Source organism: Pseudomonas sp. GW821-FHT07G10 (genome assembly GCF_059418545.1).
This window is the reverse complement of record NZ_JBWKQB010000008.1, coordinates 57,672-150,325: the sequence shown is the minus strand read 5'-3', so window position 1 is coordinate 150,325 and position 92,654 is coordinate 57,672. Positions and strand designations below refer to the sequence as shown.

The window sequence follows — 92,654 nt, the reverse complement described above, 5'->3', positions numbered from 1 at the left end:
TTCAACGGACGCTCTGCGTCCGCTTTTGGGACGCGGAGCGTCCCGGGCTGCATTCCCACGCAGAGCGTGGGAACGATCCACGCGCGTCAAAGACTTCAACCAGGGCGGGATGCTCTGGACCTTCAAATTGCCGAAAGATTTGGTGGTCGCCAAGCATTGATCTGACGCAAGCCCATGATCGTTCCCACGCGGAGCGTGGGAACGATCCAAACGCGTCAAAGACTTCAACCAGGGCGGCATGCTCTGGACCTTCAAATTGCCGAAAGACTTGGTGGTGGCCAAGCGTTGATCTGACGCAAGCCCATGATCGTTCCCACGCTCCCGCGTGGGAATGCCTCAACGGACGCTCTGCGTCCGCTTTTGGGACGCGGAGCGTCCCGGGCTGCATTCCCACGCAGAGCGTGGGAACGATCTACACACACACACACACAAAAACTACGACCAAATAACGAGAATCCCCCTGCCAACGGCGCATTCGTCCGGCACGCGGGGCTCTCTACCATCGATTCATCGCCTGTCCGCCCGACAGGCATCGACCCAAATAGAGGCCCACCATGATTTATGCTCAACCCGGAACACCAGGCGCCGTTGTGTCTTTCAAACCACGCTACGGCAACTTCATCGGCGGTGAGTTCGTCGCACCGGTCAATGGCGAATACTTCACCAACACCTCGCCGGTAACCGGTGAAGTGATTGCCGAGTTCCCTCGCTCCAGCGCCGCCGATATCGACAAGGCACTGGACGCTGCCCATGCCGCAGCCGATGCCTGGGGCAAGACTTCGGTTCAGGACCGCTCCCTGGTGCTGCTGAAAATCGCCGAGCGCATCGAACAGAATCTGGAGATCCTTGCGGTCACCGAAACCTGGGACAACGGCAAGGCCGTACGCGAAACCCTGAACGCCGACGTGCCGCTGGCCGCCGACCATTTCCGTTATTTCGCCGGTTGCATCCGTGCTCAGGAAGGCGGCGCCGCCGAAATCAACGAACTGACCGCCGCCTACCATTTCCACGAACCGCTGGGCGTGGTCGGGCAGATCATTCCGTGGAACTTCCCGCTGCTGATGGCTGCCTGGAAACTCGCTCCGGCGCTGGCGGCCGGCAACTGCGTGGTGCTCAAACCGGCCGAGCAGACGCCACTGTCGATCATGGTGTTTGCTGAACTGATCGCTGATTTGCTGCCGGCGGGCGTCTTGAACATCGTTCAGGGCTTCGGTCGTGAAGCCGGTGAAGCCCTGGCCACCAGCAAGCGCATCGCCAAGATCGCCTTCACCGGTTCCACCCCGGTGGGCGCGCACATCATGCATTGCGCCGCCGAGAACATCATTCCGAGCACCGTGGAACTGGGCGGCAAGTCGCCGAACATTTTCTTCGAAGACATTATGAACGCCGAGCCGCAGTTCATCGAAAAAGCCGCCGAAGGCCTGGTGTTGGCATTCTTCAATCAGGGCGAGGTTTGCACCTGTCCGTCGCGGGCGCTGGTGCAGGAGTCGATCTACGAACCGTTCATGGCCGAGGTGATGAAAAAAATCGTCAAGATCAAGCGCGGCAATCCACTGGACACCGACACCATGGTCGGCGCCCAGGCGTCCGAGCAGCAATACGACAAGATCCTGTCCTATCTGAAAATCGCTCAGGAGGAGGGGGCTGAACTGCTCACCGGTGGCGCTGCCGAGCGGCTTGAGGGTGACCTGTCCAGCGGCTATTACATCCAGCCAACATTGCTCAAGGGTCACAACAAAATGCGTGTGTTCCAGGAAGAAATCTTCGGCCCGGTGGTCGGCGTGACCACCTTCAAGGACGAAGCCGAAGCCTTGGCGATTGCCAACGACAGCGAGTTCGGCCTTGGCGCCGGTCTCTGGACCCGTGACATCAACCGTGCCTACCGCATGGGCCGGGCGATCAAGGCCGGGCGTGTCTGGACCAACTGCTACCACCTGTACCCGGCGCACGCCGCGTTCGGCGGCTATAAAAAGTCCGGTGTCGGTCGTGAAACCCACAAGATGATGCTCGACCATTACCAGCAGACCAAAAACCTGCTGGTCAGCTACGACATCAACCCGTTGGGGTTCTTCTGATCTAGCAGACACCCTTGTAGGAGCGAGCTCGCTCGCGATGGACGTTAACGATAACGCGTGCTGTCTGAATGAACGCGTCGTCCTCAGGTTCATCGCGAGCAAGCTCGCTCCTACAGGAGGCAAGCCCGCGAATGGGGCTTGCCTGACACCCCCGCCAACACCCCCTACCAATGCACCCCGCAACCTCCTTCGAAAGTAGCATTCGGTCGCGCCACAGCCCGTGTATTAATGCCTCTACCGGAATTGCCCGGGATAAGAAGAGGATTGACCCATGTGGACTAAACCCGCGTTTACCGATCTGCGTATTGGCTTTGAAGTGACCATGTATTTCGCCAGCCGTTGATCGTTTTCCCGGCCAATCCCTGCATTGGCCGGGGCCTGCACATTGGAGCGCTGCCCTATGCACATCCGGATTCTTGGCTCCGCCGCTGGCGGTGGTTTCCCGCAATGGAACTGCAACTGCCGCAATTGCGCAGGCGTACGTAACGCCAGCCTGCGGGCGCAACGGCGTACGCAGTCTTCGATTGCCCTGAGCGATAACGGTGTGGACTGGATTGTGTGCAACGCTTCGCCGGACATTCGCGTTCAGCTGGAATCATTCCCACCGCTGCAACCGGCCCGCCAGTTGCGTGATACGGCGATTGCCGGGGTGATCCTGCTGGACAGCCAGATCGACCATTGCACCGGCTTGCTGAGCCTGCGCGAAGGCTGCCCGCATCAGGTCTGGTGTACCGAGATGGTCCATCAGGACCTGAGCAGCGGTTTTCCGTTGTTCACCATGCTGAGTCACTGGAATGGCGGGCTGCAGTGGCAGCCCATCGGCTTGAGCGGCGAACCGTTCAGCATTCCCGCCTGTAGCCACCTGCGACTGCGGGCCATTGCCTTGCGCAGCAGCGCGCCACCGTATTCGCCCCATCGCGGCAATCCACAACCTGGCGACAACATCGGGTTGTTTATCGAAGACATGCGCAGCGGTCGCAGCCTGTTCTACGCCCCGGGGCTTGGACAAGTCGACGACCACTTGCTCGACTGGATGCACCGCGCCGACTGTCTGCTGGTGGACGGCACCCTCTGGCGCGACGATGAAATGCGCGTCAGTGAAGTCGGTGACAAACTCGGCAGCGAGATGGGGCATCTGCCGCAAAGCGGGCCCGGCGGAATGCTCGAGGTGCTCGAGGGTTTTCCCGAACAGCGCAAGATTCTCATCCATATCAACAACACCAACCCGATCCTCGACGAAGACTCGGCCGAGCGCGCACTGCTGGAGCGGCGCGGGATTGAAGTGGCGTTCGATGGGATGGATATCGACCTGTAATCCCTGTAGGAGCGAGCTTGCTCGCGATATGGATGTTAACGGTAACGCGGATTTTCTGGATAAACGCGTCGCACTCAGGTCCATCGCGAGCAAGCTCGCTCCTACACCGGCATTGGGGTTTGCCCGCGAAAGCGGCATGACAGGCTACCCATTGGTCTCATTGCATTCGTAACAAGATGCTTTAGGCTGGCGTTTATTTTCAAAACAATAAAAAAGGCTTTCCATGAGCCAGAACCTCAGCCAGCTGCGTAAATTCGTTTCCCCTGAAATCATCTTTGGTGCCGGTTGCCGGCATAACGTCGGCAACTACGCAAAAACCTTCGGTGCACGCAAGGTCCTGGTGGTCAGTGATCCCGGGGTGATCGCCGCCGGTTGGGTCGCCGATATCGAAGCCAGCCTGCAGGCTCAAGGTATCGACTACTGCCTGTACAGCGCGGTCTCGCCCAACCCCAGGGCGGAAGAGGTCATGCTGGGGGCCGAGATATACCGGGAGAACCACTGCGATGTGATCGTCGCCGTCGGTGGCGGTAGCCCGATGGACTGCGGCAAAGGCATCGGTATCGTTGTCGCTCACGGGCGCAGCATTCTTGAGTTCGAAGGCGTGGACACCATTCGGGTGCCGAGCCCGCCGCTGATTTTGATCCCGACCACGGCCGGTACTTCGGCCGACGTCTCGCAATTCGTGATCATTTCCAATCAGCAGGAGCGGATGAAGTTCTCCATCGTCAGCAAAGCGGTGGTGCCGGACGTGTCATTGATCGACCCGGAAACCACCCTGAGCATGGACCCGTTTCTGTCTGCCTGTACCGGCATCGATGCCCTGGTGCACGCCATCGAAGCCTTCGTTTCCACGGGGCACGGGCCGTTGACCGATCCTCATGCGCTGGAGGCGATGCGCCTGATCAACGGCAATTTGCTGCAAATGATCGCCAATCCCACAGACATCGCGCTGCGGGAAAAAATCATGCTTGGCAGCATGCAGGCCGGGCTGGCGTTCTCCAATGCGATTCTCGGTGCGGTGCATGCCATGTCACACAGCCTGGGCGGCTTTCTTGATCTGCCCCATGGGCTGTGCAACGCGGTGCTGGTCGAGCATGTGGTGGCGTTCAACTACAGCTCGGCACCGGAGCGCTTCAAGGTGATTGCCGAGACCTTCGGTATCGACTGTCGTGGCCTCAATCACCGGCAGATCTGTGGGCGGCTGGTGGAACACCTGATCGCCCTCAAACACTCGATCGGTTTCCATGAAACCCTCGGTTTGCACGGCGTCAGCATGGCGGACATTCCGTTCCTCTCGCAGCACGCCATGGACGACCCGTGCATCCTTACCAATCCGCGCGAGTCGAGCCAGCGTGATGTCGAGGTCGTCTATGGCGAAGCCCTCTGACGAACAACAGCGTGCTCTGGCCGGGCTGTTGGGGCTGGGCAGCCATTCGGCGCGCAAGAGCCATTACCCGGAGCTGGCGGCGCGTCTGGATGATCTGGAGACCGAGCGCAATCGCTATAAATGGCTGTTCGAGCATGCGGTACACGGTATTTTCCAGGCCAGCCTGCAAGAAGGGATGCGCGCTGCCAACCCGGCACTGGCACGAATGCTCGGCTACGAAGATCCACAGGAAGTGTTGTTTTCCCTGAAGGATCTGGCCGGCAATCTGTTTATTGGCGGTGTCGCCCAATTGCAGTCCATCGGCGAGACCTTGCAACGCCAGCGCAGCCTGCTTGGTTACGAAACACAGCTGCGGCGCAAGGATGGCAGTTGTCTCGATGTGCTGATGAACCTGCTGCTCAAACCTGATCAGGATGGGCTGGTAGAAGGCTTTGTCACCGATATCACCGAACGCAAACTGGCCCAGCAACGTCTGCAACAACTCAATGATGAACTGGAGCAACGTGTCGCGGCGCGCACCGACGAGTTGCTGGAAGCCAACCGCAATCTGCAACAGCAGATCGCCCGGCGCGAACAGATCGAACACGCCTTGCGCGAGGCCCGGGATGCCGCCCAAGCCGCCAATCGCAGCAAGGACAAATACCTGGCCGCCGCCAGCCATGACTTGCTGCAACCGCTGAACGCCGCACGCTTGTTGATTTCGACCTTGCGCGAGCGGGATTTGCCAGACGTCGAACAGGTGTTGGTCGAGCGCACTCATCAGGCTCTGGAAGGGGCCGAAGACTTGCTCACGGACCTGTTGGATATCTCCAAACTCGATCAGGCCGCGGTCAAACCGGACATCGCGCTTTACCGCCTCGATGAATTGCTCACGCCGCTGGTCTCGGAATTCCAGTCAGTCGCCGAGGCGTCCGGTTTGAACCTGCGGGTACGCATCGGCGATTTTGCCGTACGCACTGACTTGCGGCTGATGACACGGATCATGCGCAACTTCCTCAGCAACGCCTGCCGCTATACCGATCGGGGCAGCATCCTGCTCGGCGCCAGACGGCGGGGCGATTGCCTGCGCCTGGAAGTCTGGGACACCGGTCGCGGTATCGCCGCCGACCGGCTGGATTCAATCTTCCTTGAGTTCAACCAACTGGATGTCGGCCGCGCCGCCGACCGCAAGGGGGTGGGACTGGGTCTGGCCATCGTCGAGCGTATCGCGAAAATCCTCGGTTATCGGGTCCAGGTTCACTCACGGCCGGGACACGGCTCGATGTTCAGCATTGACGTGCCGATCTCCCGCGAAGTGCCGCTGCCCATCAGTCAGGCAGCACCGCAGCCAGGTACGGGCAACCCCTTGCCGGGCCGACGTTTGCTGGTGCTGGACAACGAATTGAGCATCCTTGAAAGCATGAGCGCACTGCTCGGGCAGTGGGGCTGTGAGGTGGTGACGGCGACCGACGAGGTCAGCGCACTGCAGGCGTTGCAAGGGCGGGCACCGGAACTGATTCTGGCGGACTTTCACCTGGATCACGGCGTCGTCGGCTGTGAGGTGGTCAAGCATCTGCGCGAACATTTTGCCCGGCCTATCCCGGCCGTCATCATCACGGCTGACCGCAGTGATCTGTGTCGACGCTCATTGCAAAAACTCGGCGCACCGCTGTTGAACAAACCGGTCAAACCCGGAAAGTTGCGCGCAGCGTTGAGTCAGTTGCTGGGTTAGTGCACGCAGGCAAGCCATCGCAACGTGCTGCATGACCGCCGAAGAGGGGGCAGGCCCGCCAGGTTGAGTGCCGATATGGCCGGCTCGGCGTCAGGCTACTCGGGTGTCCCGGTTCTGGGTCAACCAGTCGATGAACAGTGAAAACAACTCCGCCTGCGAGCTGATTTCCAGCTTGGTGTAGAGATTCTTGCGGTGCATGCGCACGGTTTCCGGAGAGATACTCAGTACCCGAGCGGTGGATTTTACCGAATGGCCACGCAGGATCAGGTGAGCGATCTCGCGTTCACGTACGGTCAGCAGGGCGCTACCGAAGTTCATGAAAGCGGCTTCGATTTGCTGGTTGAGGCTGTTCTGCGGGCCAGGTGGGGTGTCCCGCTCGGCCTCTGCAAACAGGCTCCGCAGGCCCCCGGTGGTGCCGAAACGGCGCAGCAGTTCGCGGACCATTGGCTCTACGGCACGCATCAGTCCCAGTTGTTGCGCATTGAAGGGTGTGGTGCTCAGGCCCTGGAACATGGACAGCGAAATCTTGCTCTGCCGGTCGAGGTCGACAATGTAGTAGCAGTCTTCCACGGCGCCGCTCTTGAGGTAGTAAGTCTTGTAATACTCACTGCTGAAGAAATCATCCGGAGCGATTTCCGAGAGGTGGTAGAAGCCTTCGGCGAGGCCGTTTTCCACGGCCAGACAGAACGGATCAAGCAGGTAACCACGGGAGAAGTAGCGGTTGATGATGTCGTCGCGGTGATCGCGCGGGATGCCTCGCTGGTGCAGCAGTTGCGGTGGCAGGCCTTTGCGTTCAAGGCTGATCATCATCGACTCGATGGGCGTCAAACCGTTGAGCGCCGCCGCCAGATGTTCGAGGAAGGTGGCGTCATCTATGGCCATGAAGGCCGTCGCCAGCCCGCCGTGCCAGGTCTGAAAAGCCTGGAGAGGGAGCGCGGTAGACATTTCGCTTGGGGTATCGGTCATGCCCGGCAGTCTACTCGCCGGGCACGTTGCAGGCAAAACGCCAGGAAGCCTTTTTTCCGCCATGTATTGCCGGTAGCTCATTGGCCCTGGTACTGACCGCTGCGCTTGAGTTCATCGGCGGTATCCAGGATGCATTCGCGCAGGATCCGGAGCACCTCATCAACCTGTGCGTGAGTGATGATCAGCGGCGGCGACATCACGTTCAGGTGCCCGATAGGACGCACCATCAAGCCTTTGGCTTGTGCCCGCAGGTGGATTTTCTCGCCGATGTTCAGTGCGTCCGGGAAGAGCACCTTGCTCTGTTTGTCGGCGACGAATTCGATACACGCCATCAGTCGTTTGCAGCGCACGTTACCCACCAGTGGCAGGTTGGCGAGGGTCTGCAGGCGCTCCTCCAGGTAGCTACCGACATTTTCGACGTGGGCCAGCAGGTTTTCACGTTCGATAATTTCAATGTTCTTCAGCGCCGCGATACAGCTGACCGGATGCCCGCTGTAGGTGAAACCATGGGTGAAACAGCGGCCCTTGCCGGGTTCGCCGATCACCTGCCAGATGCGCCTGGAGAAGATGCAGGCACCCAGCGGCAGGTAGCCCGAGGTCAGTCCCTTGGCAGTGGTGATGATGTCCGGTTGCATACCGAACACTTCTTCTGAGGCGAAGAACTTGCCCAGCCGACCGAACGAGGTCACCACTTCGTCGGCGACATAGAGCATGTCGTAGCGCTGGCAGACTTCCCACATACGCCGGTGATAACCCTCAGGCGGGATGATCACGCCGCCCGAGCCCATGACGGGCTCGGCGAAGAATGCCGCAACGTTGTCGGGGCCAATGGTGAGAATCTTGTCTTCGAACTCGTTGACCAGGAAGTCGAGGAAGTCCGCTTCGCTCATGCCTTTCGGTGCCCGGTAATAGTTGGGGCAAGAGACGTGGTGGAACAGGTCGCTCATGAAGTCGAATTCAGGCGCGCGGTCGGCGGCCTTGTTGCCGATCGACATGGTCAGGAAGGTCGAGCCGTGGTAGGCGTTGATCCGCGAGATGATGTGCTTCTTTTCGTGCTTGCCACGGCTGTTCTGGTAGAACTGGACTAACCGGTAGGCGGTGTCCACGGCAGTCGAGCCGCCGGTGGTCAGGAACACATGATCGAGGTCGCCGGGGGCCAGGCTGGCGAGCTTCTCGCAGAGCGCGATGGCGGTGACGTTGGCCATGTCGCAGAACGGGTTGGAGTAGGCCAGCTGGCGCACCTGATTGGCGATGGCCTCGGCCATTTCCTCGCGCCCCAGGCCGATGTTGGTGCACCACATGCCGCCGACGGCGTCGAGGTAGCGATTGCCGGCGGTGTCGTAGATATAGGCGCCATCGCCTGCGGCAATGTTCAATGAGCCTTGTTCGCGATGCTCGTCGAACATGTGGAAGCCGTGCATGTAGTGCGCCTTGTCGGCGGCGACCAGTTTTTCCTGGTCAAATTGCGCAAAGAACGCTGGGGATTGAGTTGGCATAGCCTTCACCTTCGGAATAACTGTGGGGTGGACATCTATCGGGTCCCTGACCCCCAATGCCAGTGTAGGAGCAGCCGGTCGACGCTCGATTGCTCGCGATGGATCTGAGGGCGACGCGTTTATCCAGCAAACACGTGTCATCGTTAACGCCCATCGCGAGCAAGCTCGGCTCCTACACGAGGCATTGGGGTCAGGGACTGGTGTTATTTCCCGGTCTTCACCATGTTCCAGGTGCGGGTGATCAGACGGACGCTTGCCTGCGACTGGGTCTTCTGGGTGAACAGGCGCTTGAGGGTTTCCGGGTCCGGGTAGATCGCCGGGTTGTCGCGAATGTCCGCGGTCACCAGCGCCGTCGCGGCTTTGTTGCTGTTGGCATAGCGGATGTAGTCGCTGACCTCGGCGATCACCTGCGGCTGCAGCAGGTATTCGATGAATTTGTGGGCATTGGCTACGTTAGGTGCATCGGCCGGGATGTAGAAGTCATCGAACCAGATCAGCGAACCTTCCTTGGGAATGAAGTAGTCGAGCTTGATCTTCGCTCCGGCTTCCTGGGCGCGTGCCTGGGCGGTGGCGTAGTCGCCGGACCAGGTGGTGGACAGGCACAGCTCACCATTGGCCAGGCCGTTGAGGTAACCGGTCGAATCGAATTTGCGTATGTAGGGACGCACCGCCATCAGCACCTCCTGCGCAGCCTTGAGGTCCTTCGGCTCGACGCTATTGGGGTCGCGGCCCAGATAGGTCAGCGCCAACGGGATGATGTCGGTTGGCGAATCGATCAAGGTCACGCCACAGTCAGCAAAATGTGACACGACTTTGGGGTCGAAGATCATCGCCAGCGAACCGATGGGGGCGTCCGGCATGCGTTCCCTGATCTTGCTGACGTTGTAGGTCACGCCGTTGCTGCCCCAGGTGTAGGGCGCCGAATAGGTCACGCCGGGATCGTAGTTTTCCAGGCTCTTGAGTACATGCGGGTCGAGATTCCGCCAGCTGGGCAGCAGTGTCTTGTCCAGTGGCTGGAACACCTTGGCCTTGATCAGCAGGGGCACCAGGGCGGCATTGAGCACCACCAGATCGTAGCCGGAGCGGCCCGGCAACAGCTTGCCCTGGACGGTTTCGTAAGAATCAAAGGTGTCGTAGGTCACCTTGATGCCGGTGGCTTTTTCGAAGTTGGCGATGGTGTTTTCGCCAATGTAATCCGCCCAGTTGTACAGCCGCAGCGTGTTGCCGGGCGCATCCGCGCCGTGGCTGAGCGCGGGTATTGCGGCCAGTGCCGCGCTGAGTACTGCTGCGAAGATTTTGCGCATATCAGTCCCACCTTATTGTTGTTCTTGCGCTCGGGGCGAGCTGCCAGGCTCACTTTCAAGCAGCGCCTGCAATCGCGCCATAACCCGATCGGGTAGGTGAGAGGTGCGTTCGGGTAAATGCCGGCGTTGATGCCTGGCTGCAACCCGGCGCAAGGGCGCTTAGCCGCGCCGGTGAGTCCTGGCTTGGCATTTCACCCCTCTGCACAAAACGGATAGCGATCTGCACAAAGCGGATATTGCCTCTCGCTTCGCCTTCATAACCTCACATGGCCTGAACAAGAACAATCGAGGAGCTGCCACGCGGCACTGCCGCACATGCTCAAGCAAGGTGCCGGGGATGACGCCTGCTGTATCACCCGCGTGAGCCTGTCGGTGGTGGGGGGCGACGAGGGTTTCGGGGTTTACCCATGCAGTTCTAAAAATAACAACAAGAGACAGACGCCATGCGAAATATCGACGTACATGAAGTTATCGACAACGCGCGCTTCAACCGTTTCCACTGGATGGTGTTGTTCTGGTGTGCCCTGATCATCATCTTCGATGGCTACGACCTGGTGATCTATGGCGTTGTCTTGCCCATGCTGATGAAAGAGTGGGGGTTGAGCCCGCTGGAGGCTGGGGCGCTGGGCAGTTATGCGCTGTTCGGCATGATGTTCGGTGCGCTGTTTTTCGGGCCGCTCTCGGACAAGATCGGGCGAAAGAAAACCATCACCCTGTGCGTCATCCTGTTTAGCGGCTTTACCGTGCTCAATGGTTTTGCCAGCAGCCCCACGCAGTTTGGTATCTGCCGTTTCATTGCCGGTCTGGGCATTGGCGGCGTGATGCCCAACGTGGTGGCGCTGATGAACGAATACGCGCCGAAGAAAATCCGCAGCACGCTGGTGGCGATCATGTTCAGCGGCTATTCGGTGGGCGGCATGCTCTCCGCTGGCCTGGGCATCGTGTTGGTCCCCAGCTTCGGTTGGCAGGCGGTGTTTTATGTGGCGGTTCTGCCGTTGCTGCTGTTGCCGCTGATTATGTATTTCTTGCCCGAGTCGGTGGGTTTCATGCTGCGTCAGGGGCGCAATGACGAGGCGCGCAAAATCCTCGAGCGCGTGGATCCTGGCTATGCCTGGCAAGACAGCGACCGTCTGCACATGACGGAAGTTAAAGGCACCGGCACTCCCGTCCTGCAATTGTTTCGCGAAGGCCGTGCACTGCGCACGCTGATGCTCTGGGTGGCTTTTTTCTGCTGCCTGCTGATGGTCTACGCACTGAGTTCCTGGCTACCCAAACTGATGGCCAACGCCGGTTACAGCCTGGGCTCGAGCCTGTCTTTCCTGCTGGCGCTGAACTTCGGTGCAATCTTCGGCGCGGTGGGCGGCGGGATGTTGGGCGACAAACTCAATCTGCCACGGGTATTGGCGGTGTTCTTCACCATCGCTGCAGTGTCGATCACCTTGCTCGGCTTCAAGAGCCCGACGCCGGTACTTTACCTGCTGATCGCCATCGCCGGCGCCACCACCATCGGTTCGCAAATCCTGCTGTATGCCTGTGCCGCGCAGTTCTACTCCATGGCTATACGCTCCACCGGGCTGGGTTGGGCGTCGGGTATCGGTCGCAACGGTGCCATCGTCGGTCCGCTGTTGGGCGGCGCGCTGCTGGGTATCAGCCTGCCGTTGCAGCTTAACTTCATGGCCTTTGCCTTGCCGGGGGCGATCGCCGCCATCGCCATGACCTTGTTCGCCATCAGTAGCCAGCGCCGTGCCAACAGCATTGCGTCCGCGCTGATTACGGCCAAGGCCTGAGGCTGATGAAGGGGAGGATGGCGTTCGCCGTGTTCCCCGGTTGCTCCTGAATCAATCGATTTCCCCCTGACAAGAGCATCCGGGCCGCGTGCCACGGATCGCCTGATGAGCCTTGCGGCGAGGTCCCATGAAAGCGTTGCTCCACGACTTTTCCCTGTCCGCCGCGGTCGCCGGGTTTATCGCCACGGTGATTTCCTATGCCGGGCCTTTGGTGATCATTTTTCAGGCGGCCGAGACTGCCCATCTGCCACGTGACGTGTTGTCGTCCTGGGTGTGGGCCATTTCCATTGGCAGTGCATTGCTTGGCATCGGCCTGAGCCTGCGTTATCGCGTACCGCTGATCATCGCCTGGTCGGCACCCGGGTCGGCGCTGCTGGTGGCACTGCTGCCGGGCATTTCCATGCACGAGGCGGTGGGCGCCTACCTGATCAGCAGTCTGATCATCTTTGTGGTGGGGGTATCAGGTGCCTTCGACCGGATTATCAGCAAGCTGCCAGCGGCGATCGCGGCGGCGATGCTGGCCGGCATTCTGTTCAGCTTCGGCACCGGGTTGTTCGTTTCCTTGCAAGGCAAGCCGCTACTGGTGCTGGCGATGTTCGCCACCTACCTGGTGTGCAAGCGCGTGATACCGCGTTACGCGGTGTTGGTGGTACTGCTGGTCGGTTGCTCCATCGCCTTGCTGGCGGGCGACTTGCATCGCGAGGCGCTGGTGATCGGCCTGGCCACACCGGTGTGGATCACACCGCATTTCAGCCTGAGCGCGACCCTGAATATCGCCTTGCCACTGGTGATGGTGGCGCTGACCGGTCAATTCGTGCCGGGCATGGCGGTTCTGCGTGCCAGCGGTTATGCCACGCCGGCCAGCCCGATCATCGCCAGCAGCGCGCTGGGTACTGCGCTTCTTGCCCCCTTTGGCTGCCATGGTCTGAATCTGGCGGCGATTACCGCCGCTATATGCACAGGGCGTGAGGCCCACGAAGACCCAGGCAAACGTTATGTCGCCGGGGTGGTGGGTGGCCTTTGCTACCTGCTGCTGGGCATCTTCGGCGCCACTCTGGTCTCGCTGTTTTCCGCCTTCCCCAAAGAGCTGATCGCAGCCTTGGCCGGGCTGGCGTTGTTCGCCGCAATCGCAGGTGCGCTGGCGGGGGCCATGGCGGTACCGAATGACCGCGAGGCGGCGCTGGTGACCTTGCTCACCACGGCATCGGGTATGTCCCTGTTCGGTTTGTCCGCTGCCTTCTGGGGGCTGATTTTCGGCATGTCCACGCACCTGTTGCTGAGTGCCCGGCGACCCGACTCCGTTACTCGGATAACCCGCGGCCAGGAGGAGGTGGCGCGCTGAGATCCAAGACATCCGCATCGAAACCGATGCGGGTGGAGCACTGCAACCTGTCGATCAATAACAATAAGAGCAAAACGATGAAACAGACTTTTCCAGCAACTCGTTCAGTGTTGTCCCTGGCTGTCGCCTTGAGTTTTTCCAGCGGCCTGATGGCCGCCGAGGGTGGCTTTGTCGAGGATGCCAGCGCCACCCTGCAGGCACGCAATTACTACTTCAGCCGCGACTTTTCCGACATCGTCGGGGCCAACAAGCAGTCGAAGGCCGAGGAGTGGGCGCAAGGCTTTATCCTCAACCTCAAATCGGGTTACACCCAAGGGCCGATCGGGGTAGGCGTGGATGCCATGGGGCTGTTGGGCCTCAAGCTCGACAGCAGCCCGGACCGGGCCAACACCGGGTTGTTGCCGGTGCAGGGCGATGGTCGCGCGCCGAATGATTACAGCCGTCTGGAGGCTGCTCTGAAGCTGCGTTACTCGAAGACCGAACTGCGGGTCGGCGAGTTGCAACCCAATCTCCCGGTGTTGGCCTTCAGCGATATCCGTCTGCTGCCTCCCAGCTACAAGGGCACGAGCATCACCTCCGGCGAGATCGATGGCCTGACCCTGCAGGGCGGTCATTTGAGCTCAACCAGCCTGCGCAACGAAGCTGGCGAGCAAAAACTGCAGGCCATGCTCGGTCATCTGCCGCAACGCCAGGTCAGCAGTGATGGCTTCAATTATGCGGGCGCCGATTACGCGTTCAATAACAAGCGTACCTCGGTCAGTGCCTGGTATGGGCAACTGGAGGACATCTACAGCCAGCGCTTCCTGGGCCTCAAACACAGCGAGCCTTTCGGTGATTGGACCCTGGGCGCCAATCTGGGTTACTACGATGCCCGCGAAGACGGTAAAAAGCTGCTGGGCACGATCGATAATCGGGCGTTTTTCTCCTTGCTGTCGGCCAGACACGGCGGCCATACCTTCTACCTCGGGTATCAGGGGATGTATGGCGATAGCGCCTTCCCACGGGTATTCGCCAACGTCTCGCCGCTGGGCAACGAAGCACCGACCTACGAGTTCGCCTTCACCGATGAGCGTTCCTGGCAGGTGCGTTACGACTACGATTTTGCGGCCTTGGGGTTGCCCGGTCTGACTAGCACAGTGCGTTACATCACAGGCAATAACGTCGACACCGGCAAGGGCTTCGAAGGCAAGGATCGCGAGCGCGACCTCGATCTCGGCTACGTGGTGCAGAGCGGAACCTTGAAGGGGCTCGGGATGCGGGTGCGCAACGCCGTGGCGCGCTCCAACTACCGCAGCGATATCGACGAAAACCGCCTGATCCTCAGTTACACCTGGACGCTGCGTTGATCGGCATGGAGGTTCATATGGCACGAAAAGTCTGGGCCGGGTTGCTGTTGTTTGCCGCAGGCATAGGTGCAGTGGTGTTGGCCTGGGGCGATAGCGGGCGCCTGTTGCTGGCCGCAGGGATAAATCTGGCGTTGCTGCTCGGGGCCGTGCTCTATCACCGCCAGCCAGTGGTGGTGCTCGAGGATGACGTGGAGCGCGAACCGCAACCGCCTGTGCTCAGTGCACCAGTGGCCGTGGTGCAGACGCTGACGCAGGTGCCCGAACCTGTGTGGCCGGGCGCACAAGTGCAGGCCACCCTGGAGCAGTTGACCCAGGCGGTGCTACAGACTGAGGAGGACATGCGCTTCGCCGATCAGTTGGCGCGGGCGGCGGGCGAGCGAGTGAAGTCCAGCGCGCAGAGTATGCAATCTTCGGCGAGCGTGCTGAGTGATCTGAACCTCTATTTGCAGCGTCTGGATCAGGTGTTCGACGAGCTGGGCAGTCAGTCGGTACGAATCGGTTCCATTGTCGGCAGCATTCAGGACATCGCCCGACAGACCAATCTGCTGGCGTTGAATGCCGCCATCGAGGCAGCACGAGCCGGCAGCCATGGCCGAGGTTTTGCGGTGGTGGCAGACGAGGTGCGCAATCTATCCCGCCAGGCCGCCGACTCCAGTGCTCAGATCAGGCAGATCGCTACGGGCCTGGAAAAGTCCGCCGAGGACGCGCGGCAAGGCATCGAGCACCTGACGGTTTCAACCCGGTTGGGGCTGGAGAAGGCCGAGGTCGCGTTGCACTCAATGGGCGAGCTGCGCACGGGTGCGGTGGCCAGGGTGGAGGTGGTCGAACGCATCATGCAACGGCTGGCCAGCCTGCATGAACTGGCATTGCATGCGGCGCGGCTTGTCGCATGAGTAGCGCTGCCCGGGCTTGATCAAGAGTTGCCCGAGCAGCCGCCCATGACCTGGTAAACCAGGCGATGGGTTTCACCCTGGTGATCGACATAGACCATGGTCGCGGGCACCACTTCGCAGGCGTTTGCAGTGGGCGACACCGAGATGACCTTGGCGATATCGAGTGGCTGCGCGGGGTTGTACTGAGTCGCAGGGACTTGTTCGTCGCCGGCCGCCATGACCGAGGTGGCGATGACTGCCAGAAACAGACTGATCAACGTTTTCATTTCTTTTTTCTCCGTGGTGATCCTGATGCCTGAAGTCTATTCCTTGCCTGTTGTAGATAAAGAGGGGTTTGCTTGATGCAGCCTTACATGAACCGCAACAGTCAGTGCGCCCGGAGGGCATATGGACCTGCTCAATAGCCTGCGGGTATTCGTCCGCGTGGTCGATAGCGGCAGTTTTACCGCAGCAGCGCAGGCACTCGATTTCTCTACCGCGCAAGTTTCACGGTTGGTGGCGGATCTGGAGCAGCATGTGCAGGCGCGGCTGCTGCAACGCACCACCCGGCGCCTGCGGTTGACCGAAGCCGGCGAGCGCTTTCTGCGGCGTGGCCGGCAGATACTCGAGGAAATGGACGAAGCCACCGCCGAAGCCCGCGACGCCCATCTCAACCCCAGTGGTCGGCTTCGGGTGCACAGCCTGAGCGGTTTGGGTGTGCTGATCACACCGCTGATCGCCCGTTATAGCGAGCTCCATCCTGAGGTGGTGTTCGAGCTGACCCTGTCTCAGCGCAATCCGGACCCGCTGGAAGAAGGTCATGATGTGGTCATCTCGATTGCCCAGGAATTGGCCGACTCGCAATTTGTCGCACAGGTCATCGGGCAGATTTACAGCCTGCCTTGCGCCTGCGCGCAATACTTGCAACGCCATGGTGTACCGGGCGCGCCTGTGGACCTGAATGAGCATCGCTGCTTACGCATGCTCGACCCGTTGTACCACGATGAATGGGTATTCCATGACGAGCGGGGCGGGTACAGCCTCGTACCCGGCAAGACCTTCCAGAGCAATGTCGCCGAGTCTATGGTCAAGGCCTCTGAAGCGGGCATGGGCATCAGCCTGCTGCCTTTCTATACCGCGACCCGACCGGTCAGCGAAGGCAAGTTACTGCGTGTGCTGCCGGCCTATCGCCTACGTGAACGACATGTCTACGCAGTCTATCCATCGCGGCGTTTCCTCGATGCCAAGGTCAGAACCTGGGTGGACTTTCTCAAGGTGGAGCTGCCCAAGCTGTTTGCCGAGCATGAGGCGGTCATGAACGACCCACGCCACTGGGCCTGATGCCAGCACCTTTGCAGAGGGGAAGGCGCAGATGCTCCTCAACCGGTGCCCCACCAACCAGGCCCCGATGGCTGAATCGGCGCCCCCCGTTGCTATTTGACGAACGCCTGCATGTCGCTGGTTTAAAGTCTGTTTGCGCTGTTTTTTACACGCTGATAGGGTGCGCTGATAATAATTATTACTGGCTTCGTCCGGCGCCTCCGGGCGGGGATACAAGGAAGGAAAACAGCATGCAGATTCAATCCCACGACACTGCGGATGTGGATCAGCAACTTGTCATCGCCGGTTGGCAGGAGCATTACCAGCAAATGTCACCCGGTTGTTTCCAGGGCAAGGTTGTGCACATGGAGCTGGGTGGCGTTGAGGTGTATGAAGAGCGCATGAATACGCGGATAGAACAGCATTTCCATGCGCCCGCTGATTCATTGGTATTCAGTTTCGATACTCGCAATGGCTCGCTGTATTTACTCAACGAGGAAAGTCAAAACACCTGGATCACGCCGGAAAACTATAAAGAAGTAGCCGTCGTGATTGGTCCTCAGTACCTCAAACAGCTCAATAGCCTGAACTTGAGCAGTCTTGATGGATTGTTCCTGACGCCGCTGGTATCCCAGCAAAGCCAGGTCTTCGGTCGCTGGTTGAGCAGCACGCTGCAGCAGCTGGTCGCAGCACCGTCCCAGGTGGTCGAAGAGGGCCTGGCGCAACAGCTGGTCGACGATTGCCTGTATATCCTCGACTGCCCGAGGCAGACCCTGGATCGGGCAAGCCAAAAACATCTGGCCCATGACCGCCGGCTCATTCAGCGGGTATTCGATCTGGTCATGGCTTGCCCGCAAGAGCATTTCAATGCCCTGCAACTGGCCAGTGGCGCCGGGGTGTCTGTGCGTCAGTTGCAGCAAAGCTTCACCTCATTTACCGGTGTGTCTCCCAGCCAATGGCAACGACTGCGCCGATTGAACTTCGCACGCCGCGATTTGCTGCGCACCTCGGCAGGTGAAACCACCGTGGCGGAAATCGCCATGCGCTGGTCATTCTGGCACTTGGGGCGTTTCTCAGAGGCCTATCGCGGCCTGTTCGGCGAGCTTCCCAGCTGCACACTCTTGCGCTCGCGCTAAGTAGCCAACGACCACGCATTCACGCCCCAAAATGGGGCATGAACAAACGCGCAAATCGGATAGAAGCCAGCCGCCTCACGATTGCACTATCTCCTTGAAGCACGGAACTGGGCCGCCATGGGGCGCTCGGGCATTTCCCTGTACGAGGCGTTATGAAAGGCAATCTGGATCGACTGAGCCAATGGCTCAAAGAAAACAAAATCACTGAAGTCGAGTGCCTGATCTCTGATCTGAGCGGCATTGCTCGGGGCAAAATATCTCCAACCAACAAGTTCCTCAACGAGCAGGGCATGCGCCTGCCGGAGAGTGTGTTGTTGCAGACGGTCACCGGCGATTACGTCGAAGACGATATCTACTACGACCTGCTGGATGCGGCGGATATCGACATGCACTGCCGCCCGGACGAAGGCGCGGTGTTTATCGTGCCATGGGCCCTGGAGCCCACCGCACAGGTGATTCACGACACTTATGACAAGCAAGGGAATCCGATTGAACTGTCGCCGCGCAACATCCTGAAAAAGGTGTTGAGGCTCTACACGGAGCGCGGCTGGAAGCCAATCATTGCGCCCGAAATGGAGTTCTACCTGACTCAACGCAGCCCTGACCCGGATTACCCGCTAAAACCACCGATTGGCCGTTCCGGTCGCCAGGAAACAGGGCGTCAGTCCTATTCGATCGAGGCGACCAACGAATTCGATCCGCTGTTCGAAGACATGTATGACTGGAGCGAGGCCCAAGGCCTGGACCTGGATACCTTGATTCACGAAGAGGGCACTGCGCAGATGGAGATCAACTTCCGTCACGGAGATCCGTTGTCCCTGGCCGATCAGATCATCGTTTTCAAGCGAACGCTGCGCGAGGCGGCTCTCAAACACGATGTCAGCGCCACGTTCATGGCCAAGCCAATGACCGGCGAGCCGGGTAGCGCGATGCATTTGCACCAGAGCGTGGTGGACCTGAAAACCGGCGCATCGGTGTTTTCCAATCCCGATGGCAGCATGAGTGAGTTGTTCATGCACCACATCGGCGGGTTACAGAAATACATTCCCGAAACCCTGCCGCTGTTCGCGCCCAATGTGAATTCGTTCCGTCGTTTTCTACCCGATACCTCGGCGCCGGTTAACGTCGAATGGGGCGAGGAAAACCGTACGGTCGGCCTGCGTGTGCCGGATTCGGATCCGCAGAATCGTCGGGTCGAAAATCGCCTGGCCGGTGCTGATGCCAACCCTTATCTGGCCCTGGCGGCCAGCCTGCTGTGCGGTTACGTGGGCATGGTCGAGGGGATCGAGCCAAGCCCGGCGGTGGTCGGCCGCGGTTATGAGCGACGCAACCTGCGCCTGCCGCTGACCCTGGAGGCGGCGCTCGAACGCATGGAGCACTCGGAGATCACCAAAGAGTATCTGGGCGAGCGTTTCACCAAAGGCTTTGTCGCGGTCAAACGGGTCGAGCACGAGAACTACAAGCAGGTCATCAGTTCCTGGGAACGGGAGTTCCTGTTGCTCAGCGTGTAGTGCCCCACATTCTCAAATGTACCCACAGCAAGGACATGTGAATGAAACGATTCGCGCTAAAACTCATGCTCACAACGCTCTGCGGTCTGGCTGGCCAGGCTTCGGCGCAAAGTATGGTGAATATCTATAACTGGACCGATTACATCGCTGAAACCACGCTCGCGGACTTCCAGCGGGAAACCGACATCAAGCCGGTCTATGACGTTTTCGACTCCAATGAAACCCTGGAAGGCAAGTTGCTGGCCGGGCATACCGGCTATGACGTGGTGGTGCCGAGCAATCACTTTCTCGGTCGGCAGATCAAGGCCGGGGCTTTTCAAAAGCTCGACAGGACGCAACTGCCCAACTGGAAGAACCTCGACCCGGTGTTGCTGCAACGCCTGCAAGCCAACGATCCGGGAAATCAGTACGCCGTACCGTATTTGTGGGGTACCAATGGCATTGGTTACAACGTTCAGAAGATAAAACAGGTGTTGGGCGTCGACACCATCGACTCCTGGAGCACGTTGTTCGAGGTCGAGAACCTCAAGAAGCTGCAGGCCTGCGGCGTCGCCTTCATGGACTCCGCAGACGAGGCTATGCCGGCAATGCTCAATTACCTGGGACTGAACCCCAACAGCACCCGACTGGAAGATTACAAGGTCGCGGAGCGCAAACTGCTGACCTTGCGTCCTTACATCACCTATTTCCATTCCTCCAAATACGTGTCGGATCTGGCCAACGGAAACATCTGCATCGCCTTCGGCTATTCAGGCGATGTGTACCAGGCAATCCATCGTGCCCAGGAGGCCGGGAACGGAGTAAAGATCGCCTACACGGTCCCGAAGGAGGGCGGCAACCTCTGGTTCGATATGTTGGCCGTTCCGGCCGATGCCAAAAACCCCGAACAAGCTCATGCCTTCATCAACTATCTGCTCAAACCCGAGGTGATTACCAAGGTCAGCGAGTATGTGGGCTACGCCAACGCCAATACCCCGGCTACCGCACTGATGAGTGAGGACATCACCGGCAATCCATCGATCTATCCCCCCGAATCGGTACAGGCAAAGCTCTACGTCTCGACGCAACTGCCACCCGACATCATGCGCTGGATGAATCGTTCCTGGAGCAACCTCAAGTCCGGGCGTTAACCCCTGCGCCGGGTTGCAACTTGCGCCCGGCAACTGATAGGCAGTAGCTCTTATGACGTCCCAGTTTTCTTCACCGCAGTCGTATTACAGCGCCACTCGAAATCGTCAGCTCGACTGCCCGCCACTTGAAGGCCAGGCACAGGCTGATGTGTGCATCGTCGGTGCTGGTTTCACCGGATTGAATACCGCAATCGAACTGGCTGAACGGGGCCACTCGGTGATCGTCCTGGAGGCACACCAGATAGCCTGGGGCGCCACCGGACGCAATGGCGGTCAGTTGATTCGTGGCATTGGACACGACCTTGGTGCGCACGAAAAAGCCATCGGTAGCGAAGGCGTAAAGGTGCTTGAGCAATTGGGCCTGGACGCGGTTGATTTGGTCCGTCAGCGGGTACAGCAGCACGGCATCGAGTGTGATTTGCGCTGGGGCCACTGTGAACTGGCGAACACCCCCCGACATTTTCAGAACCTGTTGGCGGAGCAGGAGGCACTCAAAAACCAGAGTTACCCTCACAAGGTCGAGCTGGTCGAACAACGCGACATGCACAAAGTGGTGGGTTCCGACCGCTATGTCGGCGGCCTGATAGACGAGGGATCGGGGCATCTGCATCCGCTCAACCTGGCATTGGGCGAGGCCGCTCTGGCCCAACGCCTGGGCGTACGCTTGTGCGAAAACAGTGCGGCCGTTCGTATCGAATATGGCAGCAGCATTCGTGTGCACACCGCCAACGGTGTGGTTCACGCCAAGACGCTGGTACTCGCCGGCAATGCCCATCTGGGTGATCTGGAACCGGCACTCAGCGGCAAGGTGCTTGCTGCCGGCAGCTACGTCGTGGCGACTGAACCGTTGAGCGAGGCCCTTGCCCGGACACTGATACCCGTCAACCGGGCGCTGTGCGATCAGCGTGTGGGGCTGGATTACTATCGTTTATCGGCGGATCGGCGGTTGCTGTTTGGTGGCGCGTGCCACTACTCAGGACGGACCCTCAAGGATATCGCCGGCTACATGCGCCCGAAAATGCTCGAGGTGTTTCCACAGCTAGCGGCTAAACGCATCGACTTTCAGTGGAGCGGGATGATTGGCATCGGCGCCAACCGACTGCCGCAGATTGGTCGCTTGCAGGCTCAGCCTAATGTGTTCTACGCCCAGGCTTACGCCGGGCATGGGCTCAATACCACGCACATGGCGGCTCGGCTGGTGGCTGAAGCCATCAGCCTTGAACACAGCAAAGGTTTCGACCTGTTCGCCAGCGTGCCGCACATGACTTTTCCCGGCGGCAAACTGCTGCGCTCTCCGTTGTTGGCAATGGGCATGTTTTGGTACCGGCTCAAGGAAATCGCAGGCCACTGATTCGCTCAGTCGCCAAGAGCAAAACCAAGATAAAAACAAAAATACAAACATAAAAGGACGTTCAGATGAAGCGATTTACCCCGTGCTTACTGGCGGCAATGCTAACGCTCCCCTCACTGCAGGCCATGGCGGCGGCGGACCTGGTACTCACCAATGGCAAGGTATTTACCGGCATTCCCGGGCAAGCCTTGGCTAAAGCAGTTGCGGTAGAAAACGGCAAGATCCTGAAAGTTGGTAGCGATGCAGACATCAACGCACTGGCCGACGCCCATACGCAACGGATCGATCTCGCCGGCAAGGTCTTGATGCCGGGCATGATCGACAGCCACAGTCACCCGGTGATGGCCGGCCTGGCTAGCCTGCGCGCAAATCTAAATGACGAAGTAAAACCGCTGGCCGACCTTGAGCGATGGATCCTGACCGAGGATCAGGCAGGTCACGCGCGCGTGGCGGACGTGGTTAGCATTGCCGGGGTCAGCTCGGCCTATTGGGAACAAAGCCACGAACTCGGCAAACGCTTCAATCAGGGCCGCTGGGCCGAGCAACCGGTGGTACTGAACGGTATTGACGGTCATACCGGCTGGGCCAATAACGCCATGCTCAAGCGCCTGAAGATCGATGCTGCACTGGTCAAAAGCCTGCCGGAAAAAGAGCGCAACTATATCGGCCACGAAGCGGACTTCACACCCAATGGTTATTTTGCAGAAAATGGCTGGGACCGGGTCCGCAGTCAACTTCCCGCCCCCCCCGCAGAGCTCATGCTGAACGCCACCCGCGAGGCGGTGAAAATCAACAACCAGTACGGCGTCACCGCCTGGATGGACGCAGCGGCTAATGCCGGCAGCGGTGACTCACTATTCGAATTCACCCCGACTGAGCAGAGTTATGGCGTACTGCCGCTCTACCGCGAACTGGCAGAGAAGGGCGAACTCAGCGCACACGTCGCCGCTTTGCTGATCACCAATCCGAAAAGCAAGCCGGCCGACCTGGAAGTTCTGGCCAAGGTGATGAAAAAATTCGAAGGCGTACCCAACCTGACCTTCCCGGGTATCAAGGTCTTTGCAGACGGCATCATGGAGTTTCCAGGGCAATCCGCCGCGGTTATCGACCCGTTCAAGAACAGTCTTAAAAGTGGCCAATTGCTAATCGACCCGGCGCACTTTGGTGAGCTGGTGGTGGCGGCAGAAAAGCGCGACTGGATCGTGCACATGCATGCCGTTGGCGACCGCGCGGTCCGTGAGTCACTCAATGGCTTTGAATATGCACGCAAGCTCAACCCGACGCCGATGGCCCATAGCATCAGCCACCTGCAACTGGTCAACCCCAAAGAGTTTCCGCGCTTCAAGCAGCTTGGGGTGATCGCCTCCATGCAGCTACTCTGGGCCACTGGTGAGGACTACACGGTGAAGTTGGTCAAACCCTATATCAGTGCCTTTGCCTACCGTTACCAGTATCCCGCGCAGTCCCTGCATAAAGCTGGCGCCATGATTGCCGGGGCCAGCGATTGGCCGGTTTCCAGCCCCAATCCGTGGAACGCCATTGCTCAGGCCAACACTCGGAAAGGTCCGCTGGGTGTGCTCAATGCCAAGGAAAGCATTGATCGTCAGACCATGTTCTACGCCTACACCATCAACGCCGCCAAAGCCCTGCGTCTGGATCAGCAGATTGGCTCTCTGGAGCCCGGCAAACAGGCCGACCTGATCATCCTCGACCGCGATGTATTCAAGGTCAGCGACGACGAGTTGTTCGACACCAAGGTCCTGAAAACCTTTTTCGCCGGCAAGCAGGTTTACGCCCCCGACGCCTGACAACCCACGCGCCCACGCCACGTAACACACCTGACGCCACGCGTTGCGGGGCGTTGGGCGCTGCCTTGCCCAAAATCACCCGCACACTCATAAAAATAAGAGAATCCATATGAACGCATTGTCTGTCTTCGTGCTTGCCGGCCTTGCGCTGTCGCCACTGATCGGCGCTCAGGCGCTGGAACTCAACGACAACTTCGTCCTCGCCATTACTCCCACCCTGGTCAGTGATTATCGCGCTAGCGGCATCTCGCAAACCCTCGGCGACCCTGCGGCGCAACTGGCGATCACCCTCAACCACTCCAGCGGCTTGTATGCCGGTATCTGGACCTCGAATGTCGACTTTGGCGATGACTGTAGTACGCGTCAGGAGCTCGAATACTATGGCGGCTATTTCTGGCAAATTGCCGACAACATCAGCCTCGACACCTTCTACACAAAGTACGAGTACCCCCGTGCAAGCCAGTACAACCAGAGCGACATCCAGTCCACCCTTGATGTTTATGGCGTCTTGCTCGGTGGCAAATACGTCAACAATATGAAAGGCCCTGACTACGTGGATGAAGATGGCAATTTCCAGAAGGGCAAAAAAGACGAAGACGTTTCTTCGGTGTTTATCGGCTACCACACCGTGCTGCCCGCGGAAATCGGCCTGCAAGCGCGCTTTGAGTACGTTGACTACAAGGACGACGTATTCTTCAGCGCCAATGGCAACAGCCGGCCCGACTACCACGATTGGGAAATCAAACTGAGTCGTGACTTTGTCGGCATTACCTGGGGCCTGAGTTACATCGATACTGATCTTTCGAAAAGCGAATGCCTGAGCTTTACCGGTTACGACGACTTGTGCGGCGCAACCCTGGTGGCCAGCGTCGGCAAGACGTTCTGAAGTCCTGTGGAGTGGGGGCGGCTGAACGCCTCATGACCAAGCCTGAAATGGGAGTGCCCCTTGGAGGAAGTCGCTGTGACGCCTGCCGATAGATTCAGGTCTTCATGGGTGATTCGCAATGGCGGTAACCAGATCTTTGACCCCCATGGATCACGTGCCAAAGAAAGAAACCGGCGGGAGCACCACCATCTGGAAGCATTAGTTTCCAGGTCTGGGAGTCTTTAGTTCGGAGAACTCAAGAGATCAACTGCATGGAATGCAGGGACACAATGATCTTCTGCCTATGGGGCATGTCGATCATTCATATCATTTAAAAGCCTCGCATAAACACCATAACCGGTGTCCTGGATTACTTGACCAGATCATGCTTGTTCCCTTGCGCAGTTCACAAGATGTGTTCATGAACGCTGAGCACACCACCGACGATCAGGTTTCAATACATTCCTTGCAATCTTGACTAAAGTTTCAAGTGTCGGCGGCCGTAAAACCGTCGCCGTGATCGTCCAAGAGATCCCGGCCATGTACCGGGTAACTCCACCTGATCAGGAGTGCACGATGGACCTCAACCGTCGTCAGTTCTTCAAGGTCGCCGCCATCGGCCTAGGAGGCTCGAGCCTGGCCGCGCTGGGCATGGCCCCGGCACCCGCCTTCGCCGAGCAAGTGCGCCACTTCAAACTGGCCCATACCCATGAAACCCGCAACACCTGCCCCTACTGCTCAGTGGGTTGCGGCTTGATCATGTACAGCCAGGGCGATACGGCCAAGAACGTCGCCCAGAGCATCATCCACATCGAAGGCGACGCCGACCACCCGGTTAACCGCGGCACCCTGTGCCCCAAAGGCGCGGGCCTGCTGGACTTCATCCATAGCCCCAGCCGCCTGCAATACCCGCAGGTGCGCAAGCCGGGCAGCAACGAGTGGACACGGGTGTCCTGGGATGACGCACTGGATCGCATCGCCGATCTGATGAAGGCCGACCGTGACGCCAACTTCATCGAGAAGAACGCCAAGGGCCAGACGGTCAATCGTTGGCTGACGGTGGGTTTTCTCGCTGCCTCCGCGTCCTCCAACGAGGCCGGTTACATGACCCACAAGGTCGTTCGCAGTCTGGGCATGCTGGGGTTCGATAACCAGGCACGTGTCTGACATGGCCCGACGGTGGCAAGTCTTGCCCCAACGTATGGCCGTGGCGCGATGACCAATCACTGGACTGATATCGCCAACGCGAATCTGGTCCTGGTCATGGGCGGTAATGCCGCCGAAGCCCACCCTTGTGGCTTTAAATGGGTGACTGAAGCCAAAGCGCACAACCAGGCGCGACTGATCGTGATCGACCCACGCTTCACCCGTACCGCCTCGGTGGCCGACTATTACGCACCGATTCGCACCGGCACCGACATCGCCTTCATGGGCGGTCTGATCAACTATTTGCTCACTGAAAACAAAATCCAGCACGAGTACGTGCACGCCTATACGGACGTGTCGTTCATCGTCAAGGAAGGCTTTGGTTTCGAGGACGGGCTGTTTACCGGCTACGATGCGACCAAGCGCACTTACAGCGACAAGTCGAGCTGGGGCTATGAAATCGGCGAGGACGGTTTTGCCAAAGTCGATCCGTCCCTGCTGCACCCGCGCTGCGTCTACCAGCTGATGAAGCAGCACTACAGCCGCTACACCCTGGAACTGACCAGTCAGATCTGCGGCATGCCGCAAGATGCGATGAAAAAAATCTGGGAAGAGATCGCCACCTGCTCGCAACCGGGCAAGACCATGACGATCCTCTACGCCCTGGGCTGGACCCAGCATTCGATCGGCTCGCAGATGATCCGCAGCGCAGCCATGGTGCAGCTGCTGCTGGGCAACGTCGGCATGCCGGGCGGGGGCGTCAATGCCCTGCGCGGGCACTCCAACATCCAGGGCCTGACCGACCTCGGGTTGCTGTCGAACCTGCTGCCCGGTTACCTGACACTGCCGGGCGATGCCGAACAGGACTACGACACCTACATTGCCAAGCGTGCGCTCAAGCCGTTGCGGCCCGGGCAGTTGTCCTACTGGCAGAACTACGGCAAGTTCCACGTCAGCCTGATGAAAGCCTGGTACGGGGCCAACGCCACCGCCGACAACCACTGGGGCTACGACTGGCTGCCCAAGCTCGACATTCCCGGCTACGACATATTGAAAGTGTTCGACATGATGGGCAAAGGGCAGGTCAACGGCTACGTCTGCCAGGGCTTCAATCCCATCGCCGCCTTGCCCGACAAGAACCGTGTGATGGTCGCGCTGGCCAAACTCAAGTGGCTGGTGGTGATGGACCCGCTGACCACCGAAACCTCGGAATTCTGGCGCAATGTCGGGCCTTACAACGATGTCGAAACAGCCAGCATTCAGACCGAAGTCATCCGCCTGCCAACCACCTGTTTTGCCGAAGAGGACGGCTCGCTGGTCAACAGCGGTCGCTGGCTGCAATGGCACTGGAAGGGAGCCGAGGGCCCGGGACAGTCACGCACCGACGTAAAAATCATGAGCGACCTGTTCATACGATTGCGTCAACGCTACCAGGCCAACGGCGGTGCCTTCGCCGAGCCGATACTCAAGCTCAGCTGGCCCTACAAGGTGCCCGACTCGCCGACGCCGGAAGAGATTGCCAAGGAGTTCAACGGCTACGCCATTGCCGACGTCACCGACGCCACGGGGACGACGGTCAAGGCCGGGCAGCAGCTGTCCGGTTTCGCCCAGCTCAAGGACGACGGCAGTACGGCGTCCGGCTGCTGGATCTTCTGCGGCAGCTGGACCGAGCAGGGCAACCAGATGGCCCGCCGCGATAACAGCGATCCCTACGGTATGAAGCAGAACCTGGGTTGGGCCTGGGCCTGGCCGATGAACCGGCGCATTCTCTACAACCGTGCCTCGGCTGACCTGCAGGGCAAGCCCTGGGATCCGAAGAAGCGCCTGGTGTGGTGGAACGGCAAGGTCTGGAGCGGCACCGACGTGCCCGACTACAAGGCCGACGTGGCGCCGGAAGCGGGGATGAACCCCTTCATCATGAACCCCGAAGGGGTGGCGCGGTTCTTTGCCGTCGACAAGATGAACGAAGGGCCGTTCCCGGAGCATTACGAACCGTTCGAGACGCCCATTGGCATCAACCCGCTGCACCCCAACAACAAAAAGGCGACCAGCAACCCGGCCGGGCGCATCTTCGATTCCGTCTGGGAGTCGCTCGGGACGGCGAAGGACTTCCCCTATGCCGCCACGAGCTACCGGCTGACCGAGCACTTCCACTTCTGGACCAAGCATTGCCCGATCAATGCCGTGACCCAGCCCGAGCAATTCGTCGAGATCGGCGAAGTGCTGGCCAAGGAGAAGGGCATTGCCGCCGGCGACCGGGTGCGGGTCAGTTCCAAACGCGGGCATATCGAGGCAGTGGCGGTGGTGACCAAGCGGATCCGTCCGCTGCAGGTCAACAACCAGACCGTGCACCAGATCGGCATTCCATTGCACTGGGGTTTCACCGGAGCGACCCGGCATGGCTATCTGACCAACACCCTGGTGCCGTTCCTCGGTGACGGCAATACCCAGACCCCGGAATCCAAGTCATTCCTGGTCAACCTGGAGAAAATATAAATGGCCAGTCAAGACATCATTGCCCGTTCGGCTACCACCACCACGCCGCCCTCGGTTCGACAGCAGGAGGAAGTGGCCAAGCTGATCGATACCACCAAGTGCATCGGTTGCAAGGCGTGCCAGGTCGCCTGTTCGGAATGGAATGAATTGCGCCACGAGGTCGGCCACACCCACGGGACTTACGACAATCCCCAGGACCTGGCCGCCGAGACCTGGACACTGATGCGCTTCACTGAGTACGAAAACCCTCAGGGCAATCTGGAATGGTTGATCCGCAAGGACGGCTGCATGCACTGCGCCGAACCTGGCTGCCTGGCGGCTTGCCCCAGCCCGGGGGCGATCATCAAGCACGCCAACGGCATTGTCGACTTCGACCAGGACCATTGCATTGGTTGCGGCTATTGCATCACCGGCTGTCCGTTCGACATTCCGCGTATTTCGCAGAAGGACCACAAGGCCTACAAGTGCACGCTGTGCTCGGACCGGGTGGCAGTCGGTCTGGAGCCAGCCTGCGTCAAGACCTGCCCGACCGGCGCCATCGTGTTCGGCAGCAAGGAGGACATGAAAGAGCATGCCGCCGAGCGCATCGTTGACCTCAAGTCACGAGGCTTCGACAACGCGGGTCTGTACGATCCGGCGGGAGTGGGTGGCACCCACGTGATGTACGTGCTGCACCACGCCGACCAGCCATCGCTGTACGCCGGCCTGCCGAATCAGCCGGTCATCAGCCCGTTGGTAGGACTGTGGAAGGGCGTGAGCAAGCCATTGGCGTTACTGGCCATGGGGGCCGCGGTGCTGGCCGGATTCTTCCATTACGTACGCATCGGCCCGCAGCGGGTCGAGGAAGACGAGCACCCGGCCGGCAAGGACGACAGCGTGCACGAGGTCGACCCGGCCGTGCATGTCTATGACCCGAACAAACCTGGACCGCAGGACGGCAGACGACCATGAAAGACAAAACGATCCTGCGCTATAACGCCAACGAACGCACCAACCACTGGCTGGTGGCGATACTGTTCGTCATGGCGGCCCTGTCGGGGTTGGCACTGTTCCATCCAGCGCTGTTCTGGCTCAGCCAACTGTTCGGTGGGGGCCCCTGGACGCGCATCCTGCACCCGTTCATGGGCGTGCTGATGTTCGTGTTTTTCCTGGGGCTGGTGATTCGCTTCTGGCGGGCTAATATTTTTATCGCCAACGACCGCCTGTGGCTCAAACGGATTGACCGGGTGATGCGTAACGAAGAGCAGGGCGTACCGCCGATTGGCAAATACAATCCCGGTCAGAAGCTACTGTTCTGGGTCCTGCTGGCTTGCATGCTGGTGCTACTGTTTAGCGGGCTGGTGATCTGGCGGGCCTATTTCAGCCAGTACTTCGGTATCACCTCCATTCGCCTGGCAGCCCTGCTGCATGCCCTGGCGGCGTTCGTGCTGGTGCTGAGCATCATCGCGCATATTTACGCCGCCATCTGGATCAAAGGCTCGGTCAGCGCGATGGTGCATGGCTGGGTCAGCCGCGCCTGGGCGAAGAAACACCATGAGCTCTGGTACCGTGAGGTGACCCGCGACGAGACGCCGGACAGCCAGATAACCAAAAAGGGATGACGCCTTGAGCCTGATACTGGAGCCCGGACAGATCGAAGCGTCGGCGAGCACGCCGCCGTTCCTGCGCCTGCCACCGCACAACCTGTTCACTTTGCGTGCTGTGCGCCTGGAACAATTGGCCAACGGGCATCCACTGGCCGACTACCTGCGGCTGGTCGCCGGTCTGTGCCACCTTCAGCAGGGCCTGTTGGACGAGCCGCCGGTGTCGACGGCACTGGACCCTGAGCGCCTGATGGTGTGCCAGCAACATGGCATGCCGCCGCTGGCCGCCGACAGTCTGGTGCGCGAGGACGGCTGGCTGGCGTACCTGGATACCTTGCTGCGGCGTTACCAGGCACCGCCGCAGCCCACGGTGCAACAGGCCGTGGCGACCTTGCGCAGCGCCCGTGTCTCGCAACGCAAAGTCTGGGCGATTGCCTTGCTCAGCGGCCAATATGCAGGGCTGCCGGCGGCGCTGGTGCCGTTTCTCGGCGCTGCCTTGCAGGCGGCCTGGAGCCACTGGCTGCTAAGCATGCAGGCTGGCGAGCTGAAGCCTTGCGCCAGCCTGGGCCAATGCCCGGCCTGCGGCTCGCCGGCCATGGCCGGGGTGATCCACCAGCGGGGCAAGTACAACGGGCTGCGCTACCTGGTGTGTTCGCTGTGCGCCTGCGAATGGCATGTGGTGCGGGTCAAGTGCGTTTACTGCGAACAGAGCAAGGGGCTCAAATACGTCAGCCTCGATGATGACCGCCACACGGCCAGCCAGGCGCCACTGCGGGCTGAAATCTGTCCCGGCTGCAACAGCTACCTGAAACTGCTCTACCTGGAAAATGACGCCGACGCCGAAGCCCTCTCGGCGGACCTGAGCAGTCTGGCGCTGGACATGCGCCTGGACCTGGAAGGTTACCAACGCCTGGCGCCGAACCTGATGCTGGCGCCTGGCGGCGATTGATCACAGCCACCATTTGACTCAACGTTAGCGCTTGCCTTACGAGGAGCAAGACGGCATCTACACTCAAGGCCTGTACAGACTGTGGGAATTGCTATGTTGTCTGCCAAGCCCCCATTGCATCTGCCCTCCATCGACAGCCTGCTGCGCAGCCCTGCCTGCCAGCCACTGGCCGAACGTTATGGCCGCGACGCCTTGCTCGCCACTCTGCGGCAATTGCTCGATGACGTGCGTGAACCGGTCCGGCTTGGCCAACTCGACGCCGTTGAATTCACCGACCAGGTATTAGCGGGCAGGGCAGGCGAGCGCCTGGCAACCCAACACAGCAGCCGGGTGCGGCGGGTGTTCAACCTCACCGGCACGGTGCTGCACACCAACCTGGGGCGGGCGCTATTGCCGCAGGAAGCCATCGAGGCCGTGCAACTGGCTGCCCGCTATCCGCTCAATCTGGAGTTGGACCTGCAAAGCGGCAAGCGCGGCGACCGCGACGACTTGATCGAAAGTCTGCTCCGAGAGCTGACCGGCGCCGAGGCGGTGACGGTGGTTAACAACAACGCCGCTGCCGTGTTGCTGGCGCTCAACAGCCTGAGCGCGCGCAAAGAGGGCATCATCTCCCGCGGCGAACTGATCGAAATCGGCGGCGCATTTCGCATTCCCGACATCATGGCCCGGGCCGGGGTCAGGCTGCATGAAGTCGGCACCACCAACCGCACCCATGCCCACGACTATGAGGCTGCCATCGGCCCGCGCAGCGGTCTGTTGATGCGCGTGCACACCAGCAATTACAGCATCCAGGGCTTCACCGCCCAGGTGCCGACCGCCGAACTGGCACAACTGGCTCACCGGCATGGCCTGCCACTGCTCGAAGACCTGGGCAGCGGTAGCCTGTTGGACCTGACCCGCTGGGGCTTGCCCGCCGAACCCACGGTGCGCCAAGCCTTGGTCGATGGGGCCGATATCGTCACCTTCAGCGGTGACAAGTTGCTGGGTGGTCCCCAGGCCGGGTTGATCGTAGGCCGCAAGGACCTGATCGCGCGGATCAAGAAAAACCCGCTCAAGCGTGCCTTGCGGGTCGACAAACTGACCCTGGCGGCCCTCGAAGCGGTGTTGGGTCTGTACCGCGACCCCGACCGACTGGCCGAACGCTTGCCCAGCCTGCGCCTGCTGACCCGCCCGCAAGCCGATATCCTCGCCCAGGCCGAACGCCTGCGCCCGCTGTTGGCACGCGTGCTGGGCGACGGCTGGGGGGTGGCCGCTCTGCCGGCGCTGGGCATGATCGGTAGCGGCAGCCAACCGGTGGCACGGTTGCCAAGCGCCGCCCTGTGCCTGCGCCCGAATGTGCCCAAACGGCTGCGCGGACATCAGCTGCATGGCCTGGAGGTGGCCTTGCGGGCCTTGCCCATTCCGGTGCTCGGCCGCATCGACGACGATGCCCTGTGGCTGGACCTGCGCCAACTGGACGACGAGGCGGCCTGGCTCGCCCAACTGGACCAGCTACAAGGGGAGGGCGAGGCAAAGTGATCGTCGGCACCGCAGGACACATCGACCACGGCAAGACCGCCTTGCTCAAGGCCCTGACCGGCCAGGCCGGCGACCGCCGCCGGGAAGAGCGCGAGCGCGGCATCACCATCGATCTGGGCTATCTCTATGCCGCGCTGGAACCGGGGGCGAGCCTGACCGGCTTTATCGACGTACCCGGCCATGAGCGCTTCATCCACAACATGCTCGCTGGCGCCCAGGGCATCGACCTGGTGCTGCTGGTGGTGGCTGCCGATGACGGGGTGATGCCCCAGACCTGCGAGCATCTGGCGATTGTCGAGCTGTTGGGCATCCCCAAGGCGCTGGTGGCGATCAGCAAATGCGACCGGGTCGAGCCGGCCCGGGTGCAGGCGGTACAAGCCCAGGTTGCGGCATTGCTGGCGCCCGGGCCTTATTGCGGCGCTCCGCAGTTCGTGGTGTCGAGCCTGACCGGGGAGGGCATCGAGGCCCTGCGTCAGGCGTTGCTGGCCGCCCAGCGCGAGGTCCGGCAGCGTAGTGCCTGCGGCGGTTTCCGCCTGGCCATCGACCGCGCCTTCAGCGTAGCCGGGGCCGGTATTGTGGTGACCGGCACCGCCCTCGCCGGGCAAGTGCGGGTGGGCGACACGCTGCTGCTGGGCCAGGCCGGCAAGCCTGTGCGGGTGCGTGGCTTGCATGCGCAAAACCAGGCCACCGTCCAGGCCTGGGCCGGGCAGCGGGTGGCGTTGAACCTGAGCGCCGAACGCCTGGCCCTGGAGCAGATCCACCGTGGCGACTGGTTGCTGGCCGAGTGGCTGCATGCACCCACTCAACGCCTGGACATCGAGATGCAGTTGCTGGGCAGCGAACCACGCGCCTTCGAACATTTCAGCCCGGTACACGTGCATCTGGGCACTCAGGACGTCACCGCCCGGGTCGCCCTGCTCGAGGGCACCCGCTTGGCACCGGGTGCGCGGATGTTCGCGCAACTGTTGGTGAACGCGCCGCTGCAGGCAGTGCATGGCGACCGCCTGGTCCTGCGCGACCAGAGTGCCCGGCGTACCCTCGGCGGCGGCCGCGTGCTTGACCCGTTCGCACCGGCCCGCCAACGCCGCGGTCCGGCACGGTTGGCGCAGCTACAGGCCCTGGCCGCAACCGAGAGTCTGGAGCAGGTATTGCCTGCGCTGCTGGCCAACAGTGACACAGGGCTTGACCCGCAGCGCCTGGAGCGGCAGTTCAATCGCCTGCGCAGCACCTGGCAGTTGCCCGCGGATGTCTGCGTCATTGCCACGCGCCAAGGCCCGTTGTTGTTCAGTACTGTCCGTTGGCAGGCCCTGAAAGCTCCGCTGCTGGAGCAACTGGCGCGCTTTCATCAACTTGAACCGGACCAACTGGGACCGGACCGGGATCGCTTGCGCCGGTTCGTGGCCACGCCGCTGGACCGACCGACATTCATCAGCCTGCTCGACGAACTGCTGGCCAGCGGCGCCATTGCAGCCAGCGGGCCATGGCTGCACTTACCCGAACACCAGGTGCGCCTGAGCGAAGAAGACGAGGCCATGTGGCAAAAGTTGCAGCCGCTGGTGGAACAGGCTGGCTTCGATCCACCCTGGGTACGCGACCTGGCCAGCGCCATCGGCCGTGACGAAGCGGCCGTACGTTTGCTGTTGCGCAAGATGGCGAGATCAGGGCAGGTGCACCAGGTCGTGCGTGACCTGTTTTACGCTGATGCTACGGTGCGCCGATTGGCGGCTATGCTCTTGAAACTGGCCGCCGATAACCCGGCGATTCAGGCTGCGGCGTTTCGCGATACCGCAGGTATCGGCCGCAAGCGCAGTATCCAGATTCTCGAGTTCTTCGACCGTATAGGCTTGACCCGACGGCTCGGCGACCAGCGCCACATTCGCCCGGACAATGCATTGGCGCAAAGAACCGAGGGCTGATTTCCAGGAAGGCAATCGCGCCCGGTGGCGCGGCCGGGCTTCAAACCCGGTTGGGGACGGCAGCCGTTCCCGGGCAGGTTCGACTCCCGCTGCCTTCCGCCATACTGATTCAATGAGGCAATCCCCGTCGCACCTCCAACGCGAGGAGATAAAGATGGAACGCAAGAGAGAGCACAACACCTACCAACGTCTCAAACAGCAGTACCCGGATTACTTTGGCGCTGTGCAGGCCTTGGGTGCCGCTGTGCGGCATGCCGGCCCGCTGGACGAGACGGTCGTCCAGTTGATCCAGCTCAGTGCCGCGGCGGCCATCCGCTCTGAGGGCGCAGTGCACAGTCATGTCAGGCGGGCACTGGAAGCCGGCGCTACGACTGAGCAGATCCATCACACACTGATCTCACTGACGAGCACGATCGGTTTCCCGACCGTCGTGGCGGCCATGAGCTGGGCGGACGATGTGATCGGGAGCGCAGGCAAGGCTGTCCCCGAGTAATACGAGTCGAGGGCCCATTAGATAACAGCCAGGTCGGCCGCTTGAGTGGAGGGACAATAGCCGCACTCACTTGCGCTTGTGCTTCTGACCCAGGCTGCAGATTAGCGATTGCCCTCACCTTGTGAGGGCAGCTGTGTACGCTGCGCCTTCTGCGGGCCAGACTCAAACGTGCTGCGTTCAGGCACTCACTGCGTACCGAACATTGCCGTCCAGTAGATCCCCGCATCACTCTTCGGATCAACCGCATAGGCGGCACCCAGCTCGCGAAACTCCGGGTTCATCAGGTTGGCGCAGTGACCGGGGCTGGCCAGCCAGCCATCTACCACCCTGCGCACGGTGTCCTGCCCGGCGGCGATGTTCTCGCCGATCTGCCGACCGAGGTAGCCCGCCAGTTCAGCCCGGTCACCTGGCGTGTGGCCATCGCGGTCTTTGTGGTCGAAGAAGTTGTTATTGGCCATGGCCCGGGTATGGGTCTGGGCCGCTGTCGCCAGCATGGCGTTCCAGGCCAGCGGCGTCGTGGCGGCAAAGGATTGGGCGCCGCAATGGCGCGGCTGCGTGCGGGCGGTGTTGATCATTGCGAGTAGCTTCTGTCCCTCCGCTTGCCAGTCGCCCAAGCGTGCGGCCAACAGCGGACGCGCCAGCACGATGCGCCACTGACCTCCCTCGCGGCTCACGCCGATATCGATGAATTGCGGGTTCAGCACAACCTGGCAGAAGCTTTCCTGCACCGCCTTCATGGCCGACTGCGCATCACGCGGCCCGGACAAGCTGATCGCCTGCACGCTGACCATCGGATAAGCCGCATTCGCCAGCGCCTGCTGCAGGTTCCCGATACTACTGGCGGACAGGACCAGACGCGGATCGGCCGCTAGCGGTGGCAGCTCCGAAGACGCCTGGCCCCCACAGCGCTGCACCTGGCTGCGATAGGCGTTGATCGACTCGACCAGCTGAGTCTCTTCGCTCGCCACCGCCGTGGCGGCGAACACCAGTCCCAGAGACAACGCGGCAAGATGCATAACGGATGACAGGACGTGCATGTAAGTCTCCCTTGAGCTGACTGCGCCCATGATGCGCGATTTCATTTCACACAGCGCCATGTTTAGCGAACAGCGTAAGTGCAATGTGCTGTCAGTCTGATGGAATGATTTGATGACTATAGTGTGTAAAACCAACAGGCTCAGTCAGCAGGTTCGACCATGCGCCTCCCATGCATGGCAACCTGCTTTGTAATCGTCTTTCTCCAGGGCCAAGGAATACATCAAGGCCACCGAGACCGGAAAGTTTCTTTTCTATAAGCCTCATGGCGGTACAGCACGATAGGAGCGTGTGCTCTTGACAAAGACCGGTTGGGGGAAAATATACGTGTCGCCTTTTGTTTTCTGCGTCATGAGACGTCTTCAGGGAGCGATGGGCGTGCCACCAGCGCGCGACTTCCAGCCGCGATGGCGAGCGCAGCGGCGATCAGCGCAAGCGCGACTGCGAAGGTGATCTGCATACCGGAGGCAACGGCCTCGGGGGATGCCGTCGTGAAGTCGGTCGTCGCCGATGCGAACACGAACACCGCACCTATAACGGATGCACCGGTGATCAGTCCAAGATTGCGCGACAGGCTGAGCATGCCGGAAATGACGCCACGCTGGTCCGGGTGGACATCCATCATCACGGCAGTGTTGTTAGCGGCCTGGAATAGCTGATAACCGGGGGTCAAGACGACGATGGCAGCAATGTAGCCGGCAATGCCGAACATCGCCGCAAGCACGGATAGAGCCAATGAGCCGGCCGCCATTGCGATGAGTCCAGCGATGACTGTGTTTGGCGCGCCCAAACGGTCGACAATACGACCAGCCGGGACACCGCTCAGTGCGGAGATGATTGGGCCAATCGACATAACGACGCCAACCAGAGCCAGGTTGAGCCCGAGTGCACGAGAGAGGTAGAACGGCCCGACCACCAGCGTCGCCATCATCACCGTCGAGACGAGCGCGCTCATCGCCAGGCTCGCGCTCAGCACGGGATCGCGGATCATCGCCAATCGGATCAAGGGGGATGCGACTCTCGCCTCGGCGAACACGAAGAGGCCGGCTCCGAAGACAGCAGCCAGCAGCAGAGCGATGTTGAGCGCACCGAAACTGCCGCGCCCCATGGTCATGGCGAGTGCATAGGCCGCGAGCGTCAGCGCCAGCAGCAGGGTGCCTACAGGGTCAAAATCGGCACGATCGGTCCTTGGTCTCTGGCGATCGGCAGGCAGGGAGCGATGCGCGAGAACAAAAGTCAGGATGCCCAGCGGTACGTTGATGAGGAAGAGGGCCCGCCAGTCGAGTCCGGCGATCAGAACGCCGCCAAGCGACGGGCCGAGAGCGGTGCCAATTGCCGACATAGTCCCCAGTAGCCCCATGGCGCTACCGGTCTTTGCCTTCGCAACCGTCTCACCGATAAACGCCATGGTCAGGGCCATCATGATGGCTGCTCCGAGGCCCTGTGCCGCCCGGGCGGCAATCAGCAGCCAGAGCATGGGCGCAAAGCCACACAGGGCCGAGGCCACCGTGAACACAAAGATGCCGGCCAGTAGCAGCCGGCGGCGGCCGATGATGTCACCGAGCCGTCCGACGCTGACGATCGAGGTAGTGATGGCGAGCAGATAAGCGAGGACGATCCACTGGACCTCCTGAAAGGAGGCGTTGAACGCCTGAGCCAACGTCGGCAAGCCCACATTGGCGATGCTGGTGCCGAGCGAGGACAGCAACATCGATAGCGACAGGCTGGCAAGCGCCCACCGAACCGAAGGTGTCCGTTGCACACTTCCAGCGACTGTCTCATCTCGGTTTGCAATGATTGGCTTCAACATGAACTCCTTTTTCTGGCAACTCCCGAAACGGAGCTGTCAGAAGCGTAATCCTTTGCCTGATATGGCGGAAGGCGCACCATTTGCACTTTATTCATGCGTTTAACGCCATATCACAATCACGCCGTGCTATGGTCGATGCATGTCGACACCTGATCTCAACTTGCTTGTCACCCTTGATGTGCTGCTCGCAGAAGGCAGCGTTGCGCGCGCAGCGCAGCGGTTGCGGCTCAGCCCGTCGGCGATGAGTCGGGCACTGGCGCGATTGCGTGAAACAACGGGCGATCCGCTATTGGTCAGGGCCGGACGCGGTCTGGTTCCCACACCCCGAGCGCTCGAACTGCGCGAGCGGGTCAGTCAGCTGGTGCAGGACGCAGAAGCGGTTCTACGCCCTGCGCAGATGCTCAACCTCAAACAGCTGGTCCGAACGTTCACGCTGCGCACCAGTGACGGCTTTGTGGAGAACTTCGGACCGGACCTCATTGCGCGCGTCGGCGAGCAAGCGCCCGGCGTGCGGCTGTGCTTCGTGCAGAAGCCAAACAAAGACAGCGCGCCACTTCGCGACGGGGCCGTCGATCTGGAAACCGGCGTTGTGGGGAAGACGACTCCTGCGCAGATGTTTACCCAGGCATTGTTCCGAGACCGTTTCATTGGCGTCGTGCGAATGGGGCACTCGCTGAGCCAGGGCGAGATCACTCCCTCCCGTTATGCGGCCGGTGGGCACATCTGCGTCTCGCGACGGGGTCTGGACAGGGGACCGATTGATATCGATGAAGCCTTGACTCCATTGGGGCTGCAAAGGGAGATCGTCACGATCGTCGGTGGCTTTTCGTCTGCACTGGCGCTCGCCCGGGCCACCGACCTGATCGCCAGTGTTCCCGAACGACATACCGCAAATCTGCGGGTCGGAATGCACAGTTTTTCTCTTCCGTTTTCCTTGCCGACGTTCACCGTCTCATTGCTCTGGCATCCACGGCTGGATGCCGATCCAGCGCATCGCTGGTTGCGCGGATGCATTCGGGAGGTTTGTGCGCAGCAGCGCAGGATAGCCTGTCCGTAGGAGCACGGCTTGCCGGCGATGGGGCCTTTGAGATTGCCATCGCGAGCAAGCTCGGCTCCTACGAAAAGCCATGCTCGTCAGGACGTGATGCAACGTAGCCCAGGATTGACGCATAGCCTGTCTGTAGGAGCACGGCTTGCCGGCGATGGGGCCCTTGAGATTGCCATCGCGAGCGAGCTCGGCTCCTACGAAAAGCCATGCTCGTCAGGACGTGATGCAACGTAGCCCTGGCCTGGCCCGCTGATCAAGCCTGGGTCTTGGGTTACTTATGAATTGATCTCATGTGATGCTCATCGGCATCGGTCAGGGCTGCACCCTCAGTCCTGCTCATCGGCAAGAACGGTGTGCAGGTGGCCACCGGCCGTGCGGCTTCCTCGCGCAGACATTGCAGCTCGATGCGATGTACGTATGCCACTAATGACCGGCAGCTCGCTCATCTTGAATGAGGAGCGCTTGGGCCAGTTCTTCGTCGCTTGCCTTGAGGCCTGGATGATCGTGTCGAATCTGCATCAACACCGACTCCAGATAGGCGCCGCGAATGGCGCCTCCACTCGCGACGAAGCTGGAGAGGTCATCGCGGGCGGGAACCACGATCTTGTCGTCTTTCAACGTCGAGTACAGCGACACGGAAAGCCCTGCCGAAGTGGCAATTTCGTCCGCATCCACATGGTGTCTGTGGGCCATGGCCGAACCAACGGGCAGACAAAGCGTTAGCAAGGGTATGAGGAATATGCGGCGCATAATGTGTCCTCCGAAAGCATGAATCCTGAATGACCTACCACATACTTTATGATGCATGGTACCCACCAGGAGTTCCCTGTCGGTACCGCATCCCGGCGCAGAGGTCGAGGCTTGGGCGATTTATGCCAATACGCTATCTGCTCCCCGAAAGCGCCCATCGGTCGAAAGCGGCCTGACGAAGGTGAAGGGAGCGCATGGCCGATAGCGATTCTCAGCCAGGTCAATAAGAGTAAGCATCAACAACTCGCTTCACCGTTTTGAGTGCTACTTGAAGGGCATCCAGCTCTAGAGATCCGAGCGCGAGCCTGATTGCGTGAGGAATATGGGCAGAAGTCGAAAAGGGCTCCGCAGTCGAAACCGAAACGTGCTCGTGCATTAGCGCCATCGCTACCTGGTCAGCTCGAACCTCTTCACCTAAAGGAAGCCAGAGAAAATAGGAGGAGGGGTGGCCTATGTACTTCAGGTCGGCCAACGTGGCTTTGGCCATGGACTGTCGATTCGCAGCATCCTGGCGCTTTTCGCCTTCCAGGCGACTGACAGTACCATCGTCGAGCCAGTTACAAGCGATTGAAGTCATCACGCCAGGCGTGTTCCAGATGGTAACTCTGATGGTTCTCTCGATAGCGGGTATCCAGCGCGAGGGTGCCGCGACAAATCCGACGCGCAGCCCGGTGGCGACACTTTTGGACAAGCCCGACACGTACACGGTTCTTTCCGGCGCAAGCGCGGCCAAGGGTGCAGGTGCGTCCTCGGCGAGGAACGCATAGGCGGCGTCCTCAATGATAAGCAAGTCGTGCTCGCGGGCGATGGTCACCAGGCGTTGCCGCCAATGCTCGCTGGCTACCCATCCCAGTGGATTGTGCAGGGTGGGCATGCTGTACACGGCGCGTACCCTTCTGCTCTTGCACAGCCGAGCCAAGGCATCCAGATCAGGTTCGTGGCCCGCAGCAGGGATGGGAGCCAATTCCAGGCGCTGGGTCTCGGCAAGGACTTTGAAACCGGGATAGGTCAAGGCGTCCGTCGCGACGATATCACCCGGGCGAAGCAGCCCCATGACTGTCGCCGCCAACCCGTGTTGGGCCCCGCTGACGATCAGTACGTGTTCCTCGCCGATGTTCAAACCTCTGCCTTGCAGATGCCGGGCGACTGACGCGCGCTCATGCTGGCGTCCCCCATGGGGTTGATAACGGAGCAAGGCTTCCAGATCGCCCGAAGACGCCAGTTGGCGCAAGGCGCCACGCAGCAGTTCTGCCTGGCCCGGTAGAGAGGGATAGTTGAAGTTAAGGTCCAGAATTCCCGAAGCGACGGCATGCTGGTCGATGCCTAACCCTGGTGGTAATGAGGTCTCCCGGACAAAAGTACCTCTGCCGGTTTCGCCGCTGACCAAACCCATTGCCTCAAGCTCCGCGTAGACACGTGTAGCGGTGGCCAATGCCAGACCTTCGTTTGTCGCAAGCTCTCGGTGCGTAGGCAGACGCGTGCCAGGTGATAGACGTCCTGCGCGAATGTCGGCGGCGAACGCGTCCACCAACGATTTATAGCGGGAACGAGCCATGGAGATGTATCCATTACAATTATTTGATTGTGCTAATTGTTCGCCATAGCCTGCATCTGCACAACCGCCTCCTTCAGGCGGATGCCAAGCCACATTTGCGGGAAGACCAAGCCATGCATATCGCTATCGTGACCTTCGAAGGTTTCAACGAACTCGACTCCCTCATCGCGCTTGGCGTTCTTAACCGTGTCAAGAAGCCGGGATGGCGGGTATCGATTGCCAGTCCAACGCCCCGTGTTCGCTCGATGAATGGGCTCGTGATCGAATCCCAGGCAACGCTGCGCGAGGCCAGCGAAGCCGATGCGGTCCTTGTCGGGAGCGGCATGCAGACTCGCGAAGTCGTCGCTGACACCGCCCTTATGGCGCAGTTGCAGCTTGATCCCTCGAGGCAGCTCCTGGGTGCGCAATGCTCGGGCACATTGGTGTTAGCAAAGCTTGGCTTGCTGGAGGGTGTACCGGCATGCACGGACTTGACGACGAAACCGTGGGTTCAGGCGGCTGGCATCGATGTCCTTAACCAGGCGTTCTTCGCCAAAGGCAATATCGCCACAGCCGGCGGATGCCTCGCCTCGCCTTATCTGGCGGCCTGGATCATTGCCCGTCTGGAAGGCGTCGAAGCGGCAGAGAGCGCACTTCACTACGTCGCGCCGGTAGGGGAAAAAGAAGAGTACGTTCAGCGCGGGATGCGCAATATCGCGCTGTATCTGCACGAGGGGCGGGTTCCTGTGTAAACAGACTTCCAGATGTGGAAAACGAATGAGCATTCGTGTGTTTCAAGGCACCACGCACCAGCAACTGAATGCTGCGCGGTTGCCTCCAACCGCCCTTGGGATCAAAACAGCCATTTCCTGACGGATGAGAACATGCTCGACCTTGCTGGCGTCCCCTTGTCCACCAACTCTTCAATAGCGCTGGTGGCCAACAGAGTGCGCTCCCTGAGGGCGCTCAGCCGGGAATGGAGCTCCTTCTTCAGGCGTTTCTGCTCGCTGGGAGGACAAAGCTGAATGAGCTGGCTAGCCATGAAAAAATTGAGTTCCATCTGCTGATCCAGCGCTTCACTGACTTGCTTGACTGCTTCGATCATTCTGAGTCCATTTCATACAAGGCTACCCTTGTAACCACGTCTGTTTTCTATCGAGCCAGCCTGCCGGACCTTTCGAATTGCAACCTGACATTTCGTAACGCTACGTAGAGAACCGGTAGGCAGGGCGTTATCTGGTTTATGTGCAGGCCACGCTATAGATAGCCAACATAGTGTCCATTGAGGTGGACACTATGTTGGGGTTTTGCCGAGGTTTACATTCAAGCGAGCGCCAGCTGAATGACTTTGTAAATCACCATGCCCATTGCCACCATCAGGTAGCCGCGCAACACCCCCATCCAGAGGCGGTTGCGTTGCGACAGTACCACCGGCTTCAGTTGTGCGAGTGGTGGCATCCGCCATGCGTGCATCATTTGTTGGGTGAACGTGACGGTGCTGTCGGGCAGCGCCTCTTTGTCGACTTCTTTGCGGGCGTGCAACACATTCACCGCAATGGCGATGATGAGCCCCAGCAAACCACCGCCAATGAGGATGTCAGCGATGGTTTCACCGGACATGTCCGGGAAAGCCACCGAAGCAGTCAATACGACCGACAGCAGCACCAGCACCGCGACAATGACGGCAGTCATTACGTTGGTGAAGCGATTGTTTGCCCAGGGGCCCAGCACTTCCTTGTCGTTGCACAGCAGCAACAGGAACACGGTGGCACTGGGCAGCAGTACCCCAGCCAGCGTCTGTACCGCGTTGGTCAGCAGGCCGAGCGGCACACCTGGAATCAACACCAGCGCCGCAGCCAGCGTAATCAGGCCGCAGAACATCATGTAAAAACCCTTTGCATCGCCTGGTTTACGGTGCAGCGAGTGTTTCAGGTTCAGTACATCGCCCAGCGCGTAGGCGGTCGACAGTGACACCGCCATTGCACCGATGATGCTGGCGTCGATCAGTGCGATCGCAAACAGTATCCCTGGCAGGCGCCCGTGGTATTTGGCGATGCCCGTTGCGATGGCGCCCGCATCGGTGAACTGGCCGAACTCTGGGTGACCGGCAAAAATTTGCGCAGTGAAGGCGATCATTGCCACCGCACCTATCACCACCAGCGCAATGCCCAGCCATAGATCAGCGCGTTCGTACTTGATGAAACGCGGGGTGATGCGTTTGTCGATCACGTAGCTTTGCTGGAAGAACAGCTGCCAGGGCGCCACAGTGGTGCCAACGATGCCGATGATCAGCAGAAACACTTCTGACAGCTTGCCTTCAGCAGGCAGTAGCGGGATAAAAAAATCGTGAGCCACTTGCGCCATTGGTGGATGGATCATCACGAAGATCGGTACCAGGAGCAGGCTGCCAACCACCAATATCAACGAAAAGCGTTCGAAGCGCCGGAAGTCGCCGGTACAGGCTGCGAGCATGATGAACACCGCTGCCAGGCACACCCCGGCTACCTTGGGCACACCGAGGAAGCCCATCCCGAGGCTGATGCCGATGAACTCCGTGACAATGGTCAGCGCGTTGAGGATGAACAGATCGATCGCACTGAACGCACCCCAGAATTTGCCGAAGCGTTCTATGATCAGCCGGGCGTGGCCGACACCGGTCACGACGCCCAGACGCAGCACCATTTCCTGGTTTACGTACAGCACTGGGACCAACAGCGCCATTGTCCACAGCAGCATGGTCCCGTAGTTCTGGCCGGCCTGGCCATAAGTGCTGAACGCACCGGCGTCATTGTCACCCACCATCACGATCAACCCGGGGCCCAGGATGGCCAGAAGCGTTTTGAAGCGATGCCACCAACCATTGCGAGGGGCGATGTCGTCATAACGGATGGTGCCGAGTGCTCCGCGGATGTCTCCGACGTGGGCACTGTCAAGAACGGCAGTTTCAATCTTCAGGTTGGACATAGCGAAATCTCTCCAAAAGCGTAACGCTCGATGCCGCTTTCGACTCCCGCCGGATAGGTGCGTACCCGCAGAGGTCAGGGGCGCGAAGAGGTCACTCGGAGAGAATTGCGCGAAAGGTGGGGGAGATCAGCCAGTGAAGGTTGTGCTACTACCCGCTAGACGCCGCCATTTCAGTCAGAGTGACCGGACTACTTTTACTGGGGTCCATAAACGGTCTCTCCTTCATGCTTTGGGCGGCGGCGCAGCTTCAAATATTGAGCCGGACTTTGATTGCTTTCAGGTGGCATGACGTCCTCCTTTCCATACCTGGCGGTATGATCACGTTAAAACCACCGCTGCTGCACACAGGCAGGCAAACGATGGGTGCAGAAACCTGCGACCGCAGCGAACGCAAGACGCACGCGACAATCACGGAGCGCACAGAAAAATCTGCTTGCCCGGGTTTCAAGTTTTGGTTACGCGAAGGAGTTTGATACTGATGCGCGCAACGTCCTGCACTTGACAGAACGTTGGCTAAGGGAATCTAGCGGAGGTCGTGCCAAGCTTGTACGGAGAATTTCTCCGATTGACTACAATAGCTGTCCAAAGTAATACGGCCTCAGGTGTAACTATATGTAAATCTTAGGTGTGCCCCGTTAAAAGTCAACCCGGATACCGGCTGCTGGCACAGCACAACGAACTGGCGGCAGATGCCAAAAGCGGTGTTTTTACATACTCGGGGGCGTAAAGCGTTCAGTCATTACACCTGCCGTCGGTCGGTTCTATCGGGTCTTCGTGGCAGCCCTGTCGATTTGGCCCCCAGCGGATCGACTATCCAGCAGATCGACCCGTAACCGATGGCGCGATCCGCCCAAGGTAGATTGCGCCCATTCACACCACCCAGGCAGGAGATTGATCATGTCCTATGTTGATGGCTTTATCGCCGCAGTGCCCACCGCCAACCGCGAACAGTTCAAGCGGCATGCCGAATCCGCCGCGGCCATTTTCAAAAAGAACGGCGCGTTGAGCGTCGTCGAGTGCTGGGGGGACGATGTGCCCGACGGCAAGGTGACCTCTTTCCCGATGGCGGTGAAACTCAAGGAGGGCGAGACAGTGGTCTTCTCCTGGATCATCTGGCCCAACCGCCAAACACGTGACGCCGGAATGGAGAAGTTCATGGCCGATGCCCAAACCAACCCGGACCTCAACCCGATGCCCTTTGATGGTCAACGAATGATCTTCGGCGGCTTCGAGATGATCGTTAACGCGTAGGGTTCGCAGCGCGATCTTGCTCCCACGCTCAATGTGGGGGCGAGATCGAGGCGAAGGAGGGCGGGGATCATTCCGGCGCAGACGTGATACGGCAGCTCTTGCGGTTACGGATCTCGTTATCCGAAGGCCGCTCTTTCACGAACTCAAACCGCGGCTCGCCCTCGCTGTACGTGACCAGCCATCCCCACTCCAGCTCAGACTCATCCTGACCAGGTTTCGGAGGCGCAGCCCACCATGGCTCTTTGTTGACGATCTGGCGCATACCCCCTCCAGTTGAATGGAATCAACTCAACTATAACGCGCCTGGGTGGGGGTGCCAGGATCGCGTGTTGCTATTGGCGCAATTTCGTGTTTGGGCCACCGTTACTTTTATCCTCAACAAGGCCAGTGCGGAAGGTGGGCAGCGCTACGGAGTTCACGAAGCGTACGCCGTCCCAGCTTGGCAAGGGCGTTGGCATCAACTGGAACTGACCAGGAAATTCGACATCCCAACGCAGCAACATGGAGGTGTCCTCGTGCTGGGTGTTGTGGCAGTGCTCCATGTAGGTGCCGGCGAACTCGCGGAAGTGCAGCGCCACCTGGAGATTAACGGAGCTGTCGACGCCTTCTCCGATGCGGTAGATGTCCTTGCGTGCCCATTTCTCCCATTCCGGCGGTTCCTTGCCATCGCGGTTGAGAATGATCCCCTCTTCGAAATGTACATGCACCGGGTGGCTCCAGCCGTTGCCGCCATTCTCGATCTTCCACACTTCGAGGGTGCCATCGCCGCTGAAACCGGCAGGCGTCGGGCCTTGAGCCAATTGGGGGGCCGCGCTGATACGGCGAGGGTCCATGTTAAAGCCCATGCCACCGTCGGTCTTGATGGTCCAGGGCGCCAAGTCAGTGCCAGAGGACCGCCCGAAGCTAAAGAGGCGATGCCGCGCCGCGTTGAGTCTGGCCTGGTCGGCCGGGTTGTCGCGGTCGATGGTCAACGGGATCATTTTCCTCCCGGCCGGCTTGCCGGGCTTGGCCGGTTCAAAGTCCGCCGGGTTCATGCTCACGTCCTGGCCGGCGTAGGGCTGGACGAGCAACTGGAAGAATTTGACGACTGCGGGATCGCCGTTGTCCCATTTGGGCCCGTTGCTGGTTTGCTTGATCACCGCTTTATATTTTTCGGACAGCACGTCAGCCAGCGGGATTGCGTTCTTCTCGGGCCGCTTGCCGTCTTTGTGCTCCAACAGGTTGACGAAATAAATTTTGTCTCCCGGTTTGATTCCGTTCTTGGCGAAGTCGACGATGATGTCATAGCGTTCGCCAATGCCCTGAACCGGCAAGATGGCGTTGTTGTCCTGCAGGTCGCCATCGCCGTTCAGGTCCAGAGTGCCGTCGAAGGGCACGGAATGCTCCATGACGTTGCCGTCGTTGGCAATCATGTGGAACGGCACTCTGGCGAAGGACACTCCGGAGCCCACCGGCCCGGGGAACTCGCCGCCATTGCCGTTGATCTCACGCACCACGGCAAACTTGAAGAAACGCGACACCGAGGCGTTGAGTATGCGAAAGCGATAACTGCGCGCCCGTACCTTGAGAAAGGGCTGGTACTGCCAGTTGACCAGCATTTGGTCACCCAGAAAACCGTCGGTATTGAACGGGTTGAACCACAATTGGCCGGTTTCGTCCCAGGCCTTGTCGGCGATCAGCAGATTGACATCGTAGTCGCGGTTGCCCCAGGGCAGTGCCGAGCCACTGGGAAAACGCAGGTTGACGCCGTCCTCGAACGCCTCGTTGCCGCGATCGACCGCGCTGTAGTAGTTCATCATCGCTCCATTGCCCTTGTAGGTATTTTGCGCGGTGAAATCGAGCATATGGTCGTGGAACCAGTGGGTGCTCATGGTTTCGCGCCAGTCGCCGCGCAGTTTGATACTGCCGTTTTCACAGGTCTTGAGACCGGGACTGGCATCGTTGACGAACAGCGTTTCGCCGGGTGAGCAGGGGAACGCCGCCCTCGGGTCTTGCGCCGTAGTATTGATCGTGTCGTAACCGGCCAGCTGCAGTGCCCAACGGTAGTCGTAGTACTGCCCGGGGAAAAAGAACGCATTGGCAAAGCCGTCGCTCTCGGCCGGGGAGTGGCCGTTGTGCTCGTGGGTAGTAATGGTGTGCAGGCCAAAGCCCGCGTTTGCCGCCGGATCGATCGGCAGGGCGTCGTAGTGGCGCATCAGCAATGCTTGCCCATTGCGGATCATCAGCAACTTGGGCGGCAGCGTGCCATCGAAGGTCCACAGCGACTTGTGATTCTGCACTGGCAATCTGGGGTGAAAGCGCACCTCGATACCGCGGGTCGTGCCCACTATCGTGGGGAAGTCGGAGGTTTGGTTGTAGAGCCCACCGGGACCGAATTCGCCCTTGGTGTAGCCGTGCAACTGTTTGTTGTCGCGCAAGCCCTGATTGGTTCGGGCGCCTGCTTGCACGGTCTTGAACTGGACCTGGGGAAAAAACTCATTGAAGCGTTGGTGCGACCAACCTTTTCCCGGTGGCCGCCCCTCGGCCGGCGAGTCTACCGGGCTGCGGTTGAGGAAGGCTTCGATTTGCGCCTTCCAGGGGTTGCGGTCCAGTACATTGGAAAACTGCGACGGGAACGGGGTCAAGCCAGGTTGGCGCAGAAAGGCCTCGAGCGCCGCACTCGAGGGGCCGCTGCGGGCGACACTGTCTGGATCCTGCTGCGGTTCCGGGCCCAGGGTAGGAACGGGGAACGTCAGTGTCTGCGGCGGGGTCGTCGGGTCGAGCTTTTCCGAGCCGAGCTCTTCGAACAGCAGCATTTGCTGAGTGAAGGGTTCGGCCCCGAACAGCGGGCTTGGCTTGCCATTGGTGGGAATATTGAACGACGTCTGCAGGTCCGGGGGAAGGACGTTTTCGGCGCGCGGGGTGGTTCTGTCGCCAAACACGCCGTTGGGCAGGGCGAGTGCACCCTGGTTGGCGGGTGGCGCGTCTTCCAGTGCTTCCAGCGCGGCCTTGGGGTCGGCGGGAGGATTGCTGAAGGCCGAGGGATCGGTCGGTGGCGGTGGACCGAAATCATCGAGCGGTGCAGCGCTGATAGCGACCAGGCTGAAGGTGATGACCATCGCTGACGCGACGACTGAATCCCGAAAGAGTTTGGGCGATGATTGCTGCGATGCATCGTATTTCATGGTGCGCCCCTCGCTGCATGCGGGCATGGCGATAGCCGCCATCTCCTCTTTGCAGCATTATCAAGGACAAAGGCAAAAGCCGAGCCAGGCACGAAAATCATAAAAAATCTATAATAATCAGCTGGTTGGCTTCAAGTCTTGCTATTGAAGGGGGGCAGCAAAGCCTTTGTTCAATGGGTGCAGGTCCCCACTCCCGGGGGAGTCCGATAGTCATTTCCCCAGGTTTTCGAGTGTGCTGCGTGGTGTATGCGTAGGTGCTAAAGCGACCGGCAGACGCCCCATTGCCCGATCTTTTGCGTAACTGATCGACTTTTTGTTGTTGCCCCTTGGGGCGGTCAATTTCCAAGGCTCCTAGAACCAGGTCTCCATCTGCATTCCGAATTGCCAGACCCCGCCAGACTTGAAGCCCTTCTGACCAAAATCGTCTGTTGCGCTGAAGTGATCGAGGTCCCTGGACCAGTTCATATAGGTGGCGAACAGGCGCAATTCAGGACGAGTGAAGAAATCACCGGTTTGTGCCTTGAACGTTGGTGCAAACGTGAGTTTCCAGTAGTCACCATTGGCTGTTTGTCGACCCTTGTAGCCAAGCGCATTCAGGTCCATCGTCTGCCAGCTCAGCTCATAAAGCATTTCGAAGTTGCTGGTCAGTTCATTGGCCAATCGCAGGTTGAGCGTCACATAGCGATAGTCGTCGCCGGGCACATAGCGATCCTTGCTGTGCTCGGCAATGATGGCTGGTGCGATGCGCCAATCCTGATTCAGGCGAGTATGACCATAGAGTGCCAGGCGCAATGTCTGGGCCTCGTCCAGTAAGTCGCCGTCGGCTCCGATGCTGTTGACCTCCGCTCCCAACCCCTTGCCATACAGGAGCGCTGCTTTGAAGTAGCCTTCACGGCCGAAAAAGTCTGGCTGATGGTAGGCGAGCATGCCATGGGAACCGCTTTCGGCAGGGCTGAATCCCGACGCGTTCACCCGGGTATCGCTGGCGAATGCCTGTTTGCTCTTCTCGTTCAGCCTGGCATCGTTCTGGCCCGAGGAAATGCCATTGAGCATGATCTGCCAGCGACCCTCATCGAAAAATTGATTGAGGGTCGCGACATAGCTCCTGATGTCCTTGTTTTCCTCAGTACCGAAGTCGCCGAAGGAGCGGCTCATCAGGGACGCATTGATGCGCCAGTCATCGGTCAGATGCACGTCGTAGATACCACCACCGGTTCCGGCAAGGAAAACGATCCCCCGGTCGAGCCAATGGATATCGTAATTATCCCGGTCAAAGCGCTTGCCAGCCCACAGCGTTGCATCGCGCAGCACAGGGCTGTCTCGAAAGGAAGCCAAATGGTCAAGTTCAGCGTAGACCTGTCGCACATTGAGCCGGCTTTCAGCCGCGGTCCAGTCGTTAGGTGTTTCCAGGCCGTCGGCGAGCATCAGCGTGTATTTGGAACGCGTACCGTTGCTGGCCTGGTTTTCCTTCGAAAACTTCGCCTCCACGTAGGTATCGACCTCATTGCCAAGCCGGCCAACGGCACCACCTACGGAGCCTGCGGGGGTCACGTAGGGGCCGCCATGACCGGCACCTGATCCATTGGTCATTATCCCGGAGCGGGCATATCCACCGAAGGTGAAGCCATCGCTCAGATGCTCGCTCGAACTGGTTGAAGACGCGGTCGTCGGGGGAGAGCTTTCAAGGGACTGCTGGTTCGCCTCTATCCGGGCAACGCGCTCGTTGAGAGATGCTTGTGTGGTCGCCGGGGCGGGGATGGCGATTTGCTTGTTGAGTTGCTCGACTTCCTTGCGCAATCGAGCTGCGTCAGCTTCGGCCACCAAGGCGCGGGCCTCGGCAACGGAGGTTCTGGCCTCAAGCCTGGCAAGACGTTCCTCGATGCTTTGCGCCGGCGCGGCGAGCAGTTGAGTGGAAAGAAAAAGCAAGGAAAAGCCAGCCAAAGGCCGACAGACAGTAGAACGCATAGGTAACCCTCTTGTTTTTGTATTCGGGTACTGCAAAGACCTTTCGAACAGGTCCTTTCCGCCAGCCGAAATGGCGCTTGGGCAAAACCTGAACCATCCGCTGAGCAAGCCCTGAGAGTCGCTTCTGCAAGGCCTGCTCAAGCGCGATACCTCCTCCTTTGGTACTTGGATCCACTTGACAGCGAGCGGGTGGAGGAGGCGTAATGCGCTGCGATGTTAACGTTAACTTAAATAAAAACAAGAGGGTTGTCACATGCAGCTGTCAGTCAAACGTGAGTACTGGCTTATCAGTGGTTTGCTGTTTTTCTTCTTTTTCGCGTGGTCATCCAGCTATTCGCTGTTCTCGATATGGCTTCATCGAGTCATCGGCCTGAATGGAACGGAAACCGGATTCATCTTTGCCGCCAACGCCATTGCGGCGCTGCTCATTCAGCCGTTCTATGGCGCTCTCCAGGATCGACTTGGCCTGTCCAAAACACTGCTGGTATGGATTGGCGTACTGCTCTGCGCCTCCGCACCCTTTGCGATCTACGTATACGCCAATCTATTGGCCCAGAACGTGGTGTTGGGAGCCGTGGTCGGTGCGACTTTCCTGGCGCTATCCATGCTCGCGGGAGTGGGCGTCATCGAATCCTATACGGAGCGACTGTCACGCCACGCCGGCTTCGAGTTCGGCACCACCAGAATGTGGGGTTCACTGGGCTGGGCCTCCGCGACGGGCGTCGTCGGTGTGGTCTTCAACATTGACCCGGACATTGCGTTTTACATGAGCAGCGCAGCCGGGATCGTGTTTTTGCTGATCCTGTCCCGGCTGGATCTGGCCGCGTTCAACAAACCAGTAACGCAAACGGGTGGCGAAACTGCCATGCCGGTGCGTCTGAACGATCTTTGGAAGCTGCTGACACTTCCTCGCTTCTGGGCATTCAGCTTGTACCTGACCGGGGTTTGTGGAATCTACATGATCTACGAACAACAGTTTCCGGTGTATTTCTCCTCCTTCTTCCCAACCCCGGAGGAGGGAACCCGAGCCTACGGTTACTTGAATTCATCCCAGGTACTCCTCGAAGCCGTATTCATGTTGTTCGCGCCATGGGTGGTCGGTCGTACGGGCGCCAAATATGGATTGATACTGGCCGGCAGCATCATGTTCGTCCGTATTCTTGGCTCTGGGCTGGCAATGGATGCCTGGACCATCGCCGCCTGCAAGATGCTGCACGCCCTGGAAGTCCCGATCCTGCTGGTCTCGGTATTCAAATACATCTCCTTGAATTTTGATTCTCGCCTGTCGGCCTCGATCTATTTGGTTGGATTCCAGTTCGCCCAACAATTGACCGCCATGCTGCTGTCGCCGGTTGTGGGATACGGCTACGACCATTTTGGCTTCTCGAGCGTTTACGTAACGATGGCCTGCCTGGTAGGCAGTTGCCTGCTGCTGTCATGGTCGTTGTTACGCGCGGACCCGGCCCGCAAATCATCCCGGGCAAAAGCTCCTGATTCGATGGAGCTACCTGCCATAGCTCAATCAGCCACTCGTTACGAACCTTAGTAAGGATCAAGCCATGCACGCTGCACTGCTGGACGAAGCGCATCGCGCCATCGAAAAAAAACTGCCCGAGCGCGGCAACGACTATCGCCTCGGCTATCACCTGTCGCCCCCGGCCGGATGGATGAATGACCCAAACGGACTGGCCTATTTTCGAGGCGAGTACCACGTGTTCTACCAGCACCATCCTTATTCGGCGCAGTGGGGCCCGATGTACTGGGGGCATGCCAAGAGCAAGGACCTGGTTCACTGGGAGCATCTGCCCATAGCGTTAGCCCCCAGTGACCCTTACGATCGAGACGGCTGTTTTTCAGGATCGGCTGTCGTTGCGGGCGATACGCTTTATCTGATCTACACCGGGCATATCTGGTTAGGGGAGCCGGGCGACGACCAAAAAATCCACCAGGTCCAATGCCTGGCCAGCAGCACGAATGGCATCACGTTCACCAAACATGGGCCTGTGATCGAAACGCCACCGCATCCGGACATCATGCATTTCCGCGACCCGAAGGTCTGGAAGCGCGCAGACCAATGGTGGATGGCGCTTGGCGCTCGTCAAGGGGATGACCCGCAGCTTTTACTCTATCGCTCCCGGGACCTGCATCATTGGGATTACCTCGGCTGCGCCCTGGACGGCCAACGCGCGTCTGACGGTTACATGTGGGAATGTCCGGACGTGTTCGAACTGGATGGGTGCGATGTTTTTCTGTACTCGCCGCAAGGTTTGAAGCCCAGTGGTTACGACAACTGGAACAAATTCCAGAACAGCTATCGATTGGGCCAGCTGGACAATTCTGGCTGCTTCACTGAGACCGGCAGGCTGCACGAACTCGACCACGGTCACGATTTTTATGCCGCCCAGACCCTGCTGGCGCCGGACGGGCGCCGCCTGCTCTGGGCATGGATGGACATGTGGGACAGCCCTATGCCGAGTCAAGAACAACACTGGTGTGGCGCGCTGTCGTTGCCACGTGAAGTGAGCCGCGACGGTGACCGGCTACGCATGCGTCCGGCACGAGAGCTGACAACGCTACGGCAGTCACCTCGAACGCTGGAGATCGGGATGCTCGACTCACAGAGCCGTACACTAGAAGTTCGTGGCGCTCTGCTGGAGCTTGAGCTCGAACTGGACCTGGCCGGTAGCACCGCTGAGCGCTTTGGCCTGGCACTACGTTGTAGCGAAGACCAGCAGGAACGGACTTTGCTATATTTCGATGCCATGGCCCGACGCTTGGTACTCGACAGGCAACACTCGGGAGCTGGCGTGAGCGGGGTCCGTAGCGTACCTGTGACGCCAGAACAAACGCAGATCGCTCTGCGGATTTTCCTGGATCGCTCCTCCATTGAGGTTTTCGTCGACGACGGCGCCCATAGCCTGAGCAGTCGGATTTATCCTCGCCCCGACAGCCTCGGTGTCGGCGCCTTCGCCATCAATGGGGTAGGGCTGTTCGGGGATACCTCGGTCTGGAGCCTGGCCGATCTCCAGCTCTGAACACCCCTGACGTACCATTCGTGCAGCCTGCTGCCTGGCATCGTGTTGTCATGCTTTTGCCAAGCATGACATGATGTTTGGCTAGACAAGCAATGGCACCCGCGAATGGCTTCAGTTAAAGATGTTGCACGGCTGGCGGGGGTTTCCTTCATGACCGTGTCCAGGGCATTCAATACCCCGGAAAAGCTGAACCAGGAAACCCTGGCGAAAGTTCGTCAAGCGGTCGAGGCCTTGGGGTACGTACCAAGCCTTTCCGCTCGCCAGATTCGTGGCGGTCACTCCCGTGGCAAGACCATCGGAGTCTTCGCGCTCGACACGGCGACAACCCCCTTCGCCGTCGAAATGCTGCTTTCGCTGGAGCGCACCGCGCGAGAAAACAGCTGGAACGTCTTCATCCTCAATGTGTTCGAGGCTCCACCGAGTCAACAAACCATCGACCTGATGCTGTCGCATCAGCCCGACGGGATCATCTTCAGTGCCATGCAGTTACGCACCGTCGAGATTCCCCAGGCGCTGCGCAACATGCCGCTGGTACTCAGCAACTGCATGAGTTCAGAGCCAGGCATCGCATGCTATGTACCCGACGACGAAGACGGTCAGTATCAGGCGGTGCGGCAGGCGCTGAAAAAGGGTTACAGGCATCCGCTGTGTATTAACCTGCCGCAAAGCAGTCTGGCCTGGGGGCCGCGTCAGCAGGGATTGGTTCGCGCCCTCGCGGAGTCCGGTATATCCCTGGACAGTGTTCCCCAATACAACCTGTCGACCGATGACGCCTATGAGGAAACGCTTGTAGCGCTTGAGCAGCAACTGCGTGAGCCGGATGGAAAGCCGGCCTTCGATCTGCTTGTTTGTGGCAACGACCGCATCGCTTTGGTCGCTTATCAGTACCTGCTCAGTCGCGGTCTGCGCATTCCGGCCGAGGTGGCGGTACTTGGCTACGACAATATGATCGGCGTTGCCGAGCTGTTCTATCCACCGCTGAGCACCGTGCAACTCCCGTACTACGAAATGGGCCGCCGTGCTGCTCAGCACTTGATCGAAAGCCGAAACGAACCCTTTATCCATAGGGTTTCATGCCCCCTCGTGGACCGTAAGTCCTGGTGACAACTGCCACGACGTTATGCGGCGGACGATAGTTTTTTACGTCCGACACCGAGTACTGACTACGAGTGTTGTCTTTTTTCGAAACAATTCGGAAACCCGAGATTCCCGGTACCTTTATATTTTCGCTCCAGCCCTGGTATGGATAGCGGGAGTCAGCATGGTTGCAGCTGCAATAAATGTCAGAGCTCTACTTACGGGCTGAAGAACTCCGTTGCCGGACGGCTCATGTCAACCGGCTATGAAGTGAGGCGCTGAAAAACAAGAAACATAATGGTGCGATAAACCCCTGTTTGGTGCGCATTCCGGCTCCAAAAGGGTGCCCGGGTCTTATTTATATAAAGAGGCCTGGCGCTCAGGCAATGCGGAGTCATAAAAATAACATCCATCAAAATATCCCTATTCTGGCGCATAAAAACAGTTAACCCCTCTATTGCACTCTTTTAGGTCGCGCCAGAGCTGTGCAAAAACCTAAAGAGATAAACGTTTCAGCATTACTTGACTGAAATGTCGCAAAATCTAAGCAAAATGTCCTTTTGTGGCAGATTCATGCCGATTTCCGATTTTATTTTTCGCGAGGTCGCAATCGGGCATAGCGCTTGCACAAGCCTTATCAAGTCCACGGGAAGTATCACTTTAAAGAGGGAGTTTTTGACACGAGCCACAAGGCTTTTATCGAGTTAACAGAATTCGCCAGGGTAGGGCGCTCAAATACACCGGTATTTGCCGGCGCCTGTAAAAAGTTTGCGGCCTGCATGAAGCAGGTTATTGACGACGCACAATGAGGTGCTCAACAAAACAGCATCAACTAAAACAACGTAAGGCCTGATCTATCGAAATAACGAAATTAAATAAAAATGCCGAATGAAACACGGCAAGGAGTGGGGTATGTCCCGTGCTTTTTTTAATGAGATGTATGATGCCAACGGTGGCTGCCGCCCACATTACCAGGCGTTCGCGCGCTGGCTGGCGGACACTCCTCTGGAGCTGCTGGACCAGCGTCGTCGTGAAGCCGACCTGTTGTTCCATCGCGCCGGCATCACCTTCACCTTGTATGGGGACGAGCAGGGCACCGAGCGGTTGATTCCGTTCGACATCATTCCACGCAGCATCAAAGCCAGCGAATGGCAGATGGTCGAGCGCGGCTGCATTCAGCGGGTTCAGGCATTGAACATGTTCCTGGCCGATATCTACCACGGGCAACGCATCCTCAAGGAAGGCATCATTGCTCCCGAGCAGGTCCTGGCCAACGAGGGGTATCAGGTTGCCATGCGGGGTTTGAATCTGCACCGCGGTATCTACGCCCATATCTCCGGGGTCGACCTGGTACGTGATGGCGATGGCAGCTACTACGTGCTGGAAGACAACCTGCGCACCCCCAGCGGCGTCAGCTACATGCTCGAAGACCGCAAAATGATGATGCGGCTGTTTCCCGAACTCTTCGCCGCCCAGCGCGTGGCACCCATCGATCATTACCCGAACCTGCTGCTGGACACCCTCAAGAGCGCCAGCCCGCTGGACAACCCCACGGCGGTGGTGCTGACCCCGGGCCGTTTCAACAGTGCGTATTTCGAGCATGCGTTCCTGGCCCGCGAAATGGGGGTGGAACTGGTTGAGGGCGCCGATCTGTTTGTCCGCGACGATCGTGTCTTTATGCGCACCACTTCCGGCCCGAAGCAGGTGGATGTGATCTATCGTCGCCTCGATGATGCCTTCCTCGATCCACTGTCCTTCAACCCGGACTCCATGCTCGGTGTCCCCGGACTGCTGGCGGCCTATCGTTCGGGGAATGTGGTCCTGGCCAACGCCGTGGGTACCGGGGTAGCGGACGACAAGTCAATTTACCCCTACGTCACTGACATGATTCGCTTCTACCTCGACGAAGAGCCGATCCTGAAGAACGTGCCCACCTGGCAATGCCGCAAGCCGGAAGAGTTATCCCATGTGCTGGCCAATCTTCCCGAGCTGGTGGTCAAGGAAACCCAGGGTTCCGGCGGCTACGGCATGCTGGTCGGCCCGGCGGCCACGGCGGCGCAGATCGAGGACTTCCGCGCGCGCCTCAAGGCCCGCCCTGAAGCCTATATCGCCCAACCAACCCTGTGCCTGTCGACGTGCCCGACCTTTGTCGAAAACGGCATCGCCCCGCGTCACATTGACCTGCGCCCGTTTGTACTGTCGGGCAGTGAAACCCGTCTGGTGCCCGGCGGCCTGACCCGCGTGGCACTGCGCGAAGGTTCGCTGGTGGTGAACTCGTCCCAGGGCGGCGGCACCAAAGACACTTGGGTAGTGGAGGACTAGGACATGCTTTCAAGAACCGCTTCGGACCTCTACTGGATGTCCCGTTACCTGGAGCGTGCCGAGAACCTGGCACGCATGCTCGAAGTCAGTTACTCGCTATCGTTGATGCCCCAGGCCGGGCGCACCGATGGCCGCGCCGAACTGGCGATGTCGCTGCTGGCCGCCGGCACACTGGACGACTACAACGAGCGCTATGGCGAGCTCAACACCGAGCGCATGCTGCACTTCTTCGCGCTGGATGAAACCAACCCCGGGAGTATCTATTGCTGCCTGCAGGCAGCGCGGGCCAACGCTCACGCGGTGCGCGGACGCATCACCGCCGACATGTGGGAGAACATCAACGCCACTTGGCTTGAGATGCGCAATATCGCCAGCAACGGCCTGGGTCGTTACGGCATCAGCCATTTCTGTGAGTGGGTCAAGGAGCGCTCCCATCTGTTCCGCGGGGCGACCTCGGGCACCATCATGCGCAACGATGCCTACTGTTTCATTCGCCTGGGCACCTTCCTGGAACGGGCCGACAACACCCTGCGCCTGCTGGATGCGCGCTACGAAATGTTCGGCGAGAAGTCGGAGGAGGTCAGCGATAACTCGGCCCGCGGCTACTACCAGTGGAGCGCCTTGCTCCGTGCCTTGTCGTCCTTCGAGGCCTTCAACGAGATCTACCGCAATGCGCCGGGCGCCGAGCAGGTCTCCGAGATGCTGTTGTTGCGTGCCGACGTGCCGCGCTCGCTGCATGCGTGCATCGAGGAACTGGACCAGATCCTCGCCAGCCTGCCGGGCAACAATGGTCGTCCCGCCCAGCGCCTGGCTGCCGAACTGCAGGCGCGCCTTCGTTATACCGGGATCGACGAGATTCTCGATGCGGGCCTGCACCTCTGGCTGACCGATTTCATCTCCCAGGTGCGCCATCTGGGCCAGACCATCCACGAATCCTATCTGGAGGTCGTATGAAACTTTCCATACGTCACGACACCACCTACAGCTACGCCGATGAAGTCTGCACCAGCATCCAGTTCCTTCGCCTGACGCCACAGAACAGCGAGCGCCAGCGCATTCTGGAATGGCACCTGGATTTGCCACGCCTGGTGCGTAGCCAACTCGATCCTTACGGCAACATCCTGCATGTATTGACCATGGACGAGCCCCACGGTGCCATTGTGCTTAGCGCCTACGGCCAGGTGGAGATCGACCAGGCGCAGGAGGTTGAACGCGATAGCCAATCGCCGTTGCCGTTCCTGCGCACCAGTCACCTGACCCAAGCCGATCACGCCTTGAGCGACTTTGCCGTGAAGCAGTGCGGCACCCGTCGCGATCGCACGGCGTTGATCGACCTGATGCACGGGTTGGCCGGGCTCATGCCTTACAGCCCCGGCGCGACCGCGGTCGACAGCACTGCCGCCGAGGCGTTTGCCGGCCGTGCGGGCGTCTGCCAGGACCACACTCACGCGTTTCTGGCCTGTGCTCGCAGCCTGGGGATTCCCGCGCGGTATGTCTCTGGCTACCTGTGCACCGAGGATGAAAGCCATCTGGCCAGTCACGCCTGGGCCGAAGCCTGGCTCGATGATGGCTGGTACAGCTTCGATGTGACCAACAGGCTGACCCGACCCGAGCGTCACCTGAAGCTGGCGGTCGGTCTGGATTACCTCGACGCCTGTCCGGTGCGCGGTATGCGGCGTGGCGGCGGGGCAGAGCGGATGTTGGCGCGGGTTCAGGTGAACTCGTTGTTCCAGGTGCAGCACCAGTAGTCGAACCCCGCTCAGGAAGACCCGATCATGCCGTGGGCGTCACGGCATGATCCTTCAACCCACAACACATAACTCATGACGACAGGCTTCCCTTGGCGCCCCCAGGTTGGCTTTGCGTTGCCTCGAGAACTATCCTTGCCTGAGCTGAAACCCGCACGCAAAGTGAGGTTTTCGTCTGCACCACGCGGTGTCTGGTTGTAGATAGCCAGCTCAAGCAGTCGTCGTGTCCGGTATCAGTTGACCACTACATCAATGCAATAGAGGAGGATGGCGATGAAGTACATGATCAGCTGGTTCGAGCGCCCACAAGGTTCGCCTGCGCAGTACGAGAATGCGCAGAAACGGATCCTTGACGTGTTCGGTCAATGGAAAGCACCGGACAATTTCAAGATCGAGGTGTTTGTCGTGCGCGTGGGTGAATGGGGTGGACACATGTTGGTGGACTGCGACGATCCGATGGCGGTTCACAAGGTGTGCTCGACATTCCCTGCGTTTGAATTCCAGGCGCGCCCGGTGATTGCCGTCGAGGACGCGGTCCGGGTTGAACTTGAAGCAATCGCCTGGCGCGATGGACTGAAACGCGATTGATAGCGGCCTTTATACGTACTGTGCCACATGCGCGGTTTCTTGCTGGCGTTCGAGGTCAGTCTGCCCAAGGGATTGGTAGTCATGAGGCGCTTTTCCCGGCTTGTAGAAAGGCATTGCCATCGTCGAGTGCCTGAAGTGCCTGCTGGCAATAGGACAAATACGTCCGCCCCTCATCCGTCAAGCGCAGGTGGCGTGCCGTGCGCTCGAACAGGCGCGTATGCAACACAGATTCGAGCTTGACGAGGCGCGCAATCGGATTCGACTCAGCGGCGTTCACTATGGGCTCAATGAAGTGCCGCTCACGGGCGAACGCCAGTTGTTCGTCGCGATGGCATCCGGCGTGGTCATCGAACTGGTCACCGATCAGCAATGCCAAAGCTCGCGACTGGACACGGCCCTGAGTGGAGCTCCCAGTATGCGATGAACCGCGAGCCTCCTGCATTTCCCCCTTCCTTCGAGCACCGAAGATACTGATTGATTTTCAGATACCAATAAGTATCTAATCGACTCTGCGCCACACAATCACCTCCTTTCGGAGTTGCTCCGGAACGTCGAGGCGCTGCGATTCATACAATAAAATCAAAAAGAGGAAATGGCATGGGACGGTTAAGCGGCAAGGTTGCAATCATTACGGGTGCGGCAAGTGGGCAGGGAGAGGCCGAGGCCCGGCTCTTCGCCGCCGAAGGCGCCAAAGTTGTTTTGACTGATGTTCAAGACAACGGCGAACAGGTCGCGGCAGAGATCGGAGAGGCGGCGTGCTTCATCAAGCATGATGTTTCGAGCGCCGAGGGTTGGGCTGTGGTGGTCGAGGAGGCACTGAAACGGTTCGGCCGGATCGACATCCTCGTCAACAACGCGGGAATCTACAGTCCCAATTATTTGCAGGGGACCACGCCGAGCGAGTTGGAGCGGTATTTCCAGGTTAACGTGTTGGGCGTCATGCTGGGCATGCAGGCAGTGACCGAGGCGATGCAAAGCGCAGGCAGTGGCTCGATCATTAACATCTCCTCGCTTTCGGCCATTCGCAATATTCCGGGGCAGTTCGCCTATGCAGCGTCCAAGTGGGCGGTACGTGGGATGAGCGGTTGCGCCGCCGCCGAGTTGGGGCGCGTCGGTATTCGTGTCAACGCGGTCTTTCCGGGCATGATCCAGACGCCGATGATCGCCGGCAACCCGCCGGAAGCAAATGCAAAGTATCAAGCCATGATCCCGCTCAACCGGATCGCTGATCCGAAGGAAGTCGCCGAGGTCGTCGCGTTCCTGGCATCCGATGCGGCCAGTTATGTCAATGGCGCCGAGATTGTGGTCGACGGTGGATTGCGACTCTAACGGTTTGCCCAACCACCAGTGAACATACCTGCTGCCGGCTCCCGCGCGTGGAGCAGGGGCTGGTGGGAGGGCGCCTCCATTTCTTGCCCGGACCGGGTAATAGCGCGGCCACCTGTGCAATCAGTTACTGGAGGCGCTTCGGCGAAGAAGCTCCAACGCAGAGATGACTACGCCTCTCGCTGTCGGACGACCAGGCTAGTCAATAACTGGTTGATGATACGACCCGCTTCAACGGGACCTGTATCGTTGGCGTTGCGTCGCTGGAGACTGATGCCATGCACCATGGCCGTCAGCGCTATGGCAAGATCGGTCGAAGGTAGAGGGCTTTTCGTACCAGTGGCTTTGAAATACAGGTCGAGGAGATTGGCCAGCCCTTCAGTCTGACGCTTATGCAGCGCGTCGTATGCCGCTGCGAACTCGGGATTGCGGCTTGCATGAAGTTGTAACTCGACCGCCAACAACGGGCACTCGCTGTCGGAATTCATGGTCATCAACCACTCGGTCACCCCTTCGAACATCCTGTCAGGATCTTGAGCCGCGAGCTCTTTCAATCCGGCCATGTCGCGCTCCATGTACCGATCCAGCAGCGTCAAGAGGAGCGTTTCCTTGTTTGGAAAGTTGGAGTAGATCGCGCCCTTTGAAAAACCTGCCTCGGCGGCGATCAGCTCTAATGAGGCCCCACCATAACCGAGACGAGAAAAGACGTTCTCGGCTGCAGTCAGGAGATATTCGCGTGTCTGGGCTTGCTGTTGAGGGCGTGTTAGGCGGGTGGGGCGCATGGGCTCTCCTGTAGTTAACGCGAGAATATAGCAGGAAGTCCGAGAATTCGCCTATCGAGCCTGCGCGTTGAGTCCGCCCTGGATCATCCCTCCGCAGCTATGACTGAGTCGTTGCAAATGCCTGGTGCCAGAGGCAGGAGCGCGTCGCAAAAAAATAAAAAAACTCTGGCTGACGCTCAAATAAAGGTGTAGAAATTCTTTGCGGTATTCAAATACTAATAAGAATTCAGAATTGCCAAAACCTCATGGCGATCTGGTGCACTCGGCATTATTCAGGGCGATGCAATGAAAAGACTGGATGGCAAAGTAGTACTGATTACAGGCGCCGCTCGCGGCATTGGTGCGCAAATCGCTGCGACATTGGCACGTCATGGTGCCCAAGTGGCCTTGACCGATATCGATCTGACCACCGCTGAACAGGCGGCAGCCGTTTTGCGCGACGAGGGTTTGACCGCAGAAGCCTTACGTCATGATGTCAGCGATGCCGCAAGTTGGGATGCGGTGATGGCACAGGTCCAGCAACGCTTCGGCAAGCTTGATGTATTGGTCAACAACGCCGGCGTGCTGGCGGTACAGTCGATCACCGACATGAGCCTCGAACAATTCCGGCAAGTTACCTCGATCAATATCGACGGCGTGTTCCTGGGGATCAAGGCGGCCTTTGTCGCCATGGCAGAGCACGGCGGTTCGATCATCAACATGTCCTCGATCGGTGGGCTGATAGGTGCAACCAACCAGACGGCCTATTGCGCTTCCAAGAGTGCCGTCAGGGCATTGACCAAATGCGCCGCGATTGAAGCTGCCAGTCAGGGGCTGGCAATTCGCTGCAACTCCTTGCTGCCGGGTGTGATCCATACGCCGATGACGCAAAGTCATTACGGCTTTGGTGCCGGGCTGGGTGTTGAAGAAATGTTCAGCGCGCTGATCCCTTCAGGGCGTGTGGGTTTGCCCAGTGACGTCGCCAACGCGGTGGTCTATCTGGCGTCGGACGAGTCCTCGTACGTCAATGGCGCCGAACTGGTGATCGATGGTGGTGTGACCGCCGGCCCCGTCCGCAAGCCCGAGGTACCGAAGTAAGCGTCGACCCAGTGTCCTGGAAAAAATCAGTTGCCAGCGGCGGAGGCTGGCACTGATTCACACATTTCCTCGCAACCTCCAAAAACAAAAATACGAGTGAAACTATGAAAAACAAGGACCATTCCGGCGTCGTGCGCGCCGGCAGGCTAGGCGTCGCGTTGTGTCTTGCAGGTCTGGCTGCGAGCAGCGCCGAGGCTGGCTCGTTTACCACTGGTGAGGGGGTCGATGTTCGCTGGTCGCTCGGCACATCGCTGGGCACCAGTTGGCGAGCAAGCAGCGCCGACCCTGGTCTGATTTCCGTGGGAAATGGTGGTAAAGCCAGCAGCGGTAACGATAACGGGGATCTGAACTTCGGTAAGGGTCAACGCTACTCAACCGTCTTGAATATCCTGGGCGACATCGATATCAGTAAGGGCGATCTTGGCGTGTTTGTACGCGCCAAGGCCTGGGACGACTTCACGCTCAACAACAGTGGCGTGCCCCATGGCAGCGTCGCCAACGGTTATGAGCACGGCGCGCGGCTGAACGACTCCGATTTCGATCACTTGTCCAAATTCTCCGGCGTCGCACTACTCGACGCCTATGTTTACGACACATTCCAGCTGAGTGGCGATCATCCTTTGACCGTCAGGTTGGGCAACCAGGTCGTGAACTGGGGGGAAAGTCTGTTTGTGCCCGGTATCAACGAATACGGTGCGTTCGACATCACCGCAGCCCACCGGCCTGGCGCCCAGGTCAAAGAAATCCTCCTTCCGTTGCCACAGTTGTTCGCCAGCTTCGGCATAGCCGACGGCACCAGTGTGGAAGCGTTCTACCAGTTGCGTTGGGAAAAAACCGTGCTGGACGGCTGTGGCACCTACTGGTCTGCGTCCAGTGTCGTCAACTGCTCGAACAGCGGAACGGTGGTGGGCGGGGGGCAGTTTACTGACCGCCAGACCTTCGCCGGAGTTCCTGCATTGGGCGGAGCCAACTTCCGGATGGCGTTGACGCCTGACCGAGAGCCCCCAAACAGCGGTCAGTACGGCATCGCGCTGCGTCACCGGGTCGAGGCGCTGGACACTGATTTCGGGCTCTACTATGTGCGCTATCACACCCGCATCCCTAACGTAAGCGCGACGCTGGTGCCCACCACGATACCTGGATCGATCTGGTCTGCCGACCCGCCGCAAGGCCTGCGCGCTGCGCAGGAGACCCTCGACTACAGCGCTGACGGTATCCATGTCGTTGGCCTGAGTGCGTCTACCGTCGTCGGTGGTTGGTCAGTGTTTGGTGAAATTAGCCATACGTCTGGCCTGCCCGTGCAGATCAACGGTACCGACCTGATTAACGGCCTTGTCGCTGGCATTGGCCCGCAGGCCAATCTGGTATCCACACCGGATGGTTCCTTCGTGAGCGGTTATGACCGCAAATCCAAAACTCAGGCTCAGCTGTCGACCATTCAGGTGTTGCCACGGATCCTCGGTGCCGAGGCTGCCACTCTGGCGGCGGAAGCGGTTTATCAGCACTGGGATGGAATCGGCAATCCAGACAACTCGACTCGTTACGGACGCGCCGCTGTGTTCGGCTCAGGTCCGGTCGCAGGCGTGCCGTGCGAGGCGCTTAACCCAGATACGAGCTATTGCCAAAACAAAGGCTTCGCCACCTCCAACGTATGGGGTGTACGTGCCCAACTGGAGGTCAGCTACCCGGACGTATTCGCCGGGGTAAACGTCAAGCCGCGAGTCTTCGTGTCGGACGACATAAGTGGCTACTCCGCTGATGGTTTGTTCAGTGAGGGTCGACGAGTGATCGCGCCGGGCGTGCGTCTCGACTACAGCGGCAAGTATTACGTCGACTTCAGCTATTCGCGTTTCAACCATAACGCGAAGTACGACGAATTCCATGATCGTGACTTCTTCTCTCTGGTCGCTGGCATCAACTTCTAACCAAAGCAGGCAAAAGCATGGACAACAAAAGACTAAAAGGCGTGCTGGGCATCTTGGCCGCGGGCGCACTTGTCGGGGTGACCCTCGGCGCGCATGCCGAAACTTCAGAGCAAGACCTTGCCCGACTGGGCAAGGATCTCACGCCTGTCGGGGCGCAAAAAGCAGGTAATGCGGATGGTTCGATTCCGCCTTGGGAAGGCGGTTTGACCCAGCCTGTGGCGGGATTCGATAAAACCAAGGGGTATGCCAACCCCTACGCGGCGGAGAAGCCGCTGTACACGGTCACTGCCGCCAATCTGGCGCAATACCAGAGCCTGCTGGCGCCGGGGCAGATCGAAATGCTCAAGCGTTATCCAGACTACAAAATGAAGGTCTTTCCTACCCACCGGACGGCCGCATTACCGCCACAGGAATACATCGATATCAAGACCGAGGCCGCGAAGGCCAAGACGGTTGCAGGCGGTATGGGTGCGACCAATATCTTCGTGTCAAGCGTACCTTTCCCTGCGCCGAAAAGCGGTGAAGAGGTGATCTACAACCATGAATACCGTTACTACGGCTTGAGTACGGAGCGTGAGTTCGTCATTTTCCCGGTACAGAGCAACGGCAATTTCACGCCGATCAAATGGGCCGAATCACGGACGACGGGCAAGGCAATCCCTGACAGTCCCACTAACCAGATCACCTATTACATGCAGCGCACGTTGAGCCCTTCCAACGTTGCCGGCGAGGCAGTTCTGCTGGTCGACGTCTCGGACCGTACGGTTGGAGCGCGCAAGACCTGGACCTACAACCCGGGCCAGCGTCGCGTATTGCGCGCGCCCGACGTGGCGTATGACACACCGCAATTCAACAGCGACGGGCTGGGCACCATCGACAGTTACGACATGTTCGGCGGCGGCCAGGATCGCTACGACTGGAAGCTGGTTGGCAAGAAAGAAATGATCGTGTCGTACAACAACTACGACCTCACTTCGAAGGCTCTCAAGTACCGCGACATCGTGCAGCAGAATCACTTGAATCAGGATCTGCCTCGCTATGAGAAACACCGGGTATGGGTGGTCGAAGCGCAAGTCAAGCCGGGGGTTCGCAGCATCTATGGCCGGCGCATGCTCTACGTCGACGAGGACACTTGGGAAATCGTGCATGGCGACTTGTATGACACCCGCAACAATCTTTGGCGCGTTCAGGAAAACCACTCGGTTAACCTTTACGACGTCCTCGCCGCCACGACGGCAGGCCAAGTCGATTACGACCTGCAATCGCGTCGTGCTTTCGTGATGTTCCTGTCAAACGAAGAAAAACCTGCTGAGTACAACGTCAAGCGAAACGCTGCCTATTACTCGGTGGACAACTTGCGACGATCCAGCAACTGATCGTGTAAATCACCGTAGGCATATCCCTTCCAGAGAAGGCTTTGCCTACGGCTATCGTCAGTTTTTTCTCGTGGTGAAGAAATGGTGAAGACCTATCGCAATATACGGCGCTGTAGCAGTGTGGGCGTCGTTCTGATTCTGGCGAGCGCGGCAGTTTTGATGCCGCCGCTGGCCGTAGCGGCGACCGAGCTTCTGGACCTGCCAGCCATGCAATCAGCCAGTGCCGCCACAGTAACCATGATGGCCACGGCTCTTGCGGGTACCCGCGTGGTGTTGGCGGGAGAGCGCGGCATCATCCTGTATTCGGACGATGGCGCGCACGACTGGCACCAGAGCGCAGTGCCGGTTTCGGTCACGCTGACGGCGCTGTACTTCGTCAACCCCTCCAGCGGCTGGGCGGTGGGTCACGATGGCGTGATCCTCCACAGCACCGATGGTGGCAAGACCTGGGTCAAGCAGGCTGATGGCAATCGGCTTAACGCATTGGTACGGGTCGATGCCGAAGCACGGCTGGTGCGCGCTAAGGCGGCACTGCAGGAGGCGCCTGGTGATTCAACGCTGCAAAGCGAGATCGAACAGGCGCAGTTCGGGCTCGATGATGTCAACGCGGGTGCGCAGTTCGGGCCCTCCCGCCCGTTACTCGGTGTCTGGTTCGCCAGCGATACCGCAGGTTACGTGGTGGGATCGAACGGTCAGATTTTCGCCACCGCCGACGGTGGAACCCATTGGATATCCCTGTCGCAGCGGCTCAACAACCCTGATGCACTGCACTACAACTCGATCAACGGTGACAAGTCGGGGCAGCAAGTCATCGCGGGAGAAGCAGGCAAGGTGTACATCAGCGCTGCCGACGGCAGTTGGAAGACGCTCGATGTCGGCTACAACGGTGCCCTCTATGGCGTGTTGCTATTGCGTCAGGACAACCAAGACGTTCTGCTGGCCTATGGCTTCGGCGGGCATATTTTCCGTTCGATTGATCAGGGTGTCTCTTGGGTGCAGGTAGGAGCGGACGCCAAGGCACCTACTCTGGTGGCCGGCATTGTGCGTGATAACGGCGAGATCGTTCTGTTAGGTCAGGACGCCAGCTTGTTGCGCAGCGTCGATGGTGGTCAGCATTTCCAGATGACCGAGGCCAGCCCCGGCTTGCGTGTTGCCTCGCTGGTTGAACTACCCGATGGGGCGGTGCTGACCGCTGGTATTGCGGGTGCGCATCTGATCGCACTAAACGCCAAATGAATCTGGAGACCGACCCCATGAGCGCGAAACAAGACAATCTGACCGCCGCTCCGGTTACGCCGGGTTTTTTGGAGACCCGCATAGAGCCGCTGCTGTTTAACCATCGCATCGCGGTGGTCCTGTTGTTTTTGATGGTATCGGTGTTTCTCGCCCATCAGGCCGGCAAGCTTGGGCTTGATGTCAGCCTGCAGAAAATGGTGCCCGGCCATCACCCCTATATCGTCAACTACCAGCAGTATGAAAGCGAATTGCGTCCGCTGGGCAATGTGGTGCGTATTGCACTTGAAGCACGGCAGGGCAACATCTACGACAAGGATTATCTCGAAACACTGAAGAACGTCACGGACGAGGTGTTCTTCATTCCGGGCGTTGATCGTGGCAACTTGAAATCACTTTGGACCCCCAACGTCTTGTGGCAAGAGGTCACCGAAGACGGTTTTGCTGTCGGCCGCATCATTCCGGATGGCTTCGACGGCTCAGCCAAAACCTTGGCCCAGGTGCAACTCAACGTTCAACGTTCCGGGCGTATCGGGAGTCTGGTGGCCGCGGATCAGAAGTCCTCGGTGGTGCTTGTGCCTTTGCTTGAGCGCGACCCGCTCACCGGCGAAAAGCTTGATTACGGTCAGTTCTCCCAGCGTTTGGAAACACTGGTACGCGACAAGTACAACAGCGATCGATACGCCATTCATATCACCGGCTTCGCCAAAATTGCCGGTGACCTGATTGAAGGCGCGCACGATATTCTCGAGTTCTTTGCGATTACGTTCGTCCTGACGGCGCTGCTGCTTCTGGCGTATTCGCGTTGCTGGCGAAGTACCGCCGTCACGTTGTTGTGTTGCTCTCTCGCGGTGCTGTGGCAGTTGGGTATCGTCAACTTGCTGGGCTTTGGGCTTAACCCGTATTCGATCCTGGTGCCGTTCCTGACGTTCGCCATCGGCGTCAGTCATGCCGTGCAGAATATCAACACCATGAGTGCCGACTGCGCTGCGGGTTACAGCCCCATGCAAGCGGCACGACGAACCTTTCGTATGCTTTTCATACCGGGGTCGATTGCACTGCTGTGCGACGCGGTCGGTTTCTCGACCATGATGCTGATCGATATCGACATGATCCGCGAGTTGGCTATCAGCGCGGGCGTGGGTGTGGCGGTGATCATTTTCACCAAAATGTTCTTGCTGCCGGTGCTGATGTCCTGGTGCGGGGTAGCACCCGCTGCCGTGCGCAATCAGACCCGCAAGGCTAACAGCGAGCATCGCCTGGCACGTTGGTTATCGCATGCCGCCGAACCGAAGCCGGCGCTGATCGGCTTGTTGATCTCGGCAATGCTGTTGGGCGGCGCCTGGTATTTGAAGCAGGATCTGAAGATCGGTGATCTGGATCGCGGTGCGCCAGAACTGCGCCCGGACAGTCGTTACAACCAGGACAACGACTTTCTCGCCCACCATTACGCCAGCAGCCCGGACGTGTTCGTGGTGATGGTCAAGACCCAGGCAGGAGAGTGCGGTTCGTACCCGGTCAGCAGCGCGATCGAACGTTTGAAGTGGACGATGGAGGGGGTGCCAGGCGTGGAGTCGACCCACTCCCTGGTGGATGAACTGAAGAAGTTCTCTGCGGGTTCGAACGGTGGCGACTTGCGCTGGTATGCCATTACTCGCAATCGCTACATCGCCAATGCGGCGTTTAAGACCATTCCCAACGAGCTCTACAACAGCGACTGCTCAATGGCGCCGGTCATGGTGTATCTGACCGATCACAAGGCCGAAACCCTGGCCAAGGTGGTCGATGCGGCACAGACGTTCGCGAAGGCGAACAATGATGAGCACGCTACCTTTTTGCTGGCAGCCGGTAACGCCGGTATCGAGGCCGCCACCAACATAGTGATCAAGCAATCCGAGCCGAGGATTCTGCTGCTGGTTTACAGCATCGTCGCGCTGTTGGTGTGGTGGGAGTTTAAATCCTGGCGAGTGGCGATCAGCATCATGATTCCGCTTTATATCACCTCGGTGATTTGTGAGGCGCTCATGGCCCAATTGGGCATGGGGGTGAAGGTCGCGACATTGCCCGTCATCGCGCTCGGAGTCGGTATCGGGGTCGATTACGGCATCTATATCTACAACCGAATCGAACATTTCATGAACCGCGGCTTGAACTTCAAGCAGGCGTACTACGAAACCCTGAAAACCACCGGCGCCGCCGTCACCCTCACCGGAATTACGCTGGCGTTGGGGGTCTCCACCTGGATGTTTTCATCAATCAAGTTTCAGGGCGACATGGGACTGCTGCTGCTGTTCATGTTCCTTTGGAACATGGTTGGCGCCCTGTTGATGATGCCGGCGCTCGCTTGTCTGCTCTTGCCTGCGCGGCATAAGGAAGGCGCACAAGAGGTGCAGGTGGTGTTGGAGAAGGCGTGAAACGGCGCGCCTCGTAGCCCGAGGTTTCGCTTGACACCAGCCAAACAACAACTATCATTGTCGTGTGTGCGACAGCGATCGTTTTACTTTCTGTCCTGGCGTTCCGCGTGCTGCTCAACTGAGCAGCTCAAACAGCCCCTGTCATGCAGCCGAAGGTATTTATGACTGATCAAATCTCTAGTCCGTTGTCTTTGCCTTGCGGCGTAGTGTTGGCAAACCGACTGTGCAAAGCAGCCATGAGCGAAGGCCTGGCCGACCACAAAAATGATGCCACTCAGCGCCACGTCAATCTTTACCGGCGTTGGGCCTCGTCTGGCGCAGGTTTGCTGCTGTCCGGGAACGTGCAGGTGGACCGTCAGCACCTGGAACGCCCGGGGAACATCGTGCTTGATGCCGACACTGACTTGAGCGCTTTACGGGCGATGGCTGCTGCCGGAACGGCAGGTGGCTCGGACTTCTGGTTGCAGTTGAGCCATACCGGGCGTCAGGTACTCCATGCGATAAATCCCGAACCCCTGGCGCCTTCGCCGGTAGCGATTCAGGTTCCACCGGGGCTGGGTCTGGAGTTTGGGTTGGCACGTGCCATGACCGAGGATGAGATTGCCGCCGTTATCGATCAATTCGCTTTCGCTGCAAATCAGGCACGGGCTGCGGGTTTCACTGGCGTGCAACTGCATGCTGCCCATGGCTACCTGCTGTCTCAGTTCCTCAGCCCGCTGTCCAATCAGCGCACAGATCGTTGGGGTGGAGCGCTGGAGAATCGTGCGCGCCTATTGCTTGAGGTCATCGCTGCAGTGCGCGCCAAGGTTGGCGACGACTTCCCGATTGGCATCAAGCTGAACTCGTCTGATTTCCAGAAAGGCGGTTTCACCAATGCCGAATGCGTTGCGCTGGTTAGGTTGCTCAACAACACCAGTCTGGACCTGCTGGAGCTATCGGGTGGTTCGCTGGAGCAGCCGAAAGTAGTAGGGCTGGTAGTCAAGGATGAGGGCGAAGATGCGCCGCGCGCGAGCACGATTCAACGCGAAGCTTATTTCGTCGAGTTTGCCGGGGCGGTACGCGAGGTGGCGAATATGCCGGTGATGGTGACGGGGAATTTCCGTAGCGTTGAAGGCATGCTTTTGGCTTTCGAGCGCGGTGATGTCGACATGGTTGGCCTGGGCCGTCCATTGATCTCGGATCCGCTTACTCCGGCACGGCTGCTGGCTGGCGAATGGGCCACTGCTCTGACACCCGAAGCGACCATCAACCCATTCCACTTGTTGCCATGGTTCAACGTACAGATCGAGCGCTTGGCCGACGGTGTCGAGCCGGATCTGACGTTGGCGGGTGAGGCTGCGGTCGCCGAGTTCATCGCTATCGAAGAGCGTGCAATGCACAAGCTGCTTGAGCATCGTGCAGTCGTCGAGTCCTGATCCCCAATTCGTTTTCTCATCGAGGAGTTCTATATGAAGATTTTTATTACAGGGGCGTCTGGTTACATAGGCGGAGCCGTTGCTCATCGCTTGCTTCAATTGGGTCACAGCATAACGGGCCTGACACGTACCGAGGCCACTGCACAGTTGCTGCGTCAGCGTGGTATCGAACCGATCATTGGCACGCTGGATGACGCGGCGGTATTGACCAAGGCCGCTCAGGAAGCTGACGCAGTGATACACGCTGCCAGTGCCGATCACGAGCCGTCCGTTCATACCCTGGTCGCAGCACTTGAACGCAGCGCCAAGCTGCTGATCCACACCAGTGGCTCCGCCATCGTGGCCGACGATGCGTGTGGCGAATATGCCAGTGAGAAAGTTTTCAGCGACGATGACTACTTTGTACCGGTCCCGTTCCGTCGCCAGCGGGTCGAGATGAATCGACACGTGCGCCAGGCGGCGATCGACAAAGGTGTCCGCGCTGTCGTGATCTGTCCGTCGATGATCTATGGCGTAGGAGCGGGACTCAAGCAAGAGAGTGAACAGATTCCGCAAATGACTGCCATTTCGGCGCAGGTGGGCGCGGGTATTCATGTAGGTAAGGGGCTGAACCGCTATTCGAACGTCCACATCGACGATCTGGTTGACCTGTATCTGCTGGTCCTGGAGAAGGCTCCCGGGGGCTCGTTTTATTTTGCCGAGAACGGTCATGCTTCGTTTCTTGAAATCGCCCAATTGATCAGTGAGTCACTGGGTTTTGGCGGCAAAACCCATAGCCTGGATGTCGACGATGTCACGCGCAATCTCGGTGAGGCTGCGCGTTATGGAGCAGCGTCCAACAGTCGCGTGAGTGCAGTCAACGCACGCCGGTTGGGCTGGTCGCCAAGCCGACCGTCGCTGGCTGAAGACTTCCGCAAAGGCGCCTGAACCTCAGCGTTTGATGGCGTTACATACCCCTGTAGCGCCATCAGCGAGGAGCTCAGAATCGGGAGGCTTGTAGCAAGTGCAGCATGTTGTCCGATGCGCGGTGGGCTCTACTGCTTATTTCCTCATCGTTCGGTTGATGGGTACCAAAGAGGGCGTTATCGAGCAGGTCGACGCGCAGTAATGCCAGAAATGTCCGTGATGCTTCTTCGATATCCTTGATTTTCCATTGCTCCAATGGGGCCCAGTGCCGGAGGTAGTCTGCGAAAAGTGCAGTGCGACGGTCAGTCACTTCCACTCGGTATCGTTGGCCTAATTCGGGAAACCGGTGAGCATCGCGCGTGACCACCCGGTAGAGCGCCAGTTGCTGGGCACCGAGAACGTCGGTGAGGTAGTCGATGCCGGCCAGGGGAAGGGCTTGTTTGGGCTCTTTGGAGAACCAAGGGCGTTCGAGGTGCTGTGGTGCGTGCTCGCCAGTGTCGCTCGTGCCATTTGCATTGCACGCGGCATGCATGACTGCACTGAACAAATCGTCCTTGTTCTCAAAGTGTCGATAGACGGTTTTGATTGAAACTCCAGCAGCGTCGGCGATGCGGCCCATGGACGACTCGGCATAGCCCTTGTCCAGAAACGCCTGCTGTGCAGCGGCCACGATGAGGGCGCGTTTACGCTCCATCAGCGAGGCTTTGGGGTTGTCTGCGCTCCACTGTCTCATTTTTTTCCTACGCTCAGCTGCCATGGTGTGCAAATGAATATGATACTACAGCGATCATTGTCGCACGGCCATTCAGCGTACATATAAAAGCAACCTGGAGGCACCATGCACGTCAAGAAACTTGCTCATTACTCGATTCGTTCATTGGATCTCGAAAGGTCCTGCCATTTCTACGAAAGGGTGCTCGGCTTCGTGCGCGGTTACCGTCCCCCATTCGATTTTCCCGGAGCCTGGTTGTACATGGGGGGGGATGAAGCCGACTTTGGCACGGTTCACATTATTGGCATTGACCCTTCCAATCCAGAGGGCTTGAAGCAATATTTGGGTGACAAAGACATGTTGCTGACAGGCACCGGCACGGTTGACCATATCGCTTTTCTGGTTACAGGATTGGTTGAATTCTGGAGCCTGCTCAAGGCTGAAGGGATTGCCTGGCGCGATCGCACGGTTCCTGGTCTTGGATTGCATCAGGTTTTCGTTGAGGATCCGTCTGGCGTGATCATTGAGCTGAATTTCCCGGCGTCTGAGGCGCAAGCGGCAAGATCTGCCTGAGCCCGCATTGGCGCATCCACGTCGTACGCAAATGGCTACCGCCCAAGCGCGATAACGCGGTCACGAACTTGCCTGCCTTTGTACCCTTGCAGCTTCCACCCAAGGCTCAAGCAACCCCTGAGGCCTCAGTCAGCATCGAGATACCATGCGAACAAGGGACACTGAGCGTGACATGGCCCGCCATCGACCCGGCAGGATGTGCCCGGTTTGTTCGCGGTCTGACACGATGTTCCGCATCGACTCGGTCTGGCTCGCCACCGAACCCATGGACATGCGCGCCGGTACCGAGACCGCGTTGGCTCGGGTGGTTACAGTGTTCGGCGCCGCGCAGCTGATGCAGCGCAATCTGCAGAGAATATTTCGCTGACCCGTTATCAGCAGGGCGCGGTTGGGTACCTGGATGTGGTCGAAGCCCAGACAGTCTCGTTGCAGGCGTGACCTGCAGACACAACAATTGAGTGCCAATGTCGGCCTCGTCAAAGCGCTCGGTGAGGGATGGGACTCCACGGAGCTTGCTGTGGAAGTTCGATGAAGCTCAACCGGGGGACGGGCGCTTCGCGACGATGCTGAGGCGAGGGGCGTCTGGGCTGGTTTGAAAGCCGGCCTGACGCTCTTGCTGATCCCGTATGGGGAAAAACAGCTCGAAACAAGTCACGCCATTCTCGCTGGTGACGCTGTAGCGGCCACTATGCAGCTGCATGATAGTAGCTACGATCGAAAGCCCCAGGCCATTGGACTGGGCCGAGCGCTCGCGTGATTGATCAACGCGGTAGAAACGCTCGAATAATCTCGGAAGGTGTTCCGCCGGGATGGTTGTTCCGTAGTTGCGCACGCGCAGATTGATACCACCCTCGGACGGTGTGGCCTGGATCAACAGTTCGGAATGAGGTGCACCATATTTTATCGCATTGGCACACAGGTTAGCCAAGGCGCGGCGTAGCAGCGTTGGCTCGGCCCAGATAAGGCCGTCGCCCTCCGCACGGATGGTGATATCGGCGTCCGCGGCCAGACCTTCAAAGTAATCGGCGACGCGTTCCAGTTCGTCGGCGGCGCCCAGCTCCTGGCGTTGGTCACGAGCGCTACCGGGGTCAGTACGAGCGAGGAACAGCATGTTGTCGAGCATGCGTGCCAGGCGTTCGAGTTCTTCGACGTTGGAGGCGAGCAACTGCTGGTAATGTTCCACGCTGCGGTTCTGCTGCATGGCGACCTGGGTTTCACCCAGCAAGTTGTTGATGGGCGTGCGTAGTTCGTGGGCCATGTCAGTCGAGACCTGACTCAGTTGTGCAAAACCCTTGGCGAGTCGCTCAAGCATGGTGTTGAAAGAGTCGATCATCGGGAGCAACTCCTTCGGGGCGCCTCGGCTGTCGAGCCGCTCTGTCAGATTGCCAATATCGATACCGTGGGCTTGATGCGCCAGGCGTCTGAGAGGCAACAAACCGCGGTGAACCATTAGATATCCAGCCAGCGCCAGGACAATGGCCGCGAGACCGGCGAGGACGTATACGCTGAGACGATAGCTGGCGAGCACGGCGGTTCGTTCGGTCATCAGGCAGCCAATGGTCATTTTCAGCTTGCCCGAGTTGATACTCGCGGAGATGGCCGCAAAGGGGGTACCGTTCACGGCGGGTAGATGCTGTACATCGGTCAGTGCCAGGGAATGGTCCATTGCCACGGGAGTGAGGTCGGGAATATCGATATTCCTGGGATTGACCTGTAGTAAAGGGGCTTCCCCTGAAACGCCAATAGTGAGTACGTACTCGCGATTGCCCAGCATGTTCTGAAACAGCACAGGTTTGCTCCTGATCAGTTCCAGCGTATTGCCGCCATTGAGAAAATTACGCAGCTGATCTATGCGGTAGACCAGGGTGGACTCGTCGCGTCGTATCAGTTCGCGCTCAAGGTCGCGGTACAGTGCGACGCCGGTGGTTGCCAGCAGGGCGTAGGCCAGCAAGGCAAACACCACAGCCAGGCGCAGCGTCAGGGAGTAATGGCGATGGGTCATGGTTGCGTATCAAAGCGGTAGCCAATGCCCCGCACACTGTGGATCAGCTTCAGATGGAAAGGGTCGTCGATTTTCAGGCGCAGGCGTCGCACAGCCACGTCCACCACGTTGGTGTCGCTGTCAAAGTTCATGTCCCAGACCCTGGAGGCGATCAGTGAACGAGACAGCACCTGATCCTGATGCGTGGCGAACAGGTGCAACAATGCAAACTCCTTGTTTGTCAGCGTCACTCGCACGCCGGCGCGGGTGACGCGGCGTTTGATTACATCAATCTGCAGGTCAGCGATCTGCAGTTGCTCTTCTTCCCGGGTCGGACCCCGGCGGGTCAGGGTGCGCAGGCGTGCGACCAGCTCGGCGAAAGAAAAGGGTTTGATCAGGTAGTCGTCGGCCCCCAGTTCCAGGCCTTTGATTCGGTCGGCGATGTCATCTCGCGCGGTCAGGAACAGTACCGGCGTATCGGCTTCCTTGCGCAGGCGGCGCAGTACTTCCCAGCCGTCCATCTTTGGCATCATCACATCCAGCACGATGACGTCGAAAGGCGTTTCCAGGGCCTGGTATAAACCCTCAACGCCATCGCGGGCCAAGCTGACGGAGTATCCCTGCTCCTGCAGGCCATTGAGTAAGTAATTGCCCGCCTTGGGCTCGTCTTCCACTACAAGGATGTTCATGAGAATTACCTTGGTTCGGTTTCGGTATTCGATCCACAAGAAACGGACCTGAAAGCCGAGAGCAGGCTACACGCAAGTGTAGCCCAATCATCAGGTTGTGTTGCGTATTGCCTGCTCTCGGACAGTCATGTGCATAAAGCATTCCATCAGTTTTCGTTCGTGCAACGTCCTTGAACCAGATAGTCCAGCACATGTTCCCGACCCTGATGATCCAGGTAATCGAGACGGGCCGGAATGACGCCGCATTGGTCCGAGGTGTCAGTCATGGATTTGACTTTTGCAACGTCCAAGTGGACGAAGAAACCGGTCCTGTCGTGGATCACCGCCGAGGTGTCGGTGGTATCGGCGAAGGCTGAACCGGTGGCGAGGAGGGTGGCGAACCCGAGCATGAACAGTTTCATGGCTGTATCTCCTTATCTAAGGTGGGCTGCCTGTTTTCTGGCAGTGAGTTCACAGTAACAAGGCAACTCAAACAGCCGACGAACAGAGCAATTACAAAGTCGTAATGCAATCTTGTCCGAGGCTAAGGCTGATGTGCTCCAGCGGGATGTCGCTGAGGTGATCAAGTCTGCTTTGCGGCGCTGGATTAATCCGGTAGGAGCGAAATGGCGTTAACTCATCGAGCAACGCGCTGATATAGGCCATGCGAGCGGTTGTCCATGTGCTGCGTTGCTTTGCCTTACCAAAGCTCCACGCTGCGCGGCGACCAAAAAGAAACGGCTGTGAAACGATCATAAGGCAGGCAAGCGGCCTGGAAAATTTGTCGCGGTGGTCGACACCACTGAAAGGCGTGAGCAGGAGGCGCGCCTGCGCCCTGCGTCCTCTAGAGAAAGACTCGAGGGGGGATGAAAATGCTGCCGGAATTGAATATTAGAGCTAGCACTTGAAGGGCATTGGTCAGCATTTTCAAACGCGCGGTTTTGGCTGTCAGGACGGCTGATTGCAGGCTGAGATTTAACGGATTGGCGGTCCAGCAGATCAGCGATTTCAATATGTCATGAGCACAGTCGGTGGTGACCTAGAAAAGCCAATTCGGCAAGCCCCATCCTGATCACATCACACGGGTAATCCCGCATGTCGGCGGAGGAATTCAACCTCAATATTTAGAGTGTTGTCGTAGTCTATCCCGCCCTTGTAGACGTCATAGTGGCCGCCGCGACTACGATGGAGTTCTGCTCGGGGGGCTCGTTCAGCGACACGCAGCGCAGGGCCGACCGGTGCCATCGTGTCGTGTTCGGCGACGATGAGCAGAATGGGGCAGCGAATGGCGGCAGCCTGTCGTACTGGCCGGTGTGTGGATATGCTGAGGAGCGAACGGGCGGCGAGACGGTTTTGCCATGTAGTCGAGTCTTTGGGCTGGATAAGCGATTTTCCGTAGAGGGCGTCCTCGGTTGCCGATATGCCAAACTGCCCTGGCGCTACGCTGATGGGCAGATATCGTGGGGATAGTCCAAAGACCGAGCCCATGCCGTCCAGAAGCGCCGCTCCCATCAACCGGAGCGATTGCACCAGAGGAACCATTGCTGCGCCAGCAAGGCCGTCGACGAGGGGACATTGGGCAATCGCACCGGCAAGCCGGGTATCCGACGCGGCGAGCGATACGATGTGCATGCCGGCGAACGAGGTGCCCCACGCGAAGATCCGATTCTTGTCGATGCCGGGATTCGCGGCCGCCCAGCCAATGACAGTGCCATAGTCCTCGCGTTGACGCGGGACGCAGAGTACGTCGCGAGGCTGTCCGCTAGAGCCGCCCCATTGCCTGTAATCGAATACGATCGCAACGAAGCCCTCACGGCAGAACCGATTTGCGAACGGCGCGAGCCCGCCCGATTTTACCGCGCCTAGCCCATGAGCCAGTACGACTGCCGGGTGCGGGCCATCGCCATCTGGCTGATAAACCCAGGCTTCTAACTCATCGCCAGAAGCCGTGGGAATACGTACGGTAGTGCGTAAAGGTGAGATGTCGTTACCCGCATGGAGCATGATGAATCATCCTCTTTGTTCAATTCGCAAGACGTGGCCAAGTCATAGCCAGACGCTGTTCCTTGTTTCCTGTCACGAGAACGCCGCCAGCGGAAAATGTTCTACGAGGCGGCGTGGCGGGACTTTTCAGGGGCGATCACTCACGGACCAATTCACGTGCCACCCGGCTTTCGCGTGAAATGCCTCGCACGACCGCCATAAAGAAGTTCATCTTCGGATCAGGCGCCAAACCATCTGCGATGCGAAGCAGTTGTTCGTTGTACCAGGTCACTGATCCAAACCCGTTGATCGCCTTGATAATGGTGATAGAGGATTGTGGGCCGAGCAGGCCAGGCCCCAGGCGCAGACGGTGCTCCAGGGATTCAAAACCTGACAACTCACCGCTTAGCAGTGCCGCTGGGGCGCCTGGAGATACGCAGAGCGGTCGGCTAATGCCGATCAGATCGACACCGTCGTGGGTAATCGCATCGGCCATGCCCGCAGCGGTGCGGAAACCGCCGGTTACCATCAACTTTGCACGTTTGACATGGCGGCGAATTTCCGGAGCGAAGCGGGCAAAAAAAGCTTCGCGTTCGCGTGTCGATTTGCTGATGGTGGGATCGAAAACCGGTTCAAGCCCTTCGATATTGGCCATCTTCGGCTGCTCATAGGTGCCGCCCGAAATTTCGATGAGGTCGACGCCCGCTTCATCAAGCCAGCCGGCGACGGTTTGGCTGTCTTCGAAACTAAAGCCTCCTCGCTGGAAATCAGCAGAGTTCAGCTTCACTGAAATGGGGTAGTCAGGCCCGACCTTTTCGCGAATGGCAGCGACTGAAGCCAACAGGAAGCGCGCTCGTCCAGGCAGATCGCCGCCCCATGTATCGTTCCGTTGATTCGTACGCGGCGACAGGAACTGTGAGATCAGGTACCCGTGTGCGGCGTGCAACTGGACGCCGTCAAAACCGGTCTCGCGCGCGATACCCGCAGCGAAGGCAAACCGGTCGATCAGGTCAAGTATCTCCGCATGTGTCAGGGCCACCGGCGTTCCGAATTTGTTGCCGGGGAGGGCGACTTGAACGTTCGAGGGAGCCTTTGGTGTGGAATTGATGGACTTCTGGGTCTGGCGGCCAGCATGGGAGAGCTGCATCCATATGTGTCCACCGGCGATCTTGGCGGCACTAGACCAAGCCTTTAACGCTCTCAATTGTGCCGGTGACTGTCGGCCTTGAATGACCACGTTTCCACCGTGTTCCAGGTGGAGGCGATCTATCTGGACATTACCGGTTAGCAGCATTCCGGGACCTTGCCGGGCGAAGGTGCGGTACAAGGTTTGGTGCTTGACTGTCGCTCGGTTGCTTGAGTCGGCGAGTAGCTCCGACATTGCACCTTTGGCTAAACGGTTTGGGAGCGTGACGCCGCAGGGCAGCGTCAGTGGAGTATTCAAAACGCTTGCAGCATCAGGTGTCGCATCGGCGGCAGTCCGGACGGGTTGAATAGGCATGGGACATAAACTCCGCAGGTTGGGGGGCCAATGTCGGTGGCTACCCGTTCAGGTGCTGGCGAGGTTGTCTCGCGAAGCTGGAAACGCATTAAATACCCACTGGTATCTGAAGTACAAGTGGTATTTTGTGCGTGACATCCCACCGTTTCGGGTCGGCAGTGGACAGCTAGACACTTAATCCGGGCTCCCACAGGATCAATCCAGCTTCCAGGTCGTCCCGCAATCGCAAGGGGTATCTTTGAGACGTCTTCGTTTATCTCGCGCCCAGCAGCAGGCGATCACTGCATCCCTGTGTGTCCTTACACAGCGATAGGGCCAAGGCGTCGGGCCGGGGTAGAGCAACCCATGTGCAATTAAAGGTCTGCGAGTCGGGTGCTGATGGCTTCGAGAAAGGTCCTGGTCTTTGTCGGAATGTGGCGTCTGGAAGGAAGCAATGCATAGATAGGTGCGTGCGCACTGTGCCAGTCAGGCAGGATATGTATCAGGCGGCCGGCGGCAAGATCGGCCGCAACGTCGACCCTGGATTTGAGCATCACGCCGTGGCCTCCGATCGCCCAATCCCGCACGGCATCGCCGCTATTGGCCTGAAGCCGGGAGCGTGGCTGAAAATCGACGGCCTCGTTTTGCGGACCTTCCAGGCGCCATGGCAGGGAGAGATCGTCGTAGCGCAGACACCAATGACGATCAAGGTCACGTACGCATTCAGGCTCCCCGTGACGTTCAAGATACGCAGGTGCGGCAACGAGGATTCGGTGATTGTCAGCAAGCTTGCGCAGGATGGCGCTGCTGTCTCGCGGTTGGCCAATACGCACCGCAACATCTATCCGCTCATGGGTCAGATCGACAAGCCGGTCGTCAAGTCTGAGTTCGATATCAAGCTTCGGATAGCGCTCGACCAGTTCAGCCACCAACGGTACCAGGTGAATGCGCCCAAACGAAACGGGCGAGCTGACCCGCAGCAGGCCGAACGGTTCTTCACCGCCTACGGCCATTCGGGACTCCGCAGCGTCCAACTCCTCGAGTATCCGATCGACATGAGCAATCAGGGCCAAACCCTCGTCGGTCGCGGACAGTGTGCGAGTGGTTCGATTGATCAACCGCTGTCCGGCGCGCCGCTCGAGTGCCATGAGCCGCTTGCTGACTACCGCGAGTCCCACGCCTAAATCGCGCGCGGCCGCTGACAGGCTGCCGCACACCAGGATCCGCTGGAAGGTACGAAGCTCGTTGAGATCGTCCAGCATACTATCAACCCTTGTTCAATAATCTATCTACCGGTAGCTATATTCTAATACGCAAGGCAAGAGATAACACTGTCCGTACCCGATCAGAAAACCTCTGTTCGACTACAGCCAGCTTCTGGAGTCTTGCCATGACAGCCTCTTCACCTCTGTTCACATCGACCTTTGTTGCCGAACAAAACGTTGCTCACCGCGTGGTGATGGCTCCGATGACCCGCGCTCGCAGCACACAACCGGGTGACGTGCCCAACGCGATGAACGCCCATTACTATGCGCAACGTGCTTCGGCCGCTCTGATCGTCTCGGAGGCGACGCAGATTTCACCGCAAGGTAAGGGATACTCTTTTACCCCGGGCATTCATAGCCAAGAGCAGATAGCAGGATGGCGCCTCATCACGGATGCCGTGCATGCCGCCGGTGGACGCATCTTTCTTCAGCTGTGGCATGTCGGTCGGATGTCTCATCCCGACTTCCACAACGCAGAGTTGCCGGTCGCGCCTTCGGCGGTTTCATTCGAAGCACAAATCTGGAAAGTGAACCCTGCGACCGGTCAAGGCGAGATGGTGGATTGCCCGACGCCGCGTGCACTTGGCAGAGCGGAAATCCACAGTATCGTTAACGACTTCCGCGTCGGAGCGCGAAACGCTATAGAGGCTGGCTTCGACGGCGTCGAAATCCACGGAGCGAACGGTTACCTTGTGGATCAGTTCCTGCGCACTACCGCCAACACCCGCACCGACGAATACGGCGGCTCGCGCGAAAATCGCTTGCGCTTCCTCAAGGACGTGGTCAGTGCTGTCGCAGACGAAGTGGGTGCCGAGCGCACCGCTATCCGTCTAGCACCGTTTCTGACCGCTCGCGGTATGGCCTGCCCCGACATTCTGCCGACGATTCTTGACGCCACCTCGTTCCTGCAAACACTCGGCATTGCCTACCTGCATCTGGTCGAAGCCGATTGGGACGACGCGCCGCAGTTCACGGAGACGTTCCGAGCCGACATTCGGGCGCGCTTCCAACGGCCCATCATCGTTGCCGGCAAGTACGATCTGGACCGCGCCAACTGGGTGATTGGCAAAGGCTATGCCGACCTGGTCGCGTTTGGACGTCCCTTCGTCGCCAACCCCGATCTGCCAAGGCGTTTGGCGGAAAGTCTTCCCCTGGCCGAGTTTGCCGGCGACACGCTGTTCGGCGGTGACGAGCACGGTTACTCGGACTATCCGGCGTGGCCGATGGCTACAGCGGTGAACGCTGTTCTCGCGTAATGCACGGTAGTCCGCGTGCATCGTTCGCCTTGAGTCGAGATCGGATGACGCACTGACATGCAGCCGAATTTGACCACCTGGTTCAACATATTTCTATTATCGAGGTACACATCATGTTTACTTATCGCAATGCCTTTGCTCTCGTTACTGGGGCATCCATGGGCCTTGGTGAAGCGTTCGCCGAAGCACTCGCCGCACGAGGCACCAATCTCGTTCTCGTAGCACGTTCGTTCGACACGTTGAATGCCCTGGCGAAGCGACTGACTGAACAGTACGGCGTCCAGGCCATCGTATTGACGGCCGACCTGGCCGAGCGCGATGCCGTGACGCGCATCAGCGAAGAGCTTGAACGGCAGCATATCGCGGTGGACTTGCTCGTCAACAATGCTGGCTTTGGACTCACCGGCGACTTTCTATCGAACCCGCTGGCCAGGGAGGAAGACCTGATCCAGGTGAATATCCAGGCCTTGGTGAGTCTCTCCCACAGGCTCGGTACGGCGATGGCTGCCCGGAAAAAGGGTGGCATCATCAACGTGGCCTCCAATGCGTCCTTCCAGCCCATTCCGTACATGGCGACATACGCGGCGAGCAAGGCATTCGTGCTCCATTTCACGGAAGCACTGGGTCATGAGCTGTCTCAGAGCAATGTACAGGTGATGGCGACCTGTCCCGGCCCCACCGCAACCAAATTCTTCGATGCAACATCGGCTACCCAGCCCTCTATAAAAATGGACTCAGCAGAGGTTGTCGTCAAAAGGACTCTGCAAGCCTTTGATCGTCAGCAGCGGGTGGTGTATCCGGGGCGGTCCAGCGTGCGCATCACCTCATGGTTGCCCCGTGTTATTCCGCGCGCGCTCGCCGTTCGCGCCGCCGCGGCTGCGTCGCGTGGGATGGGTCTTCACTGAGTTGTTTCCTTGCAGACCGTTCACAGTTGCGATTCCATCGCTTTCAATTTCGTCAGAGATTCGATCTGCACTTGTCCATAGCGTAATTTCAAAACACCTGAAGCAACCATCGCCTTGAGTTCCAGCGCAAGCGTCTGCCGGGTGATACCCAACATCATGGCCAGGTCATCTTGAGTGACGTTGAGGAGGTGTCGTTCGTTCAACGATTGGGTCGCGTCCCCTCTGGCGAGGTGTTCAAGGCGACGTGCAATTCGTACACGAGTCGAACGCAGCATGGTGTCTTCCAGCATCTTGTAGACCAGCCGGGAATGCGTTGCCTGAAGTGCGGCAATCGCTCTGGCGAAGCTGTTATGAGCCATGAGGTTGTCGAACGCCTGCGGATCGATACAAAGTACCTGTGCAGGATCCGTCGCGCTGATGTCGTGCACCCGAGGCAGGCCATCGAGCAACGACGTCTCACCAAACCAGTTGCCGGGCTCTAACACCGTCAGGATGGCTTCCTTGCCATCTTCTCGTAACGTCGACACTTTCAGAGCGCCTCGGACCAGTCCATAGAAACAGTCCGGTGCATCTCCTTGACGAACGAGGTACTCGCCTGAGTTGAGGCGTTGCAACCTGGCCTCTGCCAACAGTGTCACTTGAATGGGGTGTTCAAGACTCGCAAACCATGGATTGGCAGTCATCCATGTCAGAAGTAGATCCCTATCAAGCATCGCGCTGACCTCTCGCCGTTCAGACGACATAGTGAGCCGCTCTGCGGCCTTGAGGCAACCTCGGTTCATGCGTTTAAAAAGGTGTCCAATTGCAAGATTCATTGCAGTTCGTGGCAGCGCAAAACCATAACCTTGCGCTCAAACAGTGCCCCTTGTTTCGGAATGCGGGACACAGGAAAAACCATGAACAATCACGCAACAACTCAAACGGAGTAAATCCATGTCAGTGGCAGAAGATGTTGTATGGATCACAGGCGCCTCCTCAGGCATCGGTGAGGCATTGGCGGGTATTTTCTTGCGTGAAGGCACTAAGGTCATCCTGTCTGGACGTCGAGTAGAAGAACTCCTCAGGGTTGCCGCTCAAGCACCTGAACGGACCTTGGTACTGCCTTTTGACACGACCGACTTCGCAGCACTCGATGACGTGGTTGAACGCGCCTGGAACTGGTGCGGTCGAATCGATCGTTTGATTAACAATGCCGGGGTAAGCCAGCGAAGCCTCGCGCTGGATACTCATTTCGATGTTTATCGTCAGCTGATTGATGTCGATTACCTGGCCCCCGTTGCTCTCACTCAAAAACTTTTACCCCGCATGGTCGCGCGCCGCAGCGGGCAGATCGCGGTCGTCAGCTCCGTCGCCGGAAAGGTGGGGGCTCCCTTGCGCGCAGGTTACTGCGGGGCCAAACATGCCGTGATCGGATATTTCGATGCGTTACGCGCGGAAGTCGAGCAGGCCTATGGCATCCACGTCAGTGTCATCCTGCCTGGTTCAGTCAAAACCCCGATAGCCATCCATTCACTTGAAGGTGATGGCTCTTCGCGCGGTCGTTCCGATGACAATATCGAACACGGGATGGATGTGGAGGTAGCCGCTGGACTCATCTTCGACGGTTTGAAAAAGCACAGCCGGGAAATTCCAGTCGCTGATGGCATGGAAGGGCTCGCCTTGCAATGGCGCCTGACTGACCCCGAAAAACTGTATGCCATCCTGGCGCAAGAAGGCGCACGTCTTGCGCAAGTGCGGGAACAAAAAGGCGCTGGTAGCTCCATGGACCCGTCTGATATTCAATCGGGATTGTAGTGGATCATCACTTTCTCTCATCAACGCGCAGGACAATATCTGACATGCGACTTATCAGCCAAAGCTTTCAGGACGGACAAAAAATAGACGGCGAATTCGCGTTCGCGGTGCCCGATGCAACCTCGCACGTTGCGTTATCGTCAAACCGGAACCCTCATCTTGCATGGAGCGAGGTGCCCGAAGGTACGCAATCGTTCGTAGTGGTCTGCCACGATCCTGATGTTCCGAGCCGTGGCGACGACGTGAATCAGGTCGGTCGTGAAGTACCATCCTCGCTGCCGCGCATCGACTTTTTCCATTGGCTGCTGCTCGACATTCCGGTCGGCATTACCCAGATTCCAGCCGGGTCGCATTCGAGCCACGTGACGGCGCGTGGTAAATCCGGCCCAGTAGCACCCGAAGGGTGGCGCCACGGGATCAACGACTACACCAGCTGGTTCGCGAACGATGATCAGATGACGGGCGACTACTATGGCTACGACGGTCCCTGTCCTCCGTGGAACGACGCGCTGGTTCATCGCTATATCTTCACGGTTTACGCCCTCGCCACGCCGATGCTCGAAGTCGCGGGCCCGCTGACCGGTACGAACGTCCGCGCGGCGCTTGATTCGGCCCAAGTCCTCGGACGAGCCAGCCTGACCGGAATCTACAGCCTGAACCCCTCGGTTTCGCTCGGCTGAGCGGCAGGTGGACGAGACTCAAGCATGGCCTCGTCGCAAGTCGCCAACGCCGTCCCCGTTTTCGCCAAGGCTGACGTCTGCCAGCGTTTGGCAGCTGCCATCCGGTGGCTGCCCCAGCACTTCTCTATTGCCATCGCCATCCGCGATGGCAAGCTCGCCAATGCCTGATATACGACTCCCTTTTCCCCTCCTAACATCGATCGCACATGACCATTCGTTCGCCAATTGCCTTCGTCGGCGCACGAGTTTCCAAAAATAATAAGTTGAGTTCCACGAGGTTTAACCATGAAAACCCTAGCGGCCAGTTCTGCGGCCAGTGCCCCTTTAGTCCATGGACTCGGTCAACTGACCGCCGGCCAGCGTTACGTTACGTTGGGTGGCTCATGGGCCGCCTGGTTGTTTGATGCGCTGGACGCGACAATCTTCGGCTTTGTCCTGCTGGCGATCGCCAAGACCTTCTCCGTTGGTTTGGGCGATATCGTTTCCACCGTTGCCTGGTTTCTGCTGGCGACCGGTATTGGCGGTTTCTTCCTCGGTAATGTTTCCGACAAGATCGGCCGCAAGAAAACCATGATGCTGTCGGTGTTCGTCTACGGTACCGGCACCTTGCTCTGTGCCTTTGCCGACAGCCTTTGGCAACTCAATCTGTTCCGCTTCTGCGTCGGCGTCGCCGTGGGTGGATTGTGGTCCGCCGCTGCAGCGCTGGTATCGGAGATCTGGCCACCGGCCGGGCGCGCCAAGGCCTTTGCGGTGATGCAGACCGGTTGGTCGGGTGGTGGTCTTCTGGCGGCGATTTTCGCCTGGAGTTTCCTGGACAGCGGCAACCCCGAGTCCTGGCGGACTCTGTTCATCTATGCCTCGATCCCGGCCTTTTTCACCCTGGTGTTCATCTGGCTGTTCGTCAAGGAGTCGCCGGTATGGCTGGCCAACCGCGAATTCATGCGTCGTAACACCGACAAGGGCCGGTTGCTGGAAATCTTCCGTCCGCAATACCTGAAAGTGACCCTGCTGGGCTTGAGCATTTCGGTATTGGGCATGTATGGCTACTGGATCATCACCACCTTCATGCCGGCTTACCTGCAGAACATTCTGAACGTGCGTATCGATCAGGCACCGGTGTTCGTCATCTGGATCGGCATCGGCGCCACCATCGGTTATCTGGCCTACGGCTATCTGGCGGAAAGCATCGGTCGTCGCTTGTCGTTCGCGATCTTCTTTGGCGGCATGGCGATCATGGTGCCGGTGTTTGCCTACTCGGCGACCTTGATGCCATTGACCGACGGCAAGCTTCTGTTCACCACCCAGAACGTCGTCACGCTCGGTTCGCTGGCAGCGCTGTTGGGTTTCTTCACCGGATATTTCAGCGGCTTCGGCGCCTGGTACTCGGAGTTGTTCCCGACCAGCATCCGTTCTACTGCGTCGGGTTTTTGCTTCAACTTCGGGCGGGTCGGCGCCATTGCCGGCATCAAGCTGGTACCCATCCTGATTCCGCTCATCGGCTTCACCGCCACCATTTCTCTTGCTTCCGTTTCCTACGTCATCGCCGCCGTCATGGTGTTTACGCTGCAGGAAACCAAAGGCGCTCAACTCACCAGCGGCAACTGATCTGCACTATTCAGAGGACAGACCCATGAAAAATTTTCGAATCGGCCAAATCGTACCCAGCTCCAACACGACGATGGAAACTGAAATCCCGGCGATGCTGACCTCGCGTTACTCGCTGTTTCCAGAAGAGCGTTTCACCTTCCACTCCTCGCGCATGCGCATGATGCACGTCAGCCCCGAAGAGCTGAAAAAGATGGATGTCGACAGTGACCGCTGCGCGCTGGAGCTGAGCGACGCGCGGGTTGATGTCATGGCCTACGCCTGCCTGGTGGCGATCATGTGCCAGGGCGCTGGCTATCACAAAGTCTCGCAAGAGCGCCTGAGCAAAACTGTTGCCTCCAACAAGTCGACCGCCCCGGTGCTCAGCTCCGCGGGTGCGCTGATCGATAGCCTGAACATGCTCGAATACAAGAAAGTCTCGATCATCACTCCATATATGAAACCGCTGACCCAACAGGTCATCGACTACATCGAGGCGGCCGGAATCGAAGTGGTCGACTCCATCAGTCTGGAGGTGTCCGACAATCTCGAGGTCGGTCGTCTGGACCCGATGAATCTGGTGGGCCACGCCGACAAACTGAACATCGGACAGGCCGACGGAGTGGTGCTGTCGTGCTGTGTGCAGATGCCTTCGCTGCCAGCGATCCAGGTCGTACAGGATCGCCTCGACAAACCGGTACTGTCGGCGTCGGTCGCTACCGTTTACCAGATGCTGAAAACCCTCGGCCTCAAGGCCCAGGTGCCGAACGCCGGCCATCTGTTGTCCGGAGCGTTCTGAGCCAATGCCTGACGAGGTACTATGCTGGCCATTCAGGCCAGCAAACCCGGTACCTCACATGAAACTCGATCCGGTCTCGTTGCGACTCTTCGTCAGCGTCGTCGAAGAAGGCACCATAGCTGCCGCCGCCAAGCGCGAACACATCGCTGCGGCGGCGGTCAGCAAGCGGCTCAGCGAACTGGAAGAGTTGCTCGACTCTAAACTGCTTAACCGCACCAACAAGGGCATTACTGCGACCGACGCCGGCCTGTCGCTGTTGTTCATGGCTCGCAGTGCCCTGAACAACCTCAACGAAATCGTCGTGCAGATGCGCGAATACTCCTACGGCCGTCGTGGCTCGGTGCATGTCCTGGCCAACATCTCCGCCATTACCCAATTCATGCCCGGCTTGATCAAGTCGTTCATGGAGTTGTACCCGCTGATCAACGTCAGTCTCGAAGAAAAGCAAAGTCTGGCCATCACCAAAGCTGTGGCCGAAAACCGCGCCGACATTGGCATCTTCACGCGTCTGCCGCATGGCGCCGACATCGAGGTCTTCCCGTTTCGCACTGATCGGCTGGTGTTGCTGGTACCCAACGGAGATCCGCTGGCCGTACGCCAATCAGTCAAATTCAGCGAAACCCTGGAACACGAATACATTGCCTTGCGCAGCGGCACTCACCTCAACTTTCAGTTGATCAAGGCGGCCAACGACCAGGGGCGCTCGCTGAAAATCCGTATGGAAGTCTCCAGCTACGACGCGCTGTGCCTGATGGTTCAGGCCGGTCTGGGCATTGGCATTATGCCGGAGGGGAGTGCGGGGATTTACAAAATGGACGGGGCGAAGGTGGTCAGGCTGGATGAGGCGTGGGCGTCCCGCGAACTCAGCGTGTGCGTAAGGTCGAGAGAGGCGTTGTCGGTCGCTGCAGGATTGTTTCTGGGGCACCTGCTCGAAGGGTAGTGAGCGTCATCCGTCTCGGTGGCTCGAAAGCAGAGTGCCGAACTTTCACGTTTGGCCATCGATATGAATCGACTCGTGACGCGATTTAACGTGGGTTGAGTGTGCGTTGCAAACACACTACACATTTCGCCCCATACTTTGTTGAAGGCGATTGCGGCATCAAATGAATCTCGATGTTCGGTTCCTTGGGCATGAGGTCTTATAGGCGATAGTGACCATGAGTCAGCTCAACTACTTACGCACCTTTTTGGAGGCCTACAGAACCGGGTCTTTTTCTAAAGCTGCCGATCATCTGGGTATCACCCAGCCTGCTGCTTCAATGCACATCCAGGCACTAGAGTCGTTGGTTGGAAAACCGCTATTCGTTCGACGTGCACGGGGCGTTGTGGCGACACCTGCTGCGGATGATTTGGCTCGGGCGATTGCGCCACACCTGGATGGCCTGGAGGCAAAAGTCACCTCCTTGAGAAACGTGTCGACGCCTTTAGGCTGGACTGTCCACATCGTCGGGCCTTCAGATTTTCTGTATACGCATATGGCTTTGGCTCTTGCTCCCTTGATCACGCAAGGCTTGCAATTGCGCTTGCACACAGGAAACCGCGAGCGTATTTACGCCTTGCTCAATGACGGCACCGCGGACTTGGCGATAACCGCTTCAATTCCCGACGATGTCAGGCATGGGTACATTCATTTGGCGACCGAGCATTTGCTGTTGGTTGCCGCGCCAGCGCTTGCTCAGCAGATAGAAGCACGAAATGTCACTGCCCAGACCCTTGAAAGCTTTCCACTGATTGCTTATGACGAACAGCTTCCGTTGATTCGAAGTTTCTGGCTGGGGGCTTTCAAAGCGCAACCGTCGTTACAGGCGGCAATCACAGTACCTGATATGCGGATTGTCGAATCACTGGTGCGTGCAGGGCACGGTTGGTCGGTTATTCCAGGGTATCTTTGTCACGCCAGCCTGGCTGTCGGGGCGTTAGTACCGATCACCTTTCCATTGCCGCCACCTGAGAACTCTTTTTACCTGGCGTGGAACAAAGGAGCGCTTCGTAATCCGCGTATAGGTTTTATTCGTGATTATTTGGCTGAGCTTGTTCAACAAGGCGTGTTTGCATCGAGTCTCGGTTAATAAAGCTTCGTAGAACACTCGAATACGGTTTGAGGGCGGGTACCCAAGAGAGGGTTGCAGCAGCATGTATAAAATATTTTATACATGCTGGCTGTTTTGTTGATTTTTTTGATGCTCGACGAGTGAATAGTATCTGCCCTTATCAATTGCCGAGCACGTAGCCTGGCATCGAGTAAGGAGTTCTCTGAAATGCCTTTCGTCATCTACATATTCGCCCTCAGCGCGTTCGCGCTGGGGCTGGCCGAGTTTGTACCGATAGGTCTTACCGACGTCATGGCGGGCAGTTTGAATGTCGACGTGGGGCAGGTGGGTAAGGCGATTACTGCTTATGCCCTGGGCGCCACTTTCTCGGCCCCGATCTTGAGTGCGCTCACCGCAAGCTGGCCGCGCAAGAATGTCATGTTGGTGACGGGGGTCATCTTCAGCCTGGGTAGCCTGGTCGCCGCGCTATCGAGTGACATTACGACGATGCTGGGCGCTCGGTTCGTTGCGGGGATGGGGCACGGTTTGTTTCTCGCCGTCGCATCGAGTACCGCCGCGCGGTTAGCCGGTCCGCATCGGGCGGGCAGTGCGGTTGCGTTGGTTTTTGGCGGCTTCACCCTGGCGATGGCTATCGGTGTCCCTATCAGCACTTACTTGGGCAGTTTTGTTTCCTGGCGGCCACTTTTTCTCTCCATTGCAGCGTTTGGTGCGCTCGGTTTTTTCGGCCTTCTATTGGGCATGAAGGAGCCGCCCCAAGAGTCTGTCCAGCATCCTCTCAACAGTGCGCAGCAGGGGTTGCGCGCTCTGTTCAACACTAAGCTGCTGGCCGGTACCCTGGTCACAGTCATGGCTTACGGAGGCACATTCATCCTGTACACCTATATCGCACCGATCCTGATCCAGCTGACTGAACTCAGCAGGTATACCGTCAGCATTTACATGATGATCTACGGTGTGGCGGCGGCGATTGGCAACATCATCGGCGGAAAAATGGCTGATAGTCTCGGCGTGGATCGGGCGAGCTTGATAATAGTCGCCGGAATCGTGATGGTGCTGTTGGCGATGTGGCTGCTGGTTAGCTCGCCCATCAGCATGGCTATTCTGGTCGCGTTACTGGGCCTGTTGAGCTTCGCCGCTGTACCAGCGTTGCAGGCTCGCCTGCTCGGCATCGCCGAAGTTCATGCTCATGGTGCGCACAGCGTGGCGGCCGGCTTGAACATCGCCGGATTTAACTCGGGTATTGCGCTAGGTTCGTTGCTCGGGGGGGCCACCATCAGTGCTGTAGGCATTTCCTACACTGGGGTGACGGCAGCTGTTGTCTCCGGTATGGGCTTGTTACTGCTGTTGCTGCAAGTCGATCGCTCTAAAAACACAGAGTACGCAACGGCGGAAAGTGGCACTTAGCCGAGTTACCGCTGGATTTCCACATACCGGCTTCACGTCCGGATAGGTGGCTTGGCGGGGAGCAGACGAAGATCCCGCGGAACAGAAAATGTGTCGGCGACCTGGATAATCTACCCAGGCGCCGACACATTTTTCAAGGTTGCTGCTACGCCTTGCTTGAGGTCTTGGCAGCGAAAACACCATCACCCAGCAGGGCCACAACCAGAGCAGTCACGCAAAGGTAGATTGGGTATTCCCAACCACCGTTGGCATTGGTGAAGCTCCAGCCATTGCCGAAGTGTACGGTCGCAGCAACGAAAAGCTGAAGAACGGCAATCGCGGCTACCCAGCGTGCATAGACACCCAATACCAGCATCAACCCGCCGATTACTTCAAATGCCATGACTGGGTAGGCCAGGAAGCTGGGGAAACCGATGGATTCGAAAAAGCCGGCAGTGCCCGCAGGCGTGAAAACCAAAACTTTGGTCAGGCCGTGAGCAATGAACATGATGCCCAGTGCCAGGCGCATAACAAATGCGGCGTAGGGAGCGGTACGTGAATCAATCATGGTGAGGTTCCTTTTGTTTTGTTGGAAAGTGACAGCGTGGTTGTCAGCCACTGCGAGAAATCGGCCAGCTCTTCAGCGACAATCTCGTGGGCCGTGTTGTAGAAATGTGTTTCGTGTACGACGCCAATTCGATCCAGCCAGGCGTCAGCTTCTTTCGCCCAATCGACGGGTAAGACGTTGTCCTGATGGCCATGGGCGATGAAGGCCGAGACCGACTTGAGCCGATCGGGTGTTGCGATCTGGGGAGCAATTTCCCGTAGCATCCGTCCACTCAATATCGCGAAGCCTGCAACCTGCTCAGGTTCGGTGACCCCGAGGCTCGCACTCATGATGCCGCCCTGACTGAAACCTGCGATCACGGTGGGCAGCTTGGGCAGCGCTTCAATGAAACGATGCAAGAGTTTGCGACTGGATTCCGCCTGCTCTTGATTGAACGAGGGGCCATTACTGGTGAAGTTCACCTGATACCAGGCGAAGCCTTGTGGGCCAACCTGTAGCGGGCCGCGGAGCAGAATCAGCTCCAGCTCCTGGGGCAGGGATCCGGCCAGAGCTGCGAGGTTCGCTTCATTCGAGCCTACGCCATGCAGCAGCAGTAGGCGGGCCCTGGGGGCCGAGGTGCTCGCCTTACGGAAAAACAGGCCCGACTCCGGCTCTCGGACCGGTTCAGAAAAAGTAGTGTCACGCATGGTATGCAACGCCTTGGCTGGGTTGAGTCGGCTCGACTCCATCAGTGTTGGTCGAGGAAAAAAGGTAGCTATCCATCGCCAGTACCCCGTAGGTCACGCCGCCTTCCAGGATGCGTGCTTCATAGCTTTCGCCGGCTGCGCCCAAGGCGATAAGCAGCGGTAAGAAATGCTCATCGGTTGGATGGGCTCGCTCGGCTGAAGGCGCGTGTTGCTTGTAGTCCAGCAGGTGATCGGTGTTACCCGCTTGCAGTGTCTGGGCTGTCCAGGCTGCAAACTCTTTCACGTACTCAGCCCCATGGCTGGTCGCTCCACGAAACTCATACAAGTTATGGGTAAGGCTTCCAGAGGCCACAATCAGCACATTCATATCCCGAAGCGGCTTGAGCGCTTCACCCAGTTTCCAGGCCTGGTGTGTGTCGAGCCTGGCAGGCATCGAAACCTGAACCACCGGTACGTCAGCCTCGGGCGCCAGATACAAAAGGGGTACCCAGGCGCCGTGATCCAGACCTCGATCAGGATCGAGCCGGGATTTCCATCCCGCTGTCTGCAACAGACCCACGATATGGGCTGCCAGAGCCGGAGCGCCTGGCGCGGGGTAGTTCAACTGGTACAACGCCTTGGGAAAACCACCGAAGTCGTGGATGGTGTCAGGGGCGGTGCTCGCTGTAACGCGGACTTCGCCAGGTGTCATCCAGTGTGGGGAAAGGATGACGATGGC

The 92,654-nt window shown here is 58.9% G+C and carries 78 protein-coding genes, 1 tRNA gene and 2 pseudogenes (1 of these 81 only partly in view); 54 read left to right on the top strand and 27 right to left on the bottom strand.

The genetic code is table 11. The annotated features are described in order from the left end of the window. The first annotated feature begins 554 nt into the window (after positions 1–554). The 5 genes from exaC (at position 555) to AC07O1_RS12280 (ending at position 6,488) form a co-directional block, all read left to right on the top strand. Entirely contained in the window at positions 555–2,075 is a 1,521-nt protein-coding gene (gene exaC / locus AC07O1_RS12300) for an acetaldehyde dehydrogenase ExaC (RefSeq protein WP_495088952.1), read from the top strand. Positions 2,076–2,346: 271 nt separating this feature from the next. Beyond that, positions 2,347–2,418: a pyrroloquinoline quinone precursor peptide PqqA gene (pqqA, locus tag AC07O1_RS12295; protein WP_010209364.1), complete on the top strand. Its 72-nt coding sequence runs from the start codon at positions 2,347–2,349 to the stop codon at positions 2,416–2,418. A gap of 57 nt (positions 2,419–2,475) precedes the next feature. Further along, positions 2,476–3,390: a pyrroloquinoline quinone biosynthesis protein PqqB gene (pqqB, locus tag AC07O1_RS12290; RefSeq protein WP_495088951.1), complete on the top strand. Its 915-nt coding sequence runs from the start codon at positions 2,476–2,478 to the stop codon at positions 3,388–3,390. A 223-nt stretch (positions 3,391–3,613) separates the two neighbouring features. Then, entirely contained in the window at positions 3,614–4,777 is a 1,164-nt protein-coding gene (gene ercA / locus AC07O1_RS12285) for an alcohol dehydrogenase-like regulatory protein ErcA (RefSeq protein WP_495088950.1), read from the top strand. Then, the gene (locus AC07O1_RS12280; RefSeq protein ID WP_495088949.1) at positions 4,761–6,488 is read left to right on the top strand and encodes a PAS domain-containing hybrid sensor histidine kinase/response regulator; all 1,728 of its coding nucleotides are present in this window, start codon (positions 4,761–4,763) and stop codon (positions 6,486–6,488) included. The genes ercA and AC07O1_RS12280 overlap by 17 nt, the downstream gene beginning before the upstream one ends. A gap of 90 nt (positions 6,489–6,578) precedes the next feature. On the opposite strand, the gene AC07O1_RS12275 is transcribed toward AC07O1_RS12280, so the two are convergent. From AC07O1_RS12275 to AC07O1_RS12265, 3 genes are all read right to left on the bottom strand, one after another. Further along, the gene (locus AC07O1_RS12275; RefSeq protein WP_495088948.1) at positions 6,579–7,454 is read right to left on the bottom strand and encodes a helix-turn-helix domain-containing protein; all 876 of its coding nucleotides are present in this window, start codon (positions 7,452–7,454) and stop codon (positions 6,579–6,581) included. 77 nt (positions 7,455–7,531) lie between these two features. Then, a complete protein-coding gene (locus AC07O1_RS12270; RefSeq protein WP_495088947.1) occupies positions 7,532–8,950 on the bottom strand; it encodes an aminotransferase in 1,419 nt (472 codons plus the stop codon). 203 nt (positions 8,951–9,153) lie between these two features. Beyond that, positions 9,154–10,254 carry a polyamine ABC transporter substrate-binding protein gene (locus AC07O1_RS12265; RefSeq protein ID WP_495088946.1) on the bottom strand — a complete coding sequence of 367 codons (1,101 nt, stop codon included), beginning with the start codon at positions 10,252–10,254 and terminating at the stop codon, positions 9,154–9,156. Between the two features lie 443 nt (positions 10,255–10,697). Here AC07O1_RS12265 and AC07O1_RS12260 point away from each other — a divergent pair, with 443 nt between their 5' ends. The 4 genes and pseudogenes from AC07O1_RS12260 to AC07O1_RS12245 form a co-directional block, all read left to right on the top strand. Next, complete coding sequence (locus tag AC07O1_RS12260; protein WP_495088945.1) at positions 10,698–12,041, top strand: aromatic acid/H+ symport family MFS transporter; 1,344 nt, start codon at positions 10,698–10,700, stop codon at positions 12,039–12,041. Between the two features lie 127 nt (positions 12,042–12,168). Next, entirely contained in the window at positions 12,169–13,383 is a 1,215-nt protein-coding gene (locus tag AC07O1_RS12255) for a benzoate/H(+) symporter BenE family transporter (RefSeq protein WP_494992814.1), read from the top strand. A 77-nt stretch (positions 13,384–13,460) separates the two neighbouring features. Beyond that, positions 13,461–14,729, top strand: coding sequence for an OprD family porin (locus AC07O1_RS12250; protein ID WP_495088944.1), 1,269 nt, complete (start codon positions 13,461–13,463; stop codon positions 14,727–14,729). Positions 14,730–15,244: 515 nt separating this feature from the next. Next, a pseudogene (locus AC07O1_RS12245) lies at positions 15,245–15,622 on the top strand (methyl-accepting chemotaxis protein); the annotation flags it as partial. A gap of 20 nt (positions 15,623–15,642) precedes the next feature. Here AC07O1_RS12245 and AC07O1_RS12240 read toward each other — a convergent pair. Beyond that, positions 15,643–15,888, bottom strand: coding sequence for a DUF2790 domain-containing protein (locus AC07O1_RS12240; protein ID WP_494992816.1), 246 nt, complete (start codon positions 15,886–15,888; stop codon positions 15,643–15,645). Between the two features lie 121 nt (positions 15,889–16,009). Between AC07O1_RS12240 and AC07O1_RS12235 the strand changes: the two genes are divergently transcribed. The 15 genes from AC07O1_RS12235 to AC07O1_RS12165 all read left to right on the top strand — a co-directional run bounded on the left by AC07O1_RS12235 (position 16,010) and on the right by AC07O1_RS12165 (position 34,823). Next, the gene (locus tag AC07O1_RS12235) at positions 16,010–16,942 is read left to right on the top strand and encodes a LysR family transcriptional regulator (protein ID WP_494992817.1); all 933 of its coding nucleotides are present in this window, start codon (positions 16,010–16,012) and stop codon (positions 16,940–16,942) included. 230 nt (positions 16,943–17,172) lie between these two features. Continuing rightward, positions 17,173–18,057, top strand: a complete 885-nt coding sequence (locus AC07O1_RS12230) for a helix-turn-helix domain-containing protein (RefSeq protein WP_495088943.1) — start codon at positions 17,173–17,175, stop codon at positions 18,055–18,057. A gap of 152 nt (positions 18,058–18,209) precedes the next feature. Then, positions 18,210–19,568, top strand: a complete 1,359-nt coding sequence (locus AC07O1_RS12225) for a glutamine synthetase family protein (RefSeq protein ID WP_495088942.1) — start codon at positions 18,210–18,212, stop codon at positions 19,566–19,568. Between the two features lie 41 nt (positions 19,569–19,609). Further along, a complete protein-coding gene (locus AC07O1_RS12220; protein WP_495088941.1) occupies positions 19,610–20,698 on the top strand; it encodes a polyamine ABC transporter substrate-binding protein in 1,089 nt (362 codons plus the stop codon). Between the two features lie 52 nt (positions 20,699–20,750). Next, on the top strand, positions 20,751–22,049 hold the full coding sequence (locus tag AC07O1_RS12215) for an NAD(P)/FAD-dependent oxidoreductase (protein WP_495088940.1): 1,299 nt from the start codon (positions 20,751–20,753) through the stop codon (positions 22,047–22,049). A gap of 65 nt (positions 22,050–22,114) precedes the next feature. Continuing rightward, positions 22,115–23,857, top strand: coding sequence for an amidohydrolase (locus tag AC07O1_RS12210; RefSeq protein WP_495088939.1), 1,743 nt, complete (start codon positions 22,115–22,117; stop codon positions 23,855–23,857). Between the two features lie 109 nt (positions 23,858–23,966). After that, positions 23,967–24,743 carry a TorF family putative porin gene (locus AC07O1_RS12205; RefSeq protein WP_495088938.1) on the top strand — a complete coding sequence of 259 codons (777 nt, stop codon included), beginning with the start codon at positions 23,967–23,969 and terminating at the stop codon, positions 24,741–24,743. 555 nt (positions 24,744–25,298) lie between these two features. Then, complete coding sequence (gene fdnG / locus AC07O1_RS12200) at positions 25,299–28,364, top strand: formate dehydrogenase-N subunit alpha (protein WP_495088937.1); 3,066 nt, start codon at positions 25,299–25,301, stop codon at positions 28,362–28,364. After that, positions 28,365–29,315 (top strand): formate dehydrogenase subunit beta, encoded by a 951-nt coding sequence (gene fdxH, locus AC07O1_RS12195; protein WP_495088936.1) that lies wholly within the window; start codon positions 28,365–28,367, stop codon positions 29,313–29,315. It abuts the gene before it with no gap. Beyond that, entirely contained in the window at positions 29,312–29,965 is a 654-nt protein-coding gene (locus AC07O1_RS12190; protein ID WP_495088935.1) for a formate dehydrogenase subunit gamma, read from the top strand. The genes fdxH and AC07O1_RS12190 overlap by 4 nt, the downstream gene beginning before the upstream one ends. 4 nt (positions 29,966–29,969) lie before the next feature. Next, complete coding sequence (gene fdhE / locus AC07O1_RS12185; protein ID WP_495088934.1) at positions 29,970–30,896, top strand: formate dehydrogenase accessory protein FdhE; 927 nt, start codon at positions 29,970–29,972, stop codon at positions 30,894–30,896. A gap of 93 nt (positions 30,897–30,989) precedes the next feature. Continuing rightward, complete coding sequence (selA, locus tag AC07O1_RS12180; protein WP_495088933.1) at positions 30,990–32,414, top strand: L-seryl-tRNA(Sec) selenium transferase; 1,425 nt, start codon at positions 30,990–30,992, stop codon at positions 32,412–32,414. Then, a complete protein-coding gene (gene selB, locus AC07O1_RS12175; RefSeq protein WP_495088932.1) occupies positions 32,411–34,330 on the top strand; it encodes a selenocysteine-specific translation elongation factor in 1,920 nt (639 codons plus the stop codon). The genes selA and selB overlap by 4 nt, the downstream gene beginning before the upstream one ends. 6 nt (positions 34,331–34,336) lie before the next feature. Beyond that, a tRNA-Sec gene (locus AC07O1_RS12170) sits at positions 34,337–34,432 on the top strand. Between the two features lie 52 nt (positions 34,433–34,484). Further along, entirely contained in the window at positions 34,485–34,823 is a 339-nt protein-coding gene (locus AC07O1_RS12165; RefSeq protein ID WP_494992829.1) for a carboxymuconolactone decarboxylase family protein, read from the top strand. Positions 34,824–35,008: 185 nt separating this feature from the next. Here the strand turns inward: AC07O1_RS12165 and AC07O1_RS12160 are convergent, their stop codons facing one another. Further along, the gene (locus AC07O1_RS12160) at positions 35,009–35,860 is read right to left on the bottom strand and encodes a CAP domain-containing protein (protein ID WP_495088931.1); all 852 of its coding nucleotides are present in this window, start codon (positions 35,858–35,860) and stop codon (positions 35,009–35,011) included. Positions 35,861–36,207: 347 nt separating this feature from the next. Then, entirely contained in the window at positions 36,208–37,668 is a 1,461-nt protein-coding gene (locus AC07O1_RS12155; RefSeq protein ID WP_495088930.1) for an MFS transporter, read from the bottom strand. A gap of 139 nt (positions 37,669–37,807) precedes the next feature. Here AC07O1_RS12155 and AC07O1_RS12150 point away from each other — a divergent pair, with 139 nt between their 5' ends. Further along, positions 37,808–38,725, top strand: a complete 918-nt coding sequence (locus AC07O1_RS12150; protein WP_495088929.1) for a LysR family transcriptional regulator — start codon at positions 37,808–37,810, stop codon at positions 38,723–38,725. 414 nt (positions 38,726–39,139) lie between these two features. Here the strand turns inward: AC07O1_RS12150 and AC07O1_RS12145 are convergent, their stop codons facing one another. Both AC07O1_RS12145 and AC07O1_RS12140 read right to left on the bottom strand, forming a co-directional pair. Next, positions 39,140–39,466 carry a DUF2388 domain-containing protein gene (locus AC07O1_RS12145; RefSeq protein ID WP_495088928.1) on the bottom strand — a complete coding sequence of 109 codons (327 nt, stop codon included), beginning with the start codon at positions 39,464–39,466 and terminating at the stop codon, positions 39,140–39,142. A 220-nt stretch (positions 39,467–39,686) separates the two neighbouring features. Next, positions 39,687–41,021: an aminotransferase-like domain-containing protein gene (locus AC07O1_RS12140; protein ID WP_495088927.1), complete on the bottom strand. Its 1,335-nt coding sequence runs from the start codon at positions 41,019–41,021 to the stop codon at positions 39,687–39,689. A 113-nt stretch (positions 41,022–41,134) separates the two neighbouring features. Between AC07O1_RS12140 and AC07O1_RS12135 the strand changes: the two genes are divergently transcribed. After that, positions 41,135–41,752, top strand: a complete 618-nt coding sequence (locus AC07O1_RS12135; RefSeq protein ID WP_495088926.1) for a DJ-1/PfpI family protein — start codon at positions 41,135–41,137, stop codon at positions 41,750–41,752. A 101-nt stretch (positions 41,753–41,853) separates the two neighbouring features. Here the strand turns inward: AC07O1_RS12135 and AC07O1_RS12130 are convergent, their stop codons facing one another. Both AC07O1_RS12130 and AC07O1_RS12125 read right to left on the bottom strand, forming a co-directional pair. Then, on the bottom strand, positions 41,854–42,105 hold the full coding sequence (locus AC07O1_RS12130) for a hypothetical protein (protein ID WP_495088925.1): 252 nt from the start codon (positions 42,103–42,105) through the stop codon (positions 41,854–41,856). A gap of 218 nt (positions 42,106–42,323) precedes the next feature. Further along, positions 42,324–43,964: an NRAMP family divalent metal transporter gene (locus AC07O1_RS12125; RefSeq protein WP_495023908.1), complete on the bottom strand. Its 1,641-nt coding sequence runs from the start codon at positions 43,962–43,964 to the stop codon at positions 42,324–42,326. An 897-nt stretch (positions 43,965–44,861) separates the two neighbouring features. On the opposite strand from AC07O1_RS12125, the gene AC07O1_RS12120 reads away from it, so the two are divergent. After that, a complete protein-coding gene (locus tag AC07O1_RS12120; RefSeq protein ID WP_494992839.1) occupies positions 44,862–45,215 on the top strand; it encodes a DUF1428 domain-containing protein in 354 nt (117 codons plus the stop codon). Positions 45,216–45,282: 67 nt separating this feature from the next. Here AC07O1_RS12120 and AC07O1_RS12115 read toward each other — a convergent pair whose 3' ends face one another. The 3 genes and pseudogenes from AC07O1_RS12115 to AC07O1_RS12105 all read right to left on the bottom strand — a co-directional run bounded on the left by AC07O1_RS12115 (position 45,283) and on the right by AC07O1_RS12105 (position 50,344). Next, complete coding sequence (locus AC07O1_RS12115; RefSeq protein ID WP_494992840.1) at positions 45,283–45,477, bottom strand: hypothetical protein; 195 nt, start codon at positions 45,475–45,477, stop codon at positions 45,283–45,285. Positions 45,478–45,559: 82 nt separating this feature from the next. Next, a pseudogene (locus AC07O1_RS12110) lies at positions 45,560–48,379 on the bottom strand (multicopper oxidase domain-containing protein); the annotation flags it as partial. 351 nt (positions 48,380–48,730) lie between these two features. Next, a complete protein-coding gene (locus AC07O1_RS12105; RefSeq protein WP_495088924.1) occupies positions 48,731–50,344 on the bottom strand; it encodes a carbohydrate porin in 1,614 nt (537 codons plus the stop codon). Between the two features lie 253 nt (positions 50,345–50,597). On the opposite strand from AC07O1_RS12105, the gene AC07O1_RS12100 reads away from it, so the two are divergent. The 7 genes from AC07O1_RS12100 to AC07O1_RS12070 all read left to right on the top strand — a co-directional run bounded on the left by AC07O1_RS12100 (position 50,598) and on the right by AC07O1_RS12070 (position 59,114). Beyond that, positions 50,598–51,890 carry an MFS transporter gene (locus AC07O1_RS12100; RefSeq protein ID WP_495088923.1) on the top strand — a complete coding sequence of 431 codons (1,293 nt, stop codon included), beginning with the start codon at positions 50,598–50,600 and terminating at the stop codon, positions 51,888–51,890. A 13-nt stretch (positions 51,891–51,903) separates the two neighbouring features. Further along, the gene (locus AC07O1_RS12095; RefSeq protein WP_495088922.1) at positions 51,904–53,379 is read left to right on the top strand and encodes a glycoside hydrolase family 32 protein; all 1,476 of its coding nucleotides are present in this window, start codon (positions 51,904–51,906) and stop codon (positions 53,377–53,379) included. A 105-nt stretch (positions 53,380–53,484) separates the two neighbouring features. Beyond that, complete coding sequence (locus AC07O1_RS12090) at positions 53,485–54,483, top strand: LacI family DNA-binding transcriptional regulator (RefSeq protein ID WP_495088921.1); 999 nt, start codon at positions 53,485–53,487, stop codon at positions 54,481–54,483. 885 nt (positions 54,484–55,368) lie between these two features. After that, on the top strand, positions 55,369–56,778 hold the full coding sequence (locus AC07O1_RS12085) for a circularly permuted type 2 ATP-grasp protein (protein WP_495088920.1): 1,410 nt from the start codon (positions 55,369–55,371) through the stop codon (positions 56,776–56,778). Between the two features lie 3 nt (positions 56,779–56,781). After that, positions 56,782–57,732, top strand: coding sequence for an alpha-E domain-containing protein (locus tag AC07O1_RS12080; RefSeq protein ID WP_494992846.1), 951 nt, complete (start codon positions 56,782–56,784; stop codon positions 57,730–57,732). After that, the gene (locus AC07O1_RS12075) at positions 57,729–58,526 is read left to right on the top strand and encodes a transglutaminase family protein (protein WP_495088919.1); all 798 of its coding nucleotides are present in this window, start codon (positions 57,729–57,731) and stop codon (positions 58,524–58,526) included. The genes AC07O1_RS12080 and AC07O1_RS12075 overlap by 4 nt, the downstream gene beginning before the upstream one ends. 273 nt (positions 58,527–58,799) lie before the next feature. After that, positions 58,800–59,114 carry a DUF3303 domain-containing protein gene (locus AC07O1_RS12070; protein WP_495088918.1) on the top strand — a complete coding sequence of 105 codons (315 nt, stop codon included), beginning with the start codon at positions 58,800–58,802 and terminating at the stop codon, positions 59,112–59,114. A gap of 79 nt (positions 59,115–59,193) precedes the next feature. On the opposite strand, the gene AC07O1_RS12065 is transcribed toward AC07O1_RS12070, so the two are convergent. After that, a complete protein-coding gene (locus tag AC07O1_RS12065) occupies positions 59,194–59,484 on the bottom strand; it encodes a LysR family transcriptional regulator (RefSeq protein WP_495088917.1) in 291 nt (96 codons plus the stop codon). A 227-nt stretch (positions 59,485–59,711) separates the two neighbouring features. On the opposite strand from AC07O1_RS12065, the gene AC07O1_RS12060 reads away from it, so the two are divergent. Continuing rightward, positions 59,712–60,443: an SDR family NAD(P)-dependent oxidoreductase gene (locus tag AC07O1_RS12060; protein ID WP_494992850.1), complete on the top strand. Its 732-nt coding sequence runs from the start codon at positions 59,712–59,714 to the stop codon at positions 60,441–60,443. A 167-nt stretch (positions 60,444–60,610) separates the two neighbouring features. On the opposite strand, the gene AC07O1_RS12055 is transcribed toward AC07O1_RS12060, so the two are convergent. Next, positions 60,611–61,222, bottom strand: a complete 612-nt coding sequence (locus tag AC07O1_RS12055; RefSeq protein ID WP_494992851.1) for a TetR/AcrR family transcriptional regulator — start codon at positions 61,220–61,222, stop codon at positions 60,611–60,613. A gap of 285 nt (positions 61,223–61,507) precedes the next feature. On the opposite strand from AC07O1_RS12055, the gene AC07O1_RS12050 reads away from it, so the two are divergent. The 7 genes from AC07O1_RS12050 (at position 61,508) to AC07O1_RS12020 (ending at position 71,589) form a co-directional block, all read left to right on the top strand. Beyond that, positions 61,508–62,299, top strand: coding sequence for an SDR family NAD(P)-dependent oxidoreductase (locus AC07O1_RS12050; RefSeq protein ID WP_494992852.1), 792 nt, complete (start codon positions 61,508–61,510; stop codon positions 62,297–62,299). A 104-nt stretch (positions 62,300–62,403) separates the two neighbouring features. Next, positions 62,404–64,224: a DUF1302 domain-containing protein gene (locus tag AC07O1_RS12045; RefSeq protein ID WP_495088916.1), complete on the top strand. Its 1,821-nt coding sequence runs from the start codon at positions 62,404–62,406 to the stop codon at positions 64,222–64,224. 17 nt (positions 64,225–64,241) lie between these two features. Then, a complete protein-coding gene (locus tag AC07O1_RS12040) occupies positions 64,242–65,600 on the top strand; it encodes a DUF1329 domain-containing protein (RefSeq protein WP_495088915.1) in 1,359 nt (452 codons plus the stop codon). A gap of 81 nt (positions 65,601–65,681) precedes the next feature. After that, complete coding sequence (locus AC07O1_RS12035; protein WP_495088914.1) at positions 65,682–66,836, top strand: WD40/YVTN/BNR-like repeat-containing protein; 1,155 nt, start codon at positions 65,682–65,684, stop codon at positions 66,834–66,836. 17 nt (positions 66,837–66,853) lie between these two features. Beyond that, on the top strand, positions 66,854–69,247 hold the full coding sequence (locus AC07O1_RS12030) for an efflux RND transporter permease subunit (protein ID WP_495088913.1): 2,394 nt from the start codon (positions 66,854–66,856) through the stop codon (positions 69,245–69,247). Positions 69,248–69,408: 161 nt separating this feature from the next. Further along, positions 69,409–70,662 (top strand): NADH:flavin oxidoreductase/NADH oxidase family protein, encoded by a 1,254-nt coding sequence (locus tag AC07O1_RS12025; RefSeq protein ID WP_495088912.1) that lies wholly within the window; start codon positions 69,409–69,411, stop codon positions 70,660–70,662. Between the two features lie 33 nt (positions 70,663–70,695). Continuing rightward, positions 70,696–71,589, top strand: a complete 894-nt coding sequence (locus AC07O1_RS12020) for an NAD-dependent epimerase/dehydratase family protein (protein WP_495012834.1) — start codon at positions 70,696–70,698, stop codon at positions 71,587–71,589. A gap of 52 nt (positions 71,590–71,641) precedes the next feature. On the opposite strand, the gene AC07O1_RS12015 is transcribed toward AC07O1_RS12020, so the two are convergent. Next, positions 71,642–72,301, bottom strand: a complete 660-nt coding sequence (locus AC07O1_RS12015) for a TetR/AcrR family transcriptional regulator (protein ID WP_495088911.1) — start codon at positions 72,299–72,301, stop codon at positions 71,642–71,644. Between the two features lie 105 nt (positions 72,302–72,406). Here AC07O1_RS12015 and AC07O1_RS12010 point away from each other — a divergent pair, with 105 nt between their 5' ends. Both AC07O1_RS12010 and AC07O1_RS12005 read left to right on the top strand, forming a co-directional pair. Continuing rightward, complete coding sequence (locus AC07O1_RS12010) at positions 72,407–72,853, top strand: VOC family protein (protein ID WP_494992860.1); 447 nt, start codon at positions 72,407–72,409, stop codon at positions 72,851–72,853. Between the two features lie 226 nt (positions 72,854–73,079). After that, positions 73,080–73,220 (top strand): hypothetical protein, encoded by a 141-nt coding sequence (locus AC07O1_RS12005; RefSeq protein ID WP_495023894.1) that lies wholly within the window; start codon positions 73,080–73,082, stop codon positions 73,218–73,220. A 168-nt stretch (positions 73,221–73,388) separates the two neighbouring features. Here AC07O1_RS12005 and AC07O1_RS12000 read toward each other — a convergent pair whose 3' ends face one another. The 7 genes from AC07O1_RS12000 to AC07O1_RS11970 all read right to left on the bottom strand — a co-directional run bounded on the left by AC07O1_RS12000 (position 73,389) and on the right by AC07O1_RS11970 (position 80,227). Then, on the bottom strand, positions 73,389–74,855 hold the full coding sequence (locus tag AC07O1_RS12000) for a heavy metal sensor histidine kinase (RefSeq protein ID WP_495088910.1): 1,467 nt from the start codon (positions 74,853–74,855) through the stop codon (positions 73,389–73,391). Further along, on the bottom strand, positions 74,852–75,523 hold the full coding sequence (locus AC07O1_RS11995; RefSeq protein ID WP_495088909.1) for a heavy metal response regulator transcription factor: 672 nt from the start codon (positions 75,521–75,523) through the stop codon (positions 74,852–74,854). The genes AC07O1_RS12000 and AC07O1_RS11995 overlap by 4 nt, the downstream gene beginning before the upstream one ends. Positions 75,524–75,669: 146 nt before the next feature. Then, positions 75,670–75,924, bottom strand: coding sequence for a DUF2790 domain-containing protein (locus AC07O1_RS11990; protein WP_495023891.1), 255 nt, complete (start codon positions 75,922–75,924; stop codon positions 75,670–75,672). 91 nt (positions 75,925–76,015) lie between these two features. Then, positions 76,016–76,168, bottom strand: a complete 153-nt coding sequence (locus tag AC07O1_RS11985) for a hypothetical protein (protein ID WP_495088908.1) — start codon at positions 76,166–76,168, stop codon at positions 76,016–76,018. A 411-nt stretch (positions 76,169–76,579) separates the two neighbouring features. Continuing rightward, positions 76,580–77,506 carry an alpha/beta hydrolase gene (locus AC07O1_RS11980; protein ID WP_495088907.1) on the bottom strand — a complete coding sequence of 309 codons (927 nt, stop codon included), beginning with the start codon at positions 77,504–77,506 and terminating at the stop codon, positions 76,580–76,582. A 136-nt stretch (positions 77,507–77,642) separates the two neighbouring features. Further along, positions 77,643–78,986 (bottom strand): NADH:flavin oxidoreductase/NADH oxidase family protein, encoded by a 1,344-nt coding sequence (locus AC07O1_RS11975; protein ID WP_495088906.1) that lies wholly within the window; start codon positions 78,984–78,986, stop codon positions 77,643–77,645. 353 nt (positions 78,987–79,339) lie between these two features. Further along, entirely contained in the window at positions 79,340–80,227 is an 888-nt protein-coding gene (locus AC07O1_RS11970) for a LysR family transcriptional regulator (protein ID WP_495088905.1), read from the bottom strand. A gap of 128 nt (positions 80,228–80,355) precedes the next feature. Between AC07O1_RS11970 and AC07O1_RS11965 the strand changes: the two genes are divergently transcribed. Continuing rightward, positions 80,356–81,486, top strand: coding sequence for an alkene reductase (locus AC07O1_RS11965; protein WP_495088904.1), 1,131 nt, complete (start codon positions 80,356–80,358; stop codon positions 81,484–81,486). 113 nt (positions 81,487–81,599) lie between these two features. Then, positions 81,600–82,391: an SDR family NAD(P)-dependent oxidoreductase gene (locus AC07O1_RS11960; RefSeq protein ID WP_495088903.1), complete on the top strand. Its 792-nt coding sequence runs from the start codon at positions 81,600–81,602 to the stop codon at positions 82,389–82,391. A gap of 20 nt (positions 82,392–82,411) precedes the next feature. Here AC07O1_RS11960 and AC07O1_RS11955 read toward each other — a convergent pair whose 3' ends face one another. After that, positions 82,412–83,206, bottom strand: coding sequence for a Crp/Fnr family transcriptional regulator (locus AC07O1_RS11955; RefSeq protein ID WP_495088902.1), 795 nt, complete (start codon positions 83,204–83,206; stop codon positions 82,412–82,414). 118 nt (positions 83,207–83,324) lie between these two features. Here AC07O1_RS11955 and AC07O1_RS11950 point away from each other — a divergent pair, with 118 nt between their 5' ends. The 8 genes from AC07O1_RS11950 (at position 83,325) to AC07O1_RS11915 (ending at position 90,703) form a co-directional block, all read left to right on the top strand. Beyond that, complete coding sequence (locus AC07O1_RS11950) at positions 83,325–84,185, top strand: SDR family NAD(P)-dependent oxidoreductase (protein ID WP_495088901.1); 861 nt, start codon at positions 83,325–83,327, stop codon at positions 84,183–84,185. Positions 84,186–84,229: 44 nt separating this feature from the next. Next, positions 84,230–84,865 (top strand): YbhB/YbcL family Raf kinase inhibitor-like protein, encoded by a 636-nt coding sequence (locus AC07O1_RS11945; RefSeq protein ID WP_495088900.1) that lies wholly within the window; start codon positions 84,230–84,232, stop codon positions 84,863–84,865. A 24-nt stretch (positions 84,866–84,889) separates the two neighbouring features. Next, positions 84,890–85,033: a hypothetical protein gene (locus AC07O1_RS11940; RefSeq protein WP_495088899.1), complete on the top strand. Its 144-nt coding sequence runs from the start codon at positions 84,890–84,892 to the stop codon at positions 85,031–85,033. Between the two features lie 117 nt (positions 85,034–85,150). Next, positions 85,151–86,470 (top strand): MFS transporter, encoded by a 1,320-nt coding sequence (locus AC07O1_RS11935; RefSeq protein WP_495088898.1) that lies wholly within the window; start codon positions 85,151–85,153, stop codon positions 86,468–86,470. A gap of 25 nt (positions 86,471–86,495) precedes the next feature. Further along, positions 86,496–87,248 carry a maleate cis-trans isomerase family protein gene (locus AC07O1_RS11930; RefSeq protein WP_494992875.1) on the top strand — a complete coding sequence of 251 codons (753 nt, stop codon included), beginning with the start codon at positions 86,496–86,498 and terminating at the stop codon, positions 87,246–87,248. 58 nt (positions 87,249–87,306) lie between these two features. Beyond that, positions 87,307–88,188 carry a LysR family transcriptional regulator gene (locus tag AC07O1_RS11925; protein WP_495088897.1) on the top strand — a complete coding sequence of 294 codons (882 nt, stop codon included), beginning with the start codon at positions 87,307–87,309 and terminating at the stop codon, positions 88,186–88,188. A 217-nt stretch (positions 88,189–88,405) separates the two neighbouring features. Beyond that, positions 88,406–89,317 (top strand): LysR family transcriptional regulator, encoded by a 912-nt coding sequence (locus tag AC07O1_RS11920; protein WP_495088896.1) that lies wholly within the window; start codon positions 88,406–88,408, stop codon positions 89,315–89,317. 189 nt (positions 89,318–89,506) lie between these two features. After that, on the top strand, positions 89,507–90,703 hold the full coding sequence (locus AC07O1_RS11915) for an MFS transporter (protein WP_495088895.1): 1,197 nt from the start codon (positions 89,507–89,509) through the stop codon (positions 90,701–90,703). Between the two features lie 145 nt (positions 90,704–90,848). Here AC07O1_RS11915 and AC07O1_RS11910 read toward each other — a convergent pair whose 3' ends face one another. The 3 genes in view from AC07O1_RS11910 to AC07O1_RS11900 are tightly spaced (each overlapping or abutting the next) and all read right to left on the bottom strand, a layout consistent with a single transcriptional unit that may run on beyond the window. After that, positions 90,849–91,250, bottom strand: coding sequence for a DoxX family protein (locus AC07O1_RS11910; protein ID WP_495088894.1), 402 nt, complete (start codon positions 91,248–91,250; stop codon positions 90,849–90,851). Then, positions 91,247–91,936 carry an alpha/beta hydrolase gene (locus AC07O1_RS11905; protein ID WP_495088893.1) on the bottom strand — a complete coding sequence of 230 codons (690 nt, stop codon included), beginning with the start codon at positions 91,934–91,936 and terminating at the stop codon, positions 91,247–91,249. Before AC07O1_RS11905 ends, AC07O1_RS11910 begins: the two co-directional genes overlap by 4 nt. Next, a protein-coding gene (locus AC07O1_RS11900; RefSeq protein WP_495088892.1) for a DODA-type extradiol aromatic ring-opening family dioxygenase crosses the window boundary here: on the bottom strand, positions 91,929–92,654 show its 3' portion. The gene runs 117 nt beyond the window's last position; only the last 726 of its 843 coding nucleotides appear in the window; the start codon falls outside the window, past its right edge; the stop codon is at positions 91,929–91,931. The genes AC07O1_RS11905 and AC07O1_RS11900 overlap by 8 nt, the downstream gene beginning before the upstream one ends.

Coding starts and splice junctions, on each gene's coding strand:
- AC07O1_RS11915 (WP_495088895.1), top strand. CDS start 89,507: ATGCCTTTCGTCATCTACATATTCGCCCTCAGCGCGTTCGCGCTGGGG.
- AC07O1_RS12075 (WP_495088919.1), top strand. CDS start 57,729: ATGAAACTTTCCATACGTCACGACACCACCTACAGCTACGCCGATGAA.
- AC07O1_RS12125 (WP_495023908.1), bottom strand. CDS start 43,964: ATGTCCAACCTGAAGATTGAAACTGCCGTTCTTGACAGTGCCCACGTC.
- AC07O1_RS12140 (WP_495088927.1), bottom strand. CDS start 41,021: ATGGCTCGTTCCCGCTATAAATCGTTGGTGGACGCGTTCGCCGCCGAC.
- AC07O1_RS12070 (WP_495088918.1), top strand. CDS start 58,800: ATGAAGTACATGATCAGCTGGTTCGAGCGCCCACAAGGTTCGCCTGCG.
- AC07O1_RS12120 (WP_494992839.1), top strand. CDS start 44,862: ATGTCCTATGTTGATGGCTTTATCGCCGCAGTGCCCACCGCCAACCGC.
- AC07O1_RS12210 (WP_495088939.1), top strand. CDS start 22,115: ATGAAGCGATTTACCCCGTGCTTACTGGCGGCAATGCTAACGCTCCCC.
- AC07O1_RS12145 (WP_495088928.1), bottom strand. CDS start 39,466: ATGCGCCGCATATTCCTCATACCCTTGCTAACGCTTTGTCTGCCCGTT.
- AC07O1_RS12050 (WP_494992852.1), top strand. CDS start 61,508: ATGAAAAGACTGGATGGCAAAGTAGTACTGATTACAGGCGCCGCTCGC.
- AC07O1_RS11975 (WP_495088906.1), bottom strand. CDS start 78,986: ATGCCTATTCAACCCGTCCGGACTGCCGCCGATGCGACACCTGATGCT.
- AC07O1_RS12060 (WP_494992850.1), top strand. CDS start 59,712: ATGGGACGGTTAAGCGGCAAGGTTGCAATCATTACGGGTGCGGCAAGT.
- pqqB (WP_495088951.1), top strand. CDS start 2,476: ATGCACATCCGGATTCTTGGCTCCGCCGCTGGCGGTGGTTTCCCGCAA.
- AC07O1_RS12000 (WP_495088910.1), bottom strand. CDS start 74,855: ATGACCCATCGCCATTACTCCCTGACGCTGCGCCTGGCTGTGGTGTTT.
- AC07O1_RS12055 (WP_494992851.1), bottom strand. CDS start 61,222: ATGCGCCCCACCCGCCTAACACGCCCTCAACAGCAAGCCCAGACACGC.
- AC07O1_RS12135 (WP_495088926.1), top strand. CDS start 41,135: ATGCATATCGCTATCGTGACCTTCGAAGGTTTCAACGAACTCGACTCC.
- AC07O1_RS12205 (WP_495088938.1), top strand. CDS start 23,967: ATGAACGCATTGTCTGTCTTCGTGCTTGCCGGCCTTGCGCTGTCGCCA.
- AC07O1_RS12150 (WP_495088929.1), top strand. CDS start 37,808: ATGTCGACACCTGATCTCAACTTGCTTGTCACCCTTGATGTGCTGCTC.
- AC07O1_RS11925 (WP_495088897.1), top strand. CDS start 87,307: ATGAAACTCGATCCGGTCTCGTTGCGACTCTTCGTCAGCGTCGTCGAA.
- AC07O1_RS12085 (WP_495088920.1), top strand. CDS start 55,369: ATGTCCCGTGCTTTTTTTAATGAGATGTATGATGCCAACGGTGGCTGC.
- AC07O1_RS12215 (WP_495088940.1), top strand. CDS start 20,751: ATGACGTCCCAGTTTTCTTCACCGCAGTCGTATTACAGCGCCACTCGA.
- AC07O1_RS12155 (WP_495088930.1), bottom strand. CDS start 37,668: ATGTTGAAGCCAATCATTGCAAACCGAGATGAGACAGTCGCTGGAAGT.
- AC07O1_RS12230 (WP_495088943.1), top strand. CDS start 17,173: ATGCAGATTCAATCCCACGACACTGCGGATGTGGATCAGCAACTTGTC.
- AC07O1_RS12270 (WP_495088947.1), bottom strand. CDS start 8,950: ATGCCAACTCAATCCCCAGCGTTCTTTGCGCAATTTGACCAGGAAAAA.
- AC07O1_RS12240 (WP_494992816.1), bottom strand. CDS start 15,888: ATGAAAACGTTGATCAGTCTGTTTCTGGCAGTCATCGCCACCTCGGTC.
- AC07O1_RS11920 (WP_495088896.1), top strand. CDS start 88,406: ATGAGTCAGCTCAACTACTTACGCACCTTTTTGGAGGCCTACAGAACC.
- AC07O1_RS12250 (WP_495088944.1), top strand. CDS start 13,461: ATGAAACAGACTTTTCCAGCAACTCGTTCAGTGTTGTCCCTGGCTGTC.
- AC07O1_RS11990 (WP_495023891.1), bottom strand. CDS start 75,924: ATGAAACTGTTCATGCTCGGGTTCGCCACCCTCCTCGCCACCGGTTCA.
- AC07O1_RS11970 (WP_495088905.1), bottom strand. CDS start 80,227: ATGCTGGACGATCTCAACGAGCTTCGTACCTTCCAGCGGATCCTGGTG.
- AC07O1_RS12190 (WP_495088935.1), top strand. CDS start 29,312: ATGAAAGACAAAACGATCCTGCGCTATAACGCCAACGAACGCACCAAC.
- AC07O1_RS12020 (WP_495012834.1), top strand. CDS start 70,696: ATGAAGATTTTTATTACAGGGGCGTCTGGTTACATAGGCGGAGCCGTT.
- AC07O1_RS11985 (WP_495088908.1), bottom strand. CDS start 76,168: ATGGCCTATATCAGCGCGTTGCTCGATGAGTTAACGCCATTTCGCTCC.
- AC07O1_RS12105 (WP_495088924.1), bottom strand. CDS start 50,344: ATGCGTTCTACTGTCTGTCGGCCTTTGGCTGGCTTTTCCTTGCTTTTT.
- AC07O1_RS12130 (WP_495088925.1), bottom strand. CDS start 42,105: ATGATCGAAGCAGTCAAGCAAGTCAGTGAAGCGCTGGATCAGCAGATG.
- exaC (WP_495088952.1), top strand. CDS start 555: ATGATTTATGCTCAACCCGGAACACCAGGCGCCGTTGTGTCTTTCAAA.
- selA (WP_495088933.1), top strand. CDS start 30,990: ATGTTGTCTGCCAAGCCCCCATTGCATCTGCCCTCCATCGACAGCCTG.
- AC07O1_RS12090 (WP_495088921.1), top strand. CDS start 53,485: ATGGCTTCAGTTAAAGATGTTGCACGGCTGGCGGGGGTTTCCTTCATG.
- AC07O1_RS12095 (WP_495088922.1), top strand. CDS start 51,904: ATGCACGCTGCACTGCTGGACGAAGCGCATCGCGCCATCGAAAAAAAA.
- AC07O1_RS12275 (WP_495088948.1), bottom strand. CDS start 7,454: ATGACCGATACCCCAAGCGAAATGTCTACCGCGCTCCCTCTCCAGGCT.
- AC07O1_RS11945 (WP_495088900.1), top strand. CDS start 84,230: ATGCGACTTATCAGCCAAAGCTTTCAGGACGGACAAAAAATAGACGGC.
- AC07O1_RS12235 (WP_494992817.1), top strand. CDS start 16,010: ATGGACCTGCTCAATAGCCTGCGGGTATTCGTCCGCGTGGTCGATAGC.
- AC07O1_RS11940 (WP_495088899.1), top strand. CDS start 84,890: ATGGCCTCGTCGCAAGTCGCCAACGCCGTCCCCGTTTTCGCCAAGGCT.
- AC07O1_RS12030 (WP_495088913.1), top strand. CDS start 66,854: ATGAGCGCGAAACAAGACAATCTGACCGCCGCTCCGGTTACGCCGGGT.
- AC07O1_RS12260 (WP_495088945.1), top strand. CDS start 10,698: ATGCGAAATATCGACGTACATGAAGTTATCGACAACGCGCGCTTCAAC.
- AC07O1_RS11910 (WP_495088894.1), bottom strand. CDS start 91,250: ATGATTGATTCACGTACCGCTCCCTACGCCGCATTTGTTATGCGCCTG.
- AC07O1_RS12025 (WP_495088912.1), top strand. CDS start 69,409: ATGACTGATCAAATCTCTAGTCCGTTGTCTTTGCCTTGCGGCGTAGTG.
- AC07O1_RS12220 (WP_495088941.1), top strand. CDS start 19,610: ATGAAACGATTCGCGCTAAAACTCATGCTCACAACGCTCTGCGGTCTG.
- AC07O1_RS12010 (WP_494992860.1), top strand. CDS start 72,407: ATGCACGTCAAGAAACTTGCTCATTACTCGATTCGTTCATTGGATCTC.
- AC07O1_RS11935 (WP_495088898.1), top strand. CDS start 85,151: ATGAAAACCCTAGCGGCCAGTTCTGCGGCCAGTGCCCCTTTAGTCCAT.
- fdxH (WP_495088936.1), top strand. CDS start 28,365: ATGGCCAGTCAAGACATCATTGCCCGTTCGGCTACCACCACCACGCCG.
- AC07O1_RS12080 (WP_494992846.1), top strand. CDS start 56,782: ATGCTTTCAAGAACCGCTTCGGACCTCTACTGGATGTCCCGTTACCTG.
- AC07O1_RS12255 (WP_494992814.1), top strand. CDS start 12,169: ATGAAAGCGTTGCTCCACGACTTTTCCCTGTCCGCCGCGGTCGCCGGG.
- AC07O1_RS11950 (WP_495088901.1), top strand. CDS start 83,325: ATGTCAGTGGCAGAAGATGTTGTATGGATCACAGGCGCCTCCTCAGGC.
- AC07O1_RS12100 (WP_495088923.1), top strand. CDS start 50,598: ATGCAGCTGTCAGTCAAACGTGAGTACTGGCTTATCAGTGGTTTGCTG.
- AC07O1_RS12225 (WP_495088942.1), top strand. CDS start 18,210: ATGAAAGGCAATCTGGATCGACTGAGCCAATGGCTCAAAGAAAACAAA.
- AC07O1_RS11905 (WP_495088893.1), bottom strand. CDS start 91,936: ATGCGTGACACTACTTTTTCTGAACCGGTCCGAGAGCCGGAGTCGGGC.
- AC07O1_RS11930 (WP_494992875.1), top strand. CDS start 86,496: ATGAAAAATTTTCGAATCGGCCAAATCGTACCCAGCTCCAACACGACG.
- AC07O1_RS11980 (WP_495088907.1), bottom strand. CDS start 77,506: ATGCTCCATGCGGGTAACGACATCTCACCTTTACGCACTACCGTACGT.
- AC07O1_RS12035 (WP_495088914.1), top strand. CDS start 65,682: ATGGTGAAGACCTATCGCAATATACGGCGCTGTAGCAGTGTGGGCGTC.
- AC07O1_RS12265 (WP_495088946.1), bottom strand. CDS start 10,254: ATGCGCAAAATCTTCGCAGCAGTACTCAGCGCGGCACTGGCCGCAATA.
- AC07O1_RS12280 (WP_495088949.1), top strand. CDS start 4,761: ATGGCGAAGCCCTCTGACGAACAACAGCGTGCTCTGGCCGGGCTGTTG.
- AC07O1_RS12040 (WP_495088915.1), top strand. CDS start 64,242: ATGGACAACAAAAGACTAAAAGGCGTGCTGGGCATCTTGGCCGCGGGC.
- AC07O1_RS12165 (WP_494992829.1), top strand. CDS start 34,485: ATGGAACGCAAGAGAGAGCACAACACCTACCAACGTCTCAAACAGCAG.
- AC07O1_RS11965 (WP_495088904.1), top strand. CDS start 80,356: ATGACAGCCTCTTCACCTCTGTTCACATCGACCTTTGTTGCCGAACAA.
- AC07O1_RS12005 (WP_495023894.1), top strand. CDS start 73,080: ATGTTCCGCATCGACTCGGTCTGGCTCGCCACCGAACCCATGGACATG.
- AC07O1_RS12045 (WP_495088916.1), top strand. CDS start 62,404: ATGAAAAACAAGGACCATTCCGGCGTCGTGCGCGCCGGCAGGCTAGGC.
- AC07O1_RS11960 (WP_495088903.1), top strand. CDS start 81,600: ATGTTTACTTATCGCAATGCCTTTGCTCTCGTTACTGGGGCATCCATG.
- AC07O1_RS12115 (WP_494992840.1), bottom strand. CDS start 45,477: ATGCGCCAGATCGTCAACAAAGAGCCATGGTGGGCTGCGCCTCCGAAA.
- AC07O1_RS11955 (WP_495088902.1), bottom strand. CDS start 83,206: ATGAATCTTGCAATTGGACACCTTTTTAAACGCATGAACCGAGGTTGC.
- AC07O1_RS12160 (WP_495088931.1), bottom strand. CDS start 35,860: ATGCACGTCCTGTCATCCGTTATGCATCTTGCCGCGTTGTCTCTGGGA.
- ercA (WP_495088950.1), top strand. CDS start 3,614: ATGAGCCAGAACCTCAGCCAGCTGCGTAAATTCGTTTCCCCTGAAATC.
- AC07O1_RS12015 (WP_495088911.1), bottom strand. CDS start 72,301: ATGAGACAGTGGAGCGCAGACAACCCCAAAGCCTCGCTGATGGAGCGT.
- AC07O1_RS11995 (WP_495088909.1), bottom strand. CDS start 75,523: ATGAACATCCTTGTAGTGGAAGACGAGCCCAAGGCGGGCAATTACTTA.